The sequence below is a fragment of the Photorhabdus thracensis genome (genome assembly GCF_001010285.1).
Classification (GTDB): domain Bacteria; phylum Pseudomonadota; class Gammaproteobacteria; order Enterobacterales; family Enterobacteriaceae; genus Photorhabdus; species Photorhabdus temperata.
Genome location: NZ_CP011104.1, coordinates 2,476,240 through 2,591,582 on the forward strand (window position 1 = coordinate 2,476,240; position 115,343 = coordinate 2,591,582).

The following is a 115,343-nucleotide window of genomic DNA, read 5'->3' on the forward strand; positions in this document are numbered from 1 at the left end:
CGCTCGCAGCGCCTGTCATGACTATCTTCACACTGCCTGCATTATCATCCATACTGTGCCAATCGGGACGTAGCTTAATAATCTCGTCGTACAAAGCGACACATATACGGCGGCTCATGCAAACTACCATCGCTTTTCCTTCCAGAGCAGCGACACGGTCTTCGAAATGCGTAACCATATCCTGCGCAACAAGAGCAAGGCGTTTATTACTGCCTACCAGCGCTTCGACAGTTGACCATTTTTGCTTGAAACGCTCTTGATCAATTTCGGAATCATCCTCGGTCAGTTCATTAACCTCGGTATCAATATTTGGCTTTTCATCTTCGTTAAGCTCAATACGAGCCAGTCGTGACTCGTAGTAAATAGGGACGGTGGCACCGTCTTCTACTGCCCGACTGATGTCATAAACATCAATATAATGACCAAACACTGCAGGAGTATTTATGTCATCTGCCTCGATAGGTGTACCTGTAAAGCCAATAAAAGATGCATTGGGCAATGCATCCCGCATATATTTAGCGAAGCCATAAGAGATTTCACCGGTCTTAGTATCGACTTTAGCTCTAAAGCCATACTGACTGCGGTGAGCCTCATCGGCTATAACCACCACATTACGCCGTGTAGTGAGCGGTTCAGCGACCTCACCAAATTTTTGCAAGGTAGTGAAAATCACACCTTCCGATGCGCGATTTAAAACTTTTTGTAAGTCTTCGCGGCTTTCTGCTTGAACTGGGGTTTGCCGGATGAGGTCACGGCACATTGAAAAGGTAGCAAACAACTGATCGTCTAAGTCATTTCTATCCGTCAGCACTATCAACGTTGGGCTTGCCATTGCAGGGTGCTTTACCAACTGTCCAGCATAGAAGGCCATTAACAGACTTTTTCCAGAGCCCTGCGTATGCCATATAACGCCAGCACGTTTATCGCCTTGGGACTGTGAATTAACCGAGCGTTGACCATACGTTGCGGGATCTTCTGCTGCGCCTTCAACAGAGGCCCGAATAGTAGATGCAACAGCGCGGTTTACTGCATGAAATTGATGATAACCGGCGATGATTTTTGCAAGCCCTGAGCCTGTTTCACCGAATACCGTGAAGTAATATAAAAGCTCAAGCAGTCGCTTATGTTCAAATACACCCTCTATTAAGGTGGCAAGTTCTGGTGAACCTTTTGGAGCAACATTCTTGCCATCAGTTGTCCGCCATGGCATAAACCGTTCAAGATTGGCAGATAGCGATCCCACTCGCGCAGTGACACCGTCAGATGCGACTAACAATGCATTAGTGTTAAACAACCCAGGAATTTGATTTTTATAGGTTTGAAGTTGGTTAAATGCACCAAGTAAATTAGCTGTAGAGCTACCCGGGGCTTTTAACTCAATTACGGCGAGTGGTAAGCCATTAACGAATACAACTACATCAGGCCGCCGTTTGTAATTACCAGTAATAACTACGAATTGATTAACCGCCAACCAGTCATTATGCTCGGGTAACTCTACATCAATGAGCTTGACCTTACCGGCAGTCAATGTTCCGTCGTCTGCGTAATACTCAACATCCACACCTTCTGTCATTAACCTGAGGTTTGCTTAAGAAGGGAACTTAGTGCCTGAGGCACGATCAAAGTTTTTGCTAGATAAAACAAAATCGTGGAGATCCTCAGGCATGTCTAATTTAGAAGAACTTTACTGCTGCGTCGATGACTTTTGCCAAAAATTTATTCCTCTCTGGCATCAACAGTTAATTGAAAATGGCTTGCTCAAACGTCGTCGCGAAGCTTCCCTTTCTCTCAGTGAAGTCATGACGATACTCATTTTATTCCACATGAGCCATTATCGTGATTTTAAAACGTTTTATATTCAGCATGTTAAACACTATCTTCAGGCCGATTTTCCCCGGTTGGTCAGCTACACCCGGATGTTAACCTTGAAGCAAAGGGCGCTTATTCCTCTCTGTGCTTTTCTTTCGTCACGCAAGGCTGAAACCCAGGGGATCGCTTTTATTGATTCAACCAAAATTGCCGTTTGCCACAATCTCCGTATTCCCCGTCATCGCGTATTTCAGGGCGTCGCACAGCGAGGGAAAACCAGTACCGGCTGGTTCTATGGCTTTAAACTTCATCGGGTTATCAATGATTGTGGTGAACTTTTGGCGGTTAAGTTGACCTCGGGCAATAAAGATGATCGTCATCCCGTCAAAGCACTGGTACAAGGGTTAACAGGGTGTTGGCGATAAAGGGTATTTGTCACAGGTCTTGTGTGATGAACTGGAAGCAGAAGGAATAACGTTAATCACTCATGTCCGTAGTAACATGAAGGCAAAAGCGTTATCTCTCTGGGATAAGCTGATGTTAAGAAGGCGATTTTTGATAGAAACGGTCGTGGATCAGCTCAAAAATATTTCTCAGATAGCGCATTCAAGACACCGCAGTCAGCTCGGTTTTTTATTGGAAATTGTCGCTGGCTTAATTGCTTATACATTCCAACCTAAAAAACCGAGCTTGAATTTACGGGATTGTGATATCGCTATTTTTAAACGAAGCTGAGGTTAGTTACATACCGATGACGGATGATAAGGAAACAGGGTGCGGATGACATCATGGCGCGAGCAAATAAGCCCTTTATGACGCCGGATATATGGTCGCAAACCGTATCAATTTAGTGCTTGCATAATCGGGGCGTCCATATATGGTTTTATGGTTTCAAATTACACTTGGTTGTCAATCACTAGGGTGAAATTCTGGCGCTTAAAATCACTGCTGGTAATGTGGATGAGCGGGAACCTGTTCGCGAATTAACAACAGAATTAACGGGTTTGCTTTACGGCGATAAAGGTTATCTCAGTCAGGAACTGGCAGACGATTTAGGCAAAACCGGCGTCACTTTCGTCACCCAAAAGCGCCGAAATATGAAAGCACAGCGGCTGGCTGAGTGGGATAAAATAATGTTATCAAGGCGTTTCATCATCGAAACGATTCATGGGCAATTAAAAACCGTTTCTCAAATAGAGCATTCTCGCCATCGAAGTATAAAAGGATTTATGTTGACCGTTTTAGGCGGTTTGATTGCTTATTGCCTTAAATGGCAGAAGCCATCACTGAAAGTTTTCTATTCGGAAGACGATTTTTCAGTGACGGCTTAAACAGAATTCAGGTTAATTACTTTAAGTCTATGACAAAAGGATGTGTAGTTATGGGAAGTGATGAGTTTAAACAATGGGATACAATTGTAGATGCTAACGGTAATTTTAAAGATAATTCTGTGTTGTAGAGTTATTTTTTAAAGATATTAAATAGTTTTTTTGTTACGATATTCGTAGTATCCAAATGAATACTCGTCGGCAACATCATGATATTTTTAGTCAATATCTTAAAGATGTTTGCTTACTCAGGAGGCTATTTATTACTGGCGAGAAGTAGTCGAAGTCGGTACTCGAGTGGGTGAAGTGTGCTGTAAAAGAGGAAATTTAGGGGGCCATTTTTTAATTGAAAGAAAAAATTTGGCTATATGTCCCAGAAATTATTGACCTTGTGAATAATTTAAATTACAGACTCTATTCGGTAAAACGACTCTATTTAAAGTTGTCCACAATGAAAATAGAGTCGTTTTTTAAATGAAGATTAAAATTCACTAAAAATATGTTATTTTCACGTGATTATTTGAATAGAGATATTCTTCATTTAAAGAACTTAGGCGTTTTTTCTGTACAGGAAAAAAACCTTTTGCTAATAATTCTTTTAATTTATCCATGATTTCTTCTCCGTATATTCCTATATTTTAGGGAGTAATCTTAAATTAGTCTTGATAGTAGTTCATATTGTCGCTGTGGCTACTGCTTTTTGTTCTCAATTCTGACGCTACCATATTAAAGTAGGGTTTATCCTGCCAGACGTTAATGTCACCAATAATATAAATATTTTTACGGGCACGAGTGAGAGCAACATTCAGTAAATTAGGTTTACTTGCAGCCCACACTGCGCCACCAGCATTTTGAATATCACATCCAAGGACAAATATTACGGTATGGTTCTCTTTCCCCTGAAAGGTATGTACGGTTCCTATATTTTGACTAATCCATTTAGAGAATTGTTTCTTTTTATCCTCCCTTTCAAGATATTGATAAAAATAATCTTTATGGGACGATAGTTCTTTACTTAGCTGCTGTTTAACCGCTTTGAATGGCGAAATAATATAAATCTGAGAAAGATTTTTTTCTTTTTCTACTAATGTAGTTAATAGCGTTAAGACTTCTTGAGCCAATGATGGTTTGTACTGTTTTACAGTACAGCTCCCACCAGAGTGAATCCAACGATTATTGCCTAATATAGGATGAGGTTGTGGTTCGATTTTACTTGCCGATTCACCGTGAATCATGCGGTTATCGTAGGCGATTTTGTTTGCCAGGCTAAACATAGGCTCAATACAGCGGCGATGAACCCATAAAGGAATTCCAATCCAAGCTGTTTTATCCATGATTGGAAGTTCACAACCGTAACGATTTGCTCTGTCAGCAATAGTTTGCACTGACCATTTATTAGGGCTCCATTCTTCAGAGTCTTTTTTTAGTAAGGTATTACTGATGTATTCAACTAACTTGGGAGGAGTTGTAAAAACAGGTTCTACTTGTAAAGGATCTCCAACCACGATAGCCCTTTTACTACGCCATAAACCTCCCACCGCAGCTTGAGGTATAGCTTGTCCTGCTTCGTCAATCAGTAACCAACCAAGCTCTTCACTTCCTAAGCTTCTAAACATCGAACCTAAGGAGGCAAAAGTTGTTGATACTACAGGCACTATCATAAATAGCAGCTGCCATATTTTTTTATCGTTAGGATCAGTCTTTCCATCAAGCATCTCTGGCAATTTAAAAACTTTTTTGCGGAATATTTCATGCTTTAGTACTTCTAAAAGCCAAGCTTGGTGTAAGTCGAGTGCAGCGATAAAAAGCTGTGAGCGGAGATGGTTTATCGTTGGATCTTGCCAGTAGGCATTTCTTTGTAGCTCACTATCATTAATGTATTTTTCAGTGCTCGGAAGCTTCATCTCAGGATGTTCATTACAGAAACGAGCAAGTTTCTGCTGTTTAAGTGTATATGCGTCGTGTTTTTCCTGTAGTAACTGTTCTGCTTCTCGCTGCTTTTGTAACAATAACGGTTGCTGTTGAGTACAGGTATTAATTTCTTTGAGTAAATCTATACGTTGTTGCTTTAATGTCCGTTGTTGAAGATTAACGGTGCTGACATGCTTCTGATAGCTAGAATAGAGGGAGGGCCTAAAAATTCGGGTAAAAATATTAGGCTTATTGCGCTTCAGTTCTACTGCTTGTAAGTCTTTAATTTCTATCTCGCTTTCTAATACTTCCAGATGATGGTTTTGTTGTGCCAATCTCTGTTGGAGATTAGTGTAATCAGAAGATGCTTTGTCTCTGGCTTGCTTAAATGTCAGTAACCAGGTCTCAAGATTATTCTTTTTAAGAAATAAGGCTATTTCATTGGCTGACTGACAACTTGTTATAAGCTGTTCTAGATTTTCCAGTATTTGATTAAAACGTTTTTTAGCGTCAGAGAAACTCTCTCTGGTTTGAAGTTCTCGCCAACGCCAGAAGTTCAAAAAATCTTTTGATTCCAGGCGATTAGCTTCTTCTTGGCTATATTTTTCGTAGTATTTATCGAAGAAGAAGCGTTGTTTGAATTTTATCCTGTTTTTTTTGCGTCCAAGCACGGCAGAAATAGTTCCCCAGCAACGTTCCTCAAGGGATGTTATTGGCTGTAGTTTTCCTTTACGACTTTCGGCATTCAACTGATTGGCAACGGATTTAAGATAATTCGCCATTTGGTAAGGTTGGCCAAGAGCTTTCAGCTGTGGGAGCTCACGGGAAATATTTTCGGCAGCAGCGTTATTTGAAGAAGCAACGACCATTTCAAAACCTGTTAGATCAGTACACAGATATCCTTCTTTATTCAGTGCATCCTTAGCTTGAGAGAATCTAGCGAGGACTCTGGCCCGTTCAACAAGGTTATAAGCAATAATATCACGTAGCAAAGTTGTCTTACCTGTTCCTGGAGGGCCATTTACGGACAATAAGCCGCTGGTGGTGAGCTCCATCACTGCCGTGTTTATGGCAAATTGCTGCATTAAGGACATATTATGTGTTGGTTCTGAGGGCCAGCGTCCTAATGGGGTATGGCATGGAGCCAAGTGGTTGATGATAAGTTTTAGTCCTCGTTGGCTATAAAGATCAGCGTGTTTTTGATTTGTTGCGGTGAGGTAACTAATAAGAGAACGGCTCGTTGTTCCTGTTGAGAATGTGCGTATTGCTTTTTCTATATCGTTTATATAGAAGCTGTTTAGAATAGGCATAATACGTTCATCAGCCACAGCCTCATCACTTTCATCATCATCGGTTTCTTCATTTAGAGACGAATGGGCGATTTTCTTTATGCTATTTTGATTATCTTCCAGTTTATCGTGTGATTCTTTTTTATCTTTAAGTTCTTTCCAATCAAGAATAAATGCCCACTCTATATTTTCTGGATAGAACTGAGCCCATTGGCAAAGAGTTTCTCGCAGCTTAATAATCCCTTCAGAAGATAGTGTTTTTACATCTCGCTTTTCAGGATGATAGGGAAGGAGATTTTCTATACGTTTTAGTTGTTCAGCTAGAAGGATACAGCGTTGATCGTAGGCTTGCAGAGATAGAGAGGCCGCAGTTCCAGACTGCAAATGACCCAGTGCCCAGGGTAGAGTACTCAACGACATCTTACTGAAATTAGGGGAACCATACTTGTCTATCGTCAATTTTGCGAAGCAAGTTTCTCCTTCGAGATCCAACCGTTGTTCTAGCTCTAATTTTTCTATTTCACTAGGGGCTGTTGACGTTTTGAGTTCATCATTTATTCAGCCCACATTGGCAACCAGACTATAATAAATGCCAGTGCCAACATGCTGGCGTAATTCCGTTCAAGTTTGTCGTATCTTGTTGCTATCGCACGAAAATGTTTGATTCTGGCAAAGGCATTTTCCACCAAATGTCGGTAACGATATAAACATTTGTCAATTTTTTGACCTAATTTTCGGCTATTTTTGCGATAAGGGATCACCGGAACTGACTTTTGCTCTTCGATAACACTTCTCAAACCCTGACTGTCATATCCCTTATCAGCAATGACAAAATCAGATAAAGGTGACTGAGATACAAGACTTTCCGCATGAACAATATCATTGACCTGACCACCAGACAGTTCGAAATGGACAGGTAAACCGTAACTGTCTACAGCCAAATGGATTTTGGTTGAACGTCCTCCACGACTTTGACCAATCGCTTCATCCGCTTCAGAAGTCGCTCCGGCACTATGCTGATGGGCTCGAACAATACTCCCGTCAATGAACAACCACTCTGAATCAGAATATCTAGATAGCCAATTGAACATTAAATACAAAACACCCTTTTTTGACCAAGCGTTAAAACGTTGAAAGACGCTATTCCATTTTCCGAATTCGGAAGGCAGGTCGCGCCACGGAATGCCTGTTCTCATACGATAAAGAATGCCTTCCAGCGCCTGACGATGTTTTGTTTTGTGGTAAATAAATCCAGTATGGTGCATGAATGCAGATAGCTTATTCCATTGTGTATCTGTTAACATAGTTCGCAGCATGATGGTGAGGTCTGGTTATTTTTTGGCGAAAACGATTATACCAAATCATCATGCTGTTCAGTAATTCCTCTCAAAACGTCAACAGCCCCTAGTCTCTGAAGCGATACATTCATCAGCAATTTTATTGAGTAGCGATTTATCAAAGATACTAAGGTAAAGTGTGTATCGGACCTTATCGGTTTTGATACGTAGACTGTGTCGACTTTGATGGCTTAACCAGGGAAGAATTTTTTCACGAGAGTATTTTAATTCATCAAAAGTAACGTTGACTCTTCCCGCATTGTCTGTGTCTTTATCTGGTAAAGAGTATGGTTGAAAAAACTCTATCAAATGCCAGCTTTGTAAGATCCGTACCATTTGCTGGTGGTTATCGTTATTCATCATTTTTCTATATCCTTAACCTTATATATCCGTTTCAAGCAAGCGCTTATTTAGACCAAGAAAAACTCATCCCCCTTTCAGCCCTCTCATCAGAACCTCAAGAATAAATTGATTCGCTAGACGCGCAATATTCGGATCTGACAGATACGCATGTGAGTGCTTTTCAAAGGCACCCATACTTTCAATAACTGCATTTTCTACCGCATGAGGGAAATCACCATGCATGATCTGATCAACGCTGTTATTCAATAGTTGTGCCATAACTGATTCATTCTCAGAAACTTTAGTCGCGGCACCATAAAGCCAGGTGAGCTTATCGCCTTCGGTGGTTTCTGCACCGAACAAGTCATTCATCTGCTCAAGAATGTGTGAAAGTAAGTCTTTCGGACGTTGAGAGGTTGAACCACCGACGCTTGTGATGCCTTTTAATCCTTCACCACCTTCCTGAAGCTTCAGATCCTGGGTACGTTTTTCCCATAAACGGTAATGAGTCAGCTGTATCTGGCTGATATCCAGATCGTCATCCAGACGTTCTTCACGTAGTAGTGGTAGCAGGTGACGAGCAAAAACGTTTAATCGTTCCAGATCCTCGTCATGCAGGTCGACAATCTGTGAAGCGAATTCGTAGAAACGGGTAAAGCTGTTCATATCCTTTTTAAAGGTATCCAACACATCCTTTGCTTCTCGTGACTGCTTCAAGCTGCGTTCACAGTTCACTCTCCAAGTCTCATCGCCGCTTTTCTTTGCTTGCTCTAAGGTTGAGAGGGCATCGCGTAGCACATCCATTGCAGAACGGTAACGTTTAGTGAAACGATCAACAGCAGGTTTACAGTAAGCAGTTAACGCTTCTGGCCCACGTTTGGGGTCAAAGTAAGCATCTGAGAAGTTTGTGACCTCGTTCCATTGCCAGATGTGTTGTTCGTTGAGTTTGTGATAAATAGCATAAACCAGATTTGGATCTGATACCGTCACGAGTTCGGCGTTTTGGTAGTATTCCTTAAACTCTGCCAGTACATCCTGCGGGTTGTTAACAAAGTCCAACACGTAAGTGGTATCTTTGCCGGGATAGGTGCGATTAAGGCGTGAAAGGGTTTGAATACAATCCACACCTTTAAGCTTTTTGTCGACATACATCGCTACCAGCTTCGGTTGATCAAAGCCAGTCTGGAATTTATTCGCCACCAACATCACCTGATAATCGTCAGTATCAAAGGCTTTACGCATATCGCGCCCTTTCAGGCTGGGGTTCATTGAATTCTCGGTGTAGCTTTCTCCCCCATCAACCACTTCGCCTGAAAATGCCACTATGGCGGTGAGGCGCTTATAGCCTTTTTCAGTGACGTAACGATCAAAAGCTTGCTTATATTTTACTGCTTCCAATCGGCTGCTGGTTACCACCATAGCTTTGGCTTCATGGTTGAGTAGTTTTGCCACATTTTCACGAAAGTGTTCAATGATCACTTGTGCTTTCTGCGCGATGTTATGTGGATGGAGTCGTACCCATTTATTGAGTTGGGTTTTGGCTTTCTTTCTGTCGACTTCTTTATCTTCCGCTTCTAGTGCCAGTTTGTACGCTTGACCATAGCTGGTGTAATTCTTTAGTACGTCAAGAATAAAACCTTCTTCAATCGCTTGGCGCATGGAGTAGAGATGAAATGGCTTAGGTTTATTATCATTTGCCAGTGGCATATTTGAGTGAGGAGGGCGTCCAAACAGCTCAAGGGTTTTTGCCTTGGGGGTTGCAGTAAAAGCAAAATAGCTGATATTTGTTGAGCCACGACGAGCCTCCAGTGTCGCGTTTAGTACGTCTTGTCCATCCATCTCTTCTTCATCGATTTTCTCTGCCATCAGCACTTCACGTAATTGGCGTGCTGTGCTGCCGGTTTGGCTGGAGTGTGCTTCATCCGCGATAACGGCAAAGGTCTGGCCCTTTAATCCGGAGGTTTCCTGAATGGCTTTTAATACATGTGGGAAGGTTTGGATGGTGACGATAATAATCGGCGTACCTTGCGAAAGTGCTTCAGCCAGCTGAGACGATTTGCTGCCGGATTCTTCACGGTTAATGCGGCTAATGACACCGGATGTATGTTCAAATTGGTAAATGGTGTCTTGTAATTGGCTGTCGAGCACCGTGCGATCGGTAATCACAATTACCGAGTTAAAGATTTTGTGTCCATCTGGGCGGTAAAGTGTAGCTAACTGGTGTGATAGCCACGCAATAGAATTGGATTTACCAGAGCCTGCACTGTGTTGAATCAGGTATTTTTTACCAGTACCTTCTATCTGCACCGCTGTTAGCACAGATTGAACGGCGTTCCACTGGTGGTAACGCGGGAATATCAGAGCTTCTTTGATTTGCTGGCGACCCAGTGGGTCATCAACACATTTACTTTCCAGATGTAGATAACGATGCAGAGTGCGTAACCAGTTATCCGGTTGTAGGATCTCCTGCCACAGATAACTGGTGGCATAACTGTTGTCAGATTGGTCGTTACCTGCACCGCCGTCAGCAGTACCACGGTTAAAGGGTAGGAAGAAGGTTTTTTTGCCATCCAATTTGGTGGTCATCGCCACTTCATACTGACTGACAGCAAAATGCACTAGTGCGCCACGTTTAAAGGTTAATAATGGTTCTGGCTTGTTGCCAGTCTTTGGTTTACGGTCATTAATATACTGGAGCTTTGCCGTATCTAGTGTCTGTTTGAAAGCAGACTTGAGTTCCATCGTTGCTACTGGCAGGCCGTTGACAAATAGCGTCAGATCGATACGTCCATCGTAGCCATTAGGGGAATAAATCAGCTCTGGTACTACGCGCAGGCGATTGGCTTTATATCGAGTCAGTAAATCTGGATTAAGTTCATGGTCTGGCCTAAAGGTGCAAAGCTCAAATCGTGCTCCACGATCTTTTACTGCATGGCGCAGTGTCCAGAGTGTACCGTAGTTGTTCAGGTGCTTTTCAATCGCATTAAAGAAATACGTTTCAGTATCTTTTGGGTAAATACTACAGAACTTTTCCCAAGCATCGGGCTGGGTTTCTTGCACGTAGGTCAACGCATCTTCTGGGTATAAAGCACGTTCCCGGTCATAATTTGCGGAGGTGCCTACCTGCCAGCCCTGAGATTGCAAGTCGTCGATAATGCTGTTTTGGAATAAAAGTTCTGCGGATTTAGATACCAAAATTAATTCTCCTGATAAGCCTGTTCAATAAGGATTTTTGCTTTATTCAGATCGTGTTCATTACGAACGATCAACTCGACATCGCCGGTTCCCCAATGGCCGATATGGGTTACATCGCGGCTGAACCCTTCTTCGAGATTAATGTTGTTCGGATTGAGCTTAAGCCACATGCGAATGTGGGGATCGGTTATCGGGTAAACGGCGGCGCAGACAAAATTACGGATCCGGCGAAACGCGCCATACAATTTAAGTTCCTTGTACTGAACTTCATCACCTAGTGACATCACGTAGCTTTTTAGTTGCTCGTATAAATTGGTAAGTGGTTGAGAAGCGGAAGCAAGCTGTTCCTGATGGCTGCGGGTATGACGTTTGGTATTAACCGCGTTGATCTCATGGCTTACAGCCTGAATACTGTTATCCACCACAGCATTCACCAGCTCAAACATCAGCAAATCCGGGCTAAATAATTTATAGCGGATTAGGCTGATATTACGGTTTATTTGCTGTACAGCATGTTCATCATATTTATTAAAATCAGCAGCAATGCAAAGCAGGCGGATACCAGACCAGTCGATATTCTCGGCAGTTTCTTTACCTAGTTTATCCATCACAAGCCAGCGGAATTCTGCTTGATGATCCAGCAGCCAGTCGAGGTAAAACAGTCCCTGATTAATTACGTTCTCATTGCTGTGCCGCTTATATTCGATAATGACTGGACAGTTATTTTCGTCCAGTCCCAGTGAATCAATACGTCCGCGATGTGTTTTGCCGGTATTGTATTCCGTCGCCAAGAATCGGACGCCCAAAAAGGCGTCCATATGGGATTCGATCAGTGATTGCAGATTTTTTTCAATGGCTGCTGCTTTGCCTGGGAGTTCTGTTACACCGGCTGTGTTGTAGCGAAACAGCTGGATATCGCTCATACAGCATCCTTAGGGGGTTGCCAGTCGCGTACGTCGATTTTACCGGTGACTGCGGCAGAGATAAGGGCGGAGCGACGTTCTTTGAGTAAATGAATCGCGATATCAGCATTTTTAATTAACTGTTGGAAAATTTTAACTTTTTTATCTAAAAATGATGCTATTTCTTTTTGTTCTTCGGCAGGAGGTAATATAACGGGAAGTGCTTTTAGAAGATCCTGACTCAACGATGCACGTGTTACCAAGTTCATTTCTTTGACGAAGAAAATTCGCAATAAGCTATTAGAAAAATAAAACATTGAAAACTCTGGCTCAATAATTTCTTGTAATGGTCTAAGACGAATTAAAAAACCTGCAAAAGTTGCATGCTGAATAGTAGATAAGCATGTTGATGAGAAGCCGATTTCCTCGACTGTTTCTGATGTTCTTGTGAAGAAAACATCACCACGCTGGACAGAGTAATTCTCACGATCTCTTATTGTTGATTGAACTTTTCCGTGAACTTCATATGGTAAAATACGATGATTATAAACATCACCATAGCTAACAAATGGGTGTCCGCTACCAAAAAATTCAGCACCAATATTTATTCCGTTTTGGCAGGTACCTAAATATCGTAATGGTGTTATCTCCCAATGCTCCGGTATTTCCCCTAGCCACTCAACCCCGGAATTCTTCATTTTTGCATCTGGATTTAGTCCCTTAGTTACTGTATGAGAAATAACCGCCTGACGTTTTTCTTTAAGTAATTCTATCAGTTGCATTTGCTGGGCGATAAGTTGGTCGATTTTGGTGGTTTCTTCCTTTAAAAATTTAACAATTATTCTTTGTGTGGAATAATCAGGAAAAGAAAAAACAAAGTTTTCCAACATTGGAAGTCGAAGAGAATCAACTGTAGTTTTAGCTGATAATTTAACGACTTCATGTGCGAGGTTATTACTTATATAAAAATAGAAAAAATCGCCATTGATTTTTTTAAAGTTACTAAATTTATAAACTCTCTGGTGAAAGTCAAATTTTCCATTTATATAGTGAAATATTTTACCTATTGCACCATCACCAGCAGTTAATACAGCTTCACCATCAAATGAATATGTGTTAATTTTTTCGACAGTTTCGGAACGAACAAAAAATGGATATTTCCCCAATTCTGTTTTGTGAATTGTATCTTTGTCCCCAGTCGTAGTTTTACATAGAAATTTTAAACGTATTACGTTCCAATTAATTGGAACGTCCCCCAACCACTCAATCCCAGAATCTTTATACTCCGGATATGCCCTATACTTCGTCATTAAGAATGTACCTCCGCCAGCAACATCATAATTTCTTTGCTAACTTTATCCAGATCAGCATCAATTGCTTCCAGTGAACGAGGTGGCTGATATTGGTAGAAGTGGCGGTTAAACGGAATCTCATAACCAACAACACCAACTTGACCGTCATACTCATCAGTTTTGCTGGTATCAATCCAGGCATCTGGCACATGCGGTTTGACTTCACGTTCAAAGTAATCGTCGATGGATTCACTCAGTGGCACGTTTTCATAGTCGCGTAGGCTGGTATCGGCTTCTGGTTGGCCTTTAGTTTTGCAAATTTCGGCATCGTCATCGGGTTCACTCAGGTGTTTAACCAGAAGTTTCCAGACCGCAGCGGAAACTTTTACCGGCAGGGATTTCTTGAATTTATCGCGTGATAGGTATTTCTCATCCATCGCATCTAATGCAGCTAGCAGTGCTTGTGGCTCATCCACTTTGTTCCAGTCTTTGTCCGCCAGCATCGCTTCTCGGCGTTCAAGGTCATGAGGATAAAAAGCCAACTTCAACGGACGCTCAACGGTAATACGGCGATAGCCAAAATCAGAAGTTTTAAACAGCTTGGCATTGGCGGTTGGTTGATAGCGGGTATATAGATTCACAATATCGCTGATTTGCTCTTCCGTTAGATAACGGCGCTTGCTACCCAGTGATTTACGCATGCTGTCAAACTGATCGGTGGCATTGATCAGCAGGACTTTACCCTTGCGTTCCTGAGGCTTATGGTTGCTCAAGATCCAGATATAGGTGGTAATGCCGGTGTTGTAGAACATATCAGTCGGTAGCGCGATAATGGCATCCAATAAATCCAGCTCCAGTATGTAGCGGCGAATTTCACTCTCACCACTGCCTGCACCGCCGGTAAATAGCGGCGAACCATTGAGGATGATACCGATGCGGCTGTTATCGTTCATCTTGCTAATCAGGTGCATTAGAAACAGTAGAGAACCGTCGGACACACGCGGTAAACCTGCACCAAAACGGCCATCGTAGCCACGTTTTTGTTCGTCACGGATGGTTTTCTCGACTTTCTTCCAGTCCACGCCAAACGGTGGGTTAGACAGGCAGTAGTCAAAGCGTTCGCCATAGAGCTGGTCATCTGACAGGGTGTTTCCCAGCTTAATGTTACTGATGTCTTGACCTTTGATGAGCATATCGGCTTTACAGATGGCGTATGACTCAGGGTTGAGTTCTTGCCCGTAGGCTTTCAGGCTGGCGGATGGGTTAATCTCATGCAGATATTCCATTCCGCTAGAGAGAAAGCCACCTGTTCCGGCAGTTGGATCATAAATGCGCTTAATCAGTCCTGGTTGAGTTAACACATCATCAGCGTCAGCAAACACCAGAGAAGTTGTAAGACGTACTATATCGCGAGGAGTAAAGTGCTCCCCAGCAGTCTCGTTAGAACTCTCCGCAAAGCGGCGGATCAAGTCTTCAAAAATCAACCCCATGTCGTGATTGCTGACTGACTCAGGACTTAGATCGGCTTCGGCAAACTGTTTCACAACTTTATACAGAAGATTGGCATCATCCAGTTGTTGCAGATATTCGGTAAACTTGAAGTGTTCGAAGATTTCACGCGCATCTCTGCTGAAGGAGCGGATGTAACGCTCCAGATTTAGGCGGGTTTGAGTTTCACCCAACTTGCTGAGATCCAGTGGTGAAGTGTTATAGAAATGCTGTTTGGCCGCATGACGCAGGATTTTTTCCGCTGCGTTTTCAACCATTTTTTCAGATTGAGCCACTTTGTCTAATACTGCTGGCTTGGTTGGTGTCAGTACACACTCAAGACGGCGTAACACTGTAAACGGTAAGATGACGCGCCCATACTGGGATTGTTTGAAATCACCGCGCAAAAGGTCAGCGACAGACCACAAAAAGGCGGCCATTGAAGAAAAGTTAGTCATTGTTTTTCTACCTGAAGTTTTTTCTCTATTGTCCATGATGCGAAGCTGGTCGCAAGAACTATGAACGCATTTCGTGTCTTGTTGCATGATTATGTTGCATATGACAGAAAATTTAATGGCAAAAGAAATGAACGAATACATTAGGGGAAAATTCTAACATATCCAAAATTATCTCCTAAACACCTGTTCCTGATGCCATTTGACAAAGAGTTCTAAAGGGTAATGTTCCCGGTTTTTGGGTAATAATAGAGAATGCCCTGCAAAATCCCAGAACAATCGCTCAACCATATGACTGCCATTAACACCTTCAGAAACCAGTAATTTCATATTATCATCCAGCCCAATTGCACCCATATCGAACGCAGAATGATGCAGGGAACAAAGAGCTAATCCGTTGCTGACTGTGGAAACGATGTCTGAGCAGTTAAAGAATATTTCTCAAATGGAGTATTTGGGGCACTGTCGTTCAATAAGCTTTTTCCTGAAAGTGGCAGCGGGATTAATTGTATATATTTTTTAACTAAAAAAAAGAATAGCTGTTTTTAGGCATAACTAAGGTTGATTTAATTAGCGCTATTATTGTCCTAACTTAATAATGTAATTAATCTAACTTTTTATTGAGATTATTTTATAGGGAAATTATCTTCTGCGATGATCTTTAAAATAAAAGTTTTATAGTGACCGCTATCACAGTGTGAGTTTTTGTAAAATACTTCTATGGAATTACATATTTCTATTTGATATATTGTTAATAATCAGTTAATTTATTTGTCGATATTATTTGTGGTGATTGAAATATCACTGGGAAATGTTGTTTTATTTGATAGGTAGATAGTGTTATTTCAATTAATAAATAGAGATGATAGTTACTTTAAAATAAAATTTTATCTGTAGAGATAAAAGGAGAGTAATATGGAATTTATTAAAAATAGATTTTGTCACTGGAACGGTGAGCATCTCGTTGTAGATACAATGGCTAGAAGTCACAAAATGGTTAATAGTATGGGTACGGGCGAGGGATTAGTTTCGTTTGATGGTTTTGGTGCTGATCTAATTCGTTTCAGTAAAAATGAAGGGATGCAAAATCATACTCACTTAGGGCATCATATCTTATTTGTACTCGCAGGAACGGGTTATGTTATTTATGCCGGTGAAAAGCATGAAATAGAGCCTGGAGTTTGTTATTTTGTGAATGGGGAAATAGATCACGCGATTAAGGCAACCAGCGATTTGGTTATGGTTGTTGTTGGTAATAATCATTGTGCGGTTGATTCGCAAGATAGGACGACGCTGGTGCCGTATAGAGATGGAACCCCAGAAGAATTAAAGGTTTAACTTAGGGTAAATTGAATGAAACATGCGCTAGTGCTTGGTGTGTTGCGAGAATGCCATGATATTCTGCCAGAAGTGGGTTATAAATTACTTTAGGTAATAAAGAGAAATTAATTAGTTGAAAGTAACGGGCAGAGAAGAATATCTAATATTATATTTATGAAGATAATTATAACTCAGGAAAAGTAATTGGAATGATAAAAGGATAATATTAAGTTTTTTCAATTAATATAATAGGGGCATCTCATGAAGGGGAGCCGGTACTAGCCTATGAAATATTATATTTACTAGGAATTAAATAGAAAAATATATTAGAGATAATGTTTTGTTATAATAATAAAGGTGTAAGGTAACTATTTAGATCGCCTCTGTCTAATTTTTAATTTGGATAATAATTTCAATGAGTGGTGGTTATTAATTTATAAATAAAAGTTAATTTAAATAGGTAATAATTGAGTCAATATAAATAAGTTTTCATAATTATGCTCCACTTCCAACCAGCCCTTGTGTACCAAGATATACAGCCTTTTCATCCAAGTGGTCTGTAGAATCAATGAGATAGGCTACAGAACCAATGTTGTTCAAAAAGAAAACAAAAGGCATAGGTGTATCAGTATTATGGAAAGCTATTTATTATGGCTATTGGTTGATTATGATTTCAGGGGCTGAATTCTTATGAAATAATATATTCATGGCAATGAATATACTATTGAGGTAAATTTCTGTTATTTGATGTTAATAATGTAAATATATATAAGTGTTGGGAATGAAGAATGTCGAATATAGTACTGGGATAAATCTATATAAGAAATATATTAATGTTGTTATAAACAGTTTAGCTAACTAACTTAATCCTAATACCTCTATACTTCTGCTATTCCATGTTGGCTTTCTGGGAAAGGGCTGACGGCTTCTGGCTATATAGCAATAGCTGACTTTTTTTGCACGTTTGTGCAGTGTGTCGTCTAGGTAATATTCTTCCATTGGGGGTAGGTTTACTGGTAGTAAAAACATCTCATTCTTTCCAGAAAAAGTGAATTTTTATCCTCTAAAGCCGATAGATTCTATAATATCCCCTTAAGGAGATAAAATTGATTTATCCTTTATTGGGGATAATATGAGCTATATGCTGACAGCCAGTAACTTATTTAAATTACTGGCTGTAGGTCAACAAGGGTGTAAAAATCTGTTTTACTGGTCCTTTGTAAACGTTCAACTTTGTCGTTGAGATCTTATGTCATTGGACAGTTTTTTCAGCCATTCTTTCAACATAAATGCTCTTTGTTATTGCCAAGTACTGTACGCATCAGAAGCAAATCCAGTTTAGTATCCGGGAGAAGTTTTTCATCTTTTTTCAATTCGCGGCGGGTAAATGAATCATCCAGCTCGCGGCGGATAAAGTTATGGATGTGCTTAAAACGTGGGCCATAATCCGTTTCGTCGGCGTTACGTTTGATAGCAAGCAGAGTCTGTATTTCTTGCATCAGAGTTGCATCCTTAACAGTTCCCGCCAGCAGAACGTCGAAGCGCATTGGTGGTACGCCTTTACCGGCTTCTATCCAACGTACAGCCAGCAGCGGGCGCAGTACATAAAGATATTTTTTCAGCCGTATTTTTTCGCCTTGAAGATAACCACGGAAGTTTTTCTTCGCCATTGACAGATAGTGATATCGTGCTTTGTTGTTGGAAAAGTAGTCCGGCAGTAGGGCGCGCAATGATGTCATAAACTCTGCATCCTCATGGTAGACCACCGGTGAATCAGTCCATTCCATCAGGGTCGGGTTGGCTCGTTTCAGCAGCCCCAGGGTTTTACGCAGTTCCCAGCCACAAATATCCAGTTCGTTGCTGATCGGTAATTCGATCACATCCCTTGGCGGGTCAACGCGTAAGTACCATGATGGAGTATGAACATAGATAAAACGTACATCGTAATCACTGTTTGTCGAGGCAAATCCCCAACCGCGGCTACCGGATTCGCAGGCATAGAGTATTCGTATTTGCTGTTCCGTCTCAAGTTGCGCCAGTTTTTGGCATATGTGTTGTTTCATGGTGTCACTGACACCAAATTTTTCTTTCATAGTGATTATCCTTTTACGCAAACCACTTGACGCAGGGTGTGAACGATTTCTACCAGTGAAGACTGAGCGGCCATTACAGCTTCAATGTCTTTGTAGGCCATCGGAATTTCGTCGATGACGTCGCTATCCTTACGGCATTCCAATAGGCTGCCAATGGCATTGCCTACGCCACGTGAACCGCTGTGCAGCATCACCCATACCCGGTCGGATTCATCCAGACATAGTTCGATAAAGTGGTTGCCGGTACCTAGTGTGCCTAAATGTTGATAGTTATTGGTTTTCAGTAATTGTGGGTATTTATCGGTCAAGCGTTTAAAGCCTGCCTGCAATATGCTCCAGTGGTGATCGACGGTTTCTGGCGGTTTTTGCCAAGAGCCTTTACCAATATGTACATCAAGCATAGCTGCCAAATGGCTGAATATAAAAGGCATTTTTGCTGTGTTCAGTCGTTGTTCACGAGCATCTGCTTCTACTGGTACGCCATGAGTCCACATTTTTACGGGTGCGCTGTTTGGTGCAGTCATCAATTCGTAATCGTTTGTTCTCACATTGTTCTCCTGGTTATTTGCCCATTTTATCCGTCACTACTACTATAATTTACAGTAATTAATATTTTCCCCTTTTTAATCAATGCTTCTAAATTTACTTTCATATTAATTTCCTTATGAATCATTGAAGAATATTGTAAATAAGAATTTTATTCTACTATTAATATATTATTGCGCTTAATGAAAAATGCAATTATTTTATTGAATAATATTGAAATTGTGATGCGAATCTATATAAAAAGGTATTGTGAAAAATTATATGTGAATTTATTAATAATGTTTAAATTGTCTGTGGTTACGATTACCAACAAAATATAAAATCACTAAGTGATTATATAATATTGTTATTGAAGGGTTATTTTATTTACTATTAAAAAGATGTGGGTAAATATATGACTAATTACTGTATGGAATGATGTGTTTGATTTTTATCAAACAATGTTTATTATCTCTTTGTAAGTTGATTTTTATTATGGTTAAATTGAAATTATAAATTTTATTTAATGTTTTTATTAAAAGTGTCAATATGTGGTCTCTAATGTTTTTATTAATTTCTGGTATTTAATTTTTAAATATATCAATGTCTTACTGATTTGTTGGAGTTGCGGAGTGATTTTTATTATTTGTTTTTATTCTTTCGTGACTAATATTTATATTATCTGTTGATGAAATTCAATATTTAATATTATATAGTCGGTAATTTATGGGAAATTAATTATTTTTTATTGTTTAAATATATATGAAAATAATCACAAGTTATAAATAAGATTCCAAAATAGCGCTACATCTTATACTACTCATAATTCTATATAAATAGCTTTCCATAATACTGATACACCTATGCCTTTTGTTTTCTTTTTGAACAACATTGGTTCTGTAGCCTATCTCATTGATTCTACAGACCACTTGGATGAAAAGGCTGTATATCTTGGTACACAAGGGCTGGTTGGAAGTGGAGCATAATTATGAAAACTTATTTATAACAATGGGTTGAAGAAGGCCATGTGTAGCAAAATTATGAAATGTTATTTATTCTGTTTGTCACTGATTATTTATTTTGAATGCTCATAAAAATAAAATATATTCTCTTTATCATCATTTGTGTAATTATAAATTATTTTTTTATTATTCTTAGTATTCATAACTTTGTTGGCGTTTTTACAGGTTTATTATTAAATGTAATAATTTTTTGACTTATAATTGAAGTATATAGTTTAAAAAATTTGAGAAATCGTTTTCATGGGTAAGAATAAACGAGCTTTATTCTTTTGATTGCATAAGAGTTCAAAACCATATTGAGAATAAAATGTCTGATCAGCATCATTTAGGCAGTCAACAATTACCGCATACGCAGGCATATGATGATTAATTTCCCAAAGGTATTCGAGTGATTTTATAAGAGTAATTTTCCCTAATCCCTGACCATGATAAGTTTTATGTACAGCTAATTGAGCTAACAAAAATACAAGTATGGGGTAGTGTGGTAGTTTCTTTGCTTGTTCCTTCGGAAGCGTATCTCTTTCAATAGAACTTGGCGCTACACAATAAAATGAACAAATGGGATAAAGCTGATTTGGTAAAGTTGTCGTGGCAGGTAAAACCATTGTACGGCTGATACCTGCCTGCATGTGCTTTGCTGCCTGAGTTTTAATGAAAGTGTTGAGTTCATACTCGCTACAATCAAAGGCTAAACGATCATGCGTTTTTTTATTTAGCTCAATGAATGACTTAGACCAGCTCACTTGACTTCCTGCTCTTTAGTAAAGGCAACCGCGTTTAATAATGCTTTATTCGGTTTTTTAGCCTGTTTGCAGGCATTGACGAAATGATCAAAAATATCACCTTTAATAGTCATTCTTTCGTATTCAGAAATGACTTGATTAGCATCTCTTTGCATCAGATGTACAACATACTCTGTCAGGCTTTTCATACCTAATAGTGCAGATGCTTTCTCTGCTTTCGCTTTAATCTCTTCATCCAGGCGCAAATCTAATCTTGCTGTAACCATAATTTTCCCCTTTTTTTATATTGTACGGAGAATTTCCGTACAATATGGATTATTGGGCAATGTGGGTGTAGTGTCAAGTCAGCTTCTTAGAAATTAACCTGACAGTGCCATGATTAACTTCCACCACTAATACTCGCCAGCACACTGCCCGCTTGTTGATAAGAGCTTTCTTCCGCATGGATCGCGATTTTCCCGGAACGATGTGCAGTCAGTTGTGTTTCCATCTTCATGGCTTCCATCACAGCAATGACATCACCTTGTTTAACTTCATCACCTTCCTGCACATACCAGGATTGTAAAACGCCTGATATTGGGGCTGATACCTGATTAGGTGCGGCCATTGTGTCCTCAGTTTCATTGTTTTTGTCCCTAGTGACAGAGTCTTGCCCAAGCTCAGACAATGAAAGCCCTGCCAATAATCCGGCAGGTAACCCCAATTCGTGTCGGCGGCCATCGATTTCAATAAAAGTGCGTGTTATCTTTTCTTGATGCTGATTTTCCTGGCGCGGAGATATTTTTACATCGTTGATAAAGTCGGTTTCGATCCAACGTGTATGAATCTTGAATGTGTTATCAGAAGTAAAATCGGGATGTTCTATTACTGCCCGATGAAAAGGCAGTACCGATGCAACGCCTTCAATATTGAACTCCTGTAATGCACGCCGCGCCCGGGCAATAGCTTGCTGGCGTGTTGCTCCAGTGACGATCAACTTAGCCATCAGTGAATCGAAGGTTGCGGGAACGATGGAATCAGCCACAACCCCGGAATCTAATCTTATTCCAGGGCCAGAAGGCGGAGAAAATAGTGTCACGGTTCCCGGTGTGGGCAAAAATCCTTTACCCGCATCCTCTGCGTTAATACGAAATTCAAAGGAGTGCCCTGATGGAATTGGGGTTGTTGTTAATGATAAAGGTTTACCTTCAGCAATTCTGAACTGTTCTATCACAATGTCGATACTTGTGGTTTCTTCGGTTACAGGATGTTCGACTTGCAAGCGAGTATTTACTTCTAGAAATGAAATAGTTCCGTCTGCACTGAGCAAAAACTCTACCGTACCTGCTCCGGTATAACGGGCTTCGCCACAAATATCCTGTGCTGCCTGATGAATACGCTGGCGCTGATTATCGGTCAGAAAAGGGGCTGGTGCCTCTTCCACCAGCTTTTGATTGCGCCGTTGCAGTGAGCAATCACGTGTGCCGAGTACTACTACATTGCCGTGTTTATCAGCCAGGATTTGCGCTTCAATATGACGAGGCTTATCCAGAAACTGTTCAATAAAGCATTCTCCACGGCCAAAGGCTGCGGTTGCTTCACGAACGGCTGAATTATAGCATTCTGTTACCTCATCCAGCCGCCACGCGACTTTCATGCCGCGTCCACCACCGCCATAGGCCGCTTTGATTGCAATTGGCAGACCATGTTCTTCAGCAAATGTCAGCGCTTCTTCCGCGTTTTTCACCGGTTCTTCTGTCCCTGAAACCAGTGGTGCGCCTACGCGTTGGGCAATTTTACGCGCTTTAACTTTGTCCCCCAGAATATCAATTGTTTCTGGCTCCGGGCCAATCCAGATTAACCCGGCATCAATGACTGCGCGGGCGAATTCTGCCCGTTCGGACAGGAATCCATAACCTGGGTGTACCATGCTGGCACCTGAACGTTTAGCAATATCCAGCAGGCGGGGAATATTAAGATAAGTGTCAGCGGGGCTGTTTCCGCCCAGACCATAAGCTTCATCAGCCAGTTGTACATGTTGCGCATTGATATCGGAATCAGCGTAAACGGCAATGGCGTGTAAGCCATAATCCCGGCAGGCACGGATGATGCGGACGGCAATTTCACCGCGGTTCGCGATCAAAACTTTTTTCATGTGGTTTTCTTTATTATTCAAAGTTATTGCAGTACTCATAAGCAGCAATCACTCCCTTTTATTTCTTGAAATTCACTGATTGGGTTGAAGCGGATACGGGCATTGACAGGAATTTGTCCGGCCAGATCAAGATGGTAACTGGCAACCGAACCAATGACGGGATAGCCGCCGGTCAAAGGGTGATCCGCCAAAAACAGAACCGGTTGTCCACTGGCGGGGACTTGAATAGCGCCAGCGGAAGTTCCCTCACTGGGTAACTCTTCATGGTTGAAACGCGATAACGGTGTGTCTCCATTCAGGCGAATGCCTACCCGGTTAGATTGTGGTGAGACCTGCCAGAGCTGGCTTTGTAACAGGGATAGCGCTTCTGCGGTGAACCAGTCGGTACGTGGCCCGAGAATAATATCCAGTGTGACGATATCGTCAGCGGCAGGCATATTGAAAGCCGGGCTTTCGTTCATTGATACAGTGGAACCCCGCGTGGTAGTAAGAATGTCCAGAATATCGCCTGTAGCGATGGGTTTGGGGCCAATGTGCGCCAGCGTATCGTAAGAGAGGCTGGAGAGAATCGGCTTGTTGGCAAAACTGCCACGGACTGCCAAATAACAACGAACTCCTGCTCTGGGCGTGCCCAGCATTACTTTGTCACCATCACTCAGATCAACAGGTTGGTAGCCATTAACCTGAAATCTCCGGCCATATACCGTTTGGACCGTGATCGGGCAGTCCGCGCCTGTGACAGCGATAATGACGTTGCCATGAGAGATGAAGCCTAATCCGCCTTCTGCAATTTCCAGACAGGCGTTATCCGAAGGATTACCGACGATACGATTTGCACTTCGCAACGCTGTTTTATCCAGTGCGCCAGCAGTGGAAATACCTAAACCCGCTTGCCCTGAACGCCCTAAATCCTGAAAAAGTGTTTGTATCCCGGTTGATAAGATTTCCAGTGATGAATGTTTATTAACCTGTGAAGATATGTCGTCTTCTGTGTGGACAACAGGATTTTCCGGTTGGGTGACGGCTATTGTTGCGCCTTTGCCTTTATCTCTGAAACGTACTCGAAAACCCGGTTGCAACAGGGCAGGGGGATAACGCGAGAGATCCCACATGCGTTCTGGTGTGGTGCCGATAATTTGCCATCCTCCCGGACTGGCTTGTGGGTATATTCCACTGAATTCTCCTGCCAGCCCTACCGATCCCGCCGGGATGCGGGCTCTTGGTGTCATCCGGCGAGGAACACGCAAAAGATCAGAGTCTGCCACTAAATAAGCAAATCCAGGGGCGAATCCGGTAAAAGCAACCGTGTATTCACTTTCTGTATGTTGTTTGATGACTTCCTGTGTAGTGATACCAAGGATTTCAGCCACTTCAACCAGATCTTCACCATTGTAATACACTGGGATTTCAACGAGTTTCCCGGTTGTTTTATTCCGTGTGTTCAGGCTGTGGCCACTGATTTTCCTGGCAAGTTTGACTGCGGAAACGACATTGGGACGAAATCGAATCAGAAGTGTTCTGGCCGCTGGAATAATTTCTTCTATGCCTGGAATTGGGCTGGCGTTAAGTGAATCAAATAACGCAAGGGTTTCATCCAGATCGCAAAGTTCGACAATAATGGCATTCAAATTAACAGGTAAAAAACGCACTAGGCACTCCTGAGCATGATAAGCGATGTAAGAAGGCGCGTGATGCTAATGATTACTTGTTGGTTTGAATAAAGGACTGTACGGTGATCCCGGCTTGTTGCAGGGTTATTTTCACCTGACGTGCCATTTCCACCGCACCGGGGCTGTCACCATGAACACAAATGGAGTCCGCCTGAATGTGTGTAAAGCTGCCATCAATCGCATCAACGCCCCCTTCGGTGACCAGTTGCAACATGCGTCGGGCGATCTCGTTGGTATCATGCAGTACCGCCCCTTTTTCCCGCCGGGAAACCAGCGTGCCTTGTGGCGTGTAAGCTCTGTCGGCAAAGGCTTCGGCAACGGTACGTAAGCCTTTTTCCCTCGCCAAATCCAAAATTCTTGAACCAGCTAATCCAATCAGCGCCAAGTTGTCATCCACTTCACGAATTGCTGTAATAACGGCAAGTGCCTGGTACTCATCGTTGGCAATGGTGTTATACAGCGCACCGTGTGGTTTAACATAACTCACGGTAGTTCCTGCTGCTGTTGCCAGACCTTTCAGCGCGCCAATCTGGTAAATAACATCAGCGATCAGTTCATTGCTGGAAATGTCCATATTGCGGCGACCAAATCCAACAAGGTCGGGATAGGAGACATGGGCACCAATAACTACCTGATTTTCATGGGCAGCTTTCAGGGTTTGAAGAATCCCGGCAGGATCACCGGCATGAAATCCACACGCTACATTGGCACTGGTGACAATGCTCAGCATGGCATTATCGTCACCCATTTTCCACTGACCAAAGCCTTCGCCAAGATCACTGTTTAAATCGATAAATTTCATAGAATTACCCTCGATAAAATGATATTCAAAAATGCAGTGAGAAGCCCGGGATGTTTACCCGCGCGGTGATCAGAACTGTTCTCATGTGATCCCCTTATAAAAACATCAAAAAATAGAGAAGAAAAACGTTGGCAATCAACAACGTCGTTCCGGTGGGGATTTGTGCTTTAATGACCGCATTGCGATTTGGCAATTCCAACAGTGCGGCGGGAACGATGTTGAAATTTGCTGCCATTGGGGTCATCAATGTTCCACAATAGCCTGAGAACATGCCGATGGCGGCCATCACTGCCGGATTACCGCCGTGTTGCAGCACCAGAATTGGAATACCGATCCCCGCGGTAACAATCGGGAAAGCGGCGAAGGCGTTGCCCATCACCATTGTCAGTAACGCCATGCCGATCACGTATGTCGTGACGGCGATAAACCTGTTATCGACTGCCAGGTAGTTTTCAGTCAGGTGAGAAATGGCGGTACCTACTCCTGCTATGGTAAATAAGAGTCCCAGCGTAGCTAATATCTGTGGCAGGATAAACGCCCAGCCGATAGCATCCAGCAAGCGACGTGCTTCTTGGGTTGATTGAGTGATGCCTTCACGTGTCATTTTCAACGCAATGCCGTATCCGGTTAAACAACCTACTGTCATGGAAAACAGTGTCACCAGCGTGGAGTGGTTGCCGGTACCGAATAATGCCTGTTGTAGTCCAGGAATATGGTTAAATAATAACACTCCCACCACAGTGACAATAGGAATCGCCAGTGCGGGAAGGAAGATACGATGGCCAAGGCGAGAGGCGCTTTCCTGTCGTTGCTGAGGCGTGCGCTGGTGGTAGCTACCGAGTCGCACACCACCAAGACCGGCTATCAGCGCCATCAACACGACGATCAGCCCCACACTGATATGCAGCATTTTTTGTGCCTCAGCTTCGTTGCCTGCCCACAACGCCATCAGACGGTAGGTCCAGTCACCAACCAGAAACACGATTCCGTATAGTGCCCAGAATAAGCTGGTGGTCAGGCGGCGGGGATTGGTGTGATCACGCCAGGACATTGCTGCTACGGCCAGCAGGATCACGCCAGCCAGCCAGTAAAGATACTGTTGTTGAAACATTATCTTGCCTTCCTTTTATTTTGGTCCACGCTATTCAGGGCAGCCAGCTCAGTCGCGATGTGGTGGTCAAGGCGGGATAAACGGAAAGCATGGATCAGGAAGGCGCAGATGGCAGTAGGGATCCCCCACATGGCGATATGCAGTGGTTCTGTTTGGATGCCGCCGGACTCCAGCATGAAGTTATGCATAAAGATGATTGCCCCAAAGGCGACAAAGATATCTTCACCGAAGAAAAGGCCAACATTGTCGGTGGCTGCTGACATAGCACGCAGGCGATAGCGCACATCGTCAGGCAGATCATGGTGGCGGTTTTCCGTTGCGCCTTCCACCATAGGGGCCAGCAATGGACGCACCATTTGCGGATGTCCACCCAGGCTGGTCAGACCGAGTGCCGCTGTTACCTCACGAATGAATAGATAGACAATCAGCAGACGTCCGGCGGTCGCTGTTTTGATATTCCTAATCCAGGTCTGAGCTTGCTCTTTTAAACCGTGTCGCTCCAAAAGGCCAATAGTTGCCAGTGGCAGCAGTAGGATCAATGGCAGATTTCGGGTATTAAGGAAGCCGGAACCTAATTTTTCCAGAATATTCGTGATTGGCATATGTGCCGCCAACCCTGTGATGATTCCGGCGACAATGACGACCAATACGGGGTTAAACTTCAGTAGAAAGCCGACTACAATGACCGCGATGCCAATCAACGGCCATAGATTCACTATTTGTTGCATGTTGTGTTACCTCTGCACATAAAAATACCTGTTGTGCCGTTATAGGTTGCATTCTTGCGTAGTAGAGAAGTTATACCGTGACCAACACCTTCTTTGGAACGGTAGTACGGCGTCTGCCAGTAGTGCCATTACCAGGGGACAAGCGTAAGAAGTGCAGTCTTGCTGAACATACGAAGCCTCTCTCAATACGTGGTCAATTGCGATACCCAGATAATCAACTATCTGTAATATTGATGGAAATACACTGATATGTACTTGTCTGCATCTCGAAGCTTTGTTCTGTATCGTTGGCGAAGTCTTGATTAATGTAAATTGTTTCAGATGGACTGTGATTTATTGATTATCTGAACAAGTTCCCTTCAATGCTTTGGCATGATATGCGATATGCTCGCCGATAAAACTAGCGACAAAATAGTAGCTATGATCATAGCCGGTGCGCAGGTTCAGTGTGTAGGGATGCCCAGTGCTTTCGCACACATTTTTCAGCAGCTCAGGGCGTAGCTGTTCTTGAAGAAACGGGTCATCAGCACCGATATCAATTAACACATGCAATGGCTTGGCGCTATTGCTCAGCAGCTCGATTGCATCATAGGCTTTCCATGTGTCACGAACTTCGCCCAGATAAGCGCGAAAAGCTTTTTCTCCCCAAGGAACCTGAGAGGGTGCAACAATCGGTGAAAAGGCTGATATGCTGTGGTAACGATCTGGATTGCGTAGCGCGATCATCAGTGCGCCGTGACCGCCCATAGAATGACCACTAATGGCCCGGGAGGTTGTTACCGGGAAGTGTGCTTCGATCAGTGTCGGTAGCTCTGACACCACATAATCGTACATGTGATAGTGAGGCACCCAGGGTTCCTGTGTTGCGTTGAGGTAAAAACCGGCGCCCTGACCCAAATCATAAGTGCTGTCATCTGCAACGTTCTCACCACGAGGGCTGGTATCTGGGGCGACAAGGATAATACCCTGTTCGGCAGCGTAGCGTTGAGCCCCGGCTTTAGTGATGAAATTCTGCTCATTGCATGTTAAGCCTGAGAGCCAGTACAGTACCGGTAATTTCTGATGTTCAGCCTGAGGAGGAAGGTAAACAGCAAAATTCATAGCACAGCCAAGTACGGCCGATTCGTGCTGATAAACGTCCTGCCATCCCCCAAAACAAGCGTGGCGTTCAATCCTTTCCATTCTTTTTCCTCTCTGTAAACCTTACAGGTTCACTCATTTCACGGTAAACCCGGCCGTCGTTTCCTGTTTTGTTAAAAACCGTCTGTCACAGCACGGTTTTTAACTCCCGCAAAACAGCTTAGTAATGGATGACTGTGCGAATGGATTTTCCTTCATTCATCAGTTCGAATGCTTCATTGATGCGCTCGAGCGGTAAGGTGTGAGTAACAAAAGGCTTTAACTCAATTTTACCTTTCATTGCCTCTTCCACCATTTTAGGCAACTGACTACGGCCTTTAACACCACCAAAGGCGGTGCCTCGCCATGAACGACCAGTGACCAGTTGGAATGGCCGGGTTGAGATTTCCTGTCCTGCACCTGCCACACCAATAATCACTGATTGTCCCCAGCCACGGTGTGCACTTTCAAGCGCGGCACGCATAACATTAACATTACCAATACACTCGAAAGTATGATCTACTCCCCATTCCGTCATCTCGATAATGACCTGCTGAATAGGCTTATCGTAATCATTCGGGTTCAGGCAGTCGGTTGCCCCGAACTGTCTGGCCAGCTCAAATTTTGCCGGATTTGTATCGATGGCAATGATCCTGCCCGCTTTTGCCTGACGGGCTCCTTGGAGCACGGCAAGGCCAATGCCGCCGAGCCCAAAGACGGCGACAGAGTCACCAGGTTGCACTTTTGCGGTATTGTGCACTGCGCCAATGCCGGTTGTGACACCGCAGCCCAGCAAACATACCTCTTGATGGTTTGCTTCCGGGTTGATTTTTGCCAGTGATACTTCGGCTACGACTGTGTATTCGCTGAATGTAGAGCATCCCATGTAATGGTAAATAGGCTGCCCTTGGTAGGAAAAACGGGTTGTACCATCCGGCATGACACCTTTTCCTTGAGTTGCCCGTACGGCCACACACAGGTTGGTTTTTCCTGATTTGCAGAACAGGCATTCTCCGCATTCCGCAGTATAAAGAGGGATAACGTGGTCACCGGGTTTGACGCTGGTGACGCCTTCACCAACTTCAACGACGACACCTGCGCCTTCATGCCCGAGCACAGCAGGAAAAATGCCCTCCGGATCATCCCCTGATAGGGTGAAGGCATCTGTATGACACACACCGGTATGGCTGATTTTGACCAGTACTTCACCGGCTTGAGGTGGGGCAACATCGATTTCAACGATTTCAAGGGGGCGGCCCGGCCCGAATGCAACAGCGGCTCGTGATTTCATATTTCTCCTTAATAGATAACCGTTCTAGGATTTACCGTAGGCAGAAAAAGTAAAGCTTTAGCCTATAAGGCCCTGCTTTTGCAGGGCCTGTATGTATTACTGTATAACATCGATCAAGCCAAGATCATTATTTAATGTTGTACCACTGATCATATAGTTGGCAATCGCTTGGCTCCCTTTTTTGTATGAAAAAACTTGATGAGCTTCATTATCACGTCCCCATACTACAAATGCATGCATATAAACCATCGCCCCATCAGGAACACCAAGATCGCCTGGATCAATAGTCTTTGTTACTCCAAGAGTAATATCATCACTTTGTTTACTTAGAAACTTTTCACCGTTGGGATCAATATAACTAAATTGGATTCTAACAACAAATCCGCCTGAGTTTTTAAGGCTCATTTGTCCAATTTTTTGATATTCCATAATAATTTCCTCTTAAGAAAAATATTAATGATGTTTAGATGTTCAACTACACAAATTGTCCAAGATTTAAAAGTAAATCTTAGTAGATGAAAATAAATAACACCTTAAAACAATCAGAGAAAATGAATGTTATGTGTGTTTTCGGAGTGACATAATTATCTTGTATTGTTTTGATTGAAAATAATTTCAATTGGTAGATTCATACAATTAGTCTTTATTATTATCCATAATTTCTTTAAGTGCAATAAAGTGTTCTATTAATATATTTTTTTCATTAGGTTTAACTGAAATAGCGATTGATTGTGGTAAGACTGGAAACTGACCATTGATACAATGTCGTGGGGAAACTGATCTGACAACGGTTTCTTCAGAATTATGTGCGAATAGAATAAAAAGCATTTTTACCGGAGACATTCCTAAGGCCATATTTTCATTAACCTGATGTATATTAAATAAGTACTTCCTTGTTAATTCATTAATATCATGCTCCTTTATTGTTTTTGCATCTTTATATTTTGCATCAAGTATTATAATTAGTGGGTTTTTCCAGCTTTTTGAGTTTACTTTCATGATAAAATCAGGGTGAAAATGGTGTTTTCCATATTTATTAGAATCAATATTGTTACTTGTATCAACAAGATCCCCTTTTTTACTGTGGGCGCTTAAAGGGAAAATTTTTGCTTCGTAAAATAATTCAATGTCATATTTTTCATTTTTAAATAAGAAATAATTATTAATTTCATTTTCTGGTCTTTTTATTGTGACGCCGCCGAAAGGTAATTCTTCCGCATGAAGTCTATAACTTTGTTCAATAAGCTGAACTTTATAACTTTCTTGAATAATTTCATGTAATAAAATCAATACAGTAGTTTCATAAATTGCTGAGAGGTTTTTTAATCCGGAAAAAAGTTCTTTGCCAATAAAAGAGGGGGTTGGTGCATGGTGGTACTGCTCAATAAGATAAAAGGTTTTTCTGTAATGGTTATGTTTAGCAACATAAGGTGTGATTTTAGGAACGATGCCTATTGGTGCTGTTGAGGGTATTTTTTTATTAAACAATAATCTTGTTTTTTCTAAAGTGCTAATTAGGTTTTCAATTTTTTTGGATTTATTCTTTAAGGCTAAATAGGCATATTTTGACATTGTGTGGTTAAATTGGATAAATTCATTTTTTTCTAAAGATTGGATTTTCTCTTTAGGAGAAATCAGTGATTCTTTAAGCATCATCAGGAAGATATTAGCTTGTTTTAGAAAAGCGTGGATGACTTTGTTTTCGTAAGTATTCGTATTTTCTTTTAGTGTCTCTTTAGGAAGTTCATTGAAAGCATATCCTCTGTTATTATAGAATATGTTGGCATCTTCATTATTCGCAGGAGATAACTGGTCAAGATTGTATAATGCCCACATAATTGAATCTGGTCCGGTTGGTTGCCCTTGTTTTGATAGAATTAATTTAGGTTCTAAAGTGTGTTTATGCTCTATAATAAATAATGGCAAATGTTGTGTTAAATAGCTAACTGTTTCTTTTATTATTTCTAATTTATTGAAATTAAAAATATTATCTTCATTCGATAAGGTGATTTTCCTGCTTTTTGAAAAACAAATGGAAACAATATCCTCTAAGTTTTCGGTTAAATATTCTAACATAATGTTTGCTAAGGCGACATTTTCTCGTCTTGCCAGAATATCAAAGGTAACACTATAGATAGGATCATATTGGTTTCCTAAATAAAGATAAACTTGGCTTTCCCCAAAGAAGTTATAAAAATATCTTGAACGATGTGAGCTCAGTGGTTCTATTGATGTGTATATTTTTTCGTTATTTTCATAGTGAGAAAAAACTAATTCCAGAGATGTATCTCCTATGATTATTATAGGAGTGCTATTTTTGTCAATATCATCTTCCGATAATGAAACTTGAAACAGAATATGATCTAATTCTGTAATTTGATATTTGTTGTTGATTCTGAGATCAACAACTTCACCATCAGAAATTGAATTGATAAACATTTCCCAACGGATCATATGTTAGCCCCATAACAGAACATATTTTGGTTTCCGGTGCTAATAATTCTTCTCAGCAGTTTATGTGCGCGTTCCATTTCGTCAGGTAAATTATCTAACAAGGTATTTAATCGATTACCAAAATTCTGTCCATAGCCATTTAAAAGAGGTAATATATGTTGAACTACCGCGTAATCTAATGCTTTGTATTTACTTTCGATATACATCATTGGGCCAGCCACATTATGATATGAACGAATAGCTTTTATTTTTCGATATGAAACAATAACGGGAGTTCCTAATTCTGGGTTATCATCACGTAAAGTTTCGATGATTAATTGCAGAATTCGTTCAATATCTGGTGTCATTTCTAAAGATCTTGGAAGGAAAATATCAATGAATTTATTTCCAGTAATTGGGGAAATGCTTAAATCTTTATGGGTATCTGATTTTACTACACTCAAATCATAGTCTTGTTCAAAATCATCAAAATTGATTATAGCAGCCCTGTCTAACAACCTGGGAGTAAGGGATTGAACAGATTCGTCCTGATTGATAGTGCCTAAAAAACGTAAATAGGTGGGTACCTGAAAATGTTGCTCCTCGGGATTACCGGTTAAAATTATTCGTTTAGACTCAGGATCGGCCATTTCAAGGAACGGGCTGAAGTAGTGTTCCGGTTGTGAAAGGTTAAATTCATCAAGTAAAACGATAGCCGGAGCGGCTGATTCAATTTTCTCTTTCATTTCGTAATGAAGATGTCTAATTAAATCAAACAACCCAGTAGCGGAAGGGATAAACGATTGGGATAAAGCATTATAGAAACCTAATACATCTCTTGATGAAGTCCAACCTCGTGCAACAGGAATATTTAATAAGCGATTTTGTAGCCCCAGGCTGGCTGCGAGTATTTTTGCCAGCGATGTTTTCCCCGTTCCAGGTAATCCGCTAAATAATGTAAACTGACATTGTGCTATCGTTGTCAGAATATTCGCAACGGTATAATAATCTGTTTTACGGCCTCGATTATTTAAAGCATCAAGGACACTATTGATTAGATTTTCACGGGTATCTTCATCACTTTCAGTTGCTGGGATTTCCCTTGTTATGACATTATAATCCAACGAGCTAAATACTGCTTTTGGCTTTAAACCGCATAAAGCATCTACATCGGGTTTAAGCTGAACTAACCTGCTGGTTAATACTTCATTACTTTCTCTCAGTTTTTTCGCAACATCCTCAACTTGCTCTTCCATCTGCCTTTTTCTGTCTCTATATCTGTCGCGTTCACGCTCCAGATCATCTATTTCATTTTTTAAGTCTTCGATTTTTTTAAAACGACTATGTTTTTCTTCTAAAACTTTGACTTCTGCGGTTAGAGTATCTAATTCTTTACGCCGGGAAGATAGTTTCTGTTCAATCTTATTTTTTTCTTCTGCCGTAATGGTGATTGTTGATATCTGACCACCATTGAATTGAAACAGCTCTCTTGCTCGCAGCAATTTGCGGATATCAGCTTCTATTTGCTCTTTTTTATTGATTAATTCATTAAATGCTTGCTGCTGATTTAATTTATCTTCTTGTAATTTCTTTAAAAAAGATTGTTTCTCCTCCCGAAAATATTCTTCTTTATTTTCGTCGATATATTTTTTTAAAATTTCTCTTCCTTTATCAATTGAAAGAAAACTATCCATTAAGTCTTTCCGGGTATTATCCCAACTTTCTGCCATTTCTAAACTTTGAAATAGCCTATTAAATCTTTCAGGGAAAGTTCTGAATTCTTGTGAGGAAGTATAGCACTTACGGATTTGTGCTATTGTTCCTTTGTTGAAACTTCTTATCTCAGAGTTTTGTGCAATTCTATTCCCGTAGGTTGAAATGATTTGATCGTTAGTTATATAATCGATGGTATCATCTATGTTTTCAAATATTCTTTTTATGTTGCATAGAAAAGTCATATGTGAATAATTATTTTGTGATAAATATGCAACACATTTCTGGATGCCTATTTTTCCAATATGAAATTGCTGGATTTTATTTAATGGCGTACTTATGGGTTTTAAATGTAAAATATGTTGGTTTGTTGCTGGGTCTATCTCATCAACATAATCGAAAGGCCCATAGATATAGCTGTCATTTTGGATTAGGATTGTTTTTGTTACGGGTTTTTCTGTTAAAATAATAACTGCTTCGTTAACATCAGGAAAGGGGAGATCGTAAACTTGGCAGGCTAAAAGCCCTTTGATCTCTTCGCAAAAGTTTGCTCTGGTGATATATTGGCAGTTCCCCTCTTTTTTCTCAAAGTTTGTTGGAACACATGTTGCTGCAAAAAGTGAGGAACTATACTTTTCACGTAATTCGCTATACCCTGAAGTAACGAAAACCTGTTCAGTTTCACAAAATAAACTTTCTTTATTAATTGGTACAATTTCACCATTATTCAAAATCTCAAAATACACTCTGAGTTTCCCTAGCTGATCTTCTCTTTCGTAGGAGTATCCTTTTTCTATCGTGCATAGTACTTTTCTTTCGTTTGTTTGCATCTTGTCTCTCGTCGGCCTAAGTATATGTCTGAAAATGAATCATAACATATCGTAAAATATATTCACCTATGATTTAATTTAATCTGAATTAATTTATTGAGTTCTTAGTTTATCTATTGAAAAATATCTAACTACAATCGATAAAATGAATGCCTATATTATTCATTGAAGTATAAAACGGAATAATTAGGCATTCATTTTATAAGAAAGTATCAATGTATTTCAGGACTGGAAATGTTCCTCAATCACTGCACAGATTATTACTTGTCATAATTCCACCGTCAGGTGAGGTATAGCCGAGGCAACCGAGAATGGTGTCATATAGCTCAACATGGCGATAGATATTACCTGTTTTGGCCTGTGTTCTGAGGTTTTCAAAAGCCTGAGCATTATTTGGGGCATCCAGGAATTTATCTGATGCCCAAACTATCAATGGCACACGGAATTGTTCCGGTGGCGCTATATGACGTGGTGTGCCGTGCAGATGGAAATCATCGTCGATCGATTCGCCGTGGTCTGAGGTGTAAAATACTAGCGCTTTTTTATCCCGTACTTGGTCAATGACGTTTTTGATAAAGTAATCGGTGTATAAGATGCTGTTATCAAATGCGTTGATGAGCTGTTCTTTGCTACAGTCATCATCGACGTTCATGCATTCCGGCTGATATTTAGCAAAGCTGCGCGGATAACGTTGTGAATATAGATAGTGAGAGCCTTTAGTATGCAAGATGACCAGATGTTTGCCGTTTGGATGATGTTCCAGTGATTCTTTTAATTCATTAATTAACATCATATCGTCAACAGGTTTGCCATCGTTGCGGCTCTCAGAGGCGATCAGTTCACGGAAAGCAAAATTGTCCACCTCGGTCTTGTTATAAAACCAGACTTCACTTTGCATTGAGAAAAGTTCTGAGCTGAATCCCAATTTATGCATAACTGAGAATATGTTTTGTTCTTTCAGTGTGCGCTGGTCGTTATTTTTGGTGCCCCCTTCGCGTACAAACATACAGCGCAGGGAAAGTTTGGTGGCAGTGTCGCAGGATTCACCACGAAATGTGACCAGGTTCGGTTCTTTGCTCAGAAGTGGGGTTGTATCACGCTCATATCCTAATATTCCCATATGATCCCAACGCGCAGTTTCACCAATGATAAATATCACGTAGGTATCATTAATGCCTTGTGGAGCGACATAAGTGAACTTTTGTGTCGGATCAAACAGTTCATTCTGATTCAGATATTCGTCTGTCGCAGTAGTAATATATAACCCCAGCGCAGTTAGCCAGTTAGAAGGTAAGTAAGAGTGCGCAACCACACCGCCATAGCTTGGCATATCGATATTATTGAGCGCGTCGTTAGCTTTTTGCTGAGTGTTCATCCAGTCCAGCGGAGCCCATACCAGTAATGCAGTCATTAGCATGACTGCCAGTGATTTTATTCGCTGGCCGGGCGTTCGCAGTTGTTCAAGCAGAGTATTGTGTAAATTACCCGACCAGATAAGCAGTAGTGGCAAGATACTGAGCAAAATTAGCCAGATGATACAGTTGTAACCAACAACTTCAACGGATAAATCAATATCTGTAGTCAAGACTGAAGCAATAATGCCGTAGCCAATAACGACATTAAAGAAGGTCATGTAATAGCTGGCGGCAACAGAGAAAAGAACTAATAAGCTGGCAGTAATACGGTAGAACCAGCGTCCACCCAAAGAAAGAAGACGTAACAGAAAAAAGGTAAATAGGACAATGGTAAGAGCTTTAATGCTGCCGGTAACCAACTTAGAAGTGTGAATGCCAACATGAGTCTCTTCAAAATGACGATAAAAAACCGATAGATTGAGAAAAATGCCGATATAGATCGCCAGTAATAGCGCTTGTATGGGATGTGGCAGAGATTTTATTTTTTTCATTAGCTTAGGGAAACCTTAGTAAACTTAGTTTGAAAAATGAGGCAAACCTGTAGATCATTCATTACTTAACGAATATTTGTGGTTATTTACAATTCTGGCTCCTTTATTTTTTCTATCAGTCCATTACCAGCACATTTGTACATAAGAGTATCTTGAATTGCTGTGGTTATTTTTTGCAGATTGTTCTGACAAACGACAGTAAAAGCTATTAGTATTGAGACAATGATCACTTGGATTGATAACTATTTTCAGAGAAATATTAATGTTACATGTACTGACATGGCCCGATCTTTTTATTTGTATTTTTGCTGTTTTTTTTGCTTACCTGGTTTTTGGTATGGCTGGGTTTGGTTCTGCACTTATTGCCAGCCCGATTCTAGCGCTTTATATCCCTGTAGTGAAAATTGTTCCTCTACTTGCGTTGATAGATTTAACCGCCGCAGTAATTAATGTTGCCAGAGATGGCAGAAGAGCCGAGTTTAGTGAGCTCAGGCTAATTATTCCGTTAATGATTATCGGTAGCTTGATTGGTGCAGCCATTTTATTGATGGCCCGACCCGATGTTTTGGTTCTGGTATTAGGATTATTTGTTGTTTTCTATTCACTTTATTCATTATTTTCTGGTAAAACCTATCGTCAATTCCCGGCTAAAGCGGCGATTCCGTTTGGTTTGGGGGGCGGTGTTTTCAGAGCATTATTTGGTAGTGGTGGTTTTCTTTATGCCATCTATTTGACCGGGCGGATACTCGATAAGGAAGCTTTCCGGATTACTCAGACGACTTTAATTGGCTTCAGTACCCTGACAAGAGTGATTATTTTTGTTGTTCTGGGTATTTATCAGGATAGTTCATTCTTGTTATTAATACTGGCGTTTATTCCAGCGATGTTATTGGGAATTTATTTAGGCCGTCAGATGACATTGAAAATTTCCAGAGAGACATTCCTGAAGTTTATCAACATCATTGTGCTGGTTTCAGGGTTAATGCTGATATATCGTTATATATTTACTCTTTGAAATAGTAATTAATAAAAATTTATTTGTTTCGTATAATATCAATAAATTGTTATTTTCAATTTATTTCGCATTTATTTTCTCTGTCTTTTGCTGGAGATTCATGAGATATGCCACTCCCTGGCTTTTTGCCACTGATTACAGTTAAGACCAATTTTATAACGGCTTGATGGGTTTAAAGATTTTTTGAGTTTGCTGTCTTCGATTCCTGTTTCATCCAGTAGCATCCCTAGAAGTGCTCGTGTTGATGGAGGATAATGGTTTAGCGCAAGTTTTATCGCCATTTTGATTTGTCGGTTATCTAACTCATTAAGTTTATTTCTTAATATACTTAATGCATCAGATGGGGAGATATCTGGGATTTTTTTTATACCATTTAATGCATCCAATATTTCAAGTGCGGCTTGATTGTTTTCATTTACCGGTGTGCGGGAAGGGATAATTTTTACCCGTAGAGTTCCCATATCTTTTTTTTGTCGCGATCCTGCCATTGCAATTGTGATAGTCTTGACATCCTCCCCCACTTTCGCACTTCGTGACTCAAGAGGGGGATCCCCGTTAGTGGGCGACGGCTGATCGCTCTGCGTCTGGTTCCTGCTTCAACGGGCGGCCTGATTGCTCCGTCCCTCCACAGGCAAGCACGGCATGCCCTGCCGCTAACATGTTACGAGCGCCGTTTACATCTGCGTTCGCGGTATATCCACACACCTGGCACACAAATTTACTCTGCGACAAGCGGTTCTCTTTTGCTGTATGACCGCAACATGCGCACCGCTGGCTGGTGTATGCCGGAGGGACTGCCAGTACCTGACCGCCGCGCCAGCGCTGCTTATATTCTAGCTGACGGCGCATTTCATACCAGCCCTGATCCCGTATCGCGCGATTTAAGCCTGATTTAGCCCGAACGTTCCTTCCGGGCTGTTCTGCCGTGCCTTTCGCTGACTTCGACATGTTACTGACCTTCAAATCTTCAATCACGATCATCGCGTGGTTTTTGCTTATTTTCGTGGTGGTCTTATGAAGGTAATCGCGCCGGATATTGGCGATGTGCGAATGCAGACGCTGAATTTTTCGCTTCTGTTTCTGCCAGTTGGCGCTGAACTTAACTTTGCGGCTTAACTGACGCTGAAGCCTCGCCAGCTTGCGCTGATTGCGCTTAAAACTGTTTACAGGTTCGTATATTGTGCCATCCGAGAGCGTGGCCAGTTTTGTTATCCCCGCATCCAGCCCAATCATTGAGGAGGATTCATGCTGGGGTTCAGGTGTCTCAATTTCGACCTGAAATGAGATGGACCATTTACCCGCTGACTGGCTGATGGTGGCATTTTTAATTTTTCCGTTCACCTCCTGCGATTGCCGGAATTTAACCCAACCGAGACCCGAAGGCAGTTTTACCCGACGAGGTTTAAGTCGACAATATTTCTCAAAATTAACGAAGCGGATCGAATCGCGTCCGTCATTTTTTCTCTTAAATACAGGCGCTTTTGCCGACAATTTTTTATCAAAACAACGTTTCCACGCCCCGTGTAAATCTTTGAGTTTTTGCTGAAGGTTATCCGTGTAGGCTTCCTGCAAAAAGGCGTGTTCCGGCATGTTTTTCCACACCGTGAGCATCCTGTTCAGCTCAAAAGCGGAGGGAAGTTTGCCGCCTGACTCAAGCATGCGCTTCGTTTCGTCAAGCCCGTGATTCCAGACGAAACGAGCACAGCCGCATAACTGCCGCAGACGCTGCGACTGTTCTTCGGTTGGCTCTAGTCTGAACTTGTAGGCTTTCAGTATTAGCATTATCATTCAGTGTGTAGTCAGTTTGTTCTCTATTTTACTGTGCCTTCGGCTAACTTCAATGCAAAAATACAAAATTAATCGTTCACGACATGCCGCCTTTCTTTTGCATGTACATCTTGTGTTTGTGACCAAATACCGTAGAAAGATTCTTGGCGAGCGACACTATGCAGCCTTTCATCAGTATGCAGGTGAAATCTGCCGTGACTTCGGCGCAGAACTTAAAGAAAGTCACGGCGATTTAGATCATGTTCATATGCTGATTGAGTATCCCCCGACCGTTCAGCTATCGGTATTGGTTAACTCGCTGAAAGCAGTCACCTCCCGTCGCTTACGTAATGAGTTTCTGGACTTACGCGGAGCATACGGAAAGGCCGTTCTCTGGTCTCGCTCCTACTTTGCGGGTTCATGCGGTGGAGCACCGCTGGAAGTGGTGAAACAATACATTCAACATCAGCGTGGCTAATGATTCTACGGGCTTTTCAAGCCCGTCCAAATTCCCCTCCCGCCTGATGTCGGCGGGAGTACCCTTTGGAGGTAAAGATGGGAATTTGAGTTGTTAAGCCCAGCTTGTTATACAGACTGATTCCAGTTATATAGCCGATACGGCGTCCGTTACGAAATAAGAAGGTTTTGATTTTCTCTTGATCTGAAGGTTTTTGCTCGCCAAATAGCCCGCTTTTGGGGCGATAGAAATTACCTTTGGAAAAACGGCGCAATTCGCCAGTTTTAATCAGACGACTGACGGTCTTAACAACCGTGTTTGGTGCTGATTGATAGGTTGGCAACTCCTGGTAAGTGAAAATAGTACCAGGTTGGAATTGTTTTATATCATCTATCAGTTTGGTTTTGATGCTCATGGTTTACCTCCTGTTGGTGACTTTATCAGCAATTATGTTTTTATCAAGTTTTTCACGAGAAAAACATGACAATAAACAGGCAGCTTTTTTGTGTTAAAAATACGGTTAGCTCTTGATTCCAACACCATGATCACTGGATAATCTTTCGCCTCAAATTCTCTCACCGTTTTTTTATTCTGAAAGCCAAACGATTGCTTTTATGGTTTATTAAACCGATTGATGCAATATTCATTATTGTTATTAGGTGAGGTAATCGTTTTCGTTTGGCAGAAAGCGGAGAAATACATGAATATAATGCAGGGGAACAACATGATGTCCGGCACTCAGGCACCAGCTAAATGCAAGCTGGATAAGTATTTTAAATTGACCGAACGCGGAACAACGGTACGGCGTGAAGTTCTGGCAGGACTCACGACTTTTCTGGCGATGGTTTATTCAGTCATCGTTGTTCCGGGTATGCTAGGGCAGGCTGGGTTTCCTCATACTGCTGTTTTTATTGCGACCTGTTTGGTTGCCGGTTTTGGCTCTTTGTTAATGGGGCTTTGGGCTAATCTGCCAATGGCGATTGGTTGTGCAATTTCACTGACTGCATTTACCGCTTTTAGTTTGGTTTTGGGGCAGCAAATCAGTATTCCGGTTGCGCTCGGTGCGGTATTCTTGATGGGCTGTTTGTTTACTGTGATTTCTGTTACCGGTATTCGCTCCTGGATTTTGCGCAATATACCTATGGGTATTGCTCATGGGGCGGGGATTGGTATTGGGCTGTTTTTGTTGCTGATTGCGTCAAATGGCGTTGGTTTGGTCATTAAGAACCCGTTGGAAGGTTTGCCTGTTGCTCTGGGTTCGTTCACCTCTTTTCCGGTTATGATGACTTTGCTTGGTCTGGCGGTTATTTTTGGCCTGGAAAAATTGAAAGTTCCAGGTGGCGTGCTGCTAGTGATTGTGATGATTTCTGTTATTGGGCTGATTTTTGATCCGGCTGTGAAATATCAAGGCTTCTTTAAAGTACCCAACCTGGGAGATGACGGCCTGTCTTTGGTTTTTAGTATGGATATTATGGGGGCTTTGCAGCCAATTGTATTACCCAGTGTGCTGGCATTGGTAATGACCGCCGTATTTGATGCAACCGGCACAATCCGCGCAGTGGCAGGGCAAGGGAATCTGTTGGATAAGGGTGGGCAGATTATTAATGGCGGTAAAGCGCTGACTGCCGATTCTGTCAGCAGCATTTTTGCAGGCGTCATCGGCGCCTCTCCGGCCGCGGTATATATCGAATCAGCGGCGGGTACCGCAGCAGGGGGTAAAACAGGTTTAACTGCAACAGTTGTCGGTATCCTGTTCTTGTTAATTTTGTTCCTTTCTCCACTTTCATATCTTGTACCTGCGTATGCGACCGCGCCGGCGCTGATGTATGTTGGTTTGCTGATGCTGAGTAATGTCAAAAAGCTGGACTTCGATGATTTTGTTGGCGCGATGTCCGGTATGCTCTGTGCGGTCTTTATTGTTCTGACTTGCAATATTGTCACCGGTATTATGCTGGGTTTCGGTTCTCTGGTTATTGGCCGTGTCTGTTCCGGCGAATGGCGTAAGTTAAATGTCAGTACAGTAGTGATCACGATCGCTTTGGTAGTATTTTATGCTGGTGATTGGGCTATTTGATTGATTAAAAAGTGCGTAAGGTGTCTTCATGCCTACGCACTTTGCCATTTCTTGCGATTACTTTTGAATTCTCAATTATTTCACCTCTATTTATCTGATTAGTTTACAATATTCCTGCAATTCTTTCGGATACGACTCAGCATGTATCTACCTTTTTCGATTGATTCAGTTATTTTAGCATTAAGATCTATTCTCACGGTTTTTGTTTTGGCGGGAAGAAAAGAGTCTCAATCTGTATATCAACGGTTCTCAGGTAAATTGTAAGGGCAACATGGAAATATTCTTTACTATTCTGATTTTGATTTTGGTGGTTTCAGTCTCTGGTGTTTTGGCTAAGGTGATTCCGTTTCGCATACCTCTGCCGTTAATGCAAATTGCAATGGGTGCATTGCTGGCCTTGCCGCATTTTGGCTTACATGTGACTTTCGATCCTGAGCTGTTTCTTGTCTTGCTAATCCCTCCTTTGTTATTCGTTGATGGTTGGAAAACGCCAACCAGAGAATTTTTCCAGTACGGAAGGGAAATTTTCATACTGATGCTGGTATTGGTACTGGTTACTGTTATCGGTATTGGTTATCTGATCTACTGGCTGATGCCAGGCATTCCATTAATTGCTGCCTTTGCCCTTGCCGCCGTGCTATCACCAACGGATGCGGTGGCTTTATCATCCATTGTTGGAAAAGGGCGCATGCCTAAGCGTATGATGAGTGTGATGGAAGGGGAAGCGTTGATGAATGATGCTTCCGGCCTGGTAGCCTTAAAGTTCGCTGTAGCGATAGCGATGGGAACGATGGTATTTACTGTTACCGGTGCGACTATCGAATTCTTTAAAGTTGCTATCGGTGGTTTGTTATCCGGTATTGCGGTGACCTGGTTATACAGTAAATCCCTGCGTTTGATGAACCGCTGGAGCGGTGGTGATCCGGCAACCCAAATTGTTTTCATGTTGCTGCTGCCCTTTGCTTCTTACTTGATTGCTGAACATATTGGTGTTTCCGGTATCCTTGCCGCGGTTGCTGCGGGTATGACTATTAGTAAATCCGGCGTTATCCGTAACGCGCCGTTGGCGATGCGGCTGCGGGCCGATAGTGTTTGGTCAATGCTGGAATTTGTGTTTAACGGCTTGGTATTTATCATGTTGGGCCTGCAATTACCGGAGATCTGGAAAACATCCGTTGTGCAGGCAGAACTTGATCCAACAGTTGAAACCTGGATGCTGTTCGCCGCAGTTGCCGTGATTTATGGTGCACTTTTACTGCTGCGTTTCTGCTGGTTGTGGCTGATGAAGAATATCAGTAAAACCTTGATGAAAAAGAATCCCCTGAATTTCGCGACTTATACTACACGTGAATTATTGCTGGCATCTTTTGCTGGGGTTCGTGGTGCAATTACACTTGCTGGTGCATTGTCTGTTCCACTGTTTCTGACGGATGGCACGCCATTCCCGGCACGTTATCAGCTTATTTTTATTGCTGCCGGGGTTATCCTGCTCTCGCTGTTAGTTGGGGTTGTCTCTTTGCCATTCTTGCTACAGGGAATTAAAGCTTCCGATAAGCAGGCTGATATCAGTGAAGTGCGAATGGCGCGGGCAGCAATGGCAGAAGTGGCTATTGTCAGTATGAATAAGATGGAAGAACGCCTTTCTGCCAGCACGGAAGAGCAATTGGATGCTGAGGTTATTACCGAAGTTGCTTCCAGGGTAATTGGTCATTTGCGTCGTCGTACTGTAGGGCAGGATGAGATAGAACATAACCTGCTAGTGGAAGATTTGGAGCGTCGTTTCCGTCTGACAGCGTTAAGAGCAGAACGCGGTGAGTTATATCATCTGCGTGCAACCAGAAAAATCAGTAATGAGACACTTCAGACTTTGTTGCATGATTTGGATCTACTGGAGGCTTTACTGGTAGGGAAAGAGCACTAATACCCTGTGATTCACGGGTTATCACGACAATCTTGTCGATTGCGCTATTCAACCTGATTGGTGAACGTCTCACTTGTCAGGCTGTAGCTTGTTTACTTGTGTTTACCCGTGTCTGGCTAATAGTGTTGGTTTTCCCACCGGAACCTTGGCAATGATGAATAGTATCTTGGTTCCGGTGGGATGGGGGATAAATTTACCATTGGAGGAGGTTTGATTGTTGCGTTGTTATGGATTCACCAACGCTTGATCTTGAAATTTCCTTCACGAATGGCAGATTATCCATCGCGTGCTGGCGTGCGGAATGGATAAATGCGTTAATCTCAGGCTGGCGTTGTTCACCTTCACGGACGGCAGCGTAGAGTCTGCTCCATAAACCTTCTCCCAGCGTTTTCGTTACCACTAGCCCTTGCCGTTCAAATGTTTCAACAACCCAGTGTGGCAGAGCTGCGATCCCCATACGGGCGGCGACCATTTGAATCAGTAACAGCGTGTTATCCACATTTTTCAGGGTGGGGATGACGCCGGCGGGTTGCAAGAAACGTCGCCAGATATCAAATCGTTGGCGCTGAACGGGATAGATCATCAACGTCTCATCAATTAAATCCTTTGGCTGAATGTGCAGCTTATTTGCCAGAGGGTGATCCGGGGCGACAATCAATTTGACCTCATAATCAAATAGTGGCGTGTAGTGCAGATCGCTATCAGGAAGAATATCTGATGTCAGAACGACATCTAATTCCCGTTGCAATAGTGCAGGCTGTGGATCAAAAGTGACGCCGGATTTGAAATCCACATTGACCTGCGGCCAGGTTTCGCGGAAATGTTTGAGTGCGGGTGTTAGCCATTGAATACAACTATGACATTCAATAGCGATACGCAAATTGGTCTGGCCCGGTTCCTTGCATTCGCGCAGTGCGTTTTGGACCAGTGGGAGAACTTGTTCTGCCAACCGTAATAAAACTTCACCCTGTGGTGTAAAACGAAGCGGTTGACTTTTACGGATAAACAATCGAAAGCCAAGGCGGTGTTCAAGATCGCTGAATTGATGAGACAAAGCGGATTGTGTCTGATGCAAGTGATTAGCCGCTGCTGCTAATGAACCACAATGACTCAATGATTGTAATGTTTTTAAATGTTTTATTTCGATCATGAGAAACCTTCAGGATGATAATGAATAAATTGCGCTTGTGGTTTATACCTTACCTGTTGATTATGGATGTGTAAACATCTAGACGGCTAAAAATGACGGGATAATGAAAATGACGATTATTAATCACACACTTGGCTTTCCACGTATCGGTTTGAAAAGAGAATTAAAAAAAGCTCAGGAAAATTATTGGGCAGGGAAAATTTCTCAGCAAGAATTATTGGAAACTGGCCGTGAGTTACGTGCCCGTCACTGGGAACAACAGAAGCAGGCTGGTGTTGATTTAGTGCCGGTTGGTGATTTCGCTTGGTATGATCATGTTCTGACCACCAGCTTATTGCTGGGTAATGTACCACCGCGTCATCAGAATGCAGATGGCATTATTGATCTGGATACACTATTCCGCATTGCCCGCGGTCGTGCACCGACTGGTGAGCCCGCCGCCGCCGCAGAAATGACGAAATGGTTTAATACTAACTACCATTATATTGTGCCGGAATTTCAGCAAGGCCAGGAATTTAAACTGAGTTGGACTCAGTTACTGGAAGAAGTGGATGAGGCTTTGGCTCTGGGTCATAAAGTGAAACCCGTTTTACTGGGACCGGTGACTTACCTGTGGTTGGGTAAAGTGAAAGGTCAGGTGTTTGATCGCCTCTCTTTACTGAAAGATATTCTTCCTGTTTATCAGCAAGTGTTAGCTGAGTTAGCTAGACGTGGTATTGAATGGGTTCAGATTGATGAACCTGCCCTGGTACTGGAATTGCCGGAAGAGTGGCTGGCAGCTTATCCGGTTGCTTATCAGGCGCTTCAGGGGCAGGTTAAATTGTTGCTGACCACCTACTTCGATAGCGTTGGTCACAACCTGGAAATCATTAAATCTCTGCCTGTACAGGGGTTGCATGTAGATCTGGTTGCCGGTAAAGATGATGTTGCGCAGTTGCATGAGTCACTGCCAAAAGAGTGGCTGCTTTCCCTGGGGGTAATTAATGGCCGTAATGTATGGCGTGCTGATTTAACCGCTAAATATCAGTTGATTAAACCACTGGTAGAGAGTCGTACACTGTGGATTGGTTCATCTTGTTCTCTTCTGCACAGCCCTATCGATCTGAATGATGAAACCGCTCTTGATGCAGAGGTGAAAAGCTGGTTTGCGTTCGCATTGCAGAAATGTGAGGAATTGGCTCTGCTGGCTGCGGCGTTGAATCAGCCAGAAGGCAGTAAACAAGCAGAATTGGCTGCTTACAGTGCTCCAATCCGTGCCCGCCGTGAGTCTAAACGGGTGAATAATCAGACTGTTACTCATCGCCTTGCCGCTATTGAGCCACAGGATAGTGAACGTAATCAACCCTATCCACAGCGTGCGGAAGTACAGCGTCAGCGCTATAACCTGCCATTGTGGCCAACAACAACAATTGGATCATTCCCGCAAACAACGGAAATCCGCGGCTTGCGTCTGGATTTCAAAAAAGGTCGGGTAGATGGTGCCAGCTATCGCACCAACATTTGTGAACATATCAAGCAGGCAATCAACGAACAGGAACGTTTAGGATTGGATGTCTTGGTTCATGGTGAAGCTGAGCGTAACGACATGGTGGAATACTTCGGCGAACACTTTGACGGTTTTGTCTTTACGCAAAATGGCTGGGTTCAGAGCTATGGCTCCCGCTGTGTTAAGCCACCGGTGATTATTGGTGATGTCAGCCGCCCAGAAGCTATCACTGTAGAGTGGGCTAAATATGCTCAATCGCTGACGGATAAACCTGTCAAAGGGATGTTAACCGGGCCGGTGACTATCCTCTGCTGGTCATTCCCAAGGGAAGATGTCAGCCGTGAGACTATCGCCAAACAGATTGCATTGGCACTGCGTGATGAAGTGGACGATTTGCAGAAAGCCGGCATTGGTATCATCCAGATTGATGAGCCAGCATTGCGTGAAGGTTTACCACTGCGTCGTGAAGAGTGGCAGGCATATCTCGATTGGGCTGTAGATGCATTTAAATTGAGCGCTGCAATTGCCGAAGATGACACACAGATTCACACTCATATGTGTTATTGCGAGTTTAATGACATCATGCCTTCCATTGCGGCACTGGATGCGGATGTGATTACCATTGAAACTTCCCGTTCAGATATGGAGTTGCTGGATTCATTCGAAAACTTCTCTTATCCGAATGAGATCGGGCCAGGTGTTTATGATATTCATTCACCTAACGTGCCCAGTGTTGAATGGATTGAAGCATTGTTACGCAAAGCGGCTGATCGTATTCCGGTTGAACGCTTGTGGGTTAATCCGGATTGTGGCCTGAAAACCCGTGGCTGGACTGAAACCCGTCAGTCACTGGCAAATATGGTACAGGCGGCGAAACGTCTCCGCGAATCAGTAAAATAACTCAATCCAGTCATTCGCCCATTACCTTTATTGGTGGTGGGCTTTCTCATAAATAATCTTTCTCTTGGGGGTGTTTGTTGCTTAATGGTGACTCCTTTGTAATCAAACTTTTTGTGACTTATATATATATTCCATATTGATATTGGAAAAAATACGTTTTATTAACAAAATACCCGCGACGTAACAAAATGGAATCTGGAAGCATTGTAATAGAAACTAAATAATTAAAGAGAGGATTATATGGATGTTAATAATTTGCAAGGTAAGAAAAGTAGCTCTCGAAGAGATTTTTTAAAAGGTAGTGCTGCTATCACGGCGACGGCTGCACTTGCTCCAATTGGCTTGGCCCGTGCGGAAGGAAAATTATCGTTCCAGAATGGAAATGGAATAGGTGTGTGTACCCTTACCCCAGAGCAGATATCAGGGCCATATTTTCGGAATAGTAAAATTGTAAGGCGGGATATTACTGATTCAGAAGCAGGAATACCTTTTTTATTAAAAGTAACTATTATGGATGAGAAAACATGTAAGCCTGTTGATAAATTATTTATTGATATTTGGCACTGCAATAGTCGGGGGAAATATTCTGGTTGGAGTTATATAAGTCCTGATATACCACCTGAAGCCGGTGAAATATCTGGTATCAACAGAACTGATGATAAAGTTTTTCTAAGAGGGGCTCAACAATCGGATAAAAATGGGGTGGTCAATTTTACTACTATTTACCCAGGGTTTTATGTTGGTAGAGCAACTCATATTCATATTGCAATTAGACAGATCAGCAAAGATATAAATGAAGAAGAACATTTTGCCTTTGTTGGTCAAATGTATTTTCCTGAAGAGATCAATACAGAGGTTTATAAATATGATCTGTATTCAAAACGGAGGGTAATCAGAACAAAAAATCGTGAGGACGAGTATTTCAAAAATATGAATGGTCATCTTTCAGAAATAAAAGTAACAAAAATAGACGAATCTGATATTAATCGTGGGATACTGGGTGAAATAATTTTGTCAATAGACTTGGAAAACATATCTAATTTCATAACTAAAGATGATTTATATTCCCATACTGTGTGACAGGTTTTGTTAAATAAACTAAATTTCAATATAATAACAGTCGAAATTATAAAGTAATCTATGTAAATGGCATATTGGTTAATAATTTAAAAAAAATATCAGGTGCTTGATAGTTACATACGGACATTGTGCAGGTACAGAGAGGATTATCTTTGCAACATTATTCAGTAGATCGTATTTCTCTGTGCCTGTCACTTTTGTGGCGCGTTTTTAACTGGGCGAGCAGAATATTAAATTAATGAGTTGCACCTCCACTGATGACGATATCCTCACTGTTTTTTAATGCTTCATTAATGGCGATTTCCAGTGCTGTTATTACTGTTTCCAGTGCCATACTTGGTGTGCCGGAGTACCGCACTGCCTGCTCTGGCAGATAAGGGATATGGATAAAACCACCGCGTATTTCAGGATTGGTATACGTCAAATAATGCAGCAAGCCATACATCACATGATTGCAGACGAAAGTACCTGCGGTCTGTGAAATTGAAGCTGGGAGTCCTGCTTCATGTAAACCTTTGACCATTGCATTGATGGGTAACGTAGCAAAATAGGCGGCGGGACCCGTTGCTACGATCGGCGTATTGATAGGCTGGTTACCTTGATTATCAGGAATGCGTGCATCGTTGATATTAATCGCCACGCGTTCCACGGTGATATCAGCTCTACCGCCCGCTTGTCCTACGGCAATCACCAGATCAGGCTGGATATCATTAATAGCCGCATATAAGCAAGTCAGGGAGACGTCGAACACGCATGGAAGCTGGCGTGCTTCTATACGCGCTCCACACAATGCGCGCCCTTGCAACTGCTTGACTGCCTCCCATGATGGATTAATTGTTTCATTGTCGAAAGGCTCAAAACCTGTAATTAAAACGGTTTTCTGTCTTGCCATAGGTAGTACTCCTGTATGATGGAAAGGTTCTAATATGTTTAAACAATATGCATCCTATTAGAGGGTGACGATGATATTTATATTTGGTAATTGTTTTATTTTTGTTGAAATATAAAGATAATAAATAAAATTTCCTTATTAATTATGCAATAAAATACAGTTGATTTTTAAATATGTTTTTCATAGGAGAAAGTTACTGTGAAAATCATTCGGATCATTGTGCTGTTGCCTGTAGGCATTATGACATAACTTTTAATAATAGTGGCTATTTTTATTTTTGGAAATTGACGGTTCTTGGGATATATTTTTCTTTATGACTAGATTGATATTTACTGCTATCGATTCTCTGGATAGAAAGTTTCGATGAGATAATTATTTGTTTTTCGTCTTGACAATGAATAAATCAAGTTAGCCATTTGGATATATACTGTTCCCGGTATTGTTTAAATCATAAATATAATTAAACAATTTGCTGTTTGTTCCATATATGAGCGTATTCAGTTTAGCTTATGGCAGAAAAGAAACGTCCAGTTCTTTATTTTCGAGTTTGTGATTACTATTTAGGCATGTGTTAATTTTTTTCTTTATAATAGTTCGCTTATTTTTACTCATTTTACGATTATTTTGTGATTTATATCTCAAAATAATGTACGTTTTTCTTTTTTATCTTACTTTGAAGTGATATTTATCACTAAAAGATGTCTAAATGCTCAATACAGTAGATTTCAACCAATTTCGTTATAAATTCTTCCCTTTGAGGAGTCTGATATGTCTGATGTATTTCACTTAGGTCTGACCAAAAGCGACCTACAAGGCGCAACTTTAGCTATTGTTCCGGGTGATCCGAAACGTGTGGAAAAAATTGCAAGATTGATGGATAATCCAGTTCATCTTGCTTCTTTGCGTGAATTCACGTCGTGGCGTGCAGAAATTGATGGTAAAGCAGTTATTGTATGCTCTACGGGCATTGGTGGCCCGTCAACATCCATTGCTGTTGAAGAATTAGCACAATTGGGGGTTGGTACTTTCCTGCGTATTGGGACAACAGGTGCAATCCAAGAAAATATCAATGTTGGGGATGTGCTGGTAACCACGGCTGCTGTTCGTTTGGATGGCGCCAGCTTGCATTTTGCTCCGATGGAATTCCCGGCGGTTGCCGATTTTGACTGTACCACTGCACTGTATGAAGCGGCAAAAGATTCCGGTGCAACGACCCATGTGGGTGTAACGGCCTCTTCCGATACTTTCTACCCTGGTCAGGAACGCTACGATACCTATTCTGGCCGTGTTGTGAGCCGTTTTAAAGGCTCAATGGCTGAATGGCAGGCGATGGGCGTCATGAACTATGAAATGGAGTCTGCAACTTTGTTGACTATGTGTGCAAGCCAGGGGCTGCGTGCAGGTATGGTTGCCGGTGTCATTGTTAACCGTACTCAGCAGGAAATTCCTGATGTTGAGCTACTTAAGAAAACAGAAAGTAACGCATTAGGGATCGTGGTCGAAGCTGCTCGTCGTTTGTTGTAAATAATACTTTTTGGGCCGGAATATTCCGGCTCACTCTTCTTTTAAGCAGAAATCTGTTAGTGTTTTAAAATTTACAACTAATTAAGAGTCATCATGATTACTACATCTTTATTGCACCCATCTGTACTTCCCCTTCATGGCGGGATTAATTTTCGTGATTTTGGTGGTAAAACGGTAGCCAGTGGTGGGAAAATTAAATCAGGTTTACTTTTTCGCTCTGGCGCTTTGGATCGCTTAACAGAAAAAGACCAATCTTTCCTGACAAATAAAAACCTCTTTCAAATCATAGATTATCGTGACATAGGTGAAATAGAAGATAAGCCTGATCAGGTATGGAATGGGGCTAATTATCATCATGCTCCTGCCAATCCATTATCCAAGGAAGTGAATGCGAATCTGGAAAAACTGACATCAGAGATGTTGGAACAATTTGATCCGCAGTCATTTATGTTCCGTCTTTATAAATTACTGCCTTTGAAAAATGAGGCTTATAAGATATTAGTTAAATTGCTGCAACAGCCGGAAAAGGGCGGGATAGTACAACATTGTGCGGTAGGTAAAGACAGAACGGGTGTGGGTTCTGCACTAGTGTTGTTTGCACTGGGAGCTGATTTAGATACGGTAATGGAAGATTATTTGGTGACGAACGCCACGCTGGCACCTTACCGTGAGTATTTGTTAAATGAACACGCGAAAACCATGAGTGATGATATAGTTGAGAAATTCGCTTATGTCTATTCCGTCAGAGAAGAGTTTTTAATGGCGGCACTAAACAGTATTAACCAGAATTATGGCAGTGTAGATGTATGGTTGGAGAAAGATCTTGGCCTTGATTTTTCTGTCCGTCAGAAATTACAAGGTTATTTCCTTGAATAAGAAGTTGGTTTAATTCTGGTTAATACAACAGTGGTTAAATTGAATGTGGTATTAATCAATACAGGAATTTGAATTTGAGCCTTCATGAAATAGTTGAGTTGGTAATCGCTTTTGTTAAAGCACACGATACCTGGATCATGCCGATTGTTTTCTTACTTGCTTTTGGTGAATCTCTGGCTTTTTTCTCCTTGTTATTGCCTGCAACGATCATACTGCTTGGGTTAGGTGCATTAATAGGTGAAAGTGGCCTTAATTTCTGGCCAATCTGGTTGGCTGCGGCGGTAGGGGCCTTTTTGGGCGATTGGGTATCCTATATCGCCGGTGCGCATTTTAAAGGTGATGTTGGTAAAATCTGGCCGATTTCCCGTAAACCACAATTGCTGACACGAGCGCATAATTTCTTTGAGCGCTGGGGCATTTGGAGCATTTTCCTTGGTCGGTTTTTTGGGCCATTCCGTGCAATTGTGCCATTGGTGGCAGGTATTTGTACCATGCCGTTGCGTTACTTCCAGATTGCCAATATCTGTTCCGCACTTATTTGGTCTTTTGGGGTATTAGCTCCGGGCGCTTTTGGTTTGCAATGGTTAGCTCAATGGATAAGTTAATTGAGAGCGGCTTCGCAGGCTGAGACACTTGTGTAAATCAATCTGGACATCTATACAGTGTTAATTTAACTTAACTGGTCGAAGAATGTAACAGAGGAAATACAGGTGGATATCCAGTTGTTATATACGTTGATTGGCGTTCTTGGTGGCCTGTTGGGCGGTGGGGCTCTCGTTTGGCTCTCCATTCATCAACGTATTCAGCAGCAAGAACTGGAGTTACGGGAACTGAGCAGTCAGCTTGCAGTTGCCAATGAAAAACTTGAGCAGTCTGTTTATTGGCGGGCTGAATGTGAGCAACTTAACCAAGAATTACGGGCTCAGAGAGAAGTCAATAACGTGCAAGAATCTGAGTTGAGGGAAGTGACTACACGTCTGGAAGAGAGCCGTCTTGCTGCCGAAGAGAAACAGCGGTTATTGATCAACAGTGAACTACGCCTGAATACCCAGTTTGAAAATCTGGCTAACCGTATTTTTGAACAAACAGGTCGTCGTACTGACGAACAGAACCGGCAGAGTCTCAATAGTCTTCTGGCTCCATTCCGTGAACAACTTGATGGTTTTCGCCGTCAGGTACAGGAGAGTTTTGGTCAGGAAGCTCGTGAACGGCATACTCTTGCACATGAAATCCGTAACTTGCAGCAACTGAATGTTCAAATGGCGAAAGAAGCAATCAATCTGACTAATGCACTTAAAGGTGACAACAAAATTCAGGGAGATTGGGGGGAAGTGGTGCTAGCTCGTATTCTGGAAGCTTCTGGTTTACGGGAAGGACATGAATTTCGCACTCAAGTGAATATCAAGGCAGAGGGTAACAGCCGTTTCCAACCCGATGTTATTGTTCATTTGCCGCAAGGGAAAGATGTGGTGATTGATGCCAAAATGTCGCTGGTCGCTTATGAGCGTTATTTTAATAGTGAAGATCAGCACCAGCGGGAATTAGCTCTTCAGGAGCATATTAGCTCAATTAAAGGTCATATTCGTGGCTTGAGCCGCAAAGATTACCAGCAGTTGCCCGGGTTGAAATCGCTGGATTATGTACTGATGTTTATTCCGGTTGAACCTGCTTATTTGGTTGCACTCAACAGGGCGCCTGAGCTGCTTGATGAGGCACTTAAACACAATATTATGCTGGTTAGCCCATCAACATTATTAGTTGCTGTGCGTACTATCAATAACTTGTGGCGCTATGAATATCAAAGCCAGAATGCGCGTTTAATTGCGGATAAGGCATCGCGTATGTACGATAAGATGCGTTTGTTTGTTGATGATATGCAAGGCTTAGGGCAAAGCCTGGATAAAGCTCAGATTAATTATCGGCTGGCAATGAACAAGCTCGCAGAGGGGCGTGGTAATCTGATAAGCCAGGCTGAGGGGTTTCGTAAGTTAGGGGTTGAGGTGAAACGTTCGATTGATCCCGAATTGGCTAATAAAGCCAACCAACCATCCTGTGCTAATGATTAACGCCAGGATAGGGTTTTATCTGAAAGGCTGATACACTTTTATAACAGTTTGAATAAAAAACGGGCAGATAACATGGTAGACCAAACGAAACAAACCACACATTTTGGTTTCCGCACCGTAGGCAAAGATGAAAAAGAAGGTATGGTAGCCGAAGTATTTCATTCGGTTGCGGCAAAATACGATTTAATGAATGATTTGATGTCGTTTGGCATTCATCGTATTTGGAAACGTATGGCTATTAATGCCAGTGGTGTTCGCCGGGGCCAGAGAGTCCTTGATTTAGCTGGCGGTACTGGAGATCTGGCAGCCAAGTTTTCCCGTATAGTTGGTGAAAAGGGTGACGTTGTTCTTGCTGATATCAATGAGTCTATGTTGAAGGTTGGGCGTGAGAAATTACGTGATACCGGTATTGTTGGTAATGTCAACTATGTGCAGGCTAATGCGGAAGCGTTGCCTTTCCCTGATAACTATTTTAATTGCATCACTATCTCTTTCGGTTTGCGTAACGTAACTGAAAAAGAAAAAGCCCTGCGTTCTATGTTTCGGGTTTTGAAACCGGGTGGGCGCTTATTGGTGCTTGAGTTCTCTAAACCGTTGCTTGCACCATTAAGCAAAGCTTATGATGCATACTCTTTCCATGTACTGCCAAAAATTGGTCAGGTTTTTGTGCAGGATGCTGACAGTTATCGTTACCTGGCGGAATCTATCCGTATGCATCCTGATCAGGAAACACTTAAGACCATGATGGAAAATGCGGGTTTTGAACAGGTGACTTATACCAATATGACCGGTGGTATTGTTGCACTACACAGAGGTTTTAAATTCTGAGATGGAAAAACCATCACTGAGTACAGCCATTAATTCCACACTTATGCCGGTTTTAACCGCGGTGATGGAAAGATCGTTGAATCACCTGTTGTACCGCGAACCTGTATTAAGACCTGCTCGTATGCGGCTGGTGGGCAAAGTTTTGTCGATTGAATTGCAAGAAATGAATACACCATTCACATTAATATTCAGTGAAAAACAAGTGGATGTATTAAGTCAATGGGCTGAAGCTGCCGATTGCACGGTTAAAACTAACTTTACTGCTTTGCTTAAGTTACGGGATCGCCAACAAATTTCCAGGTTGCTCAATAGCGGTGAAATGGTTATTGAAGGGGATATGCAGGTTATTCAGCAATGGTCTGCTTTGTTGGATATGGTTGAATGGGATTTGGCCCATTATCTTTCCCCTTATTTCGGAGATATCGCTGCTGAAGGTATCAGCCAGGCCATTAAAAAAGGATTTCAGTTTGTTTCCGGCTCAATAGAATGTCAGAAAAATTATCTGGTGGAAACATTAACGGAGGAATGGAAACTGGCGCCAAATGCGCTTGAAGTGGCTTATTTCAGCGAAGAAGTCAGTGTGTTGACTAAAGATATCAGTCAAATAGAACAACGATTGGCAGTATTAGAGGAAAAATATGACTCCAGGTGAATTAAGGCGCCTTTATTTGATCATACGGGTTTTTCTTTCTTACGGATTGGATGAGTTGATTCCTCGAATTCGTTTGACCTGGCCTCTGCGTTTTGGACGTCATTTGTTGTTTTGGATCCCGAATAAACATAAGGATAAATCGCTCGGGGAGAGGTTGCGACTTGCCTTACAGGAGTTAGGGCCTGTCTGGATTAAATTTGGACAGATGCTTTCAACACGGCGTGATCTTTTTCCTCCGGCAATAGCTGATCAACTGGCATTGTTGCAAGACCGGGTTGCCTCTTTCGACGGTGCTCTGGCTCGTCAATATATTGAAGCCTCTTTAGGGGGGACGCTGGAAACTTGGTTTGATAATTTTGAACCTGTAGCTTTGGCCTCTGCTTCAATTGCGCAGGTACATACTGCCCGGTTAAAAGAGAATGGCCAGGAAATTGTTATCAAAGTCATCCGTCCTGATATTCTGCCGATTATCAAAGCGGATATTCGGTTAATGTACCGCCTGGCTAATTGGGTACCTATGTTGTTGCCTGATGGACGTCGTTTACGCCCTCGTGAAGTGGTGCGGGAATACGAAAAGACGTTGATTGATGAGCTGAATTTACTGCGTGAAGCCGCTAATGCAATTCAGCTTCGCCGTAATTTCGAAAACAGCTCAATGCTTTATGTACCGGAAATTTATTCTGATTATTGCCGTGAAAATGTTTTGGTGATGGAGCGGGTGTATGGTATCCCGGTTTCTGATATTGAAGCTCTGGAAGCGCAGAATACCAATATGAAATTGCTGGCTGAACGGGGAGTACAGGTCTTTTTTACTCAGGTCTTTCGTGACAGTTTTTTCCATGCGGATATGCATCCGGGAAATATTTTTATCAGCTATGAACATCCTGAAGATCCGTTTTATATTGGCATTGATTACGGTATTGTTGGTTCGCTTAATAAAGATGATAAACGTTATCTGGCGGAAAATTTTATCGCTTTCTTTAATCGTGATTACCGGAAAGTTGCCGAACTTCATGTGGATTCAGGTTGGGTTCCCAGTGATACTAATGTTGAAGACTTTGAATTTGCAATCCGTACAGTCTGTGAGCCAATATTTGAGAAGCCACTGGCGGAAATTTCGTTTGGTCATGTTCTTCTGAATCTATTTAATACTGCCCGCCGTTTTAATATGGCAGTACAGCCTCAGTTAGTGCTTCTGCAAAAGACGCTTTTGTATGTAGAAGGGTTAGGACGACAGCTCTATCCACAGCTTGATTTGTGGAAAACAGCAAAACCATTTCTGGAGGAGTGGTTACATAGCCAGGTTGGATTGCCGGCTATTATTCGGGCGCTGAAAGAAAAAGCGCCTTATTGGGCAGAAAAGTTGCCGGAACTACCTGAATTAGTGTATGACAGTCTTCAACAGCATAAACATTTGCAAGCCAACATTGGGAAGCTATCAGATCAGTTAAAAGGGCAGCAGACAAAACAGCGACAGTCGCAGTATTTGCTCGGTGTTGGTGCGACATTGTTTCTTTGTGGGAGTTTGTTTTTGTTGTCTGGCTTAGTCAATATTCCTTGGTTGTTTATGGGTGCGGGTGTCGTCTCATGGCTGTTTGGCTGGTGTCAGTTAAGTAAAACAAAGTAAAATTTATCTTCGGTATTTTCGAATATATAGTTCGTCGTATAATGAGCTATCAATGATCATCCCTGTTAAAGAGGTAAACCAGAATGGGCGGTATAAGTATTTGGCAATTACTCATCATTGCTGTCATCGTAGTACTGTTATTCGGCACAAACAAACTCCGTACTCTGGGGTCTGATTTGGGAGCGTCTATTAAAGGTTTTAAAAAAGCGATAGGGGATGATAATCCGCCTCAGCAAGCTCAGAAAACCAGTAATGATGCTGATTTTGAGACTAAAAACATTGCTGAAAAGCAATCAGCAGCTCAATCTGAATCATCTGAGAGCAAAAACAAAGAGCAGGTATAAACCGTGTTTGACATTGGTTTTAGTGAACTGCTGTTGGTTATGGTCATTGGCTTAGTGGTTCTGGGGCCAGAACGGTTACCTGTGGCAGTCAAAACGGTTGCCGGCTGGATCAGAGCATTACGCTCTTTAGCTGCTAACGTCCAAAATGAGCTTGCTCAGGAGCTTAAATTGCAAGAGCTCCAGGAGAGTCTGAAAAAAGTCGAAGAAGAGGCGGGGCTACAAAATTTGTCCCCGGAATTGAAAGCTTCGATGGATGAGCTAAAAGAAGCGGCTGAGTCTTTGAAAAAGGCATACCAAAATGAGCCTGATGCAGGGAATGTGAAAGCATCAGAAACAGATGAAGTGGCTCAAAAGCCAGCAGCGTCTCAGATTGTGGCTTCGCCTATATCATCTTCTCCGGTGGATGATAAAGCGGTTTCTGAAACGAAGAAAAAAACTTCTGATTAAGTTAATGGTGAACACGAAAACATGGCTGTTGATGATACTCAACCACTTATCAGTCACCTTATTGAACTGCGTAAGCGAATTCTAAACAGTTTACTTACTGTATTAGTGGTTTTTTTAGCATTGGTCTATTTTTCTAACGATATCTATCAGATGATCTCTGCACCTTTGATTAAACAATTGCCTCAAGGTGCCAGTATGATAGCGACGGATGTTGCCTCTCCCTTTTTTACACCAATAAAGCTAACCATTATGGTGTCTATATTCGTATCTGCACCTATGGTTCTCTATCAGGTATGGGCATTTATTGCACCCGCGTTGTATAAGCATGAACGTCGCTTGATGATCCCTCTGCTCGTTTCCAGTAGCCTGCTGTTCTATTTGGGGATGGCATTTGCTTACTTTGTTGTATTTCCGATTGCTTTTGGGTTCTTTGCTAAGACAGCTCCTGTAGGGGTTTTGATTGCAACGGATATTAGTAATTATCTGAGCTTTGTCATGGCATTGTTTATGGCTTTTGGCGTCTCTTTTGAAGTCCCGGTTGCCATTATTTTGTTGTGCTGGAGTGGGGTAGTTACACCCGAATCCCTGAAGAAAAAGCGGCCGTATATTTTGGTAGGTGCTTTTGTTGTTGGCATGTTATTGACGCCGCCGGATGTTTTCTCACAAACCTTACTCGCTATTCCTATGTATCTGCTGTTCGAATTGGGGATTTTGCTTTCCCGTTTCTACACCGGACAGCGCAAACTGGGAGATCGTTCAGAAGAAGAGCAAACATCAGAAGCGAATACGGAAAGGTGATAATAGTAATCTTAACATGTTGTTCTGTAGTGCTAAGATAATTAACTCAAAGTGATAGCATATTAATTAACCCAGCGTCTATGCGCTGGGTTTGAGTTAGGAGAGCTATATGAGCTATGCATTTCCAGGAACTTTCCCTGGTCGCCGTATGCGCCGAATGCGCTGCCATGATTTTTCCCGTCGTCTGGTTGCTGAAAATCAATTAACTGTTAATGATTTAATCTATCCGGTGTTTGTGATGGAAGGCACTAACTGTCGTCAAGAAGTACCTTCTATGCAAGGAGTGTATCGTCTGACAATGGATCTTTTGCTGAAAGAAGCTGAAGAGATTGCCCGACTGGGTATTCCTGTTTTGTCTCTGTTCCCTGTTATTGAAGTAGATAAAAAATCTTTGGATGCGAAAGAAGCTTATAGTCCTGATGGACTGGTTCAACGCACGGTTCGTGCGCTGAAGAATGCTGTTCCTGAATTGGGATTACTGACTGATGTAGCATTAGATCCATTCACTACACATGGTCAGGATGGGATCATCGATCATGATGGTTACGTGATTAATGATGTAACCAAAGAAATTTTGGTCAAACAGGCTCTGTCGCATGCAGAAGCTGGGGCTGAGATTGTTGCACCGAGCGATATGATGGATGGACGTATTGGTGCAATCCGCGAGTTGTTTGAAGTGGAAGGCCATGTAAATACTCAGATTATGGCCTATTCTGCTAAGTATGCTTCGGGATATTATGGCCCATTCCGTGATGCGATCGGTTCAAGTAGTCATCTGAAAGGGGGTAATAAAAAAACCTATCAGATGGACCCGGCTAACAGTGATGAAGCATTGCAGGAGATTGCACAGGATTTGCAAGAAGGTGCCGATACTGTAATGGTTAAACCGGGTATGCCTTACCTGGATGTGATCCGCCGGGTAAAAGACACCTTTGGTGTACCGACCTTTGCTTATCAGGTCTCTGGCGAATATGCCATGCACATGGCTGCGATCCAGAATGGTTGGTTACCGGAGTCAGTAATTATGGAATCCCTGTTATGTTTCAAACGCGCAGGAGCGGATGGCGTATTGACATATTTCGCAAAACAGGTTGCTCAACAGTTATATGATCAGAGGTTTTAATATTTGATTAAAAACGGGTGAATGTGAATTCTGCCCGTTTTTTGTCTGATTAAAGTTTTACAAACTGTTTGTTATCAAGCGCTTTAGGTAATTGTTTATTCAGAATATTCAGTAATAGAATAGAGCGGGTTTCTCCATCAGGCTCATTGTAGATAGCCTGTAATCCTTCAAATATCCCTTCAGTGATTAATACTGTATCACCGGTCACTGGTGTATCTGGTGATACATATTCTTGCTCTGTTGCAGACATGATTTCATTAATAAGCGCGTCCGGTACGATAGCTGGGCGTATACCAAAACGAACAAAATGGCTAACGCCGCGTGTTGAATTGATAGTCGTGGTATGAATAACTTCTGGGTCAAACTGAACAAATAGGTAATTAGGAAAAAGGGGTTCTGTATTCACAGTACGTTTACCGCGAGTGATTTTTTCAATTTTTGCGGTAGGAGTCAGGCAGGCAACATCCTGTCGTTCCAGATTTTCTATTGCTCGTGAAATTTGCCCACGCTTACAGTAGATGAGGTACCAGTTTTCCATGTTTATTTAACCTTGATCCAATGACTATTAAGCATAGCAAAATAGGAAAGGGCATTACAGGAATTATCTCAGTGATAATTGTTTGATGATAGATATTTATTGTTATGAGTAGATACTGCGTTTCTTAGTAAAAAAGCTGTGAGTAATATCATGGTAAACCACGGGCAAAGCGATCAATATAATGCTGGTGATTCTGTCTGCAATTAATATAAGGAAAAGAAAGATGGAAGTATTTCTGCTGAGTAATGGCAAACTTTCAGGTAATCCGAATTGGTTGAGTTATGCCAAAGAGCGGTTAGATGTAATGATTGAGAAACACGATATTTGTTCTGCTGTATTGATTGCATATGCGGTTATTCGAGGTGATCATGAGCAGCGTGCTAAAGAGCTAGGAGAAGCTTTAGGAATAAGGGTAACAAATATTGAACGTTTTAATTCTCCTGTTCAGGCGATTGAGAATGCGGAATGTATTTTGGTTAGTGGCGGAAATACTTGGTTACTGAATCAGCTATTACATGAAAACGGTTTGATTGTACCGATCCAGCGCGCAGTGCGTGAACGTAATATTCCGTATGTTGGTTGGAGTGCGGGTTGCAATGTGGCAACTCCAAGTATTCGTACTACTAACGATATGCCTGTCTGTAACGCTGTTGTCATACCATCCATCGGATTGTTCCCTGTACAAATTAACCCTCACTATATTGATCGCCATATTAGTGGACATATGGGGGAAACTCGTGATGAACGTTTGGCTGAATTCTGTGCAATGAACCCAGAAGAGATAGTGATTGCATTACGTGAAGGTAGTGGTTTACATATTGATGGTGAAGAACTGCGTTATTTTAGTGGTAAGAATGAAGGGTTTAAAATATTCCAACACAATAAATTTTTTCCTGAGCAGTTTGATACCAAAGTATTAGCTAATTGGGTCCCATTGCGTTGTATTTGACTTTGAGGTCGCAAGGTTGAATTAAACCCATTGCTTTTTAGTAAGTTATTGGTTTAGTTTGTAGTCTTGCGATAAAAACATAAAAAAGCTGAGTGGGATAGCTTATAATGTCTTCCCCCTTAAAAACCGGCATGAATGGATAGTATGAAATACCGTGACTTAAGAGATTTTCTGACCTTGTTGGAGCAGAAAGGTGAGTTGAAACGTATCAGTCTCGAAGTTGATCCTTATTTAGAGATGACTGAAATTGCGGATCGTACCCTTCGCGCTGGTGGTCCTGCCTTACTGTTTGAAAATCCCAAAGGTTATTCAATGCCTGTATTGTGTAATTTGTTTGGTACCACTGAGCGTGTTGCTATGGGGATGGGGCAGAAAGATGTTAAGGCTTTGCATGATGTAGGTAAGTTACTGGCTTTTTTGAAAGAGCCTGATCCTCCGAAAGGTTTTCGTGACTTGGTGGAGAAGCTACCGAAATTTAAGCAAGTCCTTAATATGCCGACCAAACGGCTTAATAGTGCACCTTGTCAGGAGCAAGTTTGGGCTGGTGATAATGTAGACTTAACCCGTCTTCCTATAATGCACTGTTGGCCAGAAGACGCTGCTCCGCTAATTACTTGGGGGCTGACAGTAACCCGTGGTCCGAATAAAGAGCGGCAAAATCTTGGTATTTATCGCCAGCAGGTGCTGGGTAAAAATAAACTCATCATGCGTTGGTTATCTCATCGCGGTGGAGCCCTTGATTTTCAGGAATGGTGTCAGGCTCATCCAGGAGAACGCTTCCCGGTAGCTGTTGCGTTAGGTGCCGATCCAGCAACAATATTAGGTGCTGTGACGCCAGTTCCTGACACATTATCGGAATATGCATTTGCTGGGTTATTAAGAGGGTATAAAACAGAAGTTGTGAAATGTCTTTCAAATAACCTGGAAGTACCAGCAAGTGCTGAGATCATATTAGAGGGATATATTGAGCCTGGCGAATTAGCTCCAGAAGGGCCATATGGTGACCATACGGGTTATTATAATGAAATCGATATGTTCCCGGTGTTCACCGTAACGCATATTACTCAGCGTCACGATGCTATTTATCATTCGACTTATACTGGTCGTCCGCCAGATGAACCTGCTGTGCTAGGGGTTGCATTGAATGAAGTGTTAGTACCGATTTTACAAAAGCAGTTTCCTGAAATTGTTGATTTTTATCTGCCGCCGGAAGGTTGCTCCTATCGTCTTGCCGTCGTGACCATGAAGAAACAGTACGCCGGTCATGCCAAGCGGGTCATGATGGGAGTCTGGTCGTATCTGCGGCAATTTATGTATACAAAATTTGTTATTGTTTGTGATGATGATATTAATGCCAGAGATTGGAATGATGTCATTTGGGCAATAACTACACGAATGGATCCGGCAAGAGATACAGTATTAATGGAGAATACTCCAATCGATTATCTTGATTTTGCATCGCCAGTCTCAGGATTAGGGTCGAAAATGGGAATGGATGCAACGAACAAATGGCCGGGGGAGACGCAGAGGGAATGGGGACGCCCTATTTTGATGAATGAAGAAGTGCGTACTCGCGTCAACAAGATTTGGGATGAATTAGATATTTTAGGACCATAAGAGGGAACGCATGACAACACTGAGCTGTAAAGTAACCTCTGTAGAGGCTATTACGGAGACGGTTTATCGGGTACGGTTATTTCCCGATTCTCCGTTCTCATTCCGCGCCGGTCAGTATCTGATGGTGGTGATGGATCAGAGAGATAAGCGTCCGTTTTCAATGGCATCAACACCTTCAGAAAAGAAGTTTATTGAACTGCATATTGGTGCTTCTGAGCTGAATTTATATGCGATGGCTGTGATGGATAAAATTCTGGATCAGAAAGTGATCAATATTGATATCCCTCATGGTAAGGCTTGGTTCCGGCAGAGCAGCACTAATCCGCTGTTATTGATTGCGGGAGGGACGGGTTTTTCTTATACCCGTTCTATATTGCTGACAGCGTTGGAAGAACAACCTGAGCGCCAGATCTCTATTTATTGGGGTGGCAGAGAATCACAACATTTATATGAGCTTGCTGAATTACAATCACTTACAGAGCGTTATCCTAATCTGGTGGTTGTTCCGGTTGTTGAACAGTCGGAGAATGGTTGGTGTGGGCGTACTGGAACAGTGCTCAAAGCGGTATTAGAGGATTTTGGCAGTTTAGCCAATCATGATATCTATATTGCAGGGCGATTTGAAATGGCAAAAATTGCTCGTGAGCGCTTTTGCAATGAGCGTGATGCTTCTGCTGACAACATGTATAGTGATGCTTTCGAATTCATTTAAAATAATAAAAAAACCCGCCCCTGACAGGCGGGAATTACGGCAACAACGACTCAGTTATAATATTTCTTTACAGATAGGTTCTTAATCCATTCTTTCTATAATAGTGGCAATACCTTGGCCTAAACCGATACACATGGTTGCCAGCCCAAACTGAACATCGCGGCGCTCCATTAGATTCAACAATGTTGTTGTAATGCGAGCACCTGAGCAGCCTAATGGGTGCCCGAGAGCGATTGCTCCACCGTTAAGGTTCACCTTGTCATCCATGCGATCCAGCAAATTCAGACCTTTCATGCAGGCAAGTGATTGAGCGGCAAATGCTTCGTTTAGTTCAATTACGCCAATATCATCCAGCTCTAAACCTGCTTTTTTGAGAGCTTTCTGTGTAGCAGGGACAGGGCCATATCCCATAATGGAAGGATCACAACCAACAGCAGCCATCGAGCGGATACGGGCGCGAGGTTTTAGTCCCAGATTTTTAGCATAGCTTTCACTGGTTATCAGCATCGCAGATGCACCATCGGATAAGGCAGAGGAGCTGCCTGCTGTAACCGATCCTGTTATCGGATCGAAGACTGGACGCAGAGCTGCAAGATCTTTCAGATTGGTATCTGGACGGATAACTTCATCGTAATCAAACAGTTTTAGTATGCCATCGGCATCATGACCGTAAATTGGTGATATCTCATTGGAGAATGCACCTGATTGTGTTGCTTGTGTTGCATTTTGGTGAGAACGAAGTGCAAATTCATCCTGCATTTCACGGCTGATATGGTGAATCTTTGCCAGCATCTCGGCGGTTAAGCCCATAACCCCTGCGGCTTTGGCGACACTCAGGCTCATTTTAGGATGGAAATCCACACCATGAGTCATCGGAACATGACCCATATGCTCTACACCACCAATCAGTGTAACATTGGCTTCTCCGGTCATAATCATGCGGGCACCATCATGCAGCGCCTGCATTGATGAGCCGCACAGCCGGTTAACGGTCACAGCGGGCACAGAGTGAGGGATATCAGCCAGTAATGCAGCATTACGGGCAATGTTGAATCCTTGCTCCAGAGTCTGCTGAACACAGCCCCAGTAGATATCATCTACTTTGTGTTTTTGTATTGCCGGATTACGTTTAAATATCTCTTTCATCAGGTGAGCAGAGAGATCTTCAGCCCGGACCTGACGGAATGCACCACCTTTTGAGCGCCCCATTGGGGTGCGGATGCCATCAATAATGACTACATTTTCCATGTTTCCAGACCTCACGCTGTTGTTCCGGTGCTGACAGCAATCGTTGCTGCTGTAGGGTAGTAACTTTCATTACGTTCAGCTTTGGCTTTCAAACCAGGTGGTACCTGATAAAGAGCACCGAGGTGAGCATAATTCTCAGCCATTTTAACGTAATTTGCTGTTCCCATTGTTTCCAGATAACGGAAAACACCACCGCGGAACGGAGGGAAACCAATACCATAAACCAGAGCCATATCCGCTTCTGCCGGGCTGGCAATGACACCTTCTTCCAAACAGCGGACAACTTCGTTGATCATTGGGATCATAGTACGGGCAATGATCTCTTCACCAGAGAAATGATTCTTCGGTTGGCAGATGGTTGCCAACAGTTGATCAGTTTGCTCGTCCTGCTCTTTCTTCGGTTTGCCTTTCTTATCCTGTGTGTACTTATAGAAACCGATACCGTTTTTCTGTCCGTAGCGTTGATTTTCATATAGAAGATCAATAGCATCTTTATAATCACGCTGCATACGATCTGGGAACCCTTGAGCCATGACTGACTGAGAATGATATGCAGTATCAAGACCAATGACATCAATAAGATAAGCGGGACCCATTGGCCAGCCAAATTCCTTCTCCATAATTTTGTCTATCTGGAGGAAATCACCACCGTCACGCAACAACATACCGAAGCCAAGGAGATAAGGGAGCAGCACCCGGTTTACAAAGAATCCCGGACAGTCGTTAACAACAATAGGTGTTTTACCTATTTTGCTGGCGTAAGCAACTACAGTTGAAATTGTTTTTTCAGAGGTTTTTTCACCGCGGATCACTTCAACCAGTGGCATACGATGCACTGGGTTAAAGAAATGCATACCACAGAAATTTTCTGGGCGTTTTAGGGACTTAGCTAATTCTGAAATTGGAATTGTTGAAGTGTTGGATGCCAGAACACAATCTTCATTAACCAGAGTTTCAGTTTCGGAGAGTACAGCTGCTTTGATCTTAGGATTCTCTACTACTGCTTCAATCACTATTTGAGCCTGTCCGATACCGGCATAATTTAATGTAGGTTGAATAGAAGAAAGGGTTCGCGCCATTTTTATGGCGTCAAGACGGCCACGTTCAAACTGTTTGTTCAGCAGTTTTGCCGCTTCATTCATACCTAATTCAAGGGCCTGTTGATTGATGTCTTTCATCATGACAGGAACCCCTTTACGGGCAGACTGATAGGCGATACCACCACCCATAATCCCTGCGCCCAGAACTGCGGCATACTCAGGTGTTGTAACTTCTTTCAGATGTTTTTTCGCCAGCCCTTTTATGTGCTGGTCATTAAGAAAAATACCGACCAAAGCACGGGCAACATCTGTCTGCGCTAGAGGGATAAAGTTGGCGGCTTCCACTTCCAGTGCTTTATCACGGCCAAGTGTAGCGGCTTTTTCTATGGATTTAACAGCGGTAATAGGCGCTGGATAATGAGGGCCGGCAACTTTCATCACCATACCTTTTGCCACGCTAAAACTCATGCCACGTTCAACTTCATTGAGTTTCAAGGGCTCTAACTTTGGCTGGCGTGCTGCTTTCCAATCAAGGTTCCCTGCAATAGCTTGTTCCAACATTGATACTGCAGAATTAATCAGTTTTTCACTAGGGACAACGGCATCAATCAGGCCGTTTTTCAATGCTTCTTCTGCACCAATGTCTTTACCTGCGGCGATGATATCCAGTGCGTTATCAGTCCCGATAAGGCGTGGAAGGCGAACTGAGCCGCCGAAACCAGGCATAATGCCAAGCTTGGTTTCTGGCAGCCCAATGCGCACATCGGGGGAGGCTATACGGAAATCTGTAGACATAACACATTCACAACCGCCGCCAAGGGCATAACCATTTATCGCTGAAATGGTTGGGATGGGTAAATCTTCTATCCGGTTAAAAATGCTATTTGCGAAATCAAGCCACTCTCGCAGTTTTTCTACAGGTGCATCGAATAAAGAGAGAAATTCAGTAATATCTGCACCAACAATAAATGCAGCTTTGTCAGAGCGTAATAAAACGCCTTTTAATTCAGTTTGTTGTTCCAGATTGGCGACAGCCTTATCCAGAGATGCAACAGTTTTGGTATCCAGTTTATTAATAGCGGAGGGGGCATTGAAAACCAGTTCAGCAATGCCATCTTTCAGCCAGCTTACTTGAATTGTTTCACTTTGATAGAGCATGTCGTTCTCCTAAATGAGCGCATACCATCTGGTATGACCAGATAGGCTTGATTGTGGTTATTATGTTAAGTAAATGCAAATGAGTGATTAGTTTTTTGCAAGGGTGATCACAAGTGAGATTTGTATCTCATTGACAATAGTTGTTTTTATATTTTTATAAATAAGGAGTTAGCAGGATCCGATAAATTGGGATGATTTTCGCGTGATACCTGCAAATATCAATGGCTATGATAAGCTAATGGTTCAGCCATAAAATAAAAAAAAGGTCAATTGAAATGGAAAAGTTGGCATCTCTGTACCACGAACACATCTCTACATTGCAACAACGTACTCGCGAAGTACTGGCCCGTAATCAATTGGATGCTCTGCTTATTCACTCCGGTGAATTACAGCGTATTTTCTTGGATGACAGGGACTATCCTTTTAAAGTTAGTGCTCACTTCAAAGCTTGGGTACCCGTAACTAAAGTACCTAATTGTTGGTTATGGGTAGATGGTATTAATAAGCCTAAATTATGGTTTTATTCACCGATAGATTATTGGCACAGTGTAGAACCGTTGCCAACCAGCTACTGGACTAAAGAAGTTGAAATGATTCATCTGGCAAATACCGGAGATATCAATTCAGAGTTAAGTACTTATGTGAAACAGAATGTTGCTTATATTGGTTGTTCACAACCAAGAGCAAAAGAACTTGGTTTTTCTGAACATAATATCAATCCGAAAGCTGTTCTGGATTATTTGCATTTTTATCGTTCATATAAAACAGATTATGAACTGGCCTGTATGCGTGAAGCGCAAAAAACGGCTGTTGTCGGGCATCTGGCAGCTCATGAAGCATTTCAGGCTGGAATGAGTGAATTTGATATTAATATATCTTATCTGATGGCAACAGGTCATCGTGATACAGATGTGCCTTATGACAATATTATTGCTATAAATGAAAATGCGGCTGTTTTGCATTACACCGTATTGCAGCACAATGCACCTTCAGAAGTGCGTAGTTTCCTGATTGATGCTGGCGCTGAATATAATGGTTATGCAGCAGATATCACCCGTACTTATTCAGCAAAAAGTAATAATGAATTCGCTGCTCTGATTAACGATATGAATGCTGAACAAAAAGTGCTAATCAGTACGATTAAAGCAGGAGTTCGCTACACCGAATATCATATTCATATGCATCATCGGATTGCTAAATTGCTGAAAAAACACGGTATCGTGAAAGATATCAGCGAAGAAGCTATAATTGAAAAAGGGCTGACAACGCCATTCTTTCCACATGGTATTGGTCATCCTCTTGGATTGCAGGTCCATGATGCGGCAGGGTTTATGCAGGATGATACAGGTACACATTTAGCAGCTCCGGCCATATATCCATATCTGCGTTGTACCCGTATTCTGGAACCCCGTATGGTGCTAACTATCGAGCCGGGCCTTTATTTTATTGAATCGTTGCTTGCACCTTGGCGTGAAAGTGAGTTCAGTAAGTATTTTGATTGGAATAAAATTGGGATGCTTAAACCATTCGGCGGTATTCGTATTGAAGACAACATTGTTATCCATGAAAATAAGGTGGAAAACATGACTAGGGATCTGCAACTGCCATAATGAAGCCTTATTTGATACCCACAGCTCCAGTGAGTTTGACTGAAGAGATTAAAAAAAGTCGCTTTATTACCCTGCTGGAGCATACCTGTGGGGTAGATGAAGCTAAGGCATTTATCCAGCAAATCAAAGCGCAGTACCCTGACGCCCGGCATCATTGCTGGGCATTTGTTGCTGGTGCTCCGGATGATTCACAACAATTGGGTTTTTCTGATGATGGGGAGCCTTCAGGGACCGCAGGTAAGCCGATGCTATCCCAGCTTATGGGAAATAATATTGGTGAAATAACCGCAGTTGTTGTCCGTTATTTTGGCGGAATAAAATTAGGTACCGGTGGATTAGTCAGGGCATATGGAAATAGTGTCCAACAGGCGCTGAAATTACTGGAAACAAAATATAAGGTTCCACAGAAGATCTGCTCCTTGCAGTGTGAATATGCCCATATCTCTATGATTGAACAGTTATTACAGAAATCAGAGGGGCAGATTATTGCCAGTGAATATGCAGAGAGAGTTACTTTGCGAATTTCACTTCCAGCTACCCTGTTGGGTGAAGTCGGTGATAAATTACGTGATCTAAGTCGTGGTGTACTGTATTTAACACCTGATCTGTAAATATTCTCTGTTAACTGGATTTCTAAGGAACCAGCTGAATGCATTTTCGTGCCATAACCCGTATTGTTGGGCTGCTTGTTATTCTTTTCTCTGTCACCATGATTATTCCAGGGTTGGTAGCTCTAATCTATCGTGATGGCGCTGGGCGTGCATTTAGTCAGACATTTATTTTTGCTTTAGTTATCGGTTTAATGCTTTGGATACCAAACCGGGAACAAAAACATGAATTAAAGCCTCGGGAAGGATTTCTTATCGTTGTTTTGTTTTGGACGGTACTTGGTAGTGTCGGGGCTTTACCTTTCATTTTTTCTGAGCAGCCAAATCTTTCTATTACAGATGCATTCTTTGAATCTTTCTCTGGTTTAACAACAACGGGCGCTACAACACTTATTGGGCTTGACACCTTGCCTAAAGCGATTCTCTTCTATCGGCAGATGTTGCAATGGTTGGGGGGGATGGGGATTATTGTGCTGGCTGTTGCAATATTGCCTCTGCTTGGGGTCGGAGGAATGCAGCTTTATCGGGCTGAAATGCCAGGGCCTTTGAAAGATAATAAAATGCGTCCACGAATTGCTGAAACAGCAAAAACTTTGTGGTTGATTTATGTGTTACTGACAATTGCCTGTGCTCTGGCGTTATGGGCGGCTGGTATGTCAGTTTTTGATGCTATTTCTCACAGCTTTTCAACCATTGCAATTGGTGGGTTTTCTACTCATGATGCCAGTATTGGTTATTTTAATAGCCCAGTGATAAATACTATCATTGCGATTTTTCTGCTGATTTCTGGTTGTAATTTTGGTCTGCACTTCGCGGTGTTAACGGGACGCAGCCTGACAGTGTACTGGCGGGACCCTGAATTCCGTATGTTCATCTCTATTCAATTAGCACTGGTGATTATCTGTACTTTTATCTTATGGCACTATGCTGTTTATAAATCGGGAATGGAGACACTGAACCAAGCTGTTTTCCAGGTTGTTTCAATGGCGACAACGGCTGGGTTCAGTACAGATAGCTTTGCCCGCTGGCCATCATTTTTGCCAATACTGCTGCTGTGTTCTGCTTTTATCGGTGGTTGTGCGGGGTCGACTGGGGGGGGACTGAAAGTCATTCGTATCTTATTGCTATTCCTCCAAGGTTCCCGTGAGTTGAAGCGGTTGGTTCATCCGAATGCGGTTTATACCCTAAAATTAGGGAGAAGAGCATTACCTGAACGTATTATTGAAGCTGTCTGGGGATTCTTCTCTGCTTATGTTTTGGTATTTATCATCAGTTTGTTATTGCTTATCGCCACTGGAGTAGATGAACTTTCTGCTTTTTCTGCGATAGCCGCTACACTGAATAATCTAGGGCCTGGGTTGGGTGTTGTTGCTGATAACTTCACTGCAATGAATCCAGCGGCTAAATGGATATTAGTTATAACGATGTTGTTTGGCCGCTTGGAAGTATTTACTTTGTTAGTTTTATTTACACCGACCTTCTGGCGTGAATAATCTATTGGAAGAAGGATATCGCTATGAACTGCTTATTGCTTTATTCCAGTCGGGATGGGCAGACTAAGAAAATTATTACCCACATTGCTGAGAATCTACACAGAGCAGGGCAGATATGTGATCTCAGAGACTTGGCAACAGCAGAAACAATCGATTTGAAATCTTATGACAAAGTTATGATTGGAGCTTCAATCAGATATGGTCATTTTAGTTCAGCACTGAAGAAATTTGCTATTCGTCATCAACAGCAGCTTAATAAAATGCCAACCGCATTTTTTGGCGTGAATCTGACAGCAAGGAAACCAGAGAAGCGTACACCTGAAACGAATGTCTATGTCCGTAAATTTTTGCTTAATACCCCATGGCAGCCAGATCTGTGTGGTGTTTTTGCTGGTGCGTTACTTTATCCTCGTTATCGCTGGTTTGATCGTGTAATGGTTAAACTGATCATGAAGATGACAGGTGGGGAAACTGATACAACCAAAGAAATTGAATATACCGATTGGCAGCAAGTCGATCATTTTGCTGATGATTTCCTTGGAATGGTGAGTGAAAAATAACTGATTTGTTCTTTTTTTCAGTGTTTAGTTGAAAAAAACCGCGAATGACAGTTTTTTTTAAATAAATGCTTGCCAGCGCCGAAGAACTCCCTATAATGCGCCACCACTGACCGACACAACGCTGATAAAACGTGTGAGGCCAGGCAGAGCAAAGCAAATAAGCGCTTGACTCTGCGGGCGAAAAGCGTAGTATACGCAGCCCGGCTGAACGAGAATATTACTTTTTGTTTCAGCCTGCTCTTTAACAATTAATCAGACAATCTGTGTGGGCACTCACGAGACGGTATCACAAAAAAATACACTAAAGTCTTAAAGAGTGAACAACAGTTAATTCATAACGAATGAACAGTCAGTTTCTTTGAGCATCAAGCTTTTAATCGAAGAGTTTGATCATGGCTCAGATTGAACGCTGGCGGCAGGCCTAACACATGCAAGTCGAGCGGTAACAGGAAAATGCTTGCATTTTTGCTGACGAGCGGCGGACGGGTGAGTAATGTCTGGGGATCTGCCCGAGGGCGGGGGATAACCACTGGAAACGGTGGCTAATACCGCATAATGTCGCAAGACCAAAGTGGGGGACCTGAAAGGGCCTCACGCCCGCGGATGAACCCAGATGGGATTAGCTGGTAGGTAGGGTAATGGCCTACCTAGGCGACGATCCCTAGCTGGTCTGAGAGGATGACCAGCCACACTGGGACTGAGACACGGCCCAGACTCCTACGGGAGGCAGCAGTGGGGAATATTGCACAATGGGCGCAAGCCTGATGCAGCCATGCCGCGTGTATGAAGAAGGCCTTCGGGTTGTAAAGTACTTTCAGCGGGGAGGAAGGATATCGCTTGAACAGAGCGGTATGTTGACGTTACCCGCAGAAGAAGCACCGGCTAACTCCGTGCCAGCAGCCGCGGTAATACGGAGGGTGCAAGCGTTAATCGGAATGACTGGGCGTAAAGCGCACGCAGGCGGTCAATTAAGTTAGATGTGAAATCCCCGGGCTTAACCTGGGAACGGCATCTAAGACTGGTTGGCTGGAGTCTCGTAGAGGGGGGTAGAATTCCATGTGTAGCGGTGAAATGCGTAGAGATGTGGAGGAATACCGGTGGCGAAGGCGGCCCCCTGGACGAAGACTGACGCTCAGGTGCGAAAGCGTGGGGAGCAAACAGGATTAGATACCCTGGTAGTCCACGCGGTAAACGATGTCGATTTGGAGGTTGTTCCCTAAGAGGAGTGGCTTCCGGAGCTAACGCGTTAAATCGACCGCCTGGGGAGTACGGCCGCAAGGTTAAAACTCAAATGAATTGACGGGGGCCCGCACAAGCGGTGGAGCATGTGGTTTAATTCGATGCAACGCGAAGAACCTTACCTACTCTTGACATCCTCAGAATTTGCTGGAGACAGCGAAGTGCCTTCGGGAACTGAGAGACAGGTGCTGCATGGCTGTCGTCAGCTCGTGTTGTGAAATGTTGGGTTAAGTCCCGCAACGAGCGCAACCCTTATCCTTTGTTGCCAGCACGTAATGGTGGGAACTCAAAGGAGACTGCCGGTGATAAACCGGAGGAAGGTGGGGATGACGTCAAGTCATCATGGCCCTTACGAGTAGGGCTACACACGTGCTACAATGGCGGATACAAAGTGAAGCGACCTCGCGAGAGCAAGCGGAACACATAAAGTCTGTCGTAGTCCGGATTGGAGTCTGCAACTCGACTCCATGAAGTCGGAATCGCTAGTAATCGTAGATCAGAATGCTACGGTGAATACGTTCCCGGGCCTTGTACACACCGCCCGTCACACCATGGGAGTGGGTTGCAAAAGAAGTCGGTAGCTTAACCGTTTGGAGGGCGCTGACCACTTTGTGATTCATGACTGGGGTGAAGTCGTAACAAGGTAACCGTAGGGGAACCTGCGGTTGGATCACCTCCTTACCTGAGATGCAGTTGAGTGCAGTGCTCACACAGATTGTCTGATGAAAGAACAGAGTAAATTATCGTAACAGGCTTGTAGCTCAGGTGGTTAGAGCGCACCCCTGATAAGGGTGAGGTCGGTGGTTCAAGTCCACTCAGGCCTACCAAACGCGTTTCCTCTTTGCCATTTTCGAATGCTGCATGACTTATGTGCACGCGCACACTGCGTGATCCGCGTTGAAACTGGCTGCGATGAAAAAGTTTGTATAAAACTGGCGATAATGAATTTGTATGGGGCTATAGCTCAGCTGGGAGAGCGCCTGCCTTGCACGCAGGAGGTCAGCGGTTCGATCCCGCTTAGCTCCACCATACTAATAATAGTTCAGAGCATATTGGCGACAGTATGCTGCGAATTATTTTGCTCTTTAACAATCTGGAACAAGCTGAAAATTGAAACCGTCGATAATATCACCGAGGTATTATTGACCAGTCTCTCAACAATCGGCAATCCGAGACATTTTCGGGTTGTGAGGTTAAGCGACTAAGCGTACACGGTGGATGCCTAGGCAGTCAGAGGCGATGAAGGACGTGCTAATCTGCGAAAAGCGTCGGTAAGCTGATATGAAGCGTAATAGCCGGCGATGTCCGAATGGGGAAACCCAGTGCAATCCGTTGCACTATCGTTTGATGAATTCATAGTCAAACGAGGCGAACCGGGGGAACTGAAACATCTCAGTACCCCGAGGAAAAGAAATCAACCGAGATTCCCCCAGTAGCGGCGAGCGAACGGGGAGCAGCCCAGAGTCTGAATCAGCGGGTGTGTTAGTGGAAGCGTCTGGAAAGTCGCACAGTAAAGGGTGAGAGTCCCGTACACCAAAACACACAAGTTGTGAACTCAACGAGTAGGGCGGGACACGTGGTATCCTGTCTGAATATGGGGGGCCCATCCTCCAAGGCTAAATACTCCTGACTGACCGATAGTGAACCAGTACCGTGAGGGAAAGGCGAAAAGAACCCCGGCGAGGGGAGTGAAAGAGAACCTGAAACCGTGTACGTACAAGCAGTGGGAGCTTCTATTAATAGGGGTGACTGCGTACCTTTTGTATAATGGGTCAGCGACTTATATTCTGTAGCAAGGTTAACCGTTTAGGGGAGCCGCAGGGAAACCGAGTCTTAACTGGGCGCATAAGTTGCAGGGTATAGACCCGAAACCCGGTGATCTAGCCATGGGCAGGTTGAAGGTTAGGTAACACTGACTGGAGGACCGAACCGACTAATGTTGAAAAATTAGCGGATGACTTGTGGCTGGGGGTGAAAGGCCAATCAAACCGGGAGATAGCTGGTTCTCCCCGAAAGCTATTTAGGTAGCGCCTCGTGAATTCATCTTCGGGGGTAGAGCACTGTTTCGGCTAGGGGGCCATCCCGGCTTACCAACCCGATGCAAACTGCGAATACCGAAGAATGGTATCACGGGAGACACACGGCGGGTGCTAACGTCCGTCGTGAAGAGGGAAACAACCCAGACCGCCAGCTAAGGTCCCAAAGTCATGGTTAAGTGGGAAACGAGGTGGGAAGGCTCAGACAGCCAGGATGTTGGCTTAGAAGCAGCCATCATTTAAAGAAAGCGTAATAGCTCACTGGTCGAGTCGGCCTGCGCGGAAGATGTAACGGGGCTAAACCATGCACCGAAGCTGCGGCAGCGACATGAATGTGTCGTTGGGTAGGGGAGCGTTCTGTAAGCCGGCGAAGGCGGCGTCGTGAGGCCCGCTGGAGGTATCAGAAGTGCGAATGCTGACATAAGTAACGATAAAGCGGGTGAAAAACCCGCTCGCCGGAAGACCAAGGGTTCCTGTCCAACGTTAATCGGGGCAGGGTGAGTCGACCCCTAAGGCGAGGCTGAAAAGCGTAGTCGATGGGAAACAGGTTAATATTCCTGTACTGAATGTGACTGCGAAGGGGGGACGGAGAAGGCTAGGCCATCCGGGCGACGGTCGTCCCGGTTTAAGCGTGTAGGTGGGCAGGACAGGCAAATCCGTTCTGCTGCAACACTGAGGCGTGATGACGAGCCGCTACGGCGGTGAAGTGGTTGATGCCCGGCTTCCAGGAAAAGCCTCTAAGCATCAGGTCATATTGAATCGTACCCCAAACCGACACAGGTGGTCAGGTAGAGAATACTCAGGCGCTTGAGAGAACTCGGGTGAAGGAACTAGGCAAAATGGTGCCGTAACTTCGGGAGAAGGCACGCTGGCGGTAGGTGAAGGGCCGAGCGCCCGGAGCTGAAGCCAGTCGCAGAGACCAGCTGGCTGCAACTGTTTATTAAAAACACAGCACTGTGCAAACACGAAAGTGGACGTATACGGTGTGACGCCTGCCCGGTGCTGGAAGGTTAATTGATGGGGTTAGCACGTCAGTGCGACGCTCTTGATCGAAGCCCCAGTAAACGGCGGCCGTAACTATAACGGTCCTAAGGTAGCGAAATTCCTTGTCGGGTAAGTTCCGACCTGCACGAATGGCGTAATGATGGCCAGGCTGTCTCCACCCGAGACTCAGTGAAATTGAACTCGCTGTGAAGATGCAGTGTACCCGCGGCAAGACGGAAAGACCCCGTGAACCTTTACTATAGCTTGACACTGAACATGGAGCCTTGATGTGTAGGATAGGTGGGAGGCCTGGAAGTGTGGACGCCAGTCTGCATGGAGCCATCCTTGAAATACCACCCTTGAATGTTCGATGTTCTCACCCGGGTGCGTGATCCGCATCGGGGACAGTGTCTGGTGGGTAGTTTGACTGGGGCGGTCTCCTCCTAAAGCGTAACGGAGGAGCACGAAGGTTGGCTAATCACGGTCGGACATCGTGAGGTTAGTGCAAAGGCATAAGCCAGCTTGACTGCGAGAGTGACGGCTCGAGCAGGTACGAAAGTAGGTCTTAGTGATCCGGTGGTTCTGCATGGAAGGGCCATCGCTCAACGGATAAAAGGTACTCCGGGGATAACAGGCTGATACCGCCCAAGAGTTCATATCGACGGCGGTGTTTGGCACCTCGATGTCGGCTCATCACATCCTGGGGCTGAAGTTGGTCCCAAGGGTATGGCTGTTCGCCATTTAAAGTGGTACGCGAGCTGGGTTTAGAACGTCGTGAGACAGTTCGGTCCCTATCTGCCGTGGGCGCAGGAAGATTGAAAGGGGCTGCTCCTAGTACGAGAGGACCGGAGTGGACGCACCGCTGGTGTACGGGTTGTCATGCCAATGGCATAGCCCGGTAGCTAAGTGCGGAAGAGATAACCGCTGAAAGCATCTAAGCGGGAAACTTGCCTTGAGATGAGTCTTCCCTTGACGTAAGGTCACGGAAGGAACGTTTAAGACGAAGACGTGGATAGGCTGGGTGTGTAAGTGCAGCGATGCATTGAGCTGACCAGTACTAATGAACCGAGCGGCTTAACCTTACAACACCGAAGGTGTTTTGGTGCGAGAGATGAGAGAGAGATTCAGCTTGTTGAACAGATTGGTTCTGATGGTTGTGCGGCCCGGGGAAACGGGGGCGAGCATAACGGTCGGGATGAAATGAATTTGCCTGGCGGGGATAGCGCGGTGGTCCCACCTGACCCCATGCCGAACTCAGCAGTGAAACGCCGTAGCGCCGATGGTAGTGTGGGGTCTCCCCATGTGAGAGTAGGGAACTGCCAGGCTTGATATTCGGTGAAGACCCTCAGCGTAAGCTGGGGGTTTTTGCGTTTTGGGGGATGATTTTATTTACCTGCTTCGTCTGATGCCTATTTACTTGAAGAAACAGACTGTTTATTCATCAATCTGTGAATAATCAAAATACGTTATAGCGGTGGCAGATATAAAAAATAACTTCAACAGCTTTTTAAAGTGGATAGAAAAGAAGATGAGTCACGATATTTTAAGGTAATACTCCGGTCATCTCACCTTGTTCTTCCCCTCCGGCCCATGCACGCTACCGCTTCCTTTCTTTAATTTGGAGACTGACATCATGAGCCGTAGCTGATATACCCCGGAGCAAAAACAACACCATGTGACCCAATGGCGCCACAGTGACCTGACCCGAAAACAGTATTGCGAACAGCATCAGCTGAGTTTTTCCTCTTTCCGCGACTGGATTGCCGACAGTAACAACATACCTCAACCTCTCAGCCAGACACTGCCCGCCATCTTGCCGGTTTCACTCCAGCCTGACGACGCGCGCACCGTCACCCTGCATACCCCAGACGGGTATGCCATCTGTCCATTGACGCTGTTGCCTGACGTGATGCGGGTACTGGCCCGATGCTGAAACCGCAACAGCTCTTTCTGGTGCGCGAGCCCGTCGACATGCGCCGGGGCATTGATGCCCTGACCCAACACCTCGAGGGACTGAATTTGCGCTGGCAGGACGAAGCCGCTTTTGTTTTCTGCAACAAGGCCCGCTCCCGCCTCAAGGTGTTGCGCTGGGACCGACACGGCGTCTGGCTGTGTACCCGCCGTCTGCACCGGGCCCATTTTGTCTGGCCGAAGCAGGGCGAGCGCAGCTGGGTGATGACGCCCGCCCAGTTTGACTGGCTCATCCGCGGCATCCACTGGCAACAGGTCGAGGGAGATGACCTGTCCGGCTGGCGAAGTTGATTTTGCCGCCCCGGTCACACTTTTACCGGATAACGGCGGGGAATTATCCGGTACACTGTCGGCATGACGCTCAATGACTTAATGGCGCTGGATGACCCCGGGCAATTTCGGGCGCGGGCACTGGCGCTGCTTCAGCAACAACGCGACTACATTCACCAGCTGGAAGAGGCCCTAAAACAGGCGCAACGCTGGCGTTTTGGCGCACACAGCGAAACCCTGCCTGCCGGTCCCAAGCGCAGTCAGTTTGAGGAGGATGCGGAGACCGATATCGCGGTGCTGGAAACCCAGCTCTCACGCCTGCATATCAGGGAAGACGCACCCGCGTCTCATCCTAAACGTCAGCCTTTGCCGGCGACATTACCCCGTGAAGATATCCGGCTGGCGCCGGAGACGGAGAGCTGCCCGGATTGCGGTCATGCCCTGCGCTTTTTGCGTGATGAAGTCAGTGAGCGACTGGAATACCGTCCGGCCACGTTTATCGTCCGGCGCTATATCAGCCCGCAGTACAGCTGCGCGCGCTGTCAGTGTGTGCATGCTAAAGCCCAGCCCGCCCATCTGATTGAAAAGGGCATTCCAGAGCCGGGGTTGCTGGCTCAGGTGGTGGTCGCCAAATATCGTGACCACCTTCCGCTCTACCGTCAGCAGCAAATCTATGCCCGCAGTGGTGTAACCCTGGCCCGCAGCACCCTGTCGGACTGGGTGGGGCAGGTGGCTGTGGCGTTGCAACCGTTGGCCGATGCCTTGAAGCAGACATTGCTGACGTCCCCCGTGCTGCATGCCGATGAGACCCCGTTGCCGATACTGTCCCCGGGAAAAGGCCAGACCCAGCGGGCCTATCTGTGGACGTATGTCACCGGCTCCGAGACCTCGCCGGCGGTAGTGTACTATGAGCTGCATCCCGGCCGCAGTGGCCGTTATGCACAGGGGTTCCTGGAGGCATGGGCCGGTGGCTACCTTGTCACGGATGACTACGCCGGCTACAACGCGTTGCATGCCCGGGCGGATATCACCGAAGCGGGTTGCTGGGCCCACGCCCGTCGTAAATTCTTTGACCAATATAAAGCGAGCCAAAGTTCGGTAGCGAAACAGGCGCTGGATGGCATTCGTGACCTGTACAAGCTGGAGCGAAAAATCAAACACCGGCCCCCGGATAAACGGCGTCAGTGGCGGCAGCGTTATGCCCGGCCGTGGCTGAATGAGTTCCGGTCCTGGTTGCAGACGACTCAGGCCCAAACGGCGCCCAACTCCGGGTTACGCAAAGCGATAGATTATACGCTGAAGCGCTGGTCGGCCCTGGTGTGTTATCTGGATGATGGCCGGGTGCCGATAGACAACAACCGGGCGGAGAATGCGGTCCGGGGCGTGGCGCTCGGCCGAAAGAACTGGCTTTTTGCGGGTTCACTGCCCGCGGGGCAACGGGCGGCCATGATAATGAGCCTGTTGGAAACCGCTAAGGCCAACGGACATGAGCCCTGGGTCTGGTTACGTGATGTCCTCAGCCGACTGCCTGTCTGGCCGAACAATCGGTTGAATGAGCTGTTGCCCTGGCCTGAGAATCCCTTCAGTTAACATCCTATTTTGTTGTTATCTGACAATGCAAGGTGAGTTCACCGGACGTTTACATTTTAAGTTCAGCTTGTTATGATGGAAATCTTCCAGAATATTCATAAGCCTAGCTTATATGCAAATAATGAGCCCGAATATCTGCTTTAGAATGACCAGAAATTTTTACCTCTTCATTATTACAGTGATGACTCTTGATCTGCATCTCTTTCGTTAGCTGTTAGGCTTACTCATGTAGTAGGAATCATGTATACATTATGCTTATATAATCTAATAACGTTCCATCTTTATATCGTTATGAATATAACTACAATCAGCCACAGGTGATAATTGATTACTTATTTTTCCATTTACATCACAATCAAAACTGGAATGATCAGCCTTGTCATTTTTATGGTTATGTAAAATATTATCATTAGTATGATTAGTTAGAATAGTATTTAGAAATACAGCTGTATTAGTACTGACCGATATTTGGGGTTGAATGCTCTTTTTAATGCGGGTAAATGACGGTAATTAGGCATAGAAAATAGGAGTCCGTTACTATTTAATTATATTTGCCGATTAAAGCATACTGATTATAATCATTGCAGTAACTGGCTGTATCGTTTCTCTTGCATTTTATGTTGTTACCGTTCTCGTATTAGTACTACAGCCGTAGATAGATATTGTGTCATAATGCGCCAAGTTCTCATGCCAACATAGCGAAAGATTCGATGCAAACACCGTTGACCCTGTGGACACAGGAGCTGGATACATTACACGCCCGTTTAGCTCCCCTGTTCAAACGCTCCGAACCCCGACAGCGCAGTCTGGCCTACCTTAAGGGACTCCTCAGCAACGTCGAACGCAAGAACGGCTGGCAACTGGCTGAGTGGATGGGCGAAGCCACGCCTGACGGGGTACAGCATCTGCTTGAACGTGCCTTGTGGGATGCCGACGCGGCCCGCGATATCTTGTGTGACTACGTTGTCGGCCACCTGAGGGATGACAACAGCGTGCTGATTGTCGATGAGACCGGATTCATCAAGAAAGGGCAGTACTCCGCCGGCGTACAGCGCCAGTACAGCGGCACCGCCGGACGGGTGGAGAACAGCCAGATTGGCGTCTTCCTGTGCTATGCCGGCGGTGGGGGCAGTGCCTTCATTGACCGGGAGTTATATCTGCCCCGTCAGTGGGTTGATGACCCGCCACGGCGTGAGGCGGCGGGTATCCCCACGGAAGTGAAGTTTGCCACGAAACCCCAGCTGGCCCGCCGGATGCTTGAGCGGGCACTGGATGCCGGCGTCCCCTGTGGCTGGGTCGCGGGCGACAGTGTCTATGGCGGTGACCGCCGCCTGCGGGTCTGGCTGGAGTCGCGCCAACAGCCCTTTGTACTGGGCGTCGCCCGGAATGAGCCGCTGTGGTGGAAGGGACCGGTGTTCATGAGTGCGCAGGCCATCGCCAAATCGCTGACGCCCCGAGCCTGGAAGTGCCGGTCTGCGGGAACCGGCGCCAAAGGCGAACGTCGATACGACTGGGCGTTTACCCCGCTGTGGCGCCTGCAATTAACGCGGGAAGAACGGCGTTTCGGTCACTACCTGCTCGTGCGTCGCAGCCGTGATGAGAAACAGGAATTAGCCTACTACGTGGTGTATGCCCCACGAAAGAAGGCGAAGCTCAAGACGCTGGCGCAGGTGGCGGGCCGGCGTTGGGAGATAGAGACGGGTTTCGAAGCCACCAAGGGGGAGTGCGGTCTGGCGCAATACGAAGTGCGGCGCTGGCAGGGCTGGTATCGCCACATCACGCTGTCCTTGTTAGCCCACGCGGTGCTGGTAGCCTTGCGGGTGCAGGAGAAAAAAAACGGTGCCGGGGCTGATTGCGTTGAGCGTCCCGGAGTTGCGCAGGCTACTATCACGACTGATGTGGAAAACCCAAGATGTCGTTGAACACATTCTGCATTGGTCTCTCTGGAGGCGGAGGCACCAGTACCGTGCTCAGCAGTGTCACTACCGTCGCAGAGGGGGGAGCCCACCCTCAGGATAAGTACGGCTGTAGTACTAGTACTACAGCCGTAGATACCAGAAAGTTGCATTTTCCTTGATGGTCACCACTCTGAGAAACCGCATGAATTAAGCTTTTCTATGAGTGTCTTTTCTGTTGAAAAAAGTAAGTACGGCTGTAGTACTAGTACCCATAATGGTGCTTTTCTGGGAGATAATATCAGTAGCAGCAGATTAATCAGTAGCTTAGTGCTTTAACCTTATCTGAGGTTAACCGACAAATACTATAGAAAACATTGCCTGTTAAATTTTACATTCTTGCTGGAATTGTAGATAAGTGTCATCTTTGTATTTTACATTATATTTTGACTGAAAATTATCCTACAGAGTCTGAATAGATAATAAATCGGGATCACTGTTCCACTACCAGGCTAAACTCAAAAAAAACGTGTTCTGATAGTGTATAAATATGTCATAGCGCTGTGTTTATTATCCTAAACTTTTTTACTAATTTTGTATTGTATTGAAATATGAAGAAAAAACGTCCTATTTTACAAGATGTGGCTGATCTTGTTGGTGTTACAAAAATGACAGTAAGTCGTTTCTTGCGTAACCCCGATCAAGTTTCTGAGCAATTGCGAAAGAAAATAGCTGATGCTTTGGATGAATTAGGTTATATCCCGAACCGAGTTCCGGATATTCTTTCTAATTCTACTAGTCATGCTATCGGTGTTTTATTGCCTTCTTTGACTAACCAGGTTTTTGCGGAAGTTATTCGTGGTATCGAATATGTGACAGATCGTAATGGTTATCAAACTATGCTGGCTCATTATGGTTACCATTCAGAGAAGGAAGAGGAACGTTTAATTTCCCTGCTTTCCTACAATATTGATGGCTTGATTCTTTCTGAACGTACTCACACACCGCGCACTTTGAAGATGCTGGAAACGGCCGGGATCCCTGTCGTTGAGCTGATGGACTGTGTTTCTCCCTGTATCGACACGGCAGTCGGTATTGATAATTTTGAAGCAGCCCGACAGATGACTGCGGCAATGATTGAGCGTGGTTGCCAGCGGGTGATTTATCTTGGAGCAAGGCAGGATGAAAGGACCATTATTCGCCTGGAAGGTTATGAGGCTGCAATGAAAAGCGTAGGTTTAAAGCCAGGTAAGGTAATGACACCTGACAGCTCTTCTTACACCTTAGGGGGGAAACTACTGAATGAAGCACGAACAAAGTATCCTGATGTGGATGGTCTGTTTTGTACCAATGATGACCTCGCTATCGGAGCAATTTTTGAGTGTCAACGTCAGGGGATAGCTGTACCGCATGATATTGCGATAGCGGGTTTTCATGGTCACGATGTTGGTCGGGTGATGACACCAAAACTTGCCAGTGTGTTGACACCTCGTGACTTAATGGGACGGAAGGCTGCTGGATTATTGATGGCACGGCTGAAAGGTGAACATTTACCACAGAAAATGATCGATATCGGTTTTCAGTTATCCTTAGGAGAAAGTATTTAATCGGTCAACTGGATTCACATTCTTTGAGCTCATTTGTGATAAATATCTCATTTCCATTTCTTGAATATTCCGTATTGTTGCGAAGTTTACTTCTACTTCTGATAATGTTACCGATAACAGTTACCGGTAACATTTTGTGGGTGAAATATCTGCGCTAAGGAATTTATATGAGAGATACCCAGCATTCGAATCATGTTTTTGTGCTTATGGGGGTATCAGGCAGTGGTAAATCTGCTGTTGCCAATGCTGTGGCTTATAAACTGGACTCCGCTTTTTTGGATGGTGATTTCTTACACCCAAGATCTAACATTAATAAGATGGCTAAAGGCTATGCACTGAATGATGAAGATCGTAAGCCCTGGTTGAAATCACTAAATGATGCAGTTTTTGCCATGCAACGCACAAATCCAGTTTCCCTGATTGTTTGTTCTGCTTTAAAAAAGCATTACCGGGATATGTTGCGTGATAATAATAAGAATCTGTCATTTCTTTATATGAGAGGTGACTTTGATTTAATTGAAAGTCGGTTGAAAGCACGTAAAGATCATTTCTTTAAACCTCAAATGTTGGTGTCTCAATTTGAGGCATTAGAAGAACCGGGTAGAGATGAAAAGGATGTTTATCTGATTGATATTAGTTCGTCTCTTGATGAAGTGATTAATCACTCAATAAGAATAATTAACAGTGTCATTTCAGGGGAAAAATAATGAGTACTTTAACCTTAGTGCTGACAGCAGTTGGCTCTGTTCTTTTACTGCTGTTTCTGGTGATGAAGGCCAGAATACATGCTTTTGTTGCGTTAATACTGGTATCTATGGGCGCGGGTGTTTTTTCTGGTATGCCATTGGATAAAATTACCGAAACAATGCAAGAAGGAATGGGCGGAACATTAGGCTTTCTGGCGATTGTTGTTGCACTGGGAGCGATGTTTGGTAAGGTTCTGCATGAAACAGGTGCTCTGGATCAGATTGCGATTAAATTACTAAATAGTTTTGGTGAAAGCCGTGCGCATTATTCATTGGGGATCGCGGGTCTGGTTTGTGCTTTACCGCTGTTTTTTGATGTAGCGATTGTTTTATTGATTGGTGTGGCGTTTGCAGTCGCGCGTCGTACTGGTGGTAACGTAGTGAAACTGGTTATTCCTTTGTTTGCTGGTGTTGCGGCAGCCGCAGCGTTTCTGTTACCCGGTCCAGTTCCGATGTTGTTGGCTTCACAGATGAATGCTGATTTTGGCTGGATGATCCTGATTGGTATCAGTGCAGTGATTCCGGGGATGTTACTGGCTGGTCCAATCTTTGGTAGTTTCGTCAGTAAATATGTCACCTTGGATTTACCCGCTGATATAAGTGAACCCAGTCTTGGTCAAGGTAAAATGCCATCTTTTGGTTTGAGCTTGTCGCTGGTTTTGCTCCCTTTGGCTTTGGTTGGTCTAAAAGCTGTTGGTGAGAGTTTTGTTGAACAAGGCTCTGAATTGTATTTGTGGCTTGAATTCATCGGTCACCCATTCTCTGCGATTTTGGTTGCTTGTCTGGTTGCCATTTATGGTCTGGCAATTCGTCGTGGGATGAGTAAAGAAAAAGTGATGGATATTTGCTCTTCGGCTATTCAACCTGCTGGAATTATTTTGTTGGTTACCGGGGCCGGTGGTGTATTCAAACAAGTGTTGGTGGATTCTGGGGTTGGTCCTGCGTTGGGGAATGCATTGATTGGCGCGGGTCTGCCAATTGCATTAGCGTGTTTTATCCTTGCTGGTACAGTGCGTGTTATTCAAGGGTCTGCGACCGTTGCTTGCCTGACAACCGTTGGTTTGATTCTGCCGGTTGTTGATGTATTGGAATATTCTGGGGCCCAACTTGCTGCCCTTTCAATCTGTATTGCTGGGGGGTCTCTGGTATTGAGCCATGTTAATGATTCCGGTTTCTGGTTGTTCGGTAAATTTACTGGAGCGACAGAATCTCAAACACTGAAAACCTGGTCAATTATGGAAACTATTCTTGGAATAACGGGAGCGGCGGTTGGGATGGTTTTCTTTGCCATGATGTAATGTCCTTTCTGGGTTTTTAAAGTGCTGTTACAAGATGAGAAGATGAAGCTCTTAAGAGCTAAAACGTAAAGTACTTTTTTGGGATGTTAAATTAATGCCGTTTTCTATGAAAACGGCTATATAAGCCATATAAGTTAGTTATGTAAGGATATTGATGAAACTAGAATAAGCTCCTTACTAATGGATAACGATTGCACCAGCGATCTTTATAGCTAAGAGAAGGTCTGCCAATAGAATAACGCATAGTTTTTTGATGTTGCTGGCAGAGGTCTGAAGCGTTATGAATATTTAACCACATTAAAATACTGCCAACACTGAGATTGGCATGTTCAGGATCGAGCCCGCCGTCTACTGCGTCAAATGAAATCCACTGGGGACTGTCTGCTTTTATGACGAGATCGTAGGCTACCGGGGCACCATTGATAGTTAAAACGTTCCCGTACAGATGTTGTTTGAGCTCGGTATATAATTCAATTAATTTTTCTTTCTCTTCTTCATTATGTGTTTTATATGTCCAGCGTTTTTCGTACAGTGTAGTGTAAATATCGACGAACTCTTGACAGGTAAAATCGTTAATTTGATGTATTTCCCCGCCAGAACGCTTAAATTTGTTAATTTCATTACTTCGGTTTCTTCTTGTTTTATAAGAAAAATTCTCTTTAGCAAGACAGACTGTTCGTTTGTTTAACCGACCATAACAAACGTTGATAAAATTTTCTTTGTGCAGGAGCGAGATGGCTTTAGATTTCCCTGGGATTAGGGTTTTTAGATGTTTGGCGATAGGAAAGATAATTTCATCGTAAGAGAAGAAATGGTAATTTTTTTGATGACTTGCTGCCAGATGATGATCCAGATTATTGACAAAGTGCTGGTTTTTTATCCGGCATTTTGTTTTAATTAAGTTCCGTTCACTCAACGGAGCTTGCCACCATGTTAAGACCCCCCCCTCTCCAGACTTTCCCGCCAGAAACGCTCTCGCTTGACGAGCTGGTCCCTAAAAATCATTTGGTCCGTCAAGTCGATGCTGCCATTGATTTCGAATTTATCCGCGAATTAGTCGCCCCGTTGTATTGCCACAATAATGGCCGTCCTGCTATCGATCCGGTCATGCTGATTAAAATGATGTTACTCGGCTACTTGTTTGGCGTCCCCAGTGAACGCCGTCTGGTTCAGGAAATTCAGGTTAATGTGGCTTACCGCTGGTTTCTGCGCCTCGGACTGACAGAGAAGGTCCCTGATGCCTCAACCCTGAGTCAGAACCGCCGCCGCCGTTTCAATCATACCGCGGTCTTCCAGCAGATTTTTGACCACATTGTTGAACAGGCGATGGCCAAAGGATTCGTGGGCGGACGCGTACTCTATACCGACAGCACCCACCTGAAAGCCAGTGCCAATCCGCATAAATCGGAGAATGTCATGCGGCCGGTTCCCCCCGGCGCCTATTTTGATGCACTGGATAAAGCCGTCACTGAAGACCGGGCGGCAGCCGGAAAAAAAGCCTGAAGCCAGCCCTAAAGGAACGGCAGAGAAAGACGAAGGTCAGTACCACTGATCCGGAAAGCGGGTTTATGCACCGGACCAACAAACCCAGGGGGTTCTTTTACCTTGACCACCGTACCGTGGATGGGCAAGTCGGTATTATCACCGATACCTACGCCACACCGGGTAATGTCCACGATAGCCAGCCTTTTATCAAGCGCTTGACGCGTCAGTTAGAGCGTTTTGCCCTCAATCCCCTCGCGGTTGGGTTGGATGCGGGCTATTTTACGGCCCCGGTTTGTTACTTAACGGAACAGTTAGGTGTCATGCCGATAATCGGTTACCGCCGTCCGAATAAGGGGTCGAACGTCTTCCAGAAAAAACATTTTACCTATGACAAGCAGGAGGACTGCTATGTGTGCCCTCAGGGCGAAAAGTTGATTTATAAAACAACCAGCCGAGAGGGATACCGGCATTATCAGGCCGCGGCGAATATCTGCCAGTATTGCCCGAAACGCGCGTCCTGTACGCAGGCCAAAGGGGGCAAAAAGATAACCCGTCATGTCTGGGAGGACAGTAAAGAGCAGGCCAGGGAAAACCGGCTAACGGAGTGGGGTAAAAAAACCTACAAGCGGCGAAAGGAGACGATAGAGCGTAGTTTTGCAGATGCGAAGCAACATCACGGGCACCGCTATGCCCGTTTCCGTGGGTTGCAAAAAGTGCAAATACAGTGTCTTTTGGCAGCCACAGCCCAAAATATCAAGAAGATAGCCTTGCTGGTCGCAATGCTTTGTTGTTTTTATCTCTGGAGAGCGAGCATTTCATTGCAGGAGAAGCGAAAATAACGCCTTGTCGGGCGATTAAATTGGCTTAATGAGGAAAGAGGAAAATGGATGGCATTATGATTCACAATGAAAGGAACAAATCCCGTTATTTTCAACGAGGTTTGTCAGCGGTCTGTGATCTTTGCATGTAAAGTATGCACCTTCGATAACGTTTTCTGTTTTTGGGTTTTCTTTAACGTAAAAGATAAAATTATTCCCAAATTTTTTGTTTAAAAAACTTACAATATTGGGGTGAGTAGATATTCCACCGCCATAAAGAGAATAGGCCTGTTGGTAACGTTCAAAACTACATTCTTTCCAGCCGGAAATGAATCTTCTTATAGAACCTTTAGGATATTTTTTTGAAAAAATCATATTTTAAATACTCTTTTTAACGCTATGTGTTACAGATGGCATAAACTTATTTTTAATTGCATTAAATGTAGTGAAAAAGATGATTGGTTTTTAACTAAATTGATACCTTATGAACTTGTTCATATTATAGTTCATAACTCTAAGATTTTGTTGCACTAAATGCAATACTGGTATTTAGTACGATTCCCAATGAAGCTTCATTGTTGCTTATTGATCGAGAATATTTATTAATTGCTGATATAAAGCTTCAGCACTGCGTTCATAGCCTATAGCTGAAAGGTGAACATAATCTGGGCGCGCAAGATCTTGCTGCGCCCAGCTTCTAATTGAACACTCTCCACCCATATATTTACGCCAATTCCAGAATAGTGTGTGCTGCTCTTGCGCGACTTCTTGCTGAATACGGATGACGTCATTCAACATTGCTGGTTGTTGTGATGTACAACTTGCTGCTTGACTGTTTTTTAAGGAATCACCTGGCCCGATAATAAGGATAACTGCTTGTGGTAAATGATGACGAATTTGTTTTACCTTGGTTTCCAGTTGCTGGTGATAACTTGATAAGTCTAGAGAATCATTAAATGCTTCATTGGTGCCATAAGCGAGGATCACCATATCGGGGTACATTTGCGCTAATGTATTAATCCATTGTGGCTGCCACTTATCGATCATATTAATGGTTGCACCATTAATACCTAAAGCGGACAACATAACACCTGGTTGTTTACGTTTGATAAACCAGCCACCTAATTCTAACTGATTATTTTGTATCGCCATAATATTAACCGGGAATGTGACTGATTCTTCTGTGGAAAATTGCCATTGACCGTGAGTTGCCGGTAATTTAAGTATTCTCTTGATTGCAGACTGAACCAGAATTTGAGAATCGCCCGTTGCCTGGTATAACGTTTTAAGTTGATAGCGATTACGAGATGGTGAAAACAGTTCTAAAGTTAATTGACTCGTTTGGCTATCGGGCTCTGCAATTGCACCACCGAGCGGGAAATCAGGTTGATTATCTTTGCGACTGGTCGTTAGTTCCCATTGCTGTTTATTGCCCGTCATGCTGATTATCGCATTACGTTGGCCGGGCACATTTATTGGGCTGATAAAGCCAATACCTGCATCACCAAAACGTTGTTGTAATAGAGAACGGAGTTTGCCGGTAAAAAAGTCTGCGGCAGTGTGGGAATCACCTATCTGAACAAAATGCAGTTGATTATGGCGGCTGTTGTGAAGTTTATCTGCCAGTAAGGTGAGATTAGGTTCACCAAAGTCTGTTAACTGTTGGTTTGCTTTTGCCGGCTGTTGTGTTGGCAATGGCTCTGGTTTTTGTTTATGGCATGATATCAGACTTAAAGAGAGCATGATGACCAGACCAAGCCCGATAGAATGATATCGCCGGCGGAGTTGTTTAAGTCTTTCCATTTTGTTTGGCTGGTTCCTGAATAAATTCAATCAATGAGAATATATTGTCCGAGATAGTTTGCTGGCCTTTCAAGCTAAAATGTATACCATCGCCGCTTCTGAGTTTAATTTTGTTACTATTGTCGCCAATATAAGCAGAATAATCATCCGTATGGTATTTAAAAATATCGTTAACAGAAACGTAGATTTCCCCGGCTTTCGCTACTTCTGATTGATACAGTGATCTTAGATATTCCATATTAGCAGAGAGTTTTTTCTGTCGCATATTGGGAGGGCCAATCCAGATAACATCAGCGCCGTGGTTACGTGTTTCGGTAAGGATCATGTCGATACGTTGGCGATAGAGGCTTTCCCAATCAGGACTTGCGAATTTCAGGTAGGTGCTTCCATGTTGTGGTGGCATATCCCAGGGGTCATTTGGCCCCAGGAAGATAACGACCAGCTTGATATCGTGGTTAGCTTCCAGTGCCTTATTGATAGTTTCCGGCCAGTTAAAAAAACCGGGGTAAGCAAGCCCGGTACTTTGTTTGCTGAGATTAATACTTGAAATACCGTAATCCTGATAGAGCCGACGTTTCAGATGGGGAGCAATGCCCTGCATCATTGAGTCTCCGGCAAAAAGCACTTTATCCTTGGCTGTCAGCGTCACATTGGTTTTGGTGATAACTATACTGGAATGAACATTATTGCTTGAATTGTGGAGCACCGATGAACCGACAGAATTAGTATGAGGGGATTTTTGTAATAATTCAGGGAAAGTTGCCGGAAGATTTGCCATAGGAGAGGTATAACCACCCAGGAGTCTCAGCCCGATCTGAAAACCTGCGGGAAGGGTGATATTCGTTTCCAGGGGAGTTGGCTGATAATTGTCACTGCTATTGCCGGTAATATGTAAGATGAACGCTTCTCCCGCAGCGAGTAGGCCTTGTTCCAGATTATCCCCTAAATCCCAGAGTGAATTACCTTGTAAGGCTGCCCACAGGCTTTGCTGGTGGTATTTCTGTTGCCAGAATCTATCCAGTGAACGATGATTCAGCCAGATTAACAGCAGACTGGTTAATACCACGATAAAAATGACTTGTCCGGCAGTTTTTAAATTGGATTTGAATTCAGAAATTAGCATAGATGAATCCTGGCATTCCTTGTGGTGAAAGCATAAATACTAAAGTCAGAATAATCGCTAATGGTATTGGGTAGTATCTCCATGAAATCTGAGAATGAATTTTCCCAACGGCTATTTTTAGATTAATCAGCCGCGGATAAATAATAAAGAGTCCCCAGAACATCAGTAACAACCCACCGTTGGCTATTATCGAGTGAAATAAATCTGTTGATATCAATTGATTTAATAATATCATTGCATCATCCAGAGTAGGGCAACGGAAGAAAACCCATGCCAGACAGACAAAGTGGAAGGTGATCACTCTGGATAAAAATGAGGTTACTGGATTTTTGGGCGTATTTTCGTTTTTTTTGTTTTTTGAGAAAAATAACTGATATTTAACATTGAGGATGATTAATCCTAACCCATGAATAGCTCCCCAGATAATGAAGTTAATTCCGGCACCATGCCATAAACCGGAGATAACCATAGCGGCAAACAAATTAAGATTTTTACGTACAAATCCCTGCTTATTACCGCCAAAAGAAATATAGACATAATCACGGATAAATTCAGATAAACTGATATGCCAACGGCGCCAGAAAGCTTGTAAGTTTTCCGCCAGATAAGGGGCATTAAAGTTTTCAGATACCCTGAATCCGAGGAGTAGCGCTAATCCGGTAACAAGATTGGTATAGCCGGAAAAATTAAAATAGATATGCCAGGCATAGGCATAAATACCAACCAGGATTTGCCCGGCATTGTAGCTGGCAGGGTCATCAAAAATTGGGTTTACATAATTTTCGGATAGATAAGAGCTGAACAGGAATAGTTTGGTTATTGCCAATGCAATCAGCAATATTGCTCTTGATGGTTCAATGATCACTCTTGATGAAATCTGGATTTGAGGTAAGAAATCTTTAGCCCGGTTTATTGGTCCGGCAACAATACTGGGAAAAAAGCAGAGGTATAAAACGGTATCAGGGAATGATGCCTGGGGCATTTCTTTTCTTGTGACAGAAATGACATAGCTGACGGAATGAAATGCATAGAAAGATAAACCTAAAGGCAGGAGTAATGTCAGTATGGGTAGATCTATGGATAAACCAAATTTGGCAAACGCTTGTTGCAGGCTTTCCTGAAAGAAAGAGTAATATTTGAATGCAGTGAAGCATCCCAGAATACCTATCGTCAGAATGGTAAATGTGATGCGGTCAGATAGAAATCTGCCAGTTATGTTTGTTAAAAGATAGATAAATAGCGTATAGCCAAATAAGATGCCGGCGAAAAGTGGATTAAAAGAAAAGACAAACAGATAACTTGCGATTATCAACAAGTAGTTTTGTACTTTCGCGCTTTTTTGTAGCATCCAATACAAGAGAAAGAGGGCAACAAAGGACCCAAGAAACTCAAAAGAAAAGAAATTCATACTAAACTCTGGCTAATCATTTTGTTGCAATACAAGGGTAATAATGAGCGATATTATAATATTTAATCTGAATATTCTATCAATGAGAAAGATATGCTGGTGAACGTAAAAAATCATCCGCTTCATGCCTTTGTTATGAAACGGATAATTTTGGTTTCTGGGGCTATATATGTGGGGTCATACTTATTTAGCACCTTCGGTATGGTCGTTTTTAGCGAACTCTTGTGCTTGGGTAATAAGCCCTTTGTTGTTGTTAAACACTTTATGCAGGTAACTGTTGTAAGTAGAACCTAATTGTGAATATCCTTCAAGATTATCAATCAGTTTGCTGGTATTCAGCGATTCCTGGCTGTTCCTCTGTTTAGCGCGTGAAACACGTAATGATTCATAAGCGTTATGGGTATTCATATTTCTCATATAGGCTTCGACAGAATCATTGATAGTCGGATAGGCGGAATAACCTTTTATCTTACCTTGGGTCTTCTTACAGCTGTTACCGCAACGCATACCAAACAAGTTGTTATTTTGTTGTGCAAGTTTAGACGTTCCCCAACCAGATTCTGTTGCAGCCTGAGTTGCGACAAAATGGGTTGGGATGATGTCAACACGGCTCAGTAGCTTGTTCCAGTTAACTTTTTTAGGCGAGCTGCTACAGCTCACGTTGTAATTTTTGCAAATACGTTGCAGGAGCCTGATATCCTGAGTGGACCAACGTTTGGCTTTCTGGTGTTCCAGTAACCATTTCCGTTCCTGCATAATTCGTTGATTGTGTTTATCAATTACAGGGACAACTACATTTAAAAACGCTTTCTTACGTGGGATGCCCGAAGGGTATTTTCGCAAATCTGGCAAATTGCTTTGTGTGCCATTGTGAGAATACTCCATGCTTTTAGCGGTGCTGGTTGATGCGTGACTAAAAGCGGAAAACAATAGTGAAATAAAGAAAGCGAAGATGGCAGTTGTCCTCGTCGTTTGAGAGGGCATTGCTTTTCCTCGTTTGCTCTGAATAAAAAACAATCTGATGCTAGCAAAATAAATCCAGCATAGCTAGAGTTTTTAGTAATTCATAAATATATTTTCTGTAATGAAAGTTGTTATTTTGCTAATTTATTCTATAGTTTTTTATTAATTTATAGATAGTTATCTGTCATTTTTGTACAAAATGTTGTTTTCCTAGGCTGGGATATTCATCAGGTATAATAATGATTGTTTTGTTCATTTCATGCCTGAGAGGTTTTTTCTAAAAGAAAAATGATCTGTAAACCAGCGGGTAGAGTATCCAAAATTATTGAGCTCAGTTCGATCCCATTTATTTATAGTACTGCCAATCGTAAAAACACCGCAGCGAGTAATAAACTAATTGATATTAATATTGCTGCTATAAGAATAAGTATCATTTTCATAAGAAGGTAACCTGTTACCGATATGGCTTTTTCTCTGTGAGTTAAAATTGAGCTGTATCTGTCAGACTTGAGTTGATTTTATAATATATTCATTATCATTGGCGCGGTGCAGGATATTCGATATGGTTCTAAATGTTAAGTTAAAATAAGTAACAATGTGTTACAATTTTCTATTTTGGATAGATATTATAAGAACACAATAATACAGGTATGTATAAGAATAAGAGTTTTTTAATGATTTGTTTTTTTGGAATATAAGTATTTTTTCATTTATTTTTATATTAATAGTATTTTTTGAATGTAATTCATATTTTACTTTTGATTGAATAAGTTATGTTTGTTATATTTTCCCATTGGGTATAAATATATTTTTATCTAATAATTGGTTCTTTATCTCTTTGGGTTTTTTTTTTATGTTATTGATTTTTAATTTGTTATTTTATTTGTCAATATGTTGAATTGAATATTTTTTTATGTTTTTTTATTGTTTTTTATATTATTACATGCCTGATTGTTATCTGTTTTATATATTTTAGTGTCATGGTTTTTATGGTTTCGTTTATATTTTTGATGAAAATTAAAGATATATTTTTTGTGTTATTTTTTTGCGTTGTTGATAATTAATAATATATTTTCCCCTGTTTTTAATATAATCGTACCATTTTATGAGGAAATTAAGCGAGTATGCGTGATTATTTAATGTTAGGATTATCATTATCTTACATAAGTTTCGAGTGAGTTGTAAATGTAAATGGATTTTTTTGCAGAAACACTTTGTTACACATTGTTACTTATTGAAACATAAATTTTTGATTAGGCCGAGAGAGATAGAGGACATTTCCCTTGCCTCCTGATTAATTATATTCAAAGTTCAGAACAGAAGTTGCTTTCAATTCCCCTGCTATGATGTTTTGGGGATCATAAACGTAGTAATAAGCATTAAAATTGATTGTAAAGTGTTGATCGATAACGTTGCCGGCCTTTTCGCTGAATAGCTCTGTTGCTCCGCGAGAGGAAGATTGCGAAGCGCTGAAAATTATGGGTGTTGAATTACCTTGTTGAGAGACACGGATACCAACGCCTTTAGCGGCACCTGCTTTGTTATCAATTAACGTTTGGTTGTCGTTTGGCAGTAAATTATTACTGCTTAGGTAGGCTTTAACTGAACGTGAAGTTTTACCGTTTTTGAGATAATAGCATGCAAAATTGAGTGTAAAAGGTGTTTCTCCTCTATTTGTTCCGTTAAGCAGTGTAGCGCGGTTAACTTTTGGCAGATTCACTGTTAACCCCGCATTTGAGAAGTTACAAGTTGTCTCTTTACGATCAAAAGTCATCGTGATCGGTTGGTAATAGATATCTTCAGAATGGGTTGGCCACACCCAGGTGAGAATAAAAGTCAGGAAATCTGTAGCAAAACGAACAATGGCGTCAAGGATCCCTAGATTAGTGGTGTCCATCGCAATAACAGCTGTTTTTAATGTTGCATTATTGCCGGAAAAGACGTGAATGTTATTACCTCCTGGCCTGCCGTTTAGTAGCTTAACATTAAGCGTAAATTCGGCCTGTAATTTGCTGGCCGGATATGTTGTATTCGTGTTTCCCAGACTAATAGTGCCGCTGGGAGAAAGATTTGTGATAGCCACTTCTACATAATCTTTACCACCATTGAACCCCAAAACAACCTTGTTTCTGGTAAAAGGAGAGCCATTAGCAACAGAGTTTTGTTTCCACAATGCGTTTCTGGTGCATGTAAAATAGCCGGAATACCGGGTCCTCAATAGCCAAGTTTCATTACTGTTCAGATAGAGATTATCTGTCATATTAATTGGGATTGCCGGTGCGGTTATCGCATGATTGGGTTTACAGTCTGCATAAGCGATACTGCTGCCACCCAGAGTGATTAAAGCCGCCAGATACAATAGCTTAAGTTTCATTATTTTCTCCCTTAACGGCAAATATTGGCGGTTGAGTCCATTTCAGGCTGTGGATCGTTTATGATGCAGCTCTTTTCGCCTGATTGACCGATACGGATATAAATTTGCTGTGGTAATTTCTCTACTCGCAGGAAAACCATACTGCCCTGACCAATATATCCCAGGCTGTGATCTTCTGAATCGACAATTTCAGTACCAAAAGGCAGAGGTTTACCATTGGCTTGAGTGGCGTAGAAAATAAAAATTTTTCGCTGGTCTGTTTTAAATCCAAGATGGGTAATGGCACCGGAATAGGGCGCAACGTCTCTGATGTTACCGATAAGTTCAGCCGCCCCTTCCGGCACTTCACTGGTATCCAGCATGATGGCGTTTTTACGGTAAGGAGAAAGATAAGGTATCAGCAATTTACCGCTGTTATTGGTTACCATGCTTTTATCTCCATTCACAGAAGCGTTAACTGTGCCTGGTGCGTCAATGATTGCAAAGGTTTCCCCTACTTGGTTAGCGGCCAGAATTCCGCCCCGATAAGCGACTAAACTGCCTGTTGCTCCCATCCCCATTTGGCGATAACTCTTGGATTGGCTATAAGAGCTATTCAGTGTGGAAACGGATGTTTTATAGGTCAGATTTGCACTGGTTGTTGTGGAACCACTTTTCTGATCTGAAATATTGAAGTGGTAATTCAGGCGGTTGTTCTGGCCTGCGCTGCCACTCAATCCCAGATCACTGTTGTTGTAATGCTTGTCATTGATTGAGACATTACTCGTCAGATAGGCTGGGGAGTCAAACAGCTCAAAAGGAATAGATAGTGTCAGATAATAGCGCTGCTCCTCTTTATTTTCTGTTTCATTGATATTGTATCGGACACGGTTTGCCGTCAGGGTATAATTGATTTTACCCAGACTGTTGGAATACCCCATTTGATACTCTCTGTTTTTGTTCTTTGTTCCCCAATAATCACGGAATGTCCCTGAAAGAAAAAGTGACCCCGCACCGTTACCAAGACTCTGGTTCAAATTGATATTGAAGGTGTTTTTCTGGTGAGAATAGTATTGTCGGTTATATCCGTTGCTCATCCAGTCATGTAGATTAATGGCATCAAGCAGGTTCAGGTAGTTTTTAGTTGAATAGCGATAAGCCGCCAGAGAGAAGTTCGTTCCTGTTTGTGGAATATAGCGGCTATAAGACATTTTGTAGCTCTGGCCTTTCATCGTTGGGCTATTATCAAACTTGGCACTGGATCGTGAAATATCAAGTGAGATAGCGCCAATTGGTAGGTTAAAACCACTGCCTAACAGTAATGAGTAATAATCTTTACTGATGTTGGTGCCGGTATAACCCGTTAGGACATTATTAAAGCCATATTGATAGCTGGCTTGGAAAAAGTTTGGTTTATAACGACTATTGGCAATTTGTGTTTTGCCGGCACTGATATCGTATTTGCCAAGACCTTCTTTCATCATATTAGGAACAGATGAAAAGGGAACGGTAAAGCTGTTGGTACGCCCTGTCGCTTCTGTGACTTCGACAAATAAATCTCCACCCGAACCTGTTGGTAAAATAGTATCAATGGCAAAGGGGCCTGGTGGTACATTGCCCTGATAAATAACAACATTATTCTGAGAGATTTTCACCAGAGCGTTAGTTTGCGCAACTCCTCGGACGATAGGGGAAAACCCTTGCCAGGCATCGGGGTACATGCGCATATCTGTTTTCAGGTTGATACCCCGGAAACGGAAAGAATCGAACAGATCACTTGATGTATAGCTATCACCAATGCGAAGTTCTGCATTAATTGATGAAATGCCCCGTTGCAGATAACGGGTATTATTACTCCATTTATTGCCACTTGAACGTGTATAGTAATAAGAGGATTGATCACGTAATTGCCAGCCAAACAGGTTCAAACCGCTATTAAGTGACACGTAAGCATTATCTTCATTCTCATAGTTACTGTTCTGTTTATTCCTGTTTTGAGTATGGTAATAGTTAGCATTATAGGAAAGCATAACGCCTGGAATTCCTCTGTCCCAGAAGGCAGGATCGATATAGCCTTTCAGTTCATTTTTAATATAAGCTTGAGGAACGACCAGATGCAGGCTGAGTTTAGGAACATCAAGATTAGCGGTTCCCTCATGTATTACTTTAGTAAGAAGAATTTCACCTTTGGATGAGTTTGATTCTGGTAATTGACTTGTATCAATTTTTATCCCCAACCTTGGCAGATCTTCACTTAATAAGTAGATATCTTTGCCATCGTTCTGGATATTAATATCAAATCGCCCTTTCCAGTCATTATTTAGGTATATATCAATACCGTAGTGGCCGGCGGGTAGTTCTGAAGCAGAAGAAAATCGGGATAAATCCGCTTTTGCAGATTCGCCGGCCAGAAAATCAGTATTAAATGTTGCGGCATAACATAAGCAATCTGTATACAGGATAGTGGTGATTATCAGAGTTAACGGACTAACTTTTTTTCGTATCATGTTCTATGCTATGCCAGTAATATCACTGTTGAAGTGGTAAAGTTAATTTATTTATAGCACCAAAATCATCAACAATAGCCAGAGTTAATTTGTCTCCCGCTTTTACTTTTTCATTGGTACTGAATGAATGAGAAGAGAACGGTTTGATGATGGTTCCTTCATTTAATAAGTTAGGTTGCGCATTGGAAGATTTAAGACCGACGATATTCAGGATATAGGGTGATGAATTTTCCAATTTTAGTTGGTTGCCATCGCGTTTTAATGCAACATGCTGTTCTATCTGCTTAGGTGAAATAGAGAGCTTTTCGGGCCGGTAGAGAAATTTGATTCGGGTACGAATAGCAATTTGCATGACATTTTTATCGGCAATGTTTTCTGCAATGGGTGGAATATCCAGAACATTTAAATAAAATAGCGATTCACGATCAGTAGGTAGGTTGCTATTAGTGTGCTTTATTCTCAATTGCTGGCCGTTATTGCCATCAACTTTGACTACTGGGGGAGTGAGCAGAAAGGGGACTTTAGCTGTTTCTGGTGTTGAATTAGGATCGCCATCATCTATCCAGGATTGTACCAGAGAGGGTTGATCGCCTGTATTTAATAATTGAACAGATACCTCTTTATTACCGGCCGGATAAATAACCCGGGTTGTGTTAATAACGATGTTGGCCTGTGCAGATAAAGCTGTTACCGAGAATAATATAGCTAGAAATAATTTCTTCATAACGTTATTTTTGTCAAAGTAAATAAGCCTATTTGGATAAATAGGCTTTATTTGTTGTAGTAAATGATTATAAGTAAGCAACGTGATAAGTCACCGTTGTTATTACTTTACCGGGTTCCGCATCAGCAGTGCCTACTTTATAATATTTGGCATAGAAATCGACAACTTCAGGCGCTGGAGTAGAGCCTTTGATTCCTGTATCCAAAGCTTTATTCAGCATGATCGGGGTATTTTCTTCTGCATATTTAACAATAGCGATACCGACGTTTTTAGGTTTGCCACTTGCATTCAGTTCTTGGTTCATCAGGTACTTACCATCGTTAGCAATGGCATGTGCTGACGAGAAGTGGATTTTTAACATGGAGGTTGCTGGGTCGAAACCAACTGCATTGGATTGGCAGTTAGAAAATTCCAGTGAAAACGCTTTTTTACCAAAATCAATCAAGCCTTCCTTTTGTCCGGCTTGGGTGACTGAGATAGGCGCCAATACTATGGTCAGATTAGCTGAGGCGCCACCGTTAATAGTACAAGTGGCGTCAGTAACTGCACCTGAGAAATGTAATGTACCGCCGGCAGAATTATCAGCGGCAACAGCAGAACCGGTAAAAATAAGAACGGCGGCAGTGGATAACGCTAGTTTATTCATCTTTCCTCTCCAGGAGTAGGGACATCTTTAATTGATCTTATCAGGGGGTGAAGATAGGGGCCCTGAATCCCCTAATACATTAGAAAGATTTAAAAATAATGTCTGTATCTATCTATAGAATGAGTTTGATTTTATAAGTTTAAAATGAAAATCAATATATTATATGGTTGAAAATGATCTGGTAACTTAAGCCAGCTTGAATAAATTCAATTTTTTCTAATGTAAGTTCTTATTTTATCTGCTTAGATGAAGCTGATATTGTTTATACATGTTTATAACTTAGAAATATACATTATAGACAGGTTGGATTTATTTAAGAAGATATTTGCATTATCTAAGTTAAATTAAGAATAAACCTCTTTCTGCATCGTAAAGATAATAAAAATACTCTGTTTTTGAATATATTGTGGAATTAAAATCTATTTATCTAGGCATTTTTGAATTTTACTTCTTTTTGCATTTGTTTTGTTGGCTAATGTTTTTGTGATTTTTTTATTTATTTTTTAAATGTTGTTTAATATTAATTATTTTATATCAGCTGGTTATTGGTTTTTTATCTTTGTAAATATTTCAATACGGTTTTTTTATTCTGTGAAATAATGTCTTGTTAATGGGGGGTTCTTTGTTGACTGTGATTGGCATAGTTTTTTTATTATAGATGATGTTAATTTTATATTGTGATGTGACATTATGAGAATGATAAGTAATAATCAATTATAGTCAAATGGGATTATTATTTGAGAAATAGTAATCTAAGATTTTTTTCCTCTTTGTGAAGAGGAGCAGTCAGTAGAAATATAGGGGTCAATGACTCTCTTGCTGCTCTTTCGCTTTTTCTGCTAATTGTGGGAAATCAAGAACAGTCCAGTAGCGTTCTGGTACTGGAAGCTCTTTCATTTGGTGGCTGGGCCACAATTGTAATTCGGCCAATTCAGATAATATGTAGCCGGAATATTGTTGTGGCAAAGTAAGCCTGAGTGGATATTGCTGCTCTGACGGTACCATATTCGGTGTACGATCGCTGTGAGTATGATAATCACGTTGAAGAACCAAGCGCTTATCAGGCACACGACGTTTACTGTCCCACCAGATACCATCGATCTGTCCAAACATTTTCTGGGTTTCATCAGAGGAGAGGGCTTTTAGTTCATGCAGTGCAGGCGGTAGAATAGCTTGCATTGATAAGCGATATTGCTTCATTGACGGTACTTGTCCTGCCAATATCAATGAAAGGGAAAGACGCGCTCCCAGCAAATTAGAGTAGAGATCTTCAGGAGAAAACGCAGAGACTTTTTCAGAAAACCCCGGTACAGATTGGTAACCATACCATTGGGCAATTTCATGCCATGCGGCAAGTTCAAAAGCCAGTTTTACCGCCAGATAAGCACTTAGGGTATAACGTTGTTCTATCGCAGCTGGTGGTGTGAATTGATAAAACTGGATGCGGCGTGATGCCAATTCGTTGCCTAATTCTATTTGCCACTCTTCCCCAAGACGAGGCCAAATTTGACTGAATAGAAAAACTGCATTATCAGCCGTATCCCGCACATGGGAAATATCAATGAATCCACCTCTGCGAGTATATATTATCCCTACTTTTTCATTACTGATTCCTGTTAATGAAGCGACGGTGCCAAAAAAGCTATTGTTATAATGATGTTCGCCAAGATCATCGGCATCCAGCACATTAGCTATTTGATAAAAAGGGACTGGAATAGCCAATAATTGTGTTTTCAAATCATAACCAAAAGCACAGCAGGCTCTTAATCCGTCGGGAGAGCGGATTGGGTCAAGAGCAGGCCATGCACGGGTTGCTTCGGCGGTTGTTTCACTATTTAGATCAGGTTGTACTGGTACAATTGGTAAAAAAGTTCCCTGACATCCTGCAACTAAAGTTAGAGCAGCAATCCATAAACGCAATTTCAAAAAGCTTCTCCCACCTGAAAATAAAATCCGTTGCTTTTTTTACCGATACCAAAGTCCAGTCTTACATTCATTTTAGGTTTGAATTCAAAGCGATATCCTGCCCCAATGGTGGGGAGCCAGTTTCCTGAGCCAATATCTTCGGCGTAATGGCTCATGGTGCCGGCTCCCGCCCACAAGACAAATCCGTGTCGCCAGTCCAGTTTGTGTCGATATTCCAGTTGGGTGCTGATAACATTTTTGTCCCGGTATCTGCCTTCATAATATCCGCGCATCCGGTTGCTGCTACCCAGCATCGACAGCCTATTCCACGGTACCTGACCATCAGTGAAACGGCCATGACTATCGAATGCCAGTACCGATTTTTCATTTAATTGGTAATAGGTGCTGTATTGCATATCAACGATGTTAAACCGGCGGTCACTGCCTAATGCCGGGGAAAAATGGGTGTAAGTAAGATCAAGAACTTGTCCCCGATGAGCGTTAGGCAGAAAATCCCGTGTATCATAACTGAAATAGGCACTGACACCTGAACTTAATATGGATTGTCCGTCCTTTTCTGCGGCGAATAGTTTTTTCGCGCCATTATCAGGATCTTTGGCATATAGTGATGAAAAATCCCAGCCAGCGCCCAAATAGGTGGAATCAGCAACCCGATAGAGCACTCTGGGTTGCAGGCGCAGTTCCTGTGATCGGTATTTTTCTTTATTATCATCTACCTTACCTGCGTCATATCCGCTTCCCCAGTAATAGGTGGGAACGTTATTCAATGTGCCGGAAAGAAAAAAACGCCATTGATCATCAGCGAAAAAACTGTAGTTATCAAATGTGAACCCAAAAGCACCTGTTGAAGAGGCAAATCCATTCAGGGAAAGGGAAGAGATCTGGCTGGTATGGTCGTGATCATCTGGCCGGTAAAGCCCAACTACGGCAACACCGACGCCAGCGCCTAATTCAGGGGTATAAAAAGGACCCGGCAAAATGCCCCAGTCAATGGCTTTACTGTTGTCATAGGTATTACTGCCACCTAATTTTTCCAGCCAGCCGTCGATTTTTTCCCTGCTAAGTGGTAATTGACCATATGAGAAATCTGAAATAAAAAAGCTGGCTAAAGCCAGCCCATATAGAGTACAGCGGATTTTCATTAAAAGCGGAACTCACCTGAAATATAGAAGCTGTTACGTTTGTTAAAGCCAAGTTCAGTCAGTAGATTGAAATTGCGTGTGACTTCCAGCCTTGCCCCAACGGTATTATTCCAGCGGGAAGCAACATGCTGTTTTACTTTGAATTTCATGTCTGGATCTTCGAGTGCACTTGCCAACGTGTCAAAGACGGGTGGTAAATCTAGGTTACTAATATTGCCTTCAAATTCTTGAGTAATTTTTTGGTACATACCACCGGTCCATACCTGTAATTTGGTATTTCCTTGCCCTGGGATGATTGGCTGGAATATAAATTCATAACCCACGCGCGGGGTGATGACCAAAGAGCTGATTTTACCATCCAGAATATCCAGATTAGTGTAGGTATAGTTGGTATCAAGTGTGCCAAAAAATTGATTATAACCACCTGCTAGAGTAACACCGCCACCATAGGTTTTACCTTTAAAATCCAGCTCGAAAGGAACATTTTCAGCTACTGGAGAAGAATAACCAGGAAAGAATTCGAATGCTATTTTATCCAGATTGGTTTTAGATGTTCCCTTTGTCCAACCATAGACTCCGTAAACATTCAGAAAAGGCAGAACCCAGCTATCCAGCTTGAGTACATGTGATTCGTTCTTTTCTCTGGTTTTACCTGCTTGGATAATCAGTGCGTCTTCAGTGTCTGGGTTTTTCGGCATAGTAATTTTAATATCGTCTACGACGATATTCTGGCGCATATTCATATAACCGTAACTGGCACCAAAAGGCTCAGGTAAGTCATAGCCTCTGGCTCTGGCTTCATCACCCCAAATAGGAAGTACACGTGATTCCTGCTTATTTGGTTTTCTGGATAAACTACCATCAGCAGTCGTTTGACTTCCACCAGACTGGCTGACAGAAAGAGAAAGAATTGGGCGGTCATCTGCATAGCTATAGGGGATTGCCAGACATGATGAAATAACAGCTAACTTACTAATATCAAAAAGTTTCATAATAGAAAACTCGGTTTGCGAGTAGATAGATTAAGGTTGTTGATGTCCCATCATAATTTTCAGAGTACAGAAGCACCGGCAAACTATCACAAGTTTTATGGATAATAAATATCATATGGATAATAAATATTATAAGGTGCTGAAGATTATAATTTTACTGTACGTTTAATGAGCGTCCTTGTTTTTTCCAGGCAAAGATAAAAGGATCATGGTTATTACACCACCGATTAATCCCCAGAATGCAGCGCCTACGCCAAGTAGTGTTACGCCGGAAGCGGTGATTAAAAATGTGATTACCGCAGCATCCCGTTGTTTTTCATTCTGCAATGCCTGGAGCAAGCTGCCGGAAATGGTTCCAAGTAAAGCTAATCCGGCGATGGTATGAATAAGAGCAGTGGGCAGTGCGCTGAATAACATGCTGATTGAGCCACCGAACAGGCCTGCGATCAGGTAAAACACACCCGCAGCGGCAGCGGCCATATAACGGCGATTAGGGTTGGTGTGGATTTCCGGGCTCATACAAATAGCGGCTGTAATGGCGGCAATACAGACGGAAAAGCCACCAAAAGGTGACAAGATCAGTGCGATTAACGCCGTCCAGCTTATCAGTGATGAAACCGAGACCTGATATCCTGCGGCTTTCAGTGTGGCGATGCCGGGTGCATTCTGAGAGGCCATCGTGACAATGAAAAATGGGACGCCTACACTTAATAATGAAGAGAGTGTAAAACTAGGTGCAATAAATTCAGGGATAGCAAAGGCGACAGCTGATTGTTGTTCAAAATGAATATCGCCCTGTAAAGAGGCGATAATTAGCCCTGATAACAGGGTTAAAACAATGGCATAGCGTGATAAATATCTGCGTGCCAGCAGATAAGTCAGACACATTCCGGCAGTCAGTACAAAATTGATTGAAAACGAGGAAAAAGCATCAAGACCAAAACGTAACAGAATTCCAGCCAGCATTGCTGCGGAAAGTGCTTGTGGAATATAGTTCATCAATCGTGCAAACAAGCCGGTAATACCACATAACAAGATCAGGACAGAAGCAAAGATAAATATACCAATGGCTTCATTGATTGATGCTCCTGGTAGGGTTGTCACCAGCAGCGCTGCGCCTGGTGTTGACCATGCAGTAAGGACCGGCGTTCGGTAATAAAGCGATAGCCCTAGCGAGCTGATACCCATGCCAAGCCCCAGCATACTCAGCCAGCCACCGATCTGCATGGTTGTGGCCCCTGCGGCTTCCGCAGCTTGAAAGATAATTGCCGCCGAGCTGGTATACCCAACCAGAACAGCGACAAATCCGGCTATGATTGCCGGAAAAGAGAGGTCACGCAGGGAAATTGCATGGTGCATCGTGGTCTCCTATCAAATTATTTTGGTTAAAAGAATCTGAATTTGTCTATAATTTAGTTAATTATCACTGTAGAGACAAGTAAGCCATCGGATGAATTCCTTGTCGAAAGATTTGCAGCTAAAATAACTATTTTTATAATTAATTCTTATAATTATTATGGAGCCTGCCCAATGGAAAACTTTGTTCGTCCTGTTTTAACGTTACCGGATAGTGCGGAACGGTTATTATTGCACTCTTGTTGTGCTCCTTGCTCCGGTGAAGTGATGGAAGCGTTGCATGCCTCTGGCATTGATTACACCGTCTTTTTCTATAACCCTAATATTCATCCAAAACGGGAATATTTGATCCGCAAAGAAGAGAATATCCGCTTTGCAGAACAACACAATGTGCCATTTGTGGATGCGGATTATGACAGCGACAACTGGTTTGAACGCGCTAAAGGCATGGAATGGGAACCGGAAAGAGGTGTTCGCTGCACGATGTGTTTTGATATGCGTTTTGAGCGCACTGCTTTGTATGCTTATGAAAACAATTTCAGCATGATCTCAAGCTCTTTAGGTATTTCCCGCTGGAAAAATATGCAGCAGATAAATGATTGTGGAAAACGGGCTGCAAGTCAGTATCCGGGGGTTAAATATTGGGATTACAACTGGCGTAAGCAAGGTGGCTCCGCCCGGATGATTGAAATCAGCAAACGGGAAAGATTTTATCAGCAGGAATATTGCGGTTGTATCTATTCATTGCGTGACAGTAATAAACACCGTAAGTCTCAGGGACGGGATATTATCAGAATTGGTGTGAAATATTATGGTGATGACGATACAGAAGGTGCTTGTTAAACCATTTACTTTTATATGTTGAGGGGGGATTTGTCCCCCCTGAATTTACGACTATTACACTATCAAACCCGTGTTATAACCATTTATCGACACCGCCATGATGGGAACAAGTTCCTCTACGATGTTGGCTGTAACTGAAAGAACCATCTCTACAGCGTGCGGTTGCCTCAGATAAGATGGGAGAACTCAGTGGGTTTTCTTTGCTTCTTTTGTCGCTTTATGATGCTGATGTTGTTTGCCTTCTTTAGAAGTGGCTTTGCCTGATTTAGTTTTCTCCATATGGGAAGATGTAACCTTGGTATCCGAAGATTGGGTTGCAGATGTGGTTGGTGCGGCTAATACTGCGCCAGAGAATAACAGTGATAATGCAGTTATAGATAAGCCTAAACGTGTCATGATAATTTTCCTGTGTTTTAACTTTGTTGTTTCATTTGCTGGGATACATTTTTAGCGCCTAACAAGCTACTTGATATTCCAGATTTGTTTTAATGCACAGTGAGTATACGTTTGTGATCGTTAATTCAGCAAATTTAAGATAATACCTTTTTATAGTTTTTTATAATTTGTTGAAGAATTGTTGAAGTTTTTTGGTCTGATTTGTCTGACAACAGGGAACGTTTATTTTATAGCAATGGTTTTCCGTGGTTAATTAATAAGCGATTGTTTCAGGCGATGTGGTTAATGGCCGGACATTTATTGGCATAGCTAATGTGGCATGGTTTGTTGGTCTATTGTTCGACTGTTTTTCGTCAGTGTTTAGGCTTGTCTCCCAGTATCTTGTGCCAGTGAATTATAGAGAATAGTCATGTCTACGAAGGAATAATTCATTGCCATACTTACAAAGAAAAATGCCAGACTCTTATTATGTGCACACTATGGGAATTATATATAATAACAAATAGCATTCAGTGGTAGAAATAAATAGTTATCTCCAAGGGGTGATTTCTGCAATAATTAAAGTAAATATAATTTAGTGGAATTGTCCTATAATAATGTTTTTTATTTAGATGGGATGGAATATTATTATAACTAATTCTATTTTCTTTGTGGACAACGGTGAAAACTATACTATTATGAAATTGATGAATTGAAATAATTAATGCGAATTTAGCCGTTCAGCAACTGCATCACAGTCGATAATAACACACTGAATATATTAACGCTCTATTAGGGAAAAACTTATACAGTTCATGATGAAAAGGCAATGAAGAGTCATAAAAACTCATTGGCTATAGTCAGAAAAATAATGTTAACCAAGTGGAGATAAATGTATGTCTAAATACAAATTAAACCGATGTATATTAGCAAGTTCGGTATTGTTATCTTTCATGTCAGGAAATGTTATTTCTGCCAATCCTAAAATATCAGCATATTATTTGAGTGGACCTGCTGCACAGGTTGATACTCAAGAATATTATGCCAGTCTGGATAATTTTAAAAGATTAAGCAGAGATATTGCTAAAAATAAGAGTAACTTTAATACGCTGGTATTGTCTTTTGTCCAGCCTAGTTTTGTTAACTATGAGAAAAACAGCCTGAAATGTTCAGGGTTATTTGGCTATACCTGTACCTCTAGCCAAATCATTAGTACAAGAGACGCTGAAAATGCCAGGTCTGATTTTGTGACATTAAAAGGTATTATCGCTGATTTAAAATCTCATGGAGTGAGTACTTATATTGCTGTAGGCGGATGGAACTTTAGTTGTTATCCGAAAATTTATGATATAACCGCCAACAAAAAAGACGCTTGTGGTAATGAACCGGGGGCGGTCTATGATATTTTCCCCAATCCAATGACTAAGATTCCTCGTTTTGATAGTAGTATTACGGGTAAGGCAGCAGATGGTGTGTATAGAAACATTGTTAATTTGGCTGCCGATTTAGATGTAGCAGGGATTGATGTGGATTATGAAGAGTTTTGGCACGCTGATATTAATGCAAAGAGCTGGAAATTAACGCCTGACTCAATCAAGGTTCCCTCTAACAACAGTGAAACTCTTATGACATCAACGTTAATAGCAAAGGGGTTAGGTGGTTATGTTTATGATGCGTCAATGAATATTGTCCCTGGCGCGGAAAGAATTCCCCGCGCTATGCCTGCAACCGTGGATAAATTCGCCGCTATTTTAAAGTCTTTTTACACTTCAATTAATGAAGTTAAACCATCGCTTCAGTTAAGTACCGCCGGTCCTGCAACTGGCGGTATCCCGAATATGTCTGCTAACTGGGGAACCAACGCGAGGAACAGTGATATTTATGGTGGTGCCTGGTGGGGGGGAAATCTCTATGGTTTGATTTATAATACCGCGCTGAGTTACCCCAAAATTATCAACCGACTCAGCTATATTGGTGTGATGACCTATGATTTGAGTGAAAAAGATTGTGGATTTATCGGGGGTGGTGAAACTTATATTCCTTGTGATCTGCCCGGACAAGTTAAGTATTATTATGGTCAATATATTAACTGGCTTAAATCAGGTAATGAAGTTGTGACTTTCCATGTCAAACTGAAAGGAGCGCGTAATTACGCTCAGGCATCAGTTCAACCGCAAAAATTATTGGTTTTGCCGCCTATTACAGTGGGGTTTGAAGTTGGTAAACCTGCAACCGGCAATTTACCGCTCACCAAGGCCAAGCTCAACAGCATATTAGATGGTACGATCAAATACGGTAAAACTGGCCTTATTATGTGGGATCTGTTTAAAAAGGAACGTTATGACGGAAATAACTGGAAAGATGAGTGGGCAACACCTAATGATGTTTTGTCTATTGCCTGTAAAAAAATAGGACTAACAGGAGAGCATTATAATTGTGATAGCTCTGTCCCGACACCTGAGCCTGTCCCGGCTTTTACCAAGAGAAAAAATCAGGGTTGATGTTTCATTTTTAATTCTTAAAGTATGCAGGTTTCCTTTGAAGGCGACCTGCATAATTAATCTGAACTTCGCTTTAAGAAGGAAATGAAAGTACCTGAGATACGATCAACGTTTTTGTCAAAGAAAATTCAAGACATCGCAGTCCGTTCGGTTGATAGGGATTGAGTGAGTCAGCAATATCATCCTACGTGAAAACGGGCAGACTTCGGCTGGGTTTTTCTTAACGAGATAATTTGATCAACCTTTTATACAAGGAAAGCAGATGACGACGCAAATAAACGGTGTCGGTGCCCCCTTGGACAGTTCGGAACTCTGGCACCCTATACCTTGGGAAAGCTGCCACCGGGAAGTCAAAAGGCTCCAGATGCGTATCGTTAAGGCGACAAAGGAAGGCAGGTGGAACAAAGTGAAAGCTTTGCAAAGACTGCTAACCCACTCATTTAGCGGCAAAGCGCTTGCCGTCAAACGAGTGACCGAAAATCGGGGAAAGAGAACGGCGGGTGTTGATCGAGTGACTTGGACAACGCCAAAGTCAAAATACCAGGCGATCACGACACTCAAGTCTCGTGGCTACCGTCCAAAGCCACTACGGCGGATATACATCCCTAAAAGTCATGGCAAGAAAAGACCTTTAAGTATCCCTTGTATGCGAGATGGGAAAAGGTCGGGCGTGACCCGATCAGGTAGGGATCGAAGAGACGAACGAAAGTGAACCGTTGATGATGTGTCGAAAGCGTATAGATGATGTCAAAACCACAGTGGAGTCGTTCCTGTGGGATAAGTGCAGGAGGCAACCTGTTTACTGCCTGCGCGGCATCCGGCATAAAAGCGGCGTGAAGTCGATCCAGGCTCTTGTGGGGAACGTGGGAACTGCAAAGGGAGAAGTGCAAGTGGAGGCCCCATGAGCGCCAGAGTACCAATGCGGAGTACAGGGGCGGAGCAAGCCGTAGTAGCGATGAAGGACCGTAATGGGTCCAAAGCAAAGGGCTTGCCCCATTGCGCTGATAGCGGGGCAGCAACCATCGGCGACGAAGCGGGTGGGAGGACTGCTGCAAAATCGGCAAAGCCATTTCCTGTCAGTAAGCGGCAGGTATGGGAAGCGTATAAGCGAGTGAAAGCCAACCGCGGAGCAGCAGGCATTGACGGACAAACACTGACCGGGTTTGATGAGAATGTGACAGACAATCTCTACAAGCTTCCAACAAAGGGCAGGCAATAAGATGCTGAATACTCTGTCTGGCCGTAAAAAATTGCAGAGCATCTGGCGCAGCCAACAAGGTTTGTGTCCCGTATGTCAGCAATTAATCACGCAAGAATCACGATGGCATCTCTATCATCTTGTTGATTTAACTAAAGGTGGAAGTAATACGCTCGACAACCTGATGATGTTGCATACCAGTTGTCATGAAAACGCCTGTTCGGACCGATTGAAAGTTGTGAAGCCGGCTCCCTCTAGGGGGCTTTGAAAAGCCTGAGCGCAGTGCGGTGAAAGTCGCACGCTGCGTTCTTTGGGGGCGGGGCCATAGTGATATGGCCCTGCTACCCGACCAGTTTTTAAGTCATATTGATACGGCCAGAGACTTTTTGGAGATTCATTTGCCTGCGACATTACGGGCAGTTTGTGATCTGGATACATTGCGGTTGGAATCAGGGTCATTTATTGAAGACAATCTGCGAGCGCATTATTCCGACATTTTGTATTCATTGAAAACAGCGCGGGGTGACGGTTATGTGTATTGCGTGATCGAGCACCAGAGTTCCCCGGACAAAATGATAGCATTTCGACTTATGCGTTACAGTATTTCAGCCATGCAACGGCATCTGGAGCAGGGACATGAAAAATTGCCACTGGTCATTCCGGTGTTGTTCTATCACGGAAAAATACAGCCGTATCCCTGGAGTACCAATTGGCTCGACTGCTTTGATGATCCGGCTCTGGCGAAGGAAATCTATTCCGGTACCTTCCCGCTGGTAGATGTGACGGTAATCCCGGACGATGAAATCCTGACGCATAAACGGGTCGCGCTACTGGAAATAGTGCAAAAGCATATCCGGCAGCGAGATATGGCGGAGCTGCTGCAAGAGTTGGTCATACTGCTGGCGTATGATTACTATACGGATGAACAGTTAAAAAGCGTGCTAAACTACTTATTACAGGCGGGAGATACCGCCGATCCAGAGGGTTTTATCCGGCGACTGGCAGAACAGTCCCCGAGGTATGAGGAGGTACTGATGACAATAGCACAAAGATTGGAACATAAAGCACGTCAGGAAGGGCGTCAGGAAGGGTGCCAAGAGGCAACTTTAAAGATTGCTCATGCATTGCTGAACAGCGGAATCGATCGTGAAACGGTGATGAAAACCACCGGCCTGAGCCAGAACGAACTTGAGCAAATTGACAACGATGCCAGCTCAAACTTTTTGGGGTGAGCTGGCTATTTCGTTATCGTCTGCCGCGCAGCAGTGGTCGGCTGGTGACCTGAGAGGGGTTATCCATTAACTTCCAATGTTCATTTTCCGAATAGACTCTTCCACTCTTAGGAACAATAGAGCCAACGAGTAAATCAACATGGTGAGGTTGCAGGCCAAGTTGGTTAAATGCTGCAACATCGACATTCATTGGTGCAGTCGGGAACTTTTTGTAGTCCTTTTCTAAAATGGCGTCTTCTGCGATCGCTTTAAATACCGCGGAAGGTATCTCGAATGATTTTATAACAAACGGCAGTTTTTCTTTGGGGTTTTCAGTTTTTTGTTCGTAAAACTGTAATGCCCGACGTGGGTTGCCGAAATTATAGAACGCAAGATTGCCACTGGATTTACCCTTATTGGCAGCAATATAATTTTTAGAGAATTGATACCATCCACCTCTCTTCTGCGCCTCGCCTGGCATGGTTTTATTCAGGTAGTCTTCTTTGCCGCCATGTTCGCTATTCCTGTTAGGAATTGCTATTTTTACTCCTCCGGTACCGGTAATCCCGGTATAAAGAAACTTCTCTGATTGTTGCGCCACTTCCACACGATAAACAGTGACGTTTTCAGTTGTTATGCCATGCAGGTTAATTTCTTCAGCCGCTGCCACTTTAGGTTCTGCAAAAGGCAATTCGTTAAAGAGAGCCGATGTTTCCCGTTCCTTGGCCGGCCCACGATAAGCTTCATGCCATAAACTATTCGTGCCTGATATTTTTGGCGCAAGTTCATCGCGTGTACCCAAACTATGCTCGCTAAAAGGTAATTGCTTAAATGCTTCCCGGGTATGCCACTGTTCCGGTGTTAATCCATCCGGATCATGTAATGTCACCGGATTATTCCGAACCATCCTGTAAAGGTTCACCCCATCCGCTGTTCCGGCAGGGTCCGCACTTAACCATCTCCCTACCCACGGCTGATAATATCGATAACCATAGTAATACAGCCCTGTAGCATCTCGTTCTTTGCCTGAGTAGCGAGTAAATTTGTAACTAGCTTCAGTTTGGTTTCTCACTGCCCACAAAGCTGTACCACCGAATGGATAGTACTCTTCGTGGCTGATAATTTTCCCCTTGTGATCCAGTTCAAGCTGGCTGGAGCCGGTAAGGTTATCGTAGCTGTAACGTACTTGATTGTTTTTGATATCTGTTGGTGGTTTGGTTTCCCAGTGCAGTATCCGTACTTGCGCGCGACCAGCTTCACCCACGGTAATGACTTGTAAGTCCTGTTTGATGATGGCGCTGTCTTGGGTTGTTCGCAGCTCCAATCCTGGCAGATAAATGACTCGCTGTTGGTAGGTAGGGGACAGGGCTTGCTGTTCACTTACTTTCAGTAATCGTATCCCATCGCTACCATAGCGATACCACTCTCTATCACTATTGATGCTGTTTCCTTGAGTTGCTTGTATCACTTGTTGCAACTGACCGCGAGTGTCCCAGCTCAGGTAGTGCCCCTGTACTAATGTATTCTGGTGGCCGCCGGCGTCAAACGAGTCATCCACGTGCATTGGATTTTCGGTCAATGTGCTCCACACTGCGCGGTTACTGCGGTTTGAAACCGTTATCTTTGTGGTATAGCTGCCTTGGGTGGCGGGTGAACTGTGTTGGATTTGCGTCAGATTGCCGCCACGATCATAAGTATAGGTACGGATATATTTGGTATAAGTATTGCTGTCAGAAGGCAGAACAGGAGAGGGTCGTAAGTTACTGTTCGGGCCGATATTCGCCATTTCCCGGCCAGTTGCTTCGATTAACTGGTATAGAGAATCGTAACTATAGGTATTCTTCGGTACCACTTTCTGGTTGCGCCAGAAGCGGGTGGCTTCTGCACTATTACGAATATTAATGACATTACCCACTGGATCATATTCATAGCGTAAATCTTGTAACACTTTATTGTCTGAGGTGCGGAGGGTGATGATGCTAATCAGACGTTGTGTTTCCGGTTCATAAGTGTATTCGGTTACCACACCGTTACCATGTATTTCTTGCAGTTTCTGCCCAGCGGCTGAATAACTCAGGGATTTGACGATAATCTGTTCACTCTGGCCTTTTACTGTCAGCTTGCTGCTGTTCAATTGTCCGGCAATATTGTAGGTCAGACGCTGTATATTGCCTTTCGTATCTGTCTGCATCAGTAACGCGCCAGTAGCGTCAAAGGCGCTTTGTGTAGTGTAGGCCTCGCTGTCCAGGCGGCTCTGGTTGGTGACTTGGTTATCATCTTTCCAGTCTGCCTGATGATTATCGGACAGCAATTGACGGGATTGTGATAAGACGGTCCCGGTTAGTGACCGGCTTTCTAACTGGATTAGCCCCGCAGTGTCATAGTGATTCACACACTGGCCGACAAGGTTGTGGTCTTTTGCCTCCTGTGTATTCCGGGACCAGATAAGGCGTTCAGTCACGCGTGCCGTTGCTTCCCCAGATACTTGTTCAGTGACTGACAACAGGCGGCCCGGCAAGGAAGCGGCTTCATATTGCCGGGTTTGTATAACTTTGGTTGCGGTTTTTGTCAGTACCGGGCGGCCTTCAATATCATTGAGGGTGACGGTGTGGCCTGCATCAACACTCTCTGTACTCAGGATATTGCCGGTCAGATTGTACTGCCAGGTAAAATTGGGCTTCACTGAACTATCAGTTTGCATGGCGTCATACAGGCGCGGATCAATACTTTGGGTCCGATATCCATAAGCATCGTACTGATGACGGGTGATACGGGGGTCTGTATCACCCCCTGCGGTGGTGCGGTGAAAACTGATTTCACGGATAGTCAGGCCACGGTTGTCCCGAACACTGACGGTGGGAGTATCGGCAAAGGTTGCCGGATTAAAAAAGGATGTCATATTACTATTCCTCATGTTGATAGATACTGCCCCGCCATGTAGCTGTCTCTTGATCTATGAAATATGATCAAGAGACAGCTACATGGCGGGGCAACGGGTAAAATTATGGGTTTCTTGACGCGGTGTCGTTTTCATCCTCACTGACGACAAACCACGGGGTGTACTGTCTTTCCCGCAGGTATTTCTTCGCGGTGATGACTTTGTATTCACGTCCCAATGGATCATAAAGATGAGTATCGGCAAATAGGTCATCTCGTGCGCTGTCATCATTGACATAGCGCCAGTCATTCAGAAAATAGGGTTGATAAGTGTGCACCGGCTGACCTTTGTCATCGTATTCCGTGCGACCGGAAACAGCCCAGCGGGTATCTGTTGATGCACTAACCAGCGCCCCATTAGCATCCACTACCAGCCCGCCGTCCTCTTGTCGTTGCCAGGCATCACCGGATTCATGGCGAACTGAACTCTGGAGTAACCGGCCAAAACCGTCGCTGAAACTCACCGTTTGTTGCTGCTGCTGTGGTTCGCTGTCGTAACGGTCAGTGGTGATCATCAGCCCATGTGGAGGCAAACGGGGAATATCCGCCAATAAGGAGGCTTCATGAACAGTCAGTTTCTGGCTGTCTGCCGTGCGTTTCCTGCCCAGTGCATACACCTTGCCATCCTCGGTGACTACCTGGGTGGTACGAAGTTGCTTCCACCGGGTTTCGGCCTCTTCTTGTGATCCGAAAAGCTGAGACGGGGAGAGTGATGGCATCCAACTGTCAATGGCATAAACTAGGCATTGAGCAACGGGAAGTGCGCCTGTTAACGCCAGCGCTTTATCAACGGAATTTGGTGGCGTAAAGGGTTTCTCTTCTGGTGTTGAATAACCTGTGGCTTGTCCGGACTCTGTACCCCAGAACCGGCTGGTGGTCACGCGGCCCAGCGCATCCAGGGTCACAATGTGTTGATTATCATTAATATCTGTCAGTTGTACTGGTGTCAGGAAACGATAATCGTAACGGGCTTGCGTTGTTAATCCAGCGGCATCCTGAGTCTGTGTTACAACACAATGATAGGTATCCCATTTCAGGGTGGTTTCCCCCGTCAGCAGCGAGTTACGTTGAGCCTGAGGCCGCCAGAACTTGGCTGCATCACCGTAATCGGTATATCCCTGACGTGCCACCCATACCTGACTTTCTGATCCAGTATTAAACAGCCGTGCAGCCTGTTGATAACCGGCTTGTATCAGTACGGTATTCAGTTCCTGTTCTTCCATGACATCTTTGTAAGCCAGCAATGAAGTTTCGTCCAGCATGGCAGTTTCGCTGAATGCCACCAATGCTTGAAGTGTCGGTTTTTCCAGCGGTGTATCTGACTGACCTGCGGTATAAAATGTTCGTTGCTGTCCCAGATAAACAGCAGCTTTCTCATCTGCCAGCAAGCCATCTTCTTTCAGCAACACTTCAAGCGAAATCCCTTCTGCTGGAATTTTAGTCCGGTCATAGGTGTAAACATCACTGCGTTGCGCATCAGGTAAACCCAGCCGCCAGTTTTCTCCGTCAGTCAGATGATGCCAGCGACTTTTTTGCCGAACCAGACGCAGCAACTGTTGCTGATCATCATAACTGCTGTCGAACAGCGTATCCGGCAGCGTCGGCGGGTAGGGGTTTTCAGCGGGTTTTACCCTGCGCGGCCAGGCAATATCAACGCTTTGCAGCGTCTGACCAAAAATATCTTGTTGCAGTTGAATGCGTTGGGTGAGCTGTGGATCACTGGTGATACGCTCATAGTGATAGCTGCGGTTTTCAATGGTGGTGATCCAGACGGCTAACTCAGTTTCTTTATTGACGGGAATAGAGCGTGCCTGATAGCGCGACTCACTGACGGTATAAGGGATTGTTTGATTATCTGTTCCGTCCAGACCATAGACCTCATTGCGCAACAGCCGGCCCTTAAGTGCTCTGGTCAGCCAGTTACGCTGTGTGTCATTGGGGGTGAACACCTTGTCTGTTTGGCTGGCATTGTTCCAGGCGGTATAGCGGGTTTCAAATCCGGTGTAAGCCTGAGTATCTCCTTGCCAGTACTCCGCTGCTAACTGGTT

The 115,343-nt window shown here is 43.2% G+C and carries 88 protein-coding genes, 2 tRNA genes, 3 rRNA genes and 4 pseudogenes (2 of these 97 only partly in view); 47 read left to right on the top strand and 50 right to left on the bottom strand.

The window, feature by feature from the left end:
* Positions 1 to 1,573 carry the 5' portion of a type I restriction endonuclease subunit R gene (locus tag VY86_RS10710; protein ID WP_202967594.1) on the bottom strand. Its footprint begins 1,361 nt before the window's first position, so the window shows 1,573 of its 2,934 coding nt (coding positions 1-1,573); the start codon lies at positions 1,571 to 1,573; its stop codon lies off the left edge, out of view.
* 91 nt (positions 1,574 to 1,664) lie between these two features.
* Between VY86_RS10710 and VY86_RS10715 the strand changes: the two are divergent.
* Together VY86_RS10715 and VY86_RS10720 are read left to right on the top strand one after the other, a co-directional pair.
* Positions 1,665 to 2,544, top strand: a pseudogene (locus VY86_RS10715) (IS982 family transposase).
* Positions 2,545 to 2,687: 143 nt separating this feature from the next.
* A pseudogene (locus tag VY86_RS10720) lies at positions 2,688 to 3,140 on the top strand (IS982 family transposase); the annotation flags it as partial.
* Between the two features lie 653 nt (positions 3,141 to 3,793).
* On the opposite strand, the gene VY86_RS10725 reads toward VY86_RS10720, so the two are convergent.
* The 8 genes and pseudogenes from VY86_RS10725 to VY86_RS10760 form a co-directional block, all read right to left on the bottom strand.
* Positions 3,794 to 6,721, bottom strand: coding sequence for a DEAD/DEAH box helicase (locus VY86_RS10725; RefSeq protein WP_162200372.1), 2,928 nt, complete (start codon positions 6,719 to 6,721; stop codon positions 3,794 to 3,796).
* A 170-nt stretch (positions 6,722 to 6,891) separates the two neighbouring features.
* Positions 6,892 to 7,653, bottom strand: a complete 762-nt coding sequence (locus VY86_RS10730) for an IS5 family transposase (RefSeq protein WP_046974709.1) — start codon at positions 7,651 to 7,653, stop codon at positions 6,892 to 6,894.
* 78 nt (positions 7,654 to 7,731) lie between these two features.
* Positions 7,732 to 8,037, bottom strand: coding sequence for a hypothetical protein (locus VY86_RS10735; RefSeq protein WP_046974932.1), 306 nt, complete (start codon positions 8,035 to 8,037; stop codon positions 7,732 to 7,734).
* Between the two features lie 63 nt (positions 8,038 to 8,100).
* Entirely contained in the window at positions 8,101 to 11,214 is a 3,114-nt protein-coding gene (locus VY86_RS10740; protein ID WP_082111214.1) for a type I restriction endonuclease subunit R, read from the bottom strand.
* Complete coding sequence (locus VY86_RS10745; protein WP_046974934.1) at positions 11,214 to 12,134, bottom strand: DUF5655 domain-containing protein; 921 nt, start codon at positions 12,132 to 12,134, stop codon at positions 11,214 to 11,216. Before VY86_RS10745 ends, VY86_RS10740 begins: the two co-directional genes overlap by 1 nt.
* Positions 12,131 to 13,423: a restriction endonuclease subunit S gene (locus tag VY86_RS10750; protein WP_046974935.1), complete on the bottom strand. Its 1,293-nt coding sequence runs from the start codon at positions 13,421 to 13,423 to the stop codon at positions 12,131 to 12,133. The genes VY86_RS10745 and VY86_RS10750 overlap by 4 nt, the downstream gene beginning before the upstream one ends.
* Entirely contained in the window at positions 13,423 to 15,351 is a 1,929-nt protein-coding gene (locus VY86_RS10755; protein WP_046974936.1) for a type I restriction-modification system subunit M, read from the bottom strand. The genes VY86_RS10750 and VY86_RS10755 overlap by 1 nt, the downstream gene beginning before the upstream one ends.
* 168 nt (positions 15,352 to 15,519) lie before the next feature.
* Positions 15,520 to 15,756 (bottom strand): annotated as a pseudogene (locus VY86_RS10760) (HNH endonuclease); the annotation flags it as partial.
* 507 nt (positions 15,757 to 16,263) lie between these two features.
* On the opposite strand from VY86_RS10760, the gene VY86_RS10765 reads away from it, so the two are divergent.
* Positions 16,264 to 16,686, top strand: a complete 423-nt coding sequence (locus VY86_RS10765) for a cupin domain-containing protein (RefSeq protein WP_046974938.1) — start codon at positions 16,264 to 16,266, stop codon at positions 16,684 to 16,686.
* A gap of 1,262 nt (positions 16,687 to 17,948) precedes the next feature.
* Here VY86_RS10765 and VY86_RS10770 read toward each other — a convergent pair.
* The 15 genes from VY86_RS10770 to eptB form a co-directional block, all read right to left on the bottom strand.
* Positions 17,949 to 18,761, bottom strand: coding sequence for a nucleotidyltransferase domain-containing protein (locus tag VY86_RS10770; protein ID WP_046974939.1), 813 nt, complete (start codon positions 18,759 to 18,761; stop codon positions 17,949 to 17,951).
* 5 nt (positions 18,762 to 18,766) lie between these two features.
* Positions 18,767 to 19,309, bottom strand: coding sequence for an RtcB family protein (locus VY86_RS10775; RefSeq protein ID WP_046974940.1), 543 nt, complete (start codon positions 19,307 to 19,309; stop codon positions 18,767 to 18,769).
* A 1,214-nt stretch (positions 19,310 to 20,523) separates the two neighbouring features.
* Complete coding sequence (locus VY86_RS10780; protein ID WP_046974941.1) at positions 20,524 to 21,051, bottom strand: GNAT family N-acetyltransferase; 528 nt, start codon at positions 21,049 to 21,051, stop codon at positions 20,524 to 20,526.
* Positions 21,048 to 21,317: a type II toxin-antitoxin system TacA family antitoxin gene (locus tag VY86_RS10785; protein WP_046974942.1), complete on the bottom strand. Its 270-nt coding sequence runs from the start codon at positions 21,315 to 21,317 to the stop codon at positions 21,048 to 21,050. Before VY86_RS10785 ends, VY86_RS10780 begins: the two co-directional genes overlap by 4 nt.
* A 113-nt stretch (positions 21,318 to 21,430) precedes the next feature.
* The gene (locus VY86_RS10790; protein WP_046976817.1) at positions 21,431 to 23,185 is read right to left on the bottom strand and encodes an acetyl/propionyl/methylcrotonyl-CoA carboxylase subunit alpha; all 1,755 of its coding nucleotides are present in this window, start codon (positions 23,183 to 23,185) and stop codon (positions 21,431 to 21,433) included.
* Between the two features lie 35 nt (positions 23,186 to 23,220).
* Entirely contained in the window at positions 23,221 to 24,834 is a 1,614-nt protein-coding gene (locus VY86_RS10795) for a 5-oxoprolinase subunit B/C family protein (protein WP_046974943.1), read from the bottom strand.
* A 52-nt stretch (positions 24,835 to 24,886) separates the two neighbouring features.
* Entirely contained in the window at positions 24,887 to 25,657 is a 771-nt protein-coding gene (locus tag VY86_RS10800) for a LamB/YcsF family protein (RefSeq protein WP_046974944.1), read from the bottom strand.
* A 94-nt stretch (positions 25,658 to 25,751) separates the two neighbouring features.
* Positions 25,752 to 26,771: a DUF979 domain-containing protein gene (locus VY86_RS10805; RefSeq protein ID WP_158020028.1), complete on the bottom strand. Its 1,020-nt coding sequence runs from the start codon at positions 26,769 to 26,771 to the stop codon at positions 25,752 to 25,754.
* Positions 26,768 to 27,496, bottom strand: coding sequence for a DUF969 domain-containing protein (locus VY86_RS10810; RefSeq protein WP_046974946.1), 729 nt, complete (start codon positions 27,494 to 27,496; stop codon positions 26,768 to 26,770). Before VY86_RS10810 ends, VY86_RS10805 begins: the two co-directional genes overlap by 4 nt.
* Before the next feature lie 333 nt (positions 27,497 to 27,829).
* Positions 27,830 to 28,678, bottom strand: a complete 849-nt coding sequence (fghA, locus tag VY86_RS10815; protein ID WP_046974947.1) for an S-formylglutathione hydrolase — start codon at positions 28,676 to 28,678, stop codon at positions 27,830 to 27,832.
* 118 nt (positions 28,679 to 28,796) lie between these two features.
* Positions 28,797 to 29,906: an S-(hydroxymethyl)glutathione dehydrogenase/class III alcohol dehydrogenase gene (locus VY86_RS10820; protein ID WP_023045092.1), complete on the bottom strand. Its 1,110-nt coding sequence runs from the start codon at positions 29,904 to 29,906 to the stop codon at positions 28,797 to 28,799.
* Between the two features lie 96 nt (positions 29,907 to 30,002).
* Positions 30,003 to 30,335 carry a hypothetical protein gene (locus VY86_RS10825; RefSeq protein ID WP_046974948.1) on the bottom strand — a complete coding sequence of 111 codons (333 nt, stop codon included), beginning with the start codon at positions 30,333 to 30,335 and terminating at the stop codon, positions 30,003 to 30,005.
* A gap of 207 nt (positions 30,336 to 30,542) precedes the next feature.
* A complete protein-coding gene (locus VY86_RS10830) occupies positions 30,543 to 32,360 on the bottom strand; it encodes a nuclease domain-containing protein (protein WP_046974949.1) in 1,818 nt (605 codons plus the stop codon).
* A complete protein-coding gene (locus VY86_RS10835) occupies positions 32,357 to 34,882 on the bottom strand; it encodes a DUF8727 domain-containing protein (RefSeq protein ID WP_046974950.1) in 2,526 nt (841 codons plus the stop codon). Before VY86_RS10835 ends, VY86_RS10830 begins: the two co-directional genes overlap by 4 nt.
* A 241-nt stretch (positions 34,883 to 35,123) precedes the next feature.
* Positions 35,124 to 36,788: a kdo(2)-lipid A phosphoethanolamine 7''-transferase gene (eptB, locus tag VY86_RS10840; RefSeq protein ID WP_046974951.1), complete on the bottom strand. Its 1,665-nt coding sequence runs from the start codon at positions 36,786 to 36,788 to the stop codon at positions 35,124 to 35,126.
* Positions 36,789 to 37,050: 262 nt separating this feature from the next.
* Between eptB and VY86_RS10845 the strand changes: the two genes are divergently transcribed.
* Positions 37,051 to 37,803: a sulfite exporter TauE/SafE family protein gene (locus VY86_RS10845; protein WP_046974952.1), complete on the top strand. Its 753-nt coding sequence runs from the start codon at positions 37,051 to 37,053 to the stop codon at positions 37,801 to 37,803.
* 98 nt (positions 37,804 to 37,901) lie between these two features.
* On the opposite strand, the gene VY86_RS10850 is transcribed toward VY86_RS10845, so the two are convergent.
* A complete protein-coding gene (locus VY86_RS10850; protein ID WP_155806617.1) occupies positions 37,902 to 38,324 on the bottom strand; it encodes a hypothetical protein in 423 nt (140 codons plus the stop codon).
* Between the two features lie 34 nt (positions 38,325 to 38,358).
* The gene (locus VY86_RS10855; RefSeq protein ID WP_046974953.1) at positions 38,359 to 39,585 is read right to left on the bottom strand and encodes an RNA-guided endonuclease InsQ/TnpB family protein; all 1,227 of its coding nucleotides are present in this window, start codon (positions 39,583 to 39,585) and stop codon (positions 38,359 to 38,361) included.
* 58 nt (positions 39,586 to 39,643) lie between these two features.
* Here VY86_RS10855 and tnpA (VY86_RS10860) point away from each other — a divergent pair, with 58 nt between their 5' ends.
* Entirely contained in the window at positions 39,644 to 40,048 is a 405-nt protein-coding gene (tnpA, locus tag VY86_RS10860; RefSeq protein WP_046974954.1) for an IS200/IS605 family transposase, read from the top strand.
* 16 nt (positions 40,049 to 40,064) lie between these two features.
* Here tnpA (VY86_RS10860) and VY86_RS10865 read toward each other — a convergent pair whose 3' ends face one another.
* On the bottom strand, positions 40,065 to 40,442 hold the full coding sequence (locus VY86_RS10865) for a DUF6088 family protein (protein ID WP_052760815.1): 378 nt from the start codon (positions 40,440 to 40,442) through the stop codon (positions 40,065 to 40,067).
* Positions 40,443 to 40,754: 312 nt separating this feature from the next.
* Between VY86_RS10865 and VY86_RS10870 the strand changes: the two genes are divergently transcribed.
* On the top strand, positions 40,755 to 42,101 hold the full coding sequence (locus VY86_RS10870; RefSeq protein ID WP_046976820.1) for an NCS2 family permease: 1,347 nt from the start codon (positions 40,755 to 40,757) through the stop codon (positions 42,099 to 42,101).
* Between the two features lie 271 nt (positions 42,102 to 42,372).
* Positions 42,373 to 44,022 (top strand): Na+/H+ antiporter, encoded by a 1,650-nt coding sequence (locus tag VY86_RS10875; protein WP_021326077.1) that lies wholly within the window; start codon positions 42,373 to 42,375, stop codon positions 44,020 to 44,022.
* 193 nt (positions 44,023 to 44,215) lie between these two features.
* Here VY86_RS10875 and metR read toward each other — a convergent pair whose 3' ends face one another.
* Positions 44,216 to 45,172 carry an HTH-type transcriptional regulator MetR gene (gene metR / locus VY86_RS10880; RefSeq protein ID WP_046974955.1) on the bottom strand — a complete coding sequence of 319 codons (957 nt, stop codon included), beginning with the start codon at positions 45,170 to 45,172 and terminating at the stop codon, positions 44,216 to 44,218.
* 109 nt (positions 45,173 to 45,281) lie between these two features.
* Between metR and metE the strand changes: the two genes are divergently transcribed.
* The gene (gene metE, locus VY86_RS10885) at positions 45,282 to 47,558 is read left to right on the top strand and encodes a 5-methyltetrahydropteroyltriglutamate--homocysteine S-methyltransferase (RefSeq protein WP_046976821.1); all 2,277 of its coding nucleotides are present in this window, start codon (positions 45,282 to 45,284) and stop codon (positions 47,556 to 47,558) included.
* Between the two features lie 240 nt (positions 47,559 to 47,798).
* Positions 47,799 to 48,638, top strand: coding sequence for an intradiol ring-cleavage dioxygenase (locus tag VY86_RS10890; RefSeq protein WP_046974956.1), 840 nt, complete (start codon positions 47,799 to 47,801; stop codon positions 48,636 to 48,638).
* A 235-nt stretch (positions 48,639 to 48,873) separates the two neighbouring features.
* Here VY86_RS10890 and pcp read toward each other — a convergent pair whose 3' ends face one another.
* Entirely contained in the window at positions 48,874 to 49,530 is a 657-nt protein-coding gene (gene pcp, locus VY86_RS10895; protein WP_046974957.1) for a pyroglutamyl-peptidase I, read from the bottom strand.
* Positions 49,531 to 50,298: 768 nt separating this feature from the next.
* On the opposite strand from pcp, the gene udp reads away from it, so the two are divergent.
* The 11 genes from udp to hemB all read left to right on the top strand — a co-directional run bounded on the left by udp (position 50,299) and on the right by hemB (position 59,815).
* On the top strand, positions 50,299 to 51,054 hold the full coding sequence (gene udp / locus VY86_RS10900; protein ID WP_046974958.1) for a uridine phosphorylase: 756 nt from the start codon (positions 50,299 to 50,301) through the stop codon (positions 51,052 to 51,054).
* A gap of 93 nt (positions 51,055 to 51,147) precedes the next feature.
* A complete protein-coding gene (locus VY86_RS10905; protein ID WP_046974959.1) occupies positions 51,148 to 51,930 on the top strand; it encodes a tyrosine-protein phosphatase in 783 nt (260 codons plus the stop codon).
* 74 nt (positions 51,931 to 52,004) lie between these two features.
* Positions 52,005 to 52,535, top strand: a complete 531-nt coding sequence (locus tag VY86_RS10910) for a DedA family protein (protein ID WP_046974960.1) — start codon at positions 52,005 to 52,007, stop codon at positions 52,533 to 52,535.
* Positions 52,536 to 52,685: 150 nt separating this feature from the next.
* On the top strand, positions 52,686 to 53,996 hold the full coding sequence (gene rmuC / locus VY86_RS10915) for a DNA recombination protein RmuC (RefSeq protein WP_387695339.1): 1,311 nt from the start codon (positions 52,686 to 52,688) through the stop codon (positions 53,994 to 53,996).
* Positions 53,997 to 54,068: 72 nt separating this feature from the next.
* Complete coding sequence (gene ubiE, locus VY86_RS10920) at positions 54,069 to 54,824, top strand: bifunctional demethylmenaquinone methyltransferase/2-methoxy-6-polyprenyl-1,4-benzoquinol methylase UbiE (protein WP_046974962.1); 756 nt, start codon at positions 54,069 to 54,071, stop codon at positions 54,822 to 54,824.
* Between the two features lies 1 nt (position 54,825).
* On the top strand, positions 54,826 to 55,476 hold the full coding sequence (gene ubiJ / locus VY86_RS10925) for a ubiquinone biosynthesis protein UbiJ (RefSeq protein ID WP_046974963.1): 651 nt from the start codon (positions 54,826 to 54,828) through the stop codon (positions 55,474 to 55,476).
* Positions 55,463 to 57,103 (top strand): ubiquinone biosynthesis regulatory protein kinase UbiB, encoded by a 1,641-nt coding sequence (gene ubiB / locus VY86_RS10930; RefSeq protein WP_046974964.1) that lies wholly within the window; start codon positions 55,463 to 55,465, stop codon positions 57,101 to 57,103. Before ubiJ ends, ubiB begins: the two co-directional genes overlap by 14 nt.
* A gap of 83 nt (positions 57,104 to 57,186) precedes the next feature.
* Complete coding sequence (gene tatA, locus VY86_RS10935; RefSeq protein WP_021325746.1) at positions 57,187 to 57,447, top strand: Sec-independent protein translocase subunit TatA; 261 nt, start codon at positions 57,187 to 57,189, stop codon at positions 57,445 to 57,447.
* Between the two features lie 3 nt (positions 57,448 to 57,450).
* Positions 57,451 to 57,894, top strand: coding sequence for a Sec-independent protein translocase protein TatB (gene tatB / locus VY86_RS10940; protein WP_046974965.1), 444 nt, complete (start codon positions 57,451 to 57,453; stop codon positions 57,892 to 57,894).
* A gap of 21 nt (positions 57,895 to 57,915) precedes the next feature.
* On the top strand, positions 57,916 to 58,692 hold the full coding sequence (tatC, locus tag VY86_RS10945; protein ID WP_036846657.1) for a Sec-independent protein translocase subunit TatC: 777 nt from the start codon (positions 57,916 to 57,918) through the stop codon (positions 58,690 to 58,692).
* A 109-nt stretch (positions 58,693 to 58,801) separates the two neighbouring features.
* Complete coding sequence (gene hemB, locus VY86_RS10950; RefSeq protein ID WP_046974966.1) at positions 58,802 to 59,815, top strand: porphobilinogen synthase; 1,014 nt, start codon at positions 58,802 to 58,804, stop codon at positions 59,813 to 59,815.
* 49 nt (positions 59,816 to 59,864) lie between these two features.
* On the opposite strand, the gene rfaH is transcribed toward hemB, so the two are convergent.
* On the bottom strand, positions 59,865 to 60,353 hold the full coding sequence (rfaH, locus tag VY86_RS10955) for a transcription/translation regulatory transformer protein RfaH (RefSeq protein ID WP_021325892.1): 489 nt from the start codon (positions 60,351 to 60,353) through the stop codon (positions 59,865 to 59,867).
* Positions 60,354 to 60,576: 223 nt separating this feature from the next.
* Here rfaH and pepE point away from each other — a divergent pair, with 223 nt between their 5' ends.
* The 3 genes from pepE (at position 60,577) to fre (ending at position 63,631) form a co-directional block, all read left to right on the top strand.
* Positions 60,577 to 61,302 (top strand): dipeptidase PepE, encoded by a 726-nt coding sequence (pepE, locus tag VY86_RS10960; protein WP_046974967.1) that lies wholly within the window; start codon positions 60,577 to 60,579, stop codon positions 61,300 to 61,302.
* Positions 61,303 to 61,446: 144 nt separating this feature from the next.
* The gene (ubiD, locus tag VY86_RS10965) at positions 61,447 to 62,919 is read left to right on the top strand and encodes a 4-hydroxy-3-polyprenylbenzoate decarboxylase (RefSeq protein WP_046974968.1); all 1,473 of its coding nucleotides are present in this window, start codon (positions 61,447 to 61,449) and stop codon (positions 62,917 to 62,919) included.
* Between the two features lie 10 nt (positions 62,920 to 62,929).
* Complete coding sequence (fre, locus tag VY86_RS10970) at positions 62,930 to 63,631, top strand: NAD(P)H-flavin reductase (protein ID WP_046974969.1); 702 nt, start codon at positions 62,930 to 62,932, stop codon at positions 63,629 to 63,631.
* Between the two features lie 81 nt (positions 63,632 to 63,712).
* Here the strand turns inward: fre and fadA are convergent, their stop codons facing one another.
* Both fadA and fadB read right to left on the bottom strand, forming a co-directional pair.
* Positions 63,713 to 64,879 carry an acetyl-CoA C-acyltransferase FadA gene (gene fadA / locus VY86_RS10975; protein ID WP_046974970.1) on the bottom strand — a complete coding sequence of 389 codons (1,167 nt, stop codon included), beginning with the start codon at positions 64,877 to 64,879 and terminating at the stop codon, positions 63,713 to 63,715.
* 11 nt (positions 64,880 to 64,890) lie between these two features.
* Positions 64,891 to 67,077, bottom strand: coding sequence for a fatty acid oxidation complex subunit alpha FadB (fadB, locus tag VY86_RS10980; protein WP_046974971.1), 2,187 nt, complete (start codon positions 67,075 to 67,077; stop codon positions 64,891 to 64,893).
* Between the two features lie 275 nt (positions 67,078 to 67,352).
* Between fadB and pepQ the strand changes: the two genes are divergently transcribed.
* The 17 genes from pepQ (at position 67,353) to gntU (ending at position 84,984) form a co-directional block, all read left to right on the top strand.
* Positions 67,353 to 68,687: a Xaa-Pro dipeptidase gene (pepQ, locus tag VY86_RS10985; RefSeq protein ID WP_046974972.1), complete on the top strand. Its 1,335-nt coding sequence runs from the start codon at positions 67,353 to 67,355 to the stop codon at positions 68,685 to 68,687.
* Positions 68,687 to 69,298 (top strand): IMPACT family protein, encoded by a 612-nt coding sequence (locus tag VY86_RS10990; RefSeq protein ID WP_046974973.1) that lies wholly within the window; start codon positions 68,687 to 68,689, stop codon positions 69,296 to 69,298. The genes pepQ and VY86_RS10990 overlap by 1 nt, the downstream gene beginning before the upstream one ends.
* Before the next feature lie 38 nt (positions 69,299 to 69,336).
* Entirely contained in the window at positions 69,337 to 70,788 is a 1,452-nt protein-coding gene (gene trkH / locus VY86_RS10995) for a Trk system potassium transporter TrkH (RefSeq protein ID WP_046974974.1), read from the top strand.
* A gap of 23 nt (positions 70,789 to 70,811) precedes the next feature.
* Positions 70,812 to 71,348, top strand: a complete 537-nt coding sequence (hemG, locus tag VY86_RS11000; RefSeq protein ID WP_046974975.1) for a menaquinone-dependent protoporphyrinogen IX dehydrogenase — start codon at positions 70,812 to 70,814, stop codon at positions 71,346 to 71,348.
* Positions 71,349 to 71,722: 374 nt separating this feature from the next.
* Positions 71,723 to 73,268: ribosomal RNA gene (locus VY86_RS11005) — 16S ribosomal RNA — on the top strand.
* 69 nt (positions 73,269 to 73,337) lie between these two features.
* Positions 73,338 to 73,414 (top strand) — tRNA-Ile (locus VY86_RS11010).
* Positions 73,415 to 73,540: 126 nt separating this feature from the next.
* Positions 73,541 to 73,616 (top strand) — tRNA-Ala (locus VY86_RS11015).
* A gap of 162 nt (positions 73,617 to 73,778) precedes the next feature.
* Positions 73,779 to 76,689: ribosomal RNA gene (locus tag VY86_RS11020) — 23S ribosomal RNA — on the top strand.
* 127 nt (positions 76,690 to 76,816) lie between these two features.
* Positions 76,817 to 76,932, top strand: a 5S ribosomal RNA gene (gene rrf / locus VY86_RS11025).
* The 16S, 23S and 5S rRNA genes sit together here with 2 tRNA genes alongside, the layout of an rRNA operon.
* Positions 76,933 to 77,282: 350 nt before the next feature.
* Complete coding sequence (gene tnpA / locus VY86_RS23330; protein WP_238591658.1) at positions 77,283 to 77,540, top strand: IS66 family insertion sequence element accessory protein TnpA; 258 nt, start codon at positions 77,283 to 77,285, stop codon at positions 77,538 to 77,540.
* Positions 77,534 to 77,869, top strand: coding sequence for an IS66 family insertion sequence element accessory protein TnpB (gene tnpB / locus VY86_RS23335; protein WP_071881012.1), 336 nt, complete (start codon positions 77,534 to 77,536; stop codon positions 77,867 to 77,869). The genes tnpA (VY86_RS23330) and tnpB overlap by 7 nt, the downstream gene beginning before the upstream one ends.
* Before the next feature lie 63 nt (positions 77,870 to 77,932).
* Entirely contained in the window at positions 77,933 to 79,438 is a 1,506-nt protein-coding gene (tnpC, locus tag VY86_RS11035) for an IS66 family transposase (protein WP_046974976.1), read from the top strand.
* Between the two features lie 710 nt (positions 79,439 to 80,148).
* Positions 80,149 to 81,360, top strand: a complete 1,212-nt coding sequence (locus tag VY86_RS11040) for an IS701 family transposase (RefSeq protein WP_238591457.1) — start codon at positions 80,149 to 80,151, stop codon at positions 81,358 to 81,360.
* On the top strand, positions 81,351 to 81,515 hold the full coding sequence (locus tag VY86_RS25380) for a hypothetical protein (protein WP_202967583.1): 165 nt from the start codon (positions 81,351 to 81,353) through the stop codon (positions 81,513 to 81,515). The genes VY86_RS11040 and VY86_RS25380 overlap by 10 nt, the downstream gene beginning before the upstream one ends.
* A 429-nt stretch (positions 81,516 to 81,944) precedes the next feature.
* The gene (gene gntR, locus VY86_RS11045) at positions 81,945 to 82,940 is read left to right on the top strand and encodes a gluconate operon transcriptional repressor GntR (protein WP_046974977.1); all 996 of its coding nucleotides are present in this window, start codon (positions 81,945 to 81,947) and stop codon (positions 82,938 to 82,940) included.
* Between the two features lie 167 nt (positions 82,941 to 83,107).
* Complete coding sequence (gene gntK / locus VY86_RS11050) at positions 83,108 to 83,647, top strand: gluconokinase (RefSeq protein ID WP_046974978.1); 540 nt, start codon at positions 83,108 to 83,110, stop codon at positions 83,645 to 83,647.
* A complete protein-coding gene (gene gntU, locus VY86_RS11055; RefSeq protein ID WP_046974979.1) occupies positions 83,647 to 84,984 on the top strand; it encodes a gluconate transporter in 1,338 nt (445 codons plus the stop codon). Before gntK ends, gntU begins: the two co-directional genes overlap by 1 nt.
* 160 nt (positions 84,985 to 85,144) lie before the next feature.
* On the opposite strand, the gene VY86_RS11060 is transcribed toward gntU, so the two are convergent.
* On the bottom strand, positions 85,145 to 85,900 hold the full coding sequence (locus VY86_RS11060; RefSeq protein ID WP_238591659.1) for a GNAT family N-acetyltransferase: 756 nt from the start codon (positions 85,898 to 85,900) through the stop codon (positions 85,145 to 85,147).
* 14 nt (positions 85,901 to 85,914) lie between these two features.
* Here VY86_RS11060 and VY86_RS11065 point away from each other — a divergent pair.
* A protein-coding gene (locus tag VY86_RS11065) for an IS1182 family transposase (protein WP_158019915.1) occupies positions 85,915 to 87,308 on the top strand; the annotation gives its coding sequence in 2 pieces (ribosomal slippage) (positions 85,915 to 86,482 and positions 86,482 to 87,308; 1,395 coding nt in all).
* Between the two features lie 54 nt (positions 87,309 to 87,362).
* Here VY86_RS11065 and VY86_RS11070 read toward each other — a convergent pair.
* From VY86_RS11070 to VY86_RS11130, 13 genes are all read right to left on the bottom strand, one after another.
* Positions 87,363 to 87,662: a GNAT family protein gene (locus VY86_RS11070; RefSeq protein WP_046974980.1), complete on the bottom strand. Its 300-nt coding sequence runs from the start codon at positions 87,660 to 87,662 to the stop codon at positions 87,363 to 87,365.
* 207 nt (positions 87,663 to 87,869) lie between these two features.
* On the bottom strand, positions 87,870 to 89,090 hold the full coding sequence (locus VY86_RS11075; RefSeq protein WP_046974981.1) for an SGNH/GDSL hydrolase family protein: 1,221 nt from the start codon (positions 89,088 to 89,090) through the stop codon (positions 87,870 to 87,872).
* The gene (locus tag VY86_RS11080) at positions 89,077 to 90,213 is read right to left on the bottom strand and encodes an SGNH/GDSL hydrolase family protein (protein WP_046974982.1); all 1,137 of its coding nucleotides are present in this window, start codon (positions 90,211 to 90,213) and stop codon (positions 89,077 to 89,079) included. Before VY86_RS11080 ends, VY86_RS11075 begins: the two co-directional genes overlap by 14 nt.
* Positions 90,200 to 91,621, bottom strand: a complete 1,422-nt coding sequence (locus VY86_RS11085; protein ID WP_046974983.1) for an MBOAT family O-acyltransferase — start codon at positions 91,619 to 91,621, stop codon at positions 90,200 to 90,202. Before VY86_RS11085 ends, VY86_RS11080 begins: the two co-directional genes overlap by 14 nt.
* A gap of 183 nt (positions 91,622 to 91,804) precedes the next feature.
* Positions 91,805 to 92,605 carry a protein bax gene (locus VY86_RS11090; protein ID WP_046974984.1) on the bottom strand — a complete coding sequence of 267 codons (801 nt, stop codon included), beginning with the start codon at positions 92,603 to 92,605 and terminating at the stop codon, positions 91,805 to 91,807.
* 1,273 nt (positions 92,606 to 93,878) lie between these two features.
* Positions 93,879 to 94,958 (bottom strand): fimbrial protein, encoded by a 1,080-nt coding sequence (locus VY86_RS11095; RefSeq protein ID WP_046974985.1) that lies wholly within the window; start codon positions 94,956 to 94,958, stop codon positions 93,879 to 93,881.
* An 11-nt stretch (positions 94,959 to 94,969) separates the two neighbouring features.
* Positions 94,970 to 97,444, bottom strand: coding sequence for a fimbria/pilus outer membrane usher protein (locus VY86_RS11100; RefSeq protein ID WP_046974986.1), 2,475 nt, complete (start codon positions 97,442 to 97,444; stop codon positions 94,970 to 94,972).
* 22 nt (positions 97,445 to 97,466) lie between these two features.
* Positions 97,467 to 98,168, bottom strand: a complete 702-nt coding sequence (locus VY86_RS11105) for a fimbrial biogenesis chaperone (RefSeq protein ID WP_046974987.1) — start codon at positions 98,166 to 98,168, stop codon at positions 97,467 to 97,469.
* A gap of 67 nt (positions 98,169 to 98,235) precedes the next feature.
* Complete coding sequence (locus tag VY86_RS11110; protein ID WP_046974988.1) at positions 98,236 to 98,814, bottom strand: fimbrial protein; 579 nt, start codon at positions 98,812 to 98,814, stop codon at positions 98,236 to 98,238.
* Positions 98,815 to 99,618: 804 nt separating this feature from the next.
* Positions 99,619 to 100,740, bottom strand: a complete 1,122-nt coding sequence (locus VY86_RS11115) for a DUF4056 domain-containing protein (protein ID WP_046974989.1) — start codon at positions 100,738 to 100,740, stop codon at positions 99,619 to 99,621.
* The gene (locus VY86_RS11120) at positions 100,737 to 101,882 is read right to left on the bottom strand and encodes a BamA/TamA family outer membrane protein (RefSeq protein WP_046974990.1); all 1,146 of its coding nucleotides are present in this window, start codon (positions 101,880 to 101,882) and stop codon (positions 100,737 to 100,739) included. The genes VY86_RS11115 and VY86_RS11120 overlap by 4 nt, the downstream gene beginning before the upstream one ends.
* Positions 101,882 to 102,874: a hypothetical protein gene (locus tag VY86_RS11125; RefSeq protein WP_046974991.1), complete on the bottom strand. Its 993-nt coding sequence runs from the start codon at positions 102,872 to 102,874 to the stop codon at positions 101,882 to 101,884. The genes VY86_RS11120 and VY86_RS11125 overlap by 1 nt, the downstream gene beginning before the upstream one ends.
* 165 nt (positions 102,875 to 103,039) lie before the next feature.
* Positions 103,040 to 104,233 (bottom strand): benzoate/H(+) symporter BenE family transporter, encoded by a 1,194-nt coding sequence (locus tag VY86_RS11130; RefSeq protein WP_046974992.1) that lies wholly within the window; start codon positions 104,231 to 104,233, stop codon positions 103,040 to 103,042.
* A 171-nt stretch (positions 104,234 to 104,404) separates the two neighbouring features.
* Between VY86_RS11130 and VY86_RS11135 the strand changes: the two genes are divergently transcribed.
* Positions 104,405 to 105,073: an epoxyqueuosine reductase QueH gene (locus tag VY86_RS11135; RefSeq protein ID WP_036844679.1), complete on the top strand. Its 669-nt coding sequence runs from the start codon at positions 104,405 to 104,407 to the stop codon at positions 105,071 to 105,073.
* A 73-nt stretch (positions 105,074 to 105,146) separates the two neighbouring features.
* Here the strand turns inward: VY86_RS11135 and VY86_RS23340 are convergent, their stop codons facing one another.
* Both VY86_RS23340 and VY86_RS11140 read right to left on the bottom strand, forming a co-directional pair.
* Entirely contained in the window at positions 105,147 to 105,263 is a 117-nt protein-coding gene (locus tag VY86_RS23340) for a DUF3761 domain-containing protein (protein WP_081704206.1), read from the bottom strand.
* Positions 105,260 to 105,469 carry a hypothetical protein gene (locus VY86_RS11140; RefSeq protein ID WP_046974993.1) on the bottom strand — a complete coding sequence of 70 codons (210 nt, stop codon included), beginning with the start codon at positions 105,467 to 105,469 and terminating at the stop codon, positions 105,260 to 105,262. Before VY86_RS11140 ends, VY86_RS23340 begins: the two co-directional genes overlap by 4 nt.
* Before the next feature lie 875 nt (positions 105,470 to 106,344).
* On the opposite strand from VY86_RS11140, the gene VY86_RS11145 reads away from it, so the two are divergent.
* From VY86_RS11145 to VY86_RS11170, 5 genes and pseudogenes are all read left to right on the top strand, one after another.
* Positions 106,345 to 107,949 (top strand): glycosyl hydrolase family 18 protein, encoded by a 1,605-nt coding sequence (locus VY86_RS11145; protein WP_046974994.1) that lies wholly within the window; start codon positions 106,345 to 106,347, stop codon positions 107,947 to 107,949.
* A gap of 262 nt (positions 107,950 to 108,211) precedes the next feature.
* A pseudogene (locus VY86_RS11150) lies at positions 108,212 to 108,604 on the top strand (reverse transcriptase N-terminal domain-containing protein); the annotation flags it as partial.
* A gap of 246 nt (positions 108,605 to 108,850) precedes the next feature.
* On the top strand, positions 108,851 to 109,168 hold the full coding sequence (locus VY86_RS11160) for a hypothetical protein (RefSeq protein ID WP_046974997.1): 318 nt from the start codon (positions 108,851 to 108,853) through the stop codon (positions 109,166 to 109,168).
* Position 109,169: 1 nt separating this feature from the next.
* Complete coding sequence (locus tag VY86_RS11165) at positions 109,170 to 109,415, top strand: HNH endonuclease (RefSeq protein WP_052760817.1); 246 nt, start codon at positions 109,170 to 109,172, stop codon at positions 109,413 to 109,415.
* Positions 109,416 to 109,479: 64 nt separating this feature from the next.
* Positions 109,480 to 110,379: an Rpn family recombination-promoting nuclease/putative transposase gene (locus tag VY86_RS11170; RefSeq protein ID WP_046974998.1), complete on the top strand. Its 900-nt coding sequence runs from the start codon at positions 109,480 to 109,482 to the stop codon at positions 110,377 to 110,379.
* A gap of 13 nt (positions 110,380 to 110,392) precedes the next feature.
* Here the strand turns inward: VY86_RS11170 and VY86_RS11175 are convergent, their stop codons facing one another.
* Positions 110,393 to 113,257, bottom strand: coding sequence for an RHS repeat protein (locus VY86_RS11175; RefSeq protein ID WP_046974999.1), 2,865 nt, complete (start codon positions 113,255 to 113,257; stop codon positions 110,393 to 110,395).
* Positions 113,258 to 113,360: 103 nt separating this feature from the next.
* Positions 113,361 to 115,343 carry the 3' end of a SpvB/TcaC N-terminal domain-containing protein gene (locus tag VY86_RS11180; RefSeq protein WP_046975000.1) on the bottom strand. It continues 2,481 nt past the right edge of the window, so 1,983 of the gene's 4,464 nt are visible here — the last part of the coding sequence; its start codon lies off the right edge, out of view; the stop codon is at positions 113,361 to 113,363.

Excerpts from the sequence above, each read along its gene's own strand:
- VY86_RS11120 (WP_046974990.1), bottom strand. The coding sequence starts at position 101,882 with ATGAAAATCCGCTGTACTCTATATGGGCTGGCTTTAGCCAGCTTTTTT.
- metR (WP_046974955.1), bottom strand. The coding sequence starts at position 45,172 with ATGATCGAAATAAAACATTTAAAAACATTACAATCATTGAGTCATTGT.
- gntK (WP_046974978.1), top strand. The coding sequence starts at position 83,108 with ATGAGAGATACCCAGCATTCGAATCATGTTTTTGTGCTTATGGGGGTA.
- VY86_RS10835 (WP_046974950.1), bottom strand. The coding sequence starts at position 34,882 with ATGCAAACAAACGAAAGAAAAGTACTATGCACGATAGAAAAAGGATAC.
- VY86_RS10810 (WP_046974946.1), bottom strand. The coding sequence starts at position 27,496 with ATGCAACAAATAGTGAATCTATGGCCGTTGATTGGCATCGCGGTCATT.
- VY86_RS11135 (WP_036844679.1), top strand. The coding sequence starts at position 104,405 with ATGGAAAACTTTGTTCGTCCTGTTTTAACGTTACCGGATAGTGCGGAA.
- hemB (WP_046974966.1), top strand. The coding sequence starts at position 58,802 with ATGAGCTATGCATTTCCAGGAACTTTCCCTGGTCGCCGTATGCGCCGA.
- udp (WP_046974958.1), top strand. The coding sequence starts at position 50,299 with ATGTCTGATGTATTTCACTTAGGTCTGACCAAAAGCGACCTACAAGGC.
- VY86_RS10825 (WP_046974948.1), bottom strand. The coding sequence starts at position 30,335 with ATGGAATATCAAAAAATTGGACAAATGAGCCTTAAAAACTCAGGCGGA.
- VY86_RS11170 (WP_046974998.1), top strand. The coding sequence starts at position 109,480 with ATGGCCCTGCTACCCGACCAGTTTTTAAGTCATATTGATACGGCCAGA.
- ubiE (WP_046974962.1), top strand. The coding sequence starts at position 54,069 with ATGGTAGACCAAACGAAACAAACCACACATTTTGGTTTCCGCACCGTA.
- tatC (WP_036846657.1), top strand. The coding sequence starts at position 57,916 with ATGGCTGTTGATGATACTCAACCACTTATCAGTCACCTTATTGAACTG.
- VY86_RS11130 (WP_046974992.1), bottom strand. The coding sequence starts at position 104,233 with ATGCACCATGCAATTTCCCTGCGTGACCTCTCTTTTCCGGCAATCATA.
- fghA (WP_046974947.1), bottom strand. The coding sequence starts at position 28,678 with ATGGAAAGGATTGAACGCCACGCTTGTTTTGGGGGATGGCAGGACGTT.
- VY86_RS11080 (WP_046974982.1), bottom strand. The coding sequence starts at position 90,213 with ATGCTAATTTCTGAATTCAAATCCAATTTAAAAACTGCCGGACAAGTC.
- hemG (WP_046974975.1), top strand. The coding sequence starts at position 70,812 with ATGAACTGCTTATTGCTTTATTCCAGTCGGGATGGGCAGACTAAGAAA.
- VY86_RS25380 (WP_202967583.1), top strand. The coding sequence starts at position 81,351 with ATGTCGTTGAACACATTCTGCATTGGTCTCTCTGGAGGCGGAGGCACC.
- VY86_RS11140 (WP_046974993.1), bottom strand. The coding sequence starts at position 105,469 with ATGACACGTTTAGGCTTATCTATAACTGCATTATCACTGTTATTCTCT.
- VY86_RS10765 (WP_046974938.1), top strand. The coding sequence starts at position 16,264 with ATGGAATTTATTAAAAATAGATTTTGTCACTGGAACGGTGAGCATCTC.
- VY86_RS11175 (WP_046974999.1), bottom strand. The coding sequence starts at position 113,257 with ATGACATCCTTTTTTAATCCGGCAACCTTTGCCGATACTCCCACCGTC.
- ubiD (WP_046974968.1), top strand. The coding sequence starts at position 61,447 with ATGAAATACCGTGACTTAAGAGATTTTCTGACCTTGTTGGAGCAGAAA.
- VY86_RS11110 (WP_046974988.1), bottom strand. The coding sequence starts at position 98,814 with ATGAATAAACTAGCGTTATCCACTGCCGCCGTTCTTATTTTTACCGGT.
- VY86_RS11095 (WP_046974985.1), bottom strand. The coding sequence starts at position 94,958 with ATGAAACTTAAGCTATTGTATCTGGCGGCTTTAATCACTCTGGGTGGC.
- fadA (WP_046974970.1), bottom strand. The coding sequence starts at position 64,879 with ATGGAAAATGTAGTCATTATTGATGGCATCCGCACCCCAATGGGGCGC.
- VY86_RS10820 (WP_023045092.1), bottom strand. The coding sequence starts at position 29,906 with ATGAAATCACGAGCCGCTGTTGCATTCGGGCCGGGCCGCCCCCTTGAA.
- eptB (WP_046974951.1), bottom strand. The coding sequence starts at position 36,788 with ATGAAAAAAATAAAATCTCTGCCACATCCCATACAAGCGCTATTACTG.
- VY86_RS10890 (WP_046974956.1), top strand. The coding sequence starts at position 47,799 with ATGGATGTTAATAATTTGCAAGGTAAGAAAAGTAGCTCTCGAAGAGAT.
- trkH (WP_046974974.1), top strand. The coding sequence starts at position 69,337 with ATGCATTTTCGTGCCATAACCCGTATTGTTGGGCTGCTTGTTATTCTT.
- VY86_RS11040 (WP_238591457.1), top strand. The coding sequence starts at position 80,149 with ATGCAAACACCGTTGACCCTGTGGACACAGGAGCTGGATACATTACAC.
- VY86_RS11070 (WP_046974980.1), bottom strand. The coding sequence starts at position 87,662 with ATGATTTTTTCAAAAAAATATCCTAAAGGTTCTATAAGAAGATTCATT.
- VY86_RS11160 (WP_046974997.1), top strand. The coding sequence starts at position 108,851 with ATGAGCGCCAGAGTACCAATGCGGAGTACAGGGGCGGAGCAAGCCGTA.
- VY86_RS10800 (WP_046974944.1), bottom strand. The coding sequence starts at position 25,657 with ATGAAATTTATCGATTTAAACAGTGATCTTGGCGAAGGCTTTGGTCAG.
- VY86_RS11075 (WP_046974981.1), bottom strand. The coding sequence starts at position 89,090 with ATGGAAAGACTTAAACAACTCCGCCGGCGATATCATTCTATCGGGCTT.
- pepE (WP_046974967.1), top strand. The coding sequence starts at position 60,577 with ATGGAAGTATTTCTGCTGAGTAATGGCAAACTTTCAGGTAATCCGAAT.
- pepQ (WP_046974972.1), top strand. The coding sequence starts at position 67,353 with ATGGAAAAGTTGGCATCTCTGTACCACGAACACATCTCTACATTGCAA.
- VY86_RS10875 (WP_021326077.1), top strand. The coding sequence starts at position 42,373 with ATGGAAATATTCTTTACTATTCTGATTTTGATTTTGGTGGTTTCAGTC.
- VY86_RS10990 (WP_046974973.1), top strand. The coding sequence starts at position 68,687 with ATGAAGCCTTATTTGATACCCACAGCTCCAGTGAGTTTGACTGAAGAG.
- VY86_RS10750 (WP_046974935.1), bottom strand. The coding sequence starts at position 13,423 with ATGACGAAGTATAGGGCATATCCGGAGTATAAAGATTCTGGGATTGAG.
- VY86_RS10865 (WP_052760815.1), bottom strand. The coding sequence starts at position 40,442 with ATGAGCATCAAAACCAAACTGATAGATGATATAAAACAATTCCAACCT.
- VY86_RS10785 (WP_046974942.1), bottom strand. The coding sequence starts at position 21,317 with ATGGTTACAGCAAGATTAGATTTGCGCCTGGATGAAGAGATTAAAGCG.
- metE (WP_046976821.1), top strand. The coding sequence starts at position 45,282 with ATGACGATTATTAATCACACACTTGGCTTTCCACGTATCGGTTTGAAA.
- VY86_RS11085 (WP_046974983.1), bottom strand. The coding sequence starts at position 91,621 with ATGAATTTCTTTTCTTTTGAGTTTCTTGGGTCCTTTGTTGCCCTCTTT.
- VY86_RS10735 (WP_046974932.1), bottom strand. The coding sequence starts at position 8,037 with ATGATGAATAACGATAACCACCAGCAAATGGTACGGATCTTACAAAGC.
- tnpC (WP_046974976.1), top strand. The coding sequence starts at position 77,933 with ATGACGCTCAATGACTTAATGGCGCTGGATGACCCCGGGCAATTTCGG.
- ubiB (WP_046974964.1), top strand. The coding sequence starts at position 55,463 with ATGACTCCAGGTGAATTAAGGCGCCTTTATTTGATCATACGGGTTTTT.
- VY86_RS10905 (WP_046974959.1), top strand. The coding sequence starts at position 51,148 with ATGATTACTACATCTTTATTGCACCCATCTGTACTTCCCCTTCATGGC.
- VY86_RS10755 (WP_046974936.1), bottom strand. The coding sequence starts at position 15,351 with ATGACTAACTTTTCTTCAATGGCCGCCTTTTTGTGGTCTGTCGCTGAC.
- fadB (WP_046974971.1), bottom strand. The coding sequence starts at position 67,077 with ATGCTCTATCAAAGTGAAACAATTCAAGTAAGCTGGCTGAAAGATGGC.
- VY86_RS10855 (WP_046974953.1), bottom strand. The coding sequence starts at position 39,585 with ATGCTAATACTGAAAGCCTACAAGTTCAGACTAGAGCCAACCGAAGAA.
- gntR (WP_046974977.1), top strand. The coding sequence starts at position 81,945 with ATGAAGAAAAAACGTCCTATTTTACAAGATGTGGCTGATCTTGTTGGT.
- VY86_RS11105 (WP_046974987.1), bottom strand. The coding sequence starts at position 98,168 with ATGAAGAAATTATTTCTAGCTATATTATTCTCGGTAACAGCTTTATCT.
- tnpB (WP_071881012.1), top strand. The coding sequence starts at position 77,534 with ATGCTGAAACCGCAACAGCTCTTTCTGGTGCGCGAGCCCGTCGACATG.
- tnpA (WP_046974954.1), top strand. The coding sequence starts at position 39,644 with ATGCAAAAATACAAAATTAATCGTTCACGACATGCCGCCTTTCTTTTG.
- VY86_RS11090 (WP_046974984.1), bottom strand. The coding sequence starts at position 92,605 with ATGCCCTCTCAAACGACGAGGACAACTGCCATCTTCGCTTTCTTTATT.
- fre (WP_046974969.1), top strand. The coding sequence starts at position 62,930 with ATGACAACACTGAGCTGTAAAGTAACCTCTGTAGAGGCTATTACGGAG.
- VY86_RS11125 (WP_046974991.1), bottom strand. The coding sequence starts at position 102,874 with ATGAAACTTTTTGATATTAGTAAGTTAGCTGTTATTTCATCATGTCTG.
- VY86_RS10845 (WP_046974952.1), top strand. The coding sequence starts at position 37,051 with ATGTTACATGTACTGACATGGCCCGATCTTTTTATTTGTATTTTTGCT.
- VY86_RS10730 (WP_046974709.1), bottom strand. The coding sequence starts at position 7,653 with ATGCTGCGAACTATGTTAACAGATACACAATGGAATAAGCTATCTGCA.
- rfaH (WP_021325892.1), bottom strand. The coding sequence starts at position 60,353 with ATGGAAAACTGGTACCTCATCTACTGTAAGCGTGGGCAAATTTCACGA.
- pcp (WP_046974957.1), bottom strand. The coding sequence starts at position 49,530 with ATGGCAAGACAGAAAACCGTTTTAATTACAGGTTTTGAGCCTTTCGAC.
- VY86_RS10770 (WP_046974939.1), bottom strand. The coding sequence starts at position 18,761 with ATGAAAGAAAAATTTGGTGTCAGTGACACCATGAAACAACACATATGC.
- VY86_RS10830 (WP_046974949.1), bottom strand. The coding sequence starts at position 32,360 with ATGATCCGTTGGGAAATGTTTATCAATTCAATTTCTGATGGTGAAGTT.
- VY86_RS11145 (WP_046974994.1), top strand. The coding sequence starts at position 106,345 with ATGTCTAAATACAAATTAAACCGATGTATATTAGCAAGTTCGGTATTG.
- gntU (WP_046974979.1), top strand. The coding sequence starts at position 83,647 with ATGAGTACTTTAACCTTAGTGCTGACAGCAGTTGGCTCTGTTCTTTTA.
- VY86_RS11100 (WP_046974986.1), bottom strand. The coding sequence starts at position 97,444 with ATGATACGAAAAAAAGTTAGTCCGTTAACTCTGATAATCACCACTATC.
- VY86_RS10870 (WP_046976820.1), top strand. The coding sequence starts at position 40,755 with ATGTCCGGCACTCAGGCACCAGCTAAATGCAAGCTGGATAAGTATTTT.
- tatA (WP_021325746.1), top strand. The coding sequence starts at position 57,187 with ATGGGCGGTATAAGTATTTGGCAATTACTCATCATTGCTGTCATCGTA.
- VY86_RS10790 (WP_046976817.1), bottom strand. The coding sequence starts at position 23,185 with ATGAAAAAAGTTTTGATCGCGAACCGCGGTGAAATTGCCGTCCGCATC.
- ubiJ (WP_046974963.1), top strand. The coding sequence starts at position 54,826 with ATGGAAAAACCATCACTGAGTACAGCCATTAATTCCACACTTATGCCG.
- VY86_RS11165 (WP_052760817.1), top strand. The coding sequence starts at position 109,170 with ATGCTGAATACTCTGTCTGGCCGTAAAAAATTGCAGAGCATCTGGCGC.
- VY86_RS10745 (WP_046974934.1), bottom strand. The coding sequence starts at position 12,134 with ATGAGCGATATCCAGCTGTTTCGCTACAACACAGCCGGTGTAACAGAA.